The organism is Kineococcus sp. GCM10028916, assembly GCF_042674865.1.
In the GTDB taxonomy this organism is placed as follows: domain Bacteria; phylum Actinomycetota; class Actinomycetes; order Actinomycetales; family Kineococcaceae; genus Kineococcus.
This window is the reverse complement of sequence record NZ_JBHTFM010000022.1, coordinates 1-93,416: the sequence shown is the minus strand read 5'-3', so window position 1 is coordinate 93,416 and position 93,416 is coordinate 1. Positions and strand designations below refer to the sequence as shown.

94 protein-coding genes, 2 pseudogenes and 1 riboswitch are annotated in these 93,416 nt (G+C 72.7%); of the genes and pseudogenes, 52 read left to right on the top strand and 44 right to left on the bottom strand.

Annotation, left to right across the window (positions count from 1 at the left end; genetic code table 11):
- Positions 1–144: pseudogene (locus ACFQ46_RS24155) on the top strand (D-erythrulose-4-phosphate isomerase 1); the annotation flags it as partial.
- An 82-nt stretch (positions 145–226) separates the two neighbouring features.
- Complete coding sequence (locus ACFQ46_RS24150) at positions 227–1,741, top strand: FGGY-family carbohydrate kinase (protein WP_380262887.1); 1,515 nt, start codon at positions 227–229, stop codon at positions 1,739–1,741.
- Positions 1,742–1,745: 4 nt separating this feature from the next.
- Here the strand turns inward: ACFQ46_RS24150 and ACFQ46_RS24145 are convergent, their stop codons facing one another.
- From ACFQ46_RS24145 to ACFQ46_RS24135, 3 genes are read right to left on the bottom strand one after another with little or no spacing between them, the layout of a single operon-like run.
- Positions 1,746–3,449, bottom strand: coding sequence for an acetyl/propionyl/methylcrotonyl-CoA carboxylase subunit alpha (locus ACFQ46_RS24145; protein ID WP_380262885.1), 1,704 nt, complete (start codon positions 3,447–3,449; stop codon positions 1,746–1,748).
- Entirely contained in the window at positions 3,446–5,002 is a 1,557-nt protein-coding gene (locus tag ACFQ46_RS24140; RefSeq protein WP_380262883.1) for a 5-oxoprolinase/urea amidolyase family protein, read from the bottom strand. The genes ACFQ46_RS24145 and ACFQ46_RS24140 overlap by 4 nt, the downstream gene beginning before the upstream one ends.
- Before the next feature lie 2 nt (positions 5,003–5,004).
- Positions 5,005–5,766: a LamB/YcsF family protein gene (locus tag ACFQ46_RS24135; protein WP_380262881.1), complete on the bottom strand. Its 762-nt coding sequence runs from the start codon at positions 5,764–5,766 to the stop codon at positions 5,005–5,007.
- Between the two features lie 61 nt (positions 5,767–5,827).
- On the opposite strand from ACFQ46_RS24135, the gene ACFQ46_RS24130 reads away from it, so the two are divergent.
- Positions 5,828–6,481, top strand: coding sequence for a GntR family transcriptional regulator (locus tag ACFQ46_RS24130; protein WP_380262879.1), 654 nt, complete (start codon positions 5,828–5,830; stop codon positions 6,479–6,481).
- Here ACFQ46_RS24130 and ACFQ46_RS24125 read toward each other — a convergent pair.
- Positions 6,457–7,680, bottom strand: coding sequence for a hypothetical protein (locus tag ACFQ46_RS24125; RefSeq protein ID WP_380262877.1), 1,224 nt, complete (start codon positions 7,678–7,680; stop codon positions 6,457–6,459). The genes ACFQ46_RS24130 and ACFQ46_RS24125 overlap by 25 nt on opposite strands.
- Positions 7,681–7,818: 138 nt before the next feature.
- Between ACFQ46_RS24125 and ACFQ46_RS24120 the strand changes: the two genes are divergently transcribed.
- Genes ACFQ46_RS24120 through ACFQ46_RS24105 form a run of 4 tightly spaced genes read left to right on the top strand, consistent with a single transcriptional unit; the run spans position 7,819 to position 11,000 of the window.
- Complete coding sequence (locus ACFQ46_RS24120; RefSeq protein ID WP_328293282.1) at positions 7,819–8,514, top strand: DUF969 domain-containing protein; 696 nt, start codon at positions 7,819–7,821, stop codon at positions 8,512–8,514.
- Entirely contained in the window at positions 8,511–9,539 is a 1,029-nt protein-coding gene (locus ACFQ46_RS24115) for a DUF979 domain-containing protein (RefSeq protein ID WP_380262875.1), read from the top strand. The genes ACFQ46_RS24120 and ACFQ46_RS24115 overlap by 4 nt, the downstream gene beginning before the upstream one ends.
- A complete protein-coding gene (locus ACFQ46_RS24110) occupies positions 9,539–10,567 on the top strand; it encodes a DUF2891 domain-containing protein (RefSeq protein WP_380262873.1) in 1,029 nt (342 codons plus the stop codon). Before ACFQ46_RS24115 ends, ACFQ46_RS24110 begins: the two co-directional genes overlap by 1 nt.
- A gap of 4 nt (positions 10,568–10,571) precedes the next feature.
- Positions 10,572–11,000 (top strand): hypothetical protein, encoded by a 429-nt coding sequence (locus ACFQ46_RS24105; RefSeq protein ID WP_380262871.1) that lies wholly within the window; start codon positions 10,572–10,574, stop codon positions 10,998–11,000.
- Here the strand turns inward: ACFQ46_RS24105 and ACFQ46_RS24100 are convergent.
- Positions 10,987–11,934, bottom strand: coding sequence for a sugar-binding domain-containing protein (locus ACFQ46_RS24100; RefSeq protein ID WP_328293278.1), 948 nt, complete (start codon positions 11,932–11,934; stop codon positions 10,987–10,989). The genes ACFQ46_RS24105 and ACFQ46_RS24100 overlap by 14 nt on opposite strands.
- A gap of 157 nt (positions 11,935–12,091) precedes the next feature.
- Here ACFQ46_RS24100 and ACFQ46_RS24095 point away from each other — a divergent pair, with 157 nt between their 5' ends.
- Both ACFQ46_RS24095 and ACFQ46_RS24090 read left to right on the top strand, forming a co-directional pair.
- Positions 12,092–13,186: an alcohol dehydrogenase catalytic domain-containing protein gene (locus tag ACFQ46_RS24095; protein ID WP_328293277.1), complete on the top strand. Its 1,095-nt coding sequence runs from the start codon at positions 12,092–12,094 to the stop codon at positions 13,184–13,186.
- Positions 13,183–14,502, top strand: a complete 1,320-nt coding sequence (locus tag ACFQ46_RS24090) for an MFS transporter (RefSeq protein ID WP_380262869.1) — start codon at positions 13,183–13,185, stop codon at positions 14,500–14,502. Before ACFQ46_RS24095 ends, ACFQ46_RS24090 begins: the two co-directional genes overlap by 4 nt.
- A 222-nt stretch (positions 14,503–14,724) precedes the next feature.
- Here ACFQ46_RS24090 and ACFQ46_RS24085 read toward each other — a convergent pair whose 3' ends face one another.
- The gene (locus ACFQ46_RS24085) at positions 14,725–15,672 is read right to left on the bottom strand and encodes a ribonuclease Z (RefSeq protein ID WP_380262867.1); all 948 of its coding nucleotides are present in this window, start codon (positions 15,670–15,672) and stop codon (positions 14,725–14,727) included.
- 583 nt (positions 15,673–16,255) lie between these two features.
- On the opposite strand from ACFQ46_RS24085, the gene ACFQ46_RS24080 reads away from it, so the two are divergent.
- Entirely contained in the window at positions 16,256–16,753 is a 498-nt protein-coding gene (locus ACFQ46_RS24080) for a cell wall-binding repeat-containing protein (protein WP_380262865.1), read from the top strand.
- A 28-nt stretch (positions 16,754–16,781) separates the two neighbouring features.
- Here ACFQ46_RS24080 and ACFQ46_RS24075 read toward each other — a convergent pair whose 3' ends face one another.
- Positions 16,782–18,311, bottom strand: coding sequence for an FAD-binding oxidoreductase (locus tag ACFQ46_RS24075; protein ID WP_380262863.1), 1,530 nt, complete (start codon positions 18,309–18,311; stop codon positions 16,782–16,784).
- 136 nt (positions 18,312–18,447) lie between these two features.
- Here ACFQ46_RS24075 and clpB point away from each other — a divergent pair, with 136 nt between their 5' ends.
- The 4 genes from clpB to ACFQ46_RS24055 all read left to right on the top strand — a co-directional run bounded on the left by clpB (position 18,448) and on the right by ACFQ46_RS24055 (position 24,757).
- Positions 18,448–21,084, top strand: coding sequence for an ATP-dependent chaperone ClpB (gene clpB / locus ACFQ46_RS24070; RefSeq protein WP_380262861.1), 2,637 nt, complete (start codon positions 18,448–18,450; stop codon positions 21,082–21,084).
- 227 nt (positions 21,085–21,311) lie between these two features.
- Entirely contained in the window at positions 21,312–22,016 is a 705-nt protein-coding gene (locus ACFQ46_RS24065; RefSeq protein ID WP_380262859.1) for a phosphotransferase, read from the top strand.
- A gap of 7 nt (positions 22,017–22,023) precedes the next feature.
- Positions 22,024–23,646, top strand: a complete 1,623-nt coding sequence (locus ACFQ46_RS24060) for a peptide chain release factor 3 (protein WP_380262857.1) — start codon at positions 22,024–22,026, stop codon at positions 23,644–23,646.
- A gap of 529 nt (positions 23,647–24,175) precedes the next feature.
- Positions 24,176–24,757, top strand: coding sequence for a TolB family protein (locus tag ACFQ46_RS24055; RefSeq protein ID WP_380262855.1), 582 nt, complete (start codon positions 24,176–24,178; stop codon positions 24,755–24,757).
- Between the two features lie 148 nt (positions 24,758–24,905).
- Here the strand turns inward: ACFQ46_RS24055 and ACFQ46_RS24050 are convergent, their stop codons facing one another.
- The 5 genes from ACFQ46_RS24050 to ACFQ46_RS24030 form a co-directional block, all read right to left on the bottom strand.
- Positions 24,906–25,640, bottom strand: a complete 735-nt coding sequence (locus ACFQ46_RS24050) for an HAD family hydrolase (RefSeq protein ID WP_380262853.1) — start codon at positions 25,638–25,640, stop codon at positions 24,906–24,908.
- On the bottom strand, positions 25,637–27,166 hold the full coding sequence (locus ACFQ46_RS24045; RefSeq protein ID WP_380262851.1) for a mannitol dehydrogenase family protein: 1,530 nt from the start codon (positions 27,164–27,166) through the stop codon (positions 25,637–25,639). Before ACFQ46_RS24045 ends, ACFQ46_RS24050 begins: the two co-directional genes overlap by 4 nt.
- Positions 27,163–28,140, bottom strand: a complete 978-nt coding sequence (locus ACFQ46_RS24040; protein WP_380262849.1) for an SDR family oxidoreductase — start codon at positions 28,138–28,140, stop codon at positions 27,163–27,165. The genes ACFQ46_RS24045 and ACFQ46_RS24040 overlap by 4 nt, the downstream gene beginning before the upstream one ends.
- Complete coding sequence (locus ACFQ46_RS24035) at positions 28,137–29,471, bottom strand: hypothetical protein (protein ID WP_380262847.1); 1,335 nt, start codon at positions 29,469–29,471, stop codon at positions 28,137–28,139. The genes ACFQ46_RS24040 and ACFQ46_RS24035 overlap by 4 nt, the downstream gene beginning before the upstream one ends.
- Before the next feature lie 190 nt (positions 29,472–29,661).
- On the bottom strand, positions 29,662–30,438 hold the full coding sequence (locus ACFQ46_RS24030) for an AraC family transcriptional regulator (RefSeq protein ID WP_380262845.1): 777 nt from the start codon (positions 30,436–30,438) through the stop codon (positions 29,662–29,664).
- A gap of 49 nt (positions 30,439–30,487) precedes the next feature.
- Here ACFQ46_RS24030 and ACFQ46_RS24025 point away from each other — a divergent pair, with 49 nt between their 5' ends.
- On the top strand, positions 30,488–30,919 hold the full coding sequence (locus tag ACFQ46_RS24025) for a DUF2000 family protein (RefSeq protein WP_380160418.1): 432 nt from the start codon (positions 30,488–30,490) through the stop codon (positions 30,917–30,919).
- A gap of 48 nt (positions 30,920–30,967) precedes the next feature.
- Positions 30,968–31,564, top strand: coding sequence for a DUF1684 domain-containing protein (locus tag ACFQ46_RS24020; RefSeq protein ID WP_380262843.1), 597 nt, complete (start codon positions 30,968–30,970; stop codon positions 31,562–31,564).
- Between the two features lie 19 nt (positions 31,565–31,583).
- Here ACFQ46_RS24020 and ACFQ46_RS24015 read toward each other — a convergent pair whose 3' ends face one another.
- On the bottom strand, positions 31,584–32,165 hold the full coding sequence (locus tag ACFQ46_RS24015; protein WP_380262841.1) for a hypothetical protein: 582 nt from the start codon (positions 32,163–32,165) through the stop codon (positions 31,584–31,586).
- A gap of 61 nt (positions 32,166–32,226) precedes the next feature.
- The gene (locus ACFQ46_RS24010; RefSeq protein ID WP_380262839.1) at positions 32,227–33,027 is read right to left on the bottom strand and encodes an exodeoxyribonuclease III; all 801 of its coding nucleotides are present in this window, start codon (positions 33,025–33,027) and stop codon (positions 32,227–32,229) included.
- Positions 33,028–33,098: 71 nt separating this feature from the next.
- Here ACFQ46_RS24010 and pyrE point away from each other — a divergent pair, with 71 nt between their 5' ends.
- Genes pyrE through ACFQ46_RS23995 form a run of 3 tightly spaced genes read left to right on the top strand, consistent with a single transcriptional unit; the run spans position 33,099 to position 34,872 of the window.
- The gene (pyrE, locus tag ACFQ46_RS24005) at positions 33,099–33,680 is read left to right on the top strand and encodes an orotate phosphoribosyltransferase (protein ID WP_328293260.1); all 582 of its coding nucleotides are present in this window, start codon (positions 33,099–33,101) and stop codon (positions 33,678–33,680) included.
- Positions 33,680–34,060 carry a hypothetical protein gene (locus ACFQ46_RS24000; RefSeq protein WP_328293259.1) on the top strand — a complete coding sequence of 127 codons (381 nt, stop codon included), beginning with the start codon at positions 33,680–33,682 and terminating at the stop codon, positions 34,058–34,060. The genes pyrE and ACFQ46_RS24000 overlap by 1 nt, the downstream gene beginning before the upstream one ends.
- The gene (locus ACFQ46_RS23995) at positions 34,057–34,872 is read left to right on the top strand and encodes a putative RNA methyltransferase (protein WP_380262897.1); all 816 of its coding nucleotides are present in this window, start codon (positions 34,057–34,059) and stop codon (positions 34,870–34,872) included. The genes ACFQ46_RS24000 and ACFQ46_RS23995 overlap by 4 nt, the downstream gene beginning before the upstream one ends.
- A 41-nt stretch (positions 34,873–34,913) precedes the next feature.
- Here ACFQ46_RS23995 and ACFQ46_RS23990 read toward each other — a convergent pair whose 3' ends face one another.
- From ACFQ46_RS23990 to ACFQ46_RS23965, 6 genes are all read right to left on the bottom strand, one after another.
- A complete protein-coding gene (locus tag ACFQ46_RS23990; RefSeq protein ID WP_380262835.1) occupies positions 34,914–35,549 on the bottom strand; it encodes an IMPACT family protein in 636 nt (211 codons plus the stop codon).
- On the bottom strand, positions 35,546–36,166 hold the full coding sequence (locus tag ACFQ46_RS23985; RefSeq protein ID WP_380262833.1) for a DedA family protein: 621 nt from the start codon (positions 36,164–36,166) through the stop codon (positions 35,546–35,548). The genes ACFQ46_RS23990 and ACFQ46_RS23985 overlap by 4 nt, the downstream gene beginning before the upstream one ends.
- A 30-nt stretch (positions 36,167–36,196) precedes the next feature.
- Complete coding sequence (locus ACFQ46_RS23980) at positions 36,197–36,625, bottom strand: acyl-CoA thioesterase (protein WP_380262831.1); 429 nt, start codon at positions 36,623–36,625, stop codon at positions 36,197–36,199.
- A 24-nt stretch (positions 36,626–36,649) separates the two neighbouring features.
- Positions 36,650–37,384, bottom strand: coding sequence for a DedA family protein (locus ACFQ46_RS23975; RefSeq protein ID WP_380262829.1), 735 nt, complete (start codon positions 37,382–37,384; stop codon positions 36,650–36,652).
- A 155-nt stretch (positions 37,385–37,539) separates the two neighbouring features.
- Positions 37,540–38,652 (bottom strand): Gfo/Idh/MocA family protein, encoded by a 1,113-nt coding sequence (locus tag ACFQ46_RS23970; RefSeq protein ID WP_380262827.1) that lies wholly within the window; start codon positions 38,650–38,652, stop codon positions 37,540–37,542.
- The gene (locus ACFQ46_RS23965) at positions 38,649–39,173 is read right to left on the bottom strand and encodes a sugar phosphate isomerase/epimerase family protein (protein ID WP_380262895.1); all 525 of its coding nucleotides are present in this window, start codon (positions 39,171–39,173) and stop codon (positions 38,649–38,651) included. Before ACFQ46_RS23965 ends, ACFQ46_RS23970 begins: the two co-directional genes overlap by 4 nt.
- On the opposite strand from ACFQ46_RS23965, the pseudogene ACFQ46_RS23960 reads away from it, so the two are divergent.
- The 9 genes and pseudogenes from ACFQ46_RS23960 to ACFQ46_RS23920 form a co-directional block, all read left to right on the top strand.
- Positions 39,147–39,353, top strand: a pseudogene (locus ACFQ46_RS23960) (hypothetical protein); the annotation flags it as partial. The gene ACFQ46_RS23965 and the pseudogene ACFQ46_RS23960 overlap by 27 nt on opposite strands.
- A 196-nt stretch (positions 39,354–39,549) precedes the next feature.
- Positions 39,550–39,960, top strand: a complete 411-nt coding sequence (locus tag ACFQ46_RS23955; RefSeq protein ID WP_380262825.1) for an ankyrin repeat domain-containing protein — start codon at positions 39,550–39,552, stop codon at positions 39,958–39,960.
- Between the two features lie 57 nt (positions 39,961–40,017).
- Complete coding sequence (locus tag ACFQ46_RS23950) at positions 40,018–40,428, top strand: molybdopterin-binding protein (RefSeq protein WP_380262823.1); 411 nt, start codon at positions 40,018–40,020, stop codon at positions 40,426–40,428.
- Between the two features lie 2 nt (positions 40,429–40,430).
- Complete coding sequence (gene modA, locus ACFQ46_RS23945) at positions 40,431–41,222, top strand: molybdate ABC transporter substrate-binding protein (RefSeq protein WP_380262893.1); 792 nt, start codon at positions 40,431–40,433, stop codon at positions 41,220–41,222.
- Positions 41,219–42,025 carry an ABC transporter permease gene (locus ACFQ46_RS23940; protein ID WP_380262821.1) on the top strand — a complete coding sequence of 269 codons (807 nt, stop codon included), beginning with the start codon at positions 41,219–41,221 and terminating at the stop codon, positions 42,023–42,025. Before modA ends, ACFQ46_RS23940 begins: the two co-directional genes overlap by 4 nt.
- Complete coding sequence (locus ACFQ46_RS23935; protein WP_380262819.1) at positions 42,025–43,092, top strand: sulfate/molybdate ABC transporter ATP-binding protein; 1,068 nt, start codon at positions 42,025–42,027, stop codon at positions 43,090–43,092. The genes ACFQ46_RS23940 and ACFQ46_RS23935 overlap by 1 nt, the downstream gene beginning before the upstream one ends.
- 91 nt (positions 43,093–43,183) lie before the next feature.
- Complete coding sequence (locus tag ACFQ46_RS23930) at positions 43,184–44,071, top strand: ABC transporter ATP-binding protein (protein ID WP_380262817.1); 888 nt, start codon at positions 43,184–43,186, stop codon at positions 44,069–44,071.
- Positions 44,068–45,240, top strand: coding sequence for an ABC transporter permease (locus tag ACFQ46_RS23925; protein WP_380262815.1), 1,173 nt, complete (start codon positions 44,068–44,070; stop codon positions 45,238–45,240). Before ACFQ46_RS23930 ends, ACFQ46_RS23925 begins: the two co-directional genes overlap by 4 nt.
- Positions 45,241–45,259: 19 nt before the next feature.
- On the top strand, positions 45,260–45,892 hold the full coding sequence (locus ACFQ46_RS23920; protein ID WP_380262813.1) for a TrmH family RNA methyltransferase: 633 nt from the start codon (positions 45,260–45,262) through the stop codon (positions 45,890–45,892).
- 65 nt (positions 45,893–45,957) lie between these two features.
- Here the strand turns inward: ACFQ46_RS23920 and ACFQ46_RS23915 are convergent, their stop codons facing one another.
- The 3 genes from ACFQ46_RS23915 to ACFQ46_RS23905 form a co-directional block, all read right to left on the bottom strand.
- Complete coding sequence (locus tag ACFQ46_RS23915; RefSeq protein ID WP_328293243.1) at positions 45,958–46,629, bottom strand: transglycosylase family protein; 672 nt, start codon at positions 46,627–46,629, stop codon at positions 45,958–45,960.
- Positions 46,628–46,798: riboswitch (cyclic di-AMP (ydaO/yuaA leader) on the bottom strand. It overlaps the preceding gene by 2 nt.
- Positions 46,799–46,978: 180 nt before the next feature.
- Positions 46,979–47,737 carry a lysophospholipid acyltransferase family protein gene (locus ACFQ46_RS23910; protein ID WP_380160445.1) on the bottom strand — a complete coding sequence of 253 codons (759 nt, stop codon included), beginning with the start codon at positions 47,735–47,737 and terminating at the stop codon, positions 46,979–46,981.
- Between the two features lie 104 nt (positions 47,738–47,841).
- Positions 47,842–50,136 carry an SDR family oxidoreductase gene (locus ACFQ46_RS23905; RefSeq protein WP_380262810.1) on the bottom strand — a complete coding sequence of 765 codons (2,295 nt, stop codon included), beginning with the start codon at positions 50,134–50,136 and terminating at the stop codon, positions 47,842–47,844.
- 96 nt (positions 50,137–50,232) lie between these two features.
- Here ACFQ46_RS23905 and ACFQ46_RS23900 point away from each other — a divergent pair, with 96 nt between their 5' ends.
- The 6 genes from ACFQ46_RS23900 (at position 50,233) to ACFQ46_RS23875 (ending at position 54,574) form a co-directional block, all read left to right on the top strand.
- Positions 50,233–51,027, top strand: a complete 795-nt coding sequence (locus ACFQ46_RS23900) for a carbon-nitrogen hydrolase family protein (RefSeq protein WP_380262808.1) — start codon at positions 50,233–50,235, stop codon at positions 51,025–51,027.
- Between the two features lie 99 nt (positions 51,028–51,126).
- Positions 51,127–53,286, top strand: a complete 2,160-nt coding sequence (locus ACFQ46_RS23895; RefSeq protein WP_380262891.1) for a carbon starvation CstA family protein — start codon at positions 51,127–51,129, stop codon at positions 53,284–53,286.
- On the top strand, positions 53,283–53,459 hold the full coding sequence (locus ACFQ46_RS23890; RefSeq protein ID WP_380262806.1) for a CstA-like transporter-associated (seleno)protein: 177 nt from the start codon (positions 53,283–53,285) through the stop codon (positions 53,457–53,459). Before ACFQ46_RS23895 ends, ACFQ46_RS23890 begins: the two co-directional genes overlap by 4 nt.
- Positions 53,460–53,572: 113 nt before the next feature.
- Positions 53,573–53,842 (top strand): hypothetical protein, encoded by a 270-nt coding sequence (locus ACFQ46_RS23885; protein ID WP_380262804.1) that lies wholly within the window; start codon positions 53,573–53,575, stop codon positions 53,840–53,842.
- 7 nt (positions 53,843–53,849) lie between these two features.
- Positions 53,850–54,206, top strand: coding sequence for a metallopeptidase family protein (locus ACFQ46_RS23880; protein ID WP_380262802.1), 357 nt, complete (start codon positions 53,850–53,852; stop codon positions 54,204–54,206).
- A gap of 50 nt (positions 54,207–54,256) precedes the next feature.
- Positions 54,257–54,574 carry a tetratricopeptide repeat protein gene (locus tag ACFQ46_RS23875; protein WP_380262800.1) on the top strand — a complete coding sequence of 106 codons (318 nt, stop codon included), beginning with the start codon at positions 54,257–54,259 and terminating at the stop codon, positions 54,572–54,574.
- A 15-nt stretch (positions 54,575–54,589) separates the two neighbouring features.
- On the opposite strand, the gene ACFQ46_RS23870 is transcribed toward ACFQ46_RS23875, so the two are convergent.
- Both ACFQ46_RS23870 and deoC read right to left on the bottom strand, forming a co-directional pair.
- Positions 54,590–55,369 carry an HAD-IIA family hydrolase gene (locus ACFQ46_RS23870; RefSeq protein ID WP_380262889.1) on the bottom strand — a complete coding sequence of 260 codons (780 nt, stop codon included), beginning with the start codon at positions 55,367–55,369 and terminating at the stop codon, positions 54,590–54,592.
- A 20-nt stretch (positions 55,370–55,389) separates the two neighbouring features.
- Positions 55,390–56,049: a deoxyribose-phosphate aldolase gene (gene deoC / locus ACFQ46_RS23865; protein ID WP_380262798.1), complete on the bottom strand. Its 660-nt coding sequence runs from the start codon at positions 56,047–56,049 to the stop codon at positions 55,390–55,392.
- Positions 56,050–56,267: 218 nt separating this feature from the next.
- Between deoC and ACFQ46_RS23860 the strand changes: the two genes are divergently transcribed.
- A complete protein-coding gene (locus tag ACFQ46_RS23860; RefSeq protein WP_380162359.1) occupies positions 56,268–57,677 on the top strand; it encodes an FAD-binding protein in 1,410 nt (469 codons plus the stop codon).
- 84 nt (positions 57,678–57,761) lie between these two features.
- Positions 57,762–59,318, top strand: a complete 1,557-nt coding sequence (locus tag ACFQ46_RS23855) for a diguanylate cyclase (protein WP_380262796.1) — start codon at positions 57,762–57,764, stop codon at positions 59,316–59,318.
- 28 nt (positions 59,319–59,346) lie between these two features.
- Here the strand turns inward: ACFQ46_RS23855 and ACFQ46_RS23850 are convergent, their stop codons facing one another.
- Genes ACFQ46_RS23850 through ACFQ46_RS23835 form a run of 4 tightly spaced genes read right to left on the bottom strand, consistent with a single transcriptional unit; the run spans position 59,347 to position 63,418 of the window.
- Positions 59,347–60,189, bottom strand: a complete 843-nt coding sequence (locus ACFQ46_RS23850; protein ID WP_380262794.1) for a PhzF family phenazine biosynthesis protein — start codon at positions 60,187–60,189, stop codon at positions 59,347–59,349.
- Positions 60,190–60,231: 42 nt separating this feature from the next.
- Positions 60,232–61,146 carry a carbohydrate ABC transporter permease gene (locus tag ACFQ46_RS23845; protein WP_380262792.1) on the bottom strand — a complete coding sequence of 305 codons (915 nt, stop codon included), beginning with the start codon at positions 61,144–61,146 and terminating at the stop codon, positions 60,232–60,234.
- Positions 61,143–62,138, bottom strand: coding sequence for a carbohydrate ABC transporter permease (locus tag ACFQ46_RS23840; RefSeq protein ID WP_380262790.1), 996 nt, complete (start codon positions 62,136–62,138; stop codon positions 61,143–61,145). The genes ACFQ46_RS23845 and ACFQ46_RS23840 overlap by 4 nt, the downstream gene beginning before the upstream one ends.
- The gene (locus ACFQ46_RS23835; protein WP_380262788.1) at positions 62,138–63,418 is read right to left on the bottom strand and encodes an ABC transporter substrate-binding protein; all 1,281 of its coding nucleotides are present in this window, start codon (positions 63,416–63,418) and stop codon (positions 62,138–62,140) included. The genes ACFQ46_RS23840 and ACFQ46_RS23835 overlap by 1 nt, the downstream gene beginning before the upstream one ends.
- Positions 63,419–63,635: 217 nt before the next feature.
- Between ACFQ46_RS23835 and ACFQ46_RS23830 the strand changes: the two genes are divergently transcribed.
- The gene (locus ACFQ46_RS23830) at positions 63,636–64,655 is read left to right on the top strand and encodes a LacI family DNA-binding transcriptional regulator (protein WP_380262786.1); all 1,020 of its coding nucleotides are present in this window, start codon (positions 63,636–63,638) and stop codon (positions 64,653–64,655) included.
- Positions 64,656–64,658: 3 nt separating this feature from the next.
- Here ACFQ46_RS23830 and ACFQ46_RS23825 read toward each other — a convergent pair whose 3' ends face one another.
- Positions 64,659–65,885 (bottom strand): DNA polymerase domain-containing protein, encoded by a 1,227-nt coding sequence (locus tag ACFQ46_RS23825; RefSeq protein ID WP_380262784.1) that lies wholly within the window; start codon positions 65,883–65,885, stop codon positions 64,659–64,661.
- Between the two features lie 61 nt (positions 65,886–65,946).
- Here ACFQ46_RS23825 and ACFQ46_RS23820 point away from each other — a divergent pair, with 61 nt between their 5' ends.
- A complete protein-coding gene (locus tag ACFQ46_RS23820) occupies positions 65,947–66,462 on the top strand; it encodes a Uma2 family endonuclease (RefSeq protein ID WP_380262782.1) in 516 nt (171 codons plus the stop codon).
- Between the two features lie 3 nt (positions 66,463–66,465).
- Here the strand turns inward: ACFQ46_RS23820 and ACFQ46_RS23815 are convergent, their stop codons facing one another.
- From ACFQ46_RS23815 to ACFQ46_RS23800, 4 genes are all read right to left on the bottom strand, one after another.
- On the bottom strand, positions 66,466–67,233 hold the full coding sequence (locus ACFQ46_RS23815; RefSeq protein ID WP_380262780.1) for an amino acid ABC transporter ATP-binding protein: 768 nt from the start codon (positions 67,231–67,233) through the stop codon (positions 66,466–66,468).
- On the bottom strand, positions 67,230–67,898 hold the full coding sequence (locus ACFQ46_RS23810; protein WP_380262778.1) for an amino acid ABC transporter permease: 669 nt from the start codon (positions 67,896–67,898) through the stop codon (positions 67,230–67,232). Before ACFQ46_RS23810 ends, ACFQ46_RS23815 begins: the two co-directional genes overlap by 4 nt.
- A gap of 28 nt (positions 67,899–67,926) precedes the next feature.
- Positions 67,927–68,709 (bottom strand): transporter substrate-binding domain-containing protein, encoded by a 783-nt coding sequence (locus tag ACFQ46_RS23805; protein ID WP_380262776.1) that lies wholly within the window; start codon positions 68,707–68,709, stop codon positions 67,927–67,929.
- Between the two features lie 99 nt (positions 68,710–68,808).
- Complete coding sequence (locus ACFQ46_RS23800; protein WP_380262774.1) at positions 68,809–69,810, bottom strand: LacI family DNA-binding transcriptional regulator; 1,002 nt, start codon at positions 69,808–69,810, stop codon at positions 68,809–68,811.
- A 122-nt stretch (positions 69,811–69,932) separates the two neighbouring features.
- On the opposite strand from ACFQ46_RS23800, the gene ACFQ46_RS23795 reads away from it, so the two are divergent.
- From ACFQ46_RS23795 to ACFQ46_RS23780, 4 genes are read left to right on the top strand one after another with little or no spacing between them, the layout of a single operon-like run.
- Positions 69,933–71,879, top strand: coding sequence for a glycoside hydrolase family 127 protein (locus ACFQ46_RS23795; RefSeq protein WP_380262772.1), 1,947 nt, complete (start codon positions 69,933–69,935; stop codon positions 71,877–71,879).
- Between the two features lie 25 nt (positions 71,880–71,904).
- Positions 71,905–73,218, top strand: coding sequence for an ABC transporter substrate-binding protein (locus ACFQ46_RS23790; RefSeq protein ID WP_380262770.1), 1,314 nt, complete (start codon positions 71,905–71,907; stop codon positions 73,216–73,218).
- Positions 73,215–74,123 carry a carbohydrate ABC transporter permease gene (locus ACFQ46_RS23785; protein ID WP_380262768.1) on the top strand — a complete coding sequence of 303 codons (909 nt, stop codon included), beginning with the start codon at positions 73,215–73,217 and terminating at the stop codon, positions 74,121–74,123. The genes ACFQ46_RS23790 and ACFQ46_RS23785 overlap by 4 nt, the downstream gene beginning before the upstream one ends.
- A 2-nt stretch (positions 74,124–74,125) precedes the next feature.
- Entirely contained in the window at positions 74,126–75,043 is a 918-nt protein-coding gene (locus tag ACFQ46_RS23780) for a carbohydrate ABC transporter permease (protein WP_380262766.1), read from the top strand.
- Between the two features lie 6 nt (positions 75,044–75,049).
- On the opposite strand, the gene ACFQ46_RS23775 is transcribed toward ACFQ46_RS23780, so the two are convergent.
- Positions 75,050–75,631 (bottom strand): hypothetical protein, encoded by a 582-nt coding sequence (locus ACFQ46_RS23775; protein WP_380262764.1) that lies wholly within the window; start codon positions 75,629–75,631, stop codon positions 75,050–75,052.
- A gap of 134 nt (positions 75,632–75,765) precedes the next feature.
- Positions 75,766–77,181 carry a PLP-dependent aminotransferase family protein gene (locus ACFQ46_RS23770; protein WP_380262762.1) on the bottom strand — a complete coding sequence of 472 codons (1,416 nt, stop codon included), beginning with the start codon at positions 77,179–77,181 and terminating at the stop codon, positions 75,766–75,768.
- Positions 77,182–77,243: 62 nt separating this feature from the next.
- Here ACFQ46_RS23770 and ACFQ46_RS23765 point away from each other — a divergent pair, with 62 nt between their 5' ends.
- The 3 genes from ACFQ46_RS23765 (at position 77,244) to ACFQ46_RS23755 (ending at position 79,010) form a co-directional block, all read left to right on the top strand.
- Positions 77,244–77,888, top strand: coding sequence for a YitT family protein (locus tag ACFQ46_RS23765; protein WP_380262760.1), 645 nt, complete (start codon positions 77,244–77,246; stop codon positions 77,886–77,888).
- A complete protein-coding gene (locus tag ACFQ46_RS23760; RefSeq protein WP_380262758.1) occupies positions 77,870–78,151 on the top strand; it encodes a YciI family protein in 282 nt (93 codons plus the stop codon). The genes ACFQ46_RS23765 and ACFQ46_RS23760 overlap by 19 nt, the downstream gene beginning before the upstream one ends.
- Positions 78,152–78,251: 100 nt before the next feature.
- The gene (locus tag ACFQ46_RS23755; protein ID WP_380262756.1) at positions 78,252–79,010 is read left to right on the top strand and encodes a GTP pyrophosphokinase family protein; all 759 of its coding nucleotides are present in this window, start codon (positions 78,252–78,254) and stop codon (positions 79,008–79,010) included.
- On the opposite strand, the gene ACFQ46_RS23750 is transcribed toward ACFQ46_RS23755, so the two are convergent.
- The 4 genes from ACFQ46_RS23750 to ACFQ46_RS23735 are packed head-to-tail and all read right to left on the bottom strand — an operon-like array spanning position 78,974 to position 82,279.
- A complete protein-coding gene (locus ACFQ46_RS23750) occupies positions 78,974–79,981 on the bottom strand; it encodes an ATP-binding cassette domain-containing protein (RefSeq protein ID WP_380262754.1) in 1,008 nt (335 codons plus the stop codon). The two genes, ACFQ46_RS23755 and ACFQ46_RS23750, sit on opposite strands and share 37 nt — an antisense overlap.
- The gene (locus ACFQ46_RS23745) at positions 79,978–80,787 is read right to left on the bottom strand and encodes an ABC transporter permease (RefSeq protein WP_380262752.1); all 810 of its coding nucleotides are present in this window, start codon (positions 80,785–80,787) and stop codon (positions 79,978–79,980) included. Before ACFQ46_RS23745 ends, ACFQ46_RS23750 begins: the two co-directional genes overlap by 4 nt.
- Positions 80,780–81,574 carry an ABC transporter permease gene (locus tag ACFQ46_RS23740; protein WP_380262750.1) on the bottom strand — a complete coding sequence of 265 codons (795 nt, stop codon included), beginning with the start codon at positions 81,572–81,574 and terminating at the stop codon, positions 80,780–80,782. Before ACFQ46_RS23740 ends, ACFQ46_RS23745 begins: the two co-directional genes overlap by 8 nt.
- A 33-nt stretch (positions 81,575–81,607) precedes the next feature.
- Positions 81,608–82,279 (bottom strand): NUDIX domain-containing protein, encoded by a 672-nt coding sequence (locus ACFQ46_RS23735; RefSeq protein ID WP_380262748.1) that lies wholly within the window; start codon positions 82,277–82,279, stop codon positions 81,608–81,610.
- Positions 82,280–82,373: 94 nt separating this feature from the next.
- Here ACFQ46_RS23735 and ACFQ46_RS23730 point away from each other — a divergent pair, with 94 nt between their 5' ends.
- The 3 genes from ACFQ46_RS23730 (at position 82,374) to ACFQ46_RS23720 (ending at position 87,203) form a co-directional block, all read left to right on the top strand.
- Positions 82,374–83,372, top strand: a complete 999-nt coding sequence (locus ACFQ46_RS23730) for an SPFH domain-containing protein (RefSeq protein WP_380262746.1) — start codon at positions 82,374–82,376, stop codon at positions 83,370–83,372.
- A complete protein-coding gene (locus ACFQ46_RS23725; protein WP_380262744.1) occupies positions 83,369–84,259 on the top strand; it encodes a hypothetical protein in 891 nt (296 codons plus the stop codon). Before ACFQ46_RS23730 ends, ACFQ46_RS23725 begins: the two co-directional genes overlap by 4 nt.
- An 85-nt stretch (positions 84,260–84,344) precedes the next feature.
- Positions 84,345–87,203: an FAD-binding and (Fe-S)-binding domain-containing protein gene (locus tag ACFQ46_RS23720; protein ID WP_380262742.1), complete on the top strand. Its 2,859-nt coding sequence runs from the start codon at positions 84,345–84,347 to the stop codon at positions 87,201–87,203.
- Between the two features lie 6 nt (positions 87,204–87,209).
- Here ACFQ46_RS23720 and ACFQ46_RS23715 read toward each other — a convergent pair whose 3' ends face one another.
- The 3 genes from ACFQ46_RS23715 to ACFQ46_RS23705 are packed head-to-tail and all read right to left on the bottom strand — an operon-like array spanning position 87,210 to position 89,237.
- Complete coding sequence (locus tag ACFQ46_RS23715; RefSeq protein ID WP_380262741.1) at positions 87,210–87,617, bottom strand: helix-turn-helix domain-containing protein; 408 nt, start codon at positions 87,615–87,617, stop codon at positions 87,210–87,212.
- Positions 87,614–88,225, bottom strand: a complete 612-nt coding sequence (locus ACFQ46_RS23710; protein ID WP_380262740.1) for a hypothetical protein — start codon at positions 88,223–88,225, stop codon at positions 87,614–87,616. The genes ACFQ46_RS23715 and ACFQ46_RS23710 overlap by 4 nt, the downstream gene beginning before the upstream one ends.
- Positions 88,226–88,265: 40 nt before the next feature.
- The gene (locus ACFQ46_RS23705; protein WP_380262739.1) at positions 88,266–89,237 is read right to left on the bottom strand and encodes an alpha/beta hydrolase; all 972 of its coding nucleotides are present in this window, start codon (positions 89,235–89,237) and stop codon (positions 88,266–88,268) included.
- Between the two features lie 184 nt (positions 89,238–89,421).
- On the opposite strand from ACFQ46_RS23705, the gene ACFQ46_RS23700 reads away from it, so the two are divergent.
- The gene (locus ACFQ46_RS23700) at positions 89,422–90,030 is read left to right on the top strand and encodes a dihydrofolate reductase family protein (protein WP_380262737.1); all 609 of its coding nucleotides are present in this window, start codon (positions 89,422–89,424) and stop codon (positions 90,028–90,030) included.
- On the opposite strand, the gene ACFQ46_RS23695 is transcribed toward ACFQ46_RS23700, so the two are convergent.
- Positions 89,989–90,429: a hypothetical protein gene (locus ACFQ46_RS23695; protein ID WP_380262735.1), complete on the bottom strand. Its 441-nt coding sequence runs from the start codon at positions 90,427–90,429 to the stop codon at positions 89,989–89,991. The two genes, ACFQ46_RS23700 and ACFQ46_RS23695, sit on opposite strands and share 42 nt — an antisense overlap.
- A 135-nt stretch (positions 90,430–90,564) precedes the next feature.
- Here ACFQ46_RS23695 and ACFQ46_RS23690 point away from each other — a divergent pair, with 135 nt between their 5' ends.
- The 3 genes from ACFQ46_RS23690 to ACFQ46_RS23680 are packed head-to-tail and all read left to right on the top strand — an operon-like array spanning position 90,565 to position 93,356.
- Entirely contained in the window at positions 90,565–91,095 is a 531-nt protein-coding gene (locus ACFQ46_RS23690) for a HutD family protein (protein WP_380262734.1), read from the top strand.
- A complete protein-coding gene (locus tag ACFQ46_RS23685; RefSeq protein WP_380262732.1) occupies positions 91,031–92,161 on the top strand; it encodes an FAD-dependent oxidoreductase in 1,131 nt (376 codons plus the stop codon). Before ACFQ46_RS23690 ends, ACFQ46_RS23685 begins: the two co-directional genes overlap by 65 nt.
- Positions 92,145–93,356 (top strand): allantoate amidohydrolase, encoded by a 1,212-nt coding sequence (locus tag ACFQ46_RS23680; RefSeq protein WP_380262730.1) that lies wholly within the window; start codon positions 92,145–92,147, stop codon positions 93,354–93,356. The genes ACFQ46_RS23685 and ACFQ46_RS23680 overlap by 17 nt, the downstream gene beginning before the upstream one ends.
- The last annotated feature ends 60 nt before the right edge of the window (positions 93,357–93,416 follow it).

Genomic DNA, 93,416 nt, shown 5'->3' with positions numbered 1-93,416 from the left:
AAGGAGCTCGCCCGCCGTCTGGCGAAGGAGTTCCTGGGCTACGTCTTCGACGAGACCTCCGCCTCCGCGGAGAAGGTCCAGGCCATCAGCGGCTACGAGACCACCGCGAACACCGACGCCGACGTGGCCGCCTCCTCCTGCTGAGCCCCCGGCCCGGCGCCGCGTCCTGACTCCCGTCCCCGGGTGACAGGATGCGGCGCAGGATCGGCGCAGGGAGGCGTGGACGGTGCAGCGGGATCTCCTGCTCGGGGTCGACATCGGCACCGGCAGCAGCAAGGGCGTGCTGACGACCCTCGATGGACGGGTCCTGGCCCGTGCCTCGCGCCGGCACCGGACCGACAACCCCCGCCCCGGCTACGTCGAGCACGACGCCGACGCCGTGTGGTGGGACGACTTCTGCGCCGTCTCCCGCGAACTCACGGCCCGCGCCGCTGACCCCACCGACGTCGCCCGCGGCCGGGTGGTGGCCGTCGGCGCCAGCGGCATCGGGCCCACGGTCCTCCTCGCCGACGAGCACGGGCGCCCGTTGCGTCCCGCGATCCTCTACGGCGTCGACACCCGCTCCGTCCAGGAGGCCGCCGACCTCGAGGAGCGCTACGGCGCCGAGGACCTGTTGCGCCGCTGCGGTTCCACGATGTCCACCCAGGCCGCCGGCGGGAAGCTGGAGTGGCTGCGCCGCCACGAACCCGACGTGTTCGCCCGGGCGCACCACTTCTTCATGTCGAACTCCTACCTCGCCTTCAAGCTCACCGGCGAGTACGTCCTGGACCAGCACTCCGCCAGCCAGACGACCCCGCTCTACGACCGCCACGAGGCGGCCTGGATCGAGGACCGCTGCGAAGAGGTCGCCGCGGGCCTGCCCATGCCTCGGCTCGTCTGGCCCTCCGAACGGATCGGCACCGTGACGGCCGCGGCGTCCGCGGCGACGGGGATCCCGCTCGGCACACCGGTGGCGGCCGGCACCTGCGACGCGTGGGCCGAGGCGGAGAGCGTCGACGTCGGCCGGCCCGGGGACCTGATGGTCATGTACGGCTCCACGACGTTCTTCATCGCCGTCACCGACGGCCCCCGGGTCCACCCCGCGCTGTGGGGGACGGCCGGGGTTCGGCCGGGGCAGAACACCCTGGCCGCGGGCATGGCGAGTTCCGGCAGCGCCGTCGAGTGGTGGCGGGAGACGAGCGGTTCGCCCGACGTGACGGACCTCGTCGCCGAGGCCGCCGCCGTACCGCCGGGTTCCCACGGGCTGCTGGCGTTGCCCTACTTCGCCGGGGAGCGCACACCGTTCGCGGACGCCGACGCCCGAGGTGCCCTGCTGGGCCTGACGTTGCGCAGCACCCGTGGCGAGGTCGACCGGGCGCTGCTCGAGGCGACCGCCTACGGGGTGCGGCACAACCTCGACGTGATGCGTGACGCCGGCGTCGACATCCGCCGCGTGGTCGCCGTCGGGGGCGGGACGGGTTCCCCGTTGTGGCCGCAGATCGTCACCGACGTCACCGGCCTGCGCCAGGAACTCCCCGCCGAACGGGTCGGGGCCGCCCTGGGTGACGCGAAGTTCGCCGCGGTCGCCCTCGGCGCCGTCGACGTGGACGCCACCTGGAACCGCGTCGAATCCGTCACCGAACCGGATGCCGTGGCCGCCGAGGTCTACGCCGAGCTGTACCCGGCCTACCGACGTCTGCACGAGGTGACGGCGGACCTCCAGCACCAGTTGTCGGCGCTGGAACGCCGCACCCGGCGCTGAGCCCTCACCCGATCCGGGCGAGTTCGGCCCCCTCGCGGAACTGCTGGCCCGGTGTCGCGGTCAGCTGGATCCGACCCGCCCGGTGGGCGAGCAGCGGGGTCTCCATCTTCATGGCCTCGATGGCGCCGAGGTGCTCACCCACCCGGACCTCCTGGCCGTCCACGACGTCCCAGCCCACCAGGCTGCCACCGACCGGAGCGCTCAGCACGGCGTCGTCGGTCACCGCTCGGGGGGCGACGGGTGCCGGGTTCGCCTGAGCGAGACCCGCGGGCAGGGCGAGGGTGAACCGCCGGCCGTCCAGTTCCACCCAGGTGCGGACCACCGCGTCGTCGGAGGGGGGGAGCGGTCGGTCCGCGGCGAGGTCGTCGAGCCAGTCGCACTCGGTCTCGATCCACCGCGTGTGCACCGCGAAGTCGTCGGTGAACGCGGGGTCCTCCAGGAGTCGGCGGTGGAAACCCGCGACGGTCGGGAAACCGTCGAGGCGCAGTTCCGCCAACGCCTGACGGGCCCGGCGCAGCGCGTGCCGACGGTCGCGGCCGTGGACGACGAGCTTCGCGATCAGCGAGTCGAACGCCGGGGCCACGACGGAACCCGTCGTGACCCCGCTGTCGACCCGGACGCCCGGACCGCCGGGCAGGTCGAGACGTCCCACCGCGCCGGGGGTGGGCAGGAAACCCCGACCCGGGTCCTCGGCGTTGAGGCGGAACTCGAAGGCGTGCCCGCGGGGTGCGGGGGTCTCCGTGACCTCCAGGGGCAGACCGTCGGCGACGAGGAGCTGCTGGCGCACCAGGTCGATCCCCGTGGTCTCCTCGGTGACCGGGTGCTCCACCTGCAGGCGGGTGTTCACCTCGAGGAACGAGACGACCCCACCGGCGCCGACGAGGAACTCCACCGTCCCCGCGCCGCGGTAGTCGACCGCGGCGCAGATCTTCTGCGCCGCAGAGACGACGGCCTCGTGCTGCGCGGCGGTGAGGAACGGTGCCGGGGCCTCCTCGACGAGTTTCTGGTTGCGCCGCTGGACCGAGCAGTCACGGGTGCCGACGACCACGACGTTCCCGCGGCCGTCACCCACGACCTGCGCCTCGACGTGCCGCGGGCGTTCCAGGTACTGCTCGACGAAGCACTCACCGCGCCCGAACGCGGCGACGGCCTCGCGGACGGCGGAGTCGTAGGCCTCGGGGACCTCCTCGAGGTCGTGCACGACGCGCATCCCCCGACCGCCACCGCCGAACGCGGCCTTCACGACCAGGGGCAGCCCGTGCTCGCGCGCGAACGCCAGGACCTCCTCGACCCCGGACACCGGCCCGGGGGTGCCCGCGGCCAGCGGTGCGCCCACCGAGCGGGCGATCTCGCGGGCGGCGGTCTTGTCGCCCAGGCGTTCGATCGTGTCGGGGGTCGGGCCGATCCACGTGAGCCCGGCGTCCTCGACGGCGCGGGCGAAACCCGCGTCCTCGGAGAGGAACCCGTACCCGGGGTGGACGGCGTCGGCCCCGCTGGCGCGCGCTACCGCGAGGAGCTTCGCCGCGTCGAGGTAGGTCTGCGCGGGGGTGGTCCCGGGCAGCGCCCACGCCTCGGTGGCGGTGCGGACGTGCAGCGCGTCGGCGTCGGCGTCGGCGTAGACCGCGACGGAGGCGGTGCCGTAGTCGGCGCAGCCGCGGGCGATGCGGACCGCGATCTCGCCGCGGTTGGCGATGAGGACCTTCTTCACGCCGACGTTCCTCCTGGTGTCGTGGGCCGGAAACGCACGCGGGCCCCCGGGGGGACCTGCGCGAGCAGGTCGAGGTGGTGGGCGGCCACGCAGGCGATGACCGGGTAGCCACCGGTGACGGGGTGGTCGGCGCCGAACACGACGGGCCGCCCGTCCGGCGGGACCTGGATCGCGCCGGGAACCGTTCCCTCGCTGGGCAGTTCGCCCGGCACCCGACGCTCCAGGGGTTCTCCGTCGAGGCGCAGGCCGACCCGGTTGGAACGCGGGGTGACCGTCCACTCCTGGGTGGCGAAGCGGTCGAGCGCCCCGGTCGTGAACCAGTCGTCGCGCGGGCCGAGCTGCACGTCGATCTCCACCACGTCCCCGCCGGCGGGGAGGTCCTGCGCCGCAGCGGTCCCCAGGGTGACCGGACTCCGGGGCGAGGGGCCGACGGGCAGGTGGTCCCCGGCCCGCACCGGGTCCGGTCCGGTACCGGAGAGGAGATCGGTGGAGCGGCTGCCCAGGACGGGCGTGACCGCGAGGCCGCCCCGCACGGCCAGGACCGACCGCAGCCCGCGGGCGGGACTCCCGACGAGGAGTTCCTCGCCCTCGTCGAGGGCGAACGCTCGGTCCGCGGCGACCGGGAACGTCGCGGTCGGGGTCGTGACGGTGAGTTCCGCGGGGGCGCCGGTCGAGGCGAGGACGAGGCGTCCGTGGGCCCGGACCCGCAACCCCCCGGCGACGACCTCGAGGGCGGCGAGGTCCGGGGCGTTCCCGACGAGGCGGTTCGCCCGGCGCAGCGCGGCGCGGTCCAGCGCACCTGACCGGGAGAGGCCTTCCGCGGACCGGCCGGGCCGGCCGAGGTCCTGGACGAGGGTCTGCGCTCCCGGGGCCACGACCTCGAGGAACGGCGCCTCGACGGGTTCGCGTCGCACCGGCGGGGGCGCCGCGGGGACGGGCGGCTCGGGGGTCTCGACGAACCGGACGCGCATGCCCGGCCGCAGCAGGGCCGGTTCGGCTCGCTCGACGTCCCACATCGTGGCCGACGTCCGTCCCAGCAACCGCCAGCCCCCCGGACTGGCCCGGGGGTAGATCCCGCCGAACCGGCCGGCGAGGGCGACGGACCCCGCGGGGATGGTCGTCCGGGGGGTCCCGCGGCGCGGGACGTCGAGGACGGGGTCGTCCCCCGCGAGGTAGGCGAAACCCGGCGCGAAACCCGTGAACGCCACCGTCCAGGTCGCGGCGGTGTGCCGGCGGACGAGGTCGGGGACGTCGATCCCGCACGTCCGGGCCACCTCGGCGAGGTCTTCGCCGTCGTAGTGCACGGGGATCTCGACCAGGGTTCCGGTCGCTGTCGCCCCACGGGGCAGGGACCGGTCGCGGACCGCGGCGGCCAGGGTGGCGGCACTGGTCAGCAGGGGCTGGAAGCGGATGAGGACGGTCCGCGCGGCGGGGACGAGTTCCGTCGTCCCGGGCGGGGGCCCGGCGGTCAGCGAGGCGTGCAGGGCGAGGGCTTCGTCGAGGTCGGCGACCTCGACCAGGAGGCCGTCGGACCCGCAGGGGAGGAACCGCACGGTCAACCGGCGAAGGCGCGGACGGTCACGCCCGCACCCTCGAGTCCGCTGCGCACGGCGCGGGCCATCTCGACCGCGCCGGGTGAGTCGCCGTGGACGCAGATGGACTCGGCCACGACGGGCACCTCGGAACCGTCCACGGCCGTGATGGTCCCGTCGCTCACCCACCGCACCATCCGGTCGGCGACCTCCTGCGGGTCGTGCAGCACGGCCCCGGGAACACGTCGGGAGAGGAGGTTCCCCTCGGGGGTGTAGGCCCGGTCGGCGAACGCCTCGGCGACGACCGTGAGTCCCGCGGCACGGGCCCGCTCCAGCAGCGGTGACCCGGCGAGGCCGACGAGGGGGAGGGACGCGTCGAAGCTGAGCAGCGCGGTGATGACCGCGCGGGCGTGCCGTTCGTCGTGGGCGATGGTGTTGTAGAGGGCGCCGTGGGGTTTCACGTAGTCGACCTGCGCGCCCAGCGTGCGGGCGACGCCGGACAGGGCGCCGAGCTGGTAGACGACGTCCCCGGTGAGTTCGTCCTCGCTCGCGTCGACGTAGCGCCGGCCGAACCCGGCGAGGTCGCGGTAGGAGACGTGGGCGCCGATGCGGACCCCGCGCTCCTTCGCGCTCGCCACGGTGCGGGTCATGGTGGCGGGGTCCCCGGCGTGGAACCCGCAGGCCACGTTGGCGCTGGTCACCGTGGCGAGGACCGCGTCGTCGTCGCCGAGCTCCCAGCGGCCGAAGCCTTCGCCGACGTCGGCGTTCAGATCGATGGTGGCCACGGATCGATCCTGCCGATCGTTCAACGATTCCGCAAGAGGTCCCGCTGGTACCGTCCACGACGTGGAACCCCAGGACCGCTCCGGTCGCGCGCACCGGGTCGCCGACCTGGTGCGGGACGGGATCCTCGACGGCAGCTACGGCGTGGGGTCGCGGTTGTCCGAACCCGAGCTCTGCGCCGCCTTCGAGGTCTCGCGGAACACGCTGCGCGAGTCGTTCCGGATGCTGGCCGAGGAACGGCTGGTGGTCCACGAGCTCAACCGCGGGGTGTTCGTCCGCGTCCCCAGCGAGCAGGACGTCCACGAGCTCTACGACGCCCGGCGGCTCGTCGAGTGCGCCGCCGTCCGCGACCACGGCCGGCGCACCGACGGCCTCGCCGACGTCGCCGAGACCCTCGAGCGCGCCGAGCGCCTCGCCGCGGCGGGGGACTGGATCGGGGTCGGTACCGCCGACATCGACTTCCACCGGGCCCTGACCGCACTGGGCAGCGTCCGCATCGAAGGACTCATGCAGAGCATCTGGAACGAGATGCGCCTCGCCTTCCACGTCGTCGGTTCCCCCGACGACTTCCACGGCTCGTACCTGGCGCGCAACCACGTCGTCCTGGACACCCTGCTCGAACGCGGTGGCGTCGCGGCGGCCAGGGAGTTGCGGAGCTACCTCGACGAGGCCGAAGGGCGCGTGCTGCAGGCCTACCGCGACCGCCGCTCCGCCTGAACGGCCTCGGCCGCGGCACGGACCAGCGCGATCGTCTGGTCGACGACCGCGCGGCGGTCCTCCTCGAACGCGGCGTCGGTGATCGCCGCGGGGTCGACGGGGTCGACGATCGCCGAGACGTGCAGGTGGCCGCCGGGGACGTGGTCCGCCCCGAGGGCGAGCCGCAACCGGTTCGAGCGGTACATGCTCTCGTTGCTGAGGTAGTCGCCGCCCGTCCCGGCCGCCGCGGTGCTGCCGGGGGAGGGGTCGGGGTTCGAGCGCAGCGCCACGGGGTCGGGGAACGACCCGGCGGGCCACTCCCGGATCCCCTGCTTCAGCACGACGGGCCAGGGGCCGGTGCCCGCCGCGACCATCGCGGCGTGCGGCAGGGTCGTCTCGATCCACTCGGGGTTCTGGTCGGGCTGGGCCCAGCGGGCGGCGCGGCCCACCGGCCCGAAGTGCTGGTCGCGGCTGTTGTCCGGGGTGCCGCCGCGGGCGTTCGCCGCCCACTTCTCCACGTCCATCCGGCCGCGGCTGGTCATGCTGATCGTGGTGATCAGGTCCGCTCCCGCGAGCAGGACCGGGCCGAACGCGTCCTCGACGACCCCCTGGTCGAAGTCGCCGTAGTTCACCGGCAGCACGACGGACCGGACGACGACACGCCCCGCCGGGGTGTCGAAGGTCGCGCCGTCCAGTTGCAGCGCAGCGCATCCGGACGGGTTGGAGTGCCGGACGTCGGCGTCGAGGCCGTAGGGGTCGAAACCGCTCACCGCGACGCGCAGGTCCCCCGCGGCGGCTCCCGGCCAGAGCGGGCGGTCGATGCCGCGGGAGGTCCGGTCCAGGACGTGCAGCAGGGCGAGGCGCTGGTGCTGGACCTCCAGGACGTCGCTGTCGAGGCTGCGCAGCACCGAACCCGTCGCGGTGCGGGCCCAGTACAGCGGACGGTCGTCGGAGGGATCCAGGCCGTCGGAACCCGGTCGGTTCCCCGCCCGCCGGACGGCGCTCTCCCACAGCCGGGTGCCGTGGTCGTGCACGACGGTGTGGAGGGCGTCGAGGGTGCTCGCCGTTCCCACGGCGGCCGTGAACTCCGCCACGAGCGTCGAGAACCCGGACGCGGTGAGGACCTGCTCGGCGACTGGGGCGGTGAGCCGTGATTCCTCCACCGTCGGCGGGAGCGGACGGGACGGGCTGTCGTGGGGTGTGCTGCTGGTGGTGGGCATGTCGACGTCACCTCGGGAGCTCGACCGGGAGTTGCCTGCGGAAACTGGTCCGACCGTACCCCTTGCGCGATCGTTGAACGATCCCTAGCGTCGCCGGGAACACTCGACCTCCCGTTCGTCCTCCGGAAAGGCGCGGAAGTGCTCGTTCTCCTCGGAATCCTCGTCGTGGTCGCGGGTTTCGCCCTGCGGCTCAACCCCATGCTCGTCGTCACCGTCGCCGGTCTCGTGACCGGTTTCCTCGGCGGGATGACCCCCGTCGAGGTGCTGAACGCGTTCGGGACCGGTTTCGCCGGTTCCCGGTCCGTCAGCATCTTCCTGCTCGTCCTCCCCGTGATCGGGATGGTGGAACGCAACGGTCTGCAGGAACAGGCCCGGCGGCTGGTGTCGAAGATGTCCCGGCTGAGCACGGGCGGGATCCTCGCGGGCTACTTCGTGATCCGCCAGGTCACCGCGGCCATCGGCCTGATGAGCATCGGCGGCCACGCTCAGACCGTCCGGCCGCTGGTCGCGCCGATGGCCGAGGCCGCGGCCGTCCGCCGGTTCGGGCCCCTCCCCGACGCGGTCTCGCAGCGCATCCGCGCGTTCGCGGCCAGCACCGACAACGTGGGCGCGTTCTTCGGTGAGGACATCTTCGTCGCCGTCGGGGCCGTGCTGCTGATCACCTCCTTCGTCGACACGACCTACGGCTACACGCTCGAACCCCTGCAGCTGGCGCTCTGGGCGATCCCGACCGCGGTGGTGGCGCTGCTGGTCCACGGCACCCGCAGCCTGCTCACCGACCGGGGGCTGGCCCGGGAGATGGCGAAGTTCGGGACGTCGGAGGTGGCGGGGTGATCCGCGTCGAGTGGTTCTACTGGGTGATGGGGTTCTTCTTCCTCGTCGTCGGCGCCCTCGTCGCCCGCGACCGGAGCAACCCCCGTCGGGCCACGAGCGGCGCGTTCTGGGCGTTGCTCGGTCTCTGCTTCCCCTACAGCTCGTTCGTCGTGGCGCAGACCGCGCCGGGGTGGCCGCTCGGACTCGCGATCGTCGCCATCGCCGCGATCGCGGGGACGGGTCGGTTGGCGCGCAGCGGGTCCGCCGCGGGCGGAGGGACGGCCGCGGTCGTCGACGGCCCGGGTTCCCCGACCGGTCGTGCGGGGACGACGCTGCTCGCGACGCGCGAGGTGCTCGCCGCCCGGTTCGGGAACCGTCTCTTCATCCCGGTCCTCATCATCCCGGTCGTGACCGCGTTGTGCGCCACGGTGGGCAAGGACATCACCGTCGGCGGTCAGCCGTTGCTCCAGAGCGGGAGCGAGACCGTCATCGGTCTCGCCGCGGCGGGGATCATCGCGGTCCCCGTCGGGATGTGGTTGTTCCGGCAACGGACGCCGGCCCTCGCCCTGACCGAGGGACGTCGCCTCACCGAGGACCTCGGCTGGGCCCTGGTCCTGCCGCAGTTGCTGTCGGTGCTCGGGCTCGTGTTCGCGACCGCCGGGGTCGGGGACGCCATCGGCACGACGGTCTCGGCCGTCCTGCCGGACGGCGCGCTGCTGCCGGCGGTGATCCTCTACTGCGTCGGCATGGCGGTGTTCACCGTCGTCATGGGCAACGCCTTCGCGGCCTTCCCGGTGCTCACCGCGGCGATCGGCTACCCGGTGCTCGTCGAGGCCATGGGCGGGAACCCGCCGGTGGTGTTCGCGATCGGGATGCTGTCGGGGTACTGCGGGACGCTCTGCACCCCGATGGCGGCGAACTTCAACGTCGTCCCCGTGGCGTTGCTGGAACTCAAGAGCAACTACGCCGTGATCCGGCAGCAGATCCCGACGGCCGTCCCGCTGCTCGTCGCGAACGTCGTCCTGATGTACTTCCTGGCCTTCTGATGCTCGCCCCGCTCGCCGGGCGGTTGGCCCGGACGGCAGTGGCGAACGTGCGGCAGGAGTTCCCCTACCTGCCGGGGACGGAACTCCGGGGTCCCGGGGACCTGGTCCTGCCGAGGGTGGCGCACCCGGCCTTCCACGGGTGCTACGACTGGCACTCCGCCGTGCACACGCACTGGCTGCTGGTGTTCCTCCTCCAGCACCACCCCGAGGAGATCGACGTCGAGGCGGTGCGGGCAGTTCTCGACGACCACCTCACCGCGGCCGGCCTCGAGCGCGAGACCCTCGCCCTGCGGACGTCGCCGGGTTTCGAACGCCCCTACGGCTGGGCCTGGCTGGTGACCCTCGCCGCGCAGTGCCGGGCCTGGACCGGTGCGAACCCCGCCTGGGTGTCGGCGCTGAGCCCCGCGGCCGACGCCGTCGCCGACCTCGTCCTCGACTGGCTGCCGCGGGCGGGGCGTCCGGTGCGTGCCGGGACCCACGCGAACTCCGCGTTCTCGCTCGGCCTGCTCCTCGACGCGGCTCCCGTGCTGGGTCTGGACGACCTGGCCGATGCCGTGCGCACGACGGCCGCGGACTGGTTCCTGCCCGACCGGGACGCCCCCCTGACCTGGGAACCGTCGGGAGAGGACTTCCTCTCGCCGGGTCTGGCCGAGGCCGACCTGGTGCGACGGTTGCTCCCCGCCGAGGAGTTCCCGTCGTGGTTGCAGGGGTTCTGGCCGGGGCTGGCGCAGGGGGAACCCCGGACCCTGCTCGAACCGGTCGCGGTGCCTGACCGGCTGGACGGCCGCCTCGGCCACCTCGACGGGCTGAACCTGTCGCGCGCGGCCGCCCTGGCGGACCTGGCCGCTGCGCTGGACCCGACCGACCCGCGACGGGACGTCCTCTCCGGCGCCGCCGACGTGCACCTCGGACGGGGTCTGGAGGCGTTGTCCGCCGACGGCTACGCCAGCACCCACTGGCTGGGGACGTTCGCGGCGCGGGCCCTCGCCGCTCGGGCGGGCGACCTCGGCGGACCTCGGCCACGATGAACAGGTGCACCGGCTGTCGAACGACGACGTGGCCTGCTGGCTGGTGAAGTCGGCCGGTCGGCCCGCGGAACTGGAGCCGACGGGGTGGCAGGCGGTGCGGCGCTGCCTGCGCCCGAGCTACCGGCTCGGCCTGATGGCCGCCGGGCAGCCGTGCCTGCTGTGGGTGAGCGGAGCGCGCGACCCCGGGGTCGCGGCGGTGGGACGGCTCGCGGGGGTCCCGGGCGACGACGACCGGGTGGAGCTCGACCTCCTGCCCCTCAGGGCGCCGGTCGAGCGGTCCGCGTTGCTCGCCGACGGCCGGTTCCGCGCGGCGGAGGTGATCCGCATGGCGGCGGGGAGCAACCCCTCCTACCTGCGCAGCGACCAGCTCGCGGCGGTGCTGGAACGGCTCGCCGACGACGACCGGGACGCGTGGGGTCTCACGCCGCCGTGAGGAGCTTGGCGGCCGTCGCCGGGTCGGTGACGAGGTGGTTGAAGAAGCCGCCGCGGGCACCGGCGAGGACGCTCGGCACCTTCACCGCCCCGTAGACGACGGCGATGCGGTGCGGGACGGCCCGCAGCACGTCGAGCGGGATCGCGATGAGTCGGTCGGCGCCGTCGTAGGAGATCTCCACGCCGTGCGCGTCGTAGAAGCGGGAGGCGACGTCGCCGACGGCGTCGCGCAACGGGGTCTCCGCGGTGGGGACGAAGCTCGGGATCGAGTCGCGCTGCAGCGGAGGGGCACCCACGCCCATGACCGCGCACCGGGCGCTCTCCCAGAGCGCGGTGAACCGCTTGAACTCCGGGTCGGCGACCAGGCTGCGCCGCAGCCCGCGCCCCGGGAACGCGGGAGCGTGCAGGAACCGCGGGGTCCCGCCCACGGCGGCGGCGACGCGACGGGTGATCTCGTTGGTCTGGTACCAGGCCTCGGCCTCGTCCTGGCCGCCGACCATCGGGGCCACGACGACACCCGGCAACGCGGGCAGTTCGCGTCGGGCGATCTCGTAGGCGGTCCGCCCCGAGGAGACCAGGAGCACGTCCCCGGCGACGAGGCCGAGTCCGGCGAGCAGCACGGCCAGGACGGGCGAGACGGCCTCCGCCACGTGCTGGGTCGTCGTGGCGGGCGACAGCCAGACCCCCTCCAGCCCGAGGGCCGTGCGCAGCCGTTCCGCGAGGTCGTCGGGGTCCTCCCGGGGGAGCGGCAGCACCTCGATGCGGACCAGCCCCCGGTCCCGCGCCTCCTGCAGCAGACGGCTCACGGTCGCGCGGGACGTGCCCAGCCGCTCCGCGATCTCGGCCTGGGTCGCGTCCTGCAGGTAGTAGAGCGTCGCGGCGGTGTGCGCCAGCGCCAGTGGGAACCGGCTGTCTCCCTTGGGCCCCTTGACCACGCGCCACCTCCTGTGTCGGCCGTCACGCTACCCAGCGGAGGGGAGCGCGCTCGAACCGGTCGTGCACATCTGTGCTGGACATCTGTGCTGACCGGTCCTAGGGTCGGGACAGGACGGACCCGTCAACGGGTCGACGGACTCTGCGAGGGAGCAGCTGATGACCGGCACTGAACCACAGACCATGCGAGCTGTCGTGGTGCACGGACCGGAGGACTACCGCCTCGAGGAGATCCCCGTCCCGGTCGCGGGACCGGGGGAGATCCTGCTGAAGGTCGAGGCCGTCGGCATCTGCGCCAGCGACCTGAAGTGCTACCACGGCGCCGCGAAGTTCTGGGGCGACGAGAACCGCCCCGCGTGGACCGAGACCGGGGTCGTCCCCGGACACGAGTTCACCGGTCGCGTCGTCGGGATCGATGCCGAGGCGACCGCCCGGTGGGGTGTGTCGGAAGGCGACCGCGTCGTCGCCGAGCAGATCGTCCCGTGCTGGAACTGCCGCTACTGCAACACCGGCAACTACCACATGTGCCAGCCGCACGACATGTTCGGTTTCAAGCGCCGCACCCCGGGCGCCATGGCCGAGTACATGGTCCTGCCGAAGGAGGCGCTGGTCCACAAGGCGCCCTCGGACCTCCCGCCGTGGCAGGTCGCCTACGCCGAACCGCTGTCCTGCGCGCTGCACGCCGTCGAGCGGGCGAACATCCGCTTCGACGACACCGTCGTCATCGCCGGCTGCGGCCCGATCGGTCTCGGCATGATCGCCGGTGCGGCCGCGAAGTTCCCGAAGCGCATCATCGCCCTCGACGCGCTGCCGCAGAAGCTGGAACTGGCGAAGAAGTGCGGGGCCGACCTCACCCTGAACATCACCGAGGTCGACGTGGTCCAGACCGTCAAGGACCTCACCGACGGCTACGGCGCCGACGTCTACATCGAGGGGACCGGTCACCCGTCGGCGGTGGCGCAGGGCCTGAACCTGCTGCGCAAGCTCGGGACCTTCGTCGAGTACTCGGTGTTCAAGGACCCGGTGTCGGTCGACTGGTCGATCATCAGCGACGACAAGGAACTGAACGTCCTGGGGGCCCACCTCGGGCAGAACACCTGGCCCGCCGCGCTCAAGCTCATCGCCTCGGGTCGGCTGCCGCTGGACGAGATCTGCTCCCACCAGCTGCCGCTGGAAGAGTTCCAGAAGGGACTCGACCTCGTGGCCGACTCGGCGAACTCCGTCAAGGTGTCCATCGTCCCGGGGTTGTCGTGACCCCGCAGAGCACGACCGCCGCGCCGCCGGAGGGTCGGCTGCAGCGACTGGGCATCCCCCCGGTCCTCCGCTGGGGTTTCGTCGGGGTCCTGGTCTTCATGACCGGCAACGGCGTCGAGTCGAACTTCCTGACCCCGCACCTGGTCGACGTGCTCGGTCGACCGGAGAGCGCCGTCGCGAGCATCATCACCTACTACAGCCTCTGCGTCCTCGTCGGCAGCTACGTGTCCGGGGCCCTGTCCGACCTGTTCGGGCCGCGCCGGGTCATGGCGCTGGGTTTCGTCGTCTGGGTCGTCTTCGAGGTGCTGTTCCTGCTCGCCCTGCAGGCGGAGAGCTTCCCGTTGGCCGCGGCCGCCTACGCCGTCCGGGGGTTCGGCTTTCCCCTGTTCGCCTTCGCGTTCCTGGTGTGGGTGAACATCACCACCCGGCCGGAACGCAACGGCGCGGCGGTCGGCTGGTTCTACGTCGCGTTCACCGGCGGTCTGCCGACGCTGGGCTCGCTGTTCGCCGTCGGGGCGATCCCGCTGTTCGGTGGCGGCACCCCGGGCGAGACCGGCGCGATGGTCGCCTCGATCGGCCTCGTGGTCATCGGGTTCCTCATCGCCTGGCTCGGCGTCCGCGACCCGCGCGGGAACCAGCGGATCGCCCCGGCGGAGGAGTCGGCCGCGCAGGTCCTGACCTCGGGCGTCCGGCTGGCGTTCCGGCAACCCAAGGTCGGCATGGGGTTCCTGGTGCGCCTCATCAACACCGCGCCCGAGTTCGGGATGTTCATCGTCCTGCCGGCCGTCATCGCCACCGAACGCGGCTGGGGCCAGTCCCGGTGGCTGGTCATGACCGTCTGCGTCTACGCGACGAACATCCTGGTGAACGCCATGTTCGGCGCGATCGGGGACAAGATCGGCTGGCAGCGCACCGTCCAGTGGTTCGGGATCGTGGGGTCCGCCGGCGGTCTGGTGCTCTGGTGGTACGTGCCGCAGCTGGTTCCCGCCGGCAGCACCTGGGGCTACGTCCTGTCCGTCCTCGCCGGCTGCGTCTTCGGGATGCTCCTCGCCGGTTTCGTCCCGATGGGCGCGATCATGCCCGCGCTCGCCCCCGACCACAAGGGTGCCGCGATGGCGATGTACACCACGGCCGCCGGCGGGGCGACGTTCCTCGGGTCCGCCGTCGTGTGGGTGGTGCTGCAGCTCGGTGGCAGCGACCAGGCCGTCGTGTGGTCCTTCGTCGGCCTCTACGCCGTGGCGTTCGTCCTGGTGCAGTTCCTCCGGGTTCCCCAGGTCCGCGCGACGCACGGGAAGCTGGAGACGGTCACCGCCTGACCGATCCCGACCGTCGAGGGAGCCCACCGCCACCCGGCGGTGGGCTTCCTGCCTTCGGTCGGTCCTGCGGGAGGACGACGGGGAACCAGTGGCCCCGGCTCAGGGAGCCTCGCCGGCGTCGGCGGCCTCCTCCTCCGGACGGGGCGGCACGTCCTCGTCCTCCTCGAGCTCGGGGACGGGCGGGTCGGCGGGGTCGAACGTCGGCTGGCTCACGCCCCGACGCTACGACGCCCGGGACACCGGCGCAGGGTGACGTCGGGGCGGTACCGCGACGACGTCGAGGTCGCGGGCGACGTGGACCGTCGTCCCGGCTCCGACCTCCGCGATCGCGGCCCGGGCTTCGAGCCCGAGTTCCTCCAGGTCGGGGTAGCGCTGCGAGAAGTGCGCCAGGACCAGCGTGCGCACTCCGGCGCGGGCGGCGGCGAGACCGGCCTGACGTGCGGTCAGGTGCCCCCGGCTGAGGGCCAGGTCGGCGTCGCGGTCGGCGTACGTGCACTCCAGGACGGCGAGGTCGGCGTCGCGGACGACCTCCTCGACGGCCGGGCAGAGGCGGGTGTCCATCACGAAGGCGAACACCTGGCCGGGGCGTTGCACGGAGACGTCGCCGAGGCGGACCCCGCGGAGCTCACCCCGTCGTGCCAGTTCCCCGACGTCGCGACCGCTGATCCCCGCGGCGGCGAGGGCGTCGGCGTCGAAGGACCGGCCCGCGGGTTCGGCCAACCGGTAGCCGATCGTGGGGACCCGGTGGTCCAGTGCCTGCGCGGTCAACCGGCACCCCGCGACCTCGGCCACGTCGACGGGCTCGTCCAGGGTGGGAACCCCCTCGACGGTGACCGCCACGTGCGCGGCGGCGACGACGGCGAGCGCGCGCAAGTGCTCGAACGCGTCGACCGGCCCGTGCAGGGTCACCGGACGTCCCGGTCCGTCCTGGGCCATCCGGTTCAGGACGCCGGGGATGCCCAGGCAGTGGTCGTTGTGGCGGTGGGTCACGCAGATCCGCTCGATGCGGGGTGCGGAGACCTCGGCGTGCAGCATCTGGCGCTGGATGCCTTCGCCGGGGTCGAAGAGGACCGAGGTGCCGTCCCAGCGCAGCAGGTACCCGTTGTGGTTGCGGGTCCTGGTGGGTGCCTGCCCGGCGGTGCCGAGGACGACGAGTTCGCGGGGGCTCACCCGACCATCCTGCCGAGTCGGCCGCAGGACGGCGCGACCGCGCACCCCCGCTGCGAATCCCACCCCGCAGGGACCGCGGGTCGACCGGTGCAGTTCGTCGCCGAGGTCGCTCCGTCCGATGAACGAAGGACCTCAGGGTTTCCGCGGTGCTGCGCCGTTGCGCGTCGTCGAGGCAACGGTTCAGGAGTTCCACGAACGTGCTGTGCCACGACACCGCCGTCGGGCCGCCCCCGTGCTGTGCACCGCCAGGCGACCCGGGCGGGTGGGGATCAGCGTGGTCGACGGGGTGGTGCTCATCGTCGCGTTCCGTTCCGGACGTCGGTACCTGCCGGGGCGAGCGCCCCGGCGCGTCGACACCCGAACCCGACCCGTCGTGCCACCGGCTGCAGGGAGTACCGGTCGACTACTCGCTGTGCTTCACAGGTGACTCCAAGAGGGTCTCGATGGCGAGGACAGGTGAACCTGCTCCTCGTTCGGCGGCTGCCCGGTGGCGGATCGTGGTCGACAGGGACTCCGGTCCGCAAACCTTGCGGGACCGGCGGTGACCACCCCGTCGGGCCCCACCTCGTCTGGAGAACCGACCATGCGCACCAAGACCCTCGCCTCGATCGCCGCCGTCGGGCTGGCCGCCGTCGCCGTCGCCTCCGCGAGCGCCGCCTCGGCCGCGGACGCCCCGCACGTGGACCGCGGTGCGCGCACCTTCTCGGCCGACGCCCTGCGCAGCGTCGAGACCAAGTCGGCGCAGACGGCGGCCGGCAACCTGCGCGTCTCCGGCGCGGACCGCTACGAGACCGCGGCCCAGATCTCCGTCCTGGGTGGCTGGGACCACGACACCACGCTCGCGGTGTTCCTCGCCTCCGGTACCTCGTTCCCGGACGCGCTCGCCCTCGGCAACACCTTCTCCGGGTCCGGTCCCCTGCTGCTGACCGAGCGCGACACCCTTCCCGCGGCGACCCGGGCCGAGCTCGCCCGGATCCGCCCCTGCTTCATCGTCGTCGCCGGTGGGGCCCCGAGCGTCTCCGACGCCGTCTTCGCCGACGCCGAGCAGTACGTCGACCACACCGGGTGCGACATCTCCTGAGCGTCCCCGCTCCGCCTCGGCGGCGGCTTCAGCCTCCCGTGCCGGGAGAGGCGAAGACGCCGTCGGGGTCGACGGTCGTGCGGACCTGTCGCAGGCGGGCGAGGTTGTCGCCCCAGCAGGCCGTCGCCCGGTCGGGGAGTCCGGCGTCGGCGTAGTTCACGTAGGCCGCGTTCCCGGTCCACCGGCTCAGCGCCGCGCGGGTCCCGGCGACCACGGCGTCGAAACCCGCGGCGTCCTGCCGTCCCGTCCAGGTGGCGGTGTGCTGGACGGTGGCGAGGGCGGTGCGCCAGGGGAACGCCGTGGCGTCGGGGGCGACGTCGGCCACCGCACCGCCGAGGGCGTCGAACGACATCCCGGCCTCGACCAGACCGGCCGGTGGTGCGTCGATGACCGCCTGCACCGCAGCGACTCCCGCCTGGACCCCGGCGTCCGGGAGTTCTCCGCCGAGCATCGAGGAGGTCGCGGCGAAGGGTTGCCGGTGGTCGCTGTCGAGGGCCTTCGTCGTGCACGCCGCCGCGTCCAGCCCGGAACACCCCGCCTCGTAGGCCATCGCCGCGGCGTAGTCGAGGCGGCGGTGGGTGTTCGCGGCGGGCGCGGGGAGGCGGCCGAGGAGACCCGCGAGGGCGGTGTCCAGGGAGGCCGACCCGGTCCACGCCCCGGAGACCTGCACCCGGTCGCCGTCTCCGGGGTTCGCGAGGAGCTTGCACGTGGACCACAGTTCCCGCGGTGCGTCCGGCAGCCACGCCTGCCAGGCGGTGAGCACGTCGGCCGCGCGTTCCCACGGCCAGCGCAGGAAGAACACCTCCACGTCGGGAGCAGGACGCAGCGCGAACTCCCACGACGTCACCGCGGCGAACCCCGTCCCGCCGCCGCGCAGTGCCCAGAACAGGTCGTCGTCCCCGTCGACGGTCTGCTGCTTCCCGTCCGCGGTGACGACCGTCGCGGAGCGCAGCTGATCGCAGGTGAGCCCGAACGAGGGGGCCAGCACGCCGACCCCGCCGCCCAGGGTGAGCCCGCTGACGCCCACCGTGGGACACGACCCCGCGCCGATCGCGAGACCCCGCGAACCCAGCTGCGAGTAGACGTCGATGAGGGTGGCACCCGCCCCGGCGGTCGCCCTCGTCCCGTCGGCCGACACCTCGACGGAGTTCAGTGCCGCCAGGTCCACGACGAGGCCCGCGTCGGCGGACCAGCCCCCGTAGGAGTGACCGCCGCCGCGCAGCCGCACCGGGGTTCCGGAGTCGGCCGCGAACCGGACGCAGGCCGCGACGTCGTCGGCGGTGCGGACGGGGGCCACGGCCTGCGGGGCCGCGGTGAACCGGGGGTTGTAGAGCAGCCTCGAGGGGTTCCAGCCGTCCCCGTCGGGTCGGAGCAGGCCCCCCGGCAGCTCCCCGGCGAGGTCGTCCCAGCTCGGGGGGCCGCTCGTCGGGGCCACGGGAGAGGTCGCGGACGGGCCGGCAGGGGTGGACGCGCGGTCGCAGGCCGCGGTGGCGAGGGCGACCCCCACCGCCAGGACGGCCCGTCGTGTCGTCGCCCGGGTGGTGATCGTTGGCTCCACGGTGTCGATCATCGACAGCGTGGAGCCAACGATCACCACCGGGGGGGCGCGCGACACGAGAGTTGAGCGGAACAAGCTCAACTCTGGCATGGTTGTACCCAACGTCAGTCACCCACCTCACGACCGGAGGTAGCCCGTGGACCTCAAGCTCACCACCCGCGCCCAGGAGGCCCTGGCCGACGCCGTCGGCCGGTCCACGTCCGCGGGTCACGCGCAGGTCGAACCCCTGCACGTCCTCGCCGCGCTGCTCGAGCAGGAGAACGGCGTCGCCGGTCACCTGCTCGCCGCCGTCGGGGCCGACCAGGCCCTGCTCACCCGTCGGGTCGAGGGCGCGCTCGCGTCGCTGCCCAGCGCGTCCGGCTCGTCCGTCAGCCAGCCGCAGCTGTCGCGTCCCGCCCTGCAGCTCATGCAGGACGCCGGCGACGAGGCCCGCGCGCTCGACGACGCCTACGTCTCCACCGAGCACCTCCTGCTCGGCGCCGCCGCGTCCACGTCCGCCGCCGGTGAGGCCCTGCGGGCCGTCGGCGCCACGCGCGACGCGCTGCTCGACTCCCTGCCCAGCGTCCGCGGTGGGGCGAAGGTCACCTCGCCCGACCCCGAGGGCACCTACAAGTCCCTCGAGAAGTACGGCATCGACCTCACGGAGCAGGCCCGCGAGGGCCGCCTCGACCCCGTCATCGGCCGTGACGCCGAGATCCGCCGCGTCGTGCAGGTGCTCTCGCGCCGCACCAAGAACAACCCCGTCCTCATCGGCGAGGCCGGCGTCGGCAAGACCGCCGTCGTCGAGGGCCTGGCCCAGCGCATCGTCGCCGGCGACGTCCCCGAGTCGTTGCGCGGCAAGCGGTTGATCTCCCTGGACCTGGCCAGCATGGTCGCCGGGGCGAAGTACCGCGGCGAGTTCGAGGAACGCCTCAAGGCCGTCCTGCAGGAGATCCAGAACTCCGGGGGACAGGTCGTCACGTTCATCGACGAACTGCACACCGTCGTCGGCGCGGGCGCCGGCGAGGGTGCCATGGACGCGGGCAACATGCTCAAGCCCATGCTCGCCCGCGGCCAGCTCCGCCTCGTCGGCGCGACCACGCTGGACGAGTACCGCGAACGCATCGAGAAGGACCCCGCCCTCGAACGACGCTTCCAGCAGGTCTTCGTCGGCGAACCCTCCGTCCCCGACACCATCGGCATCCTGCGCGGCCTGCGGGAACGCTACGAGGCCCACCACAAGGTCTCGATCTCCGACGCCGCGCTGGTCGCCGCCGCCACGCTCTCCGACCGCTACATCACCGGCCGGCAGCTGCCGGACAAGGCCATCGACCTCGTCGACGAGGCCGGGTCCCGGCTGCGGATGGAGATCGACTCCTCGCCCGTCGAGATCGACGAGCTCCGCCGCTCCGTCGACCGGATGAAGATGGAGGAACTCGCGCTGTCCAAGGAGGGCGACGCGGCCAGCCGCGAACGCCTCGAGGCGCTGCGCGTGAACCTCGCCGACCGCCAGGAGCAACTCACCACGCTCACCGCGCGCTGGGAGCAGGAGAAGGCCGGGCTCAACCGCGTCGGCGACCTCAAGCACCAGGTCGACGAACTCCGGTCGCAGGCCGAGCGGCTGCAGCGCGAGGGTGACCTCGGCCGCGCCAGCGAGATCCTCTACGGACGCATCCCCGCCCTCGAACGTGAGCTCGAGACCGCCCAGGCGGCCGAGGAGAACGTCTCCAGGACCGCCCCGATGGTCGCCGACGAGGTCGGACCGGACGACATCGCCGAGGTCATCGCCGGGTGGACGGGCATCCCCGCCGGCCGGCTGCTCGAGGGCGAGACCGCGAAGCTGCTGCGCATGGAGGAGTTCCTCGGCGCCCGGCTCATCGGGCAGAGCGCTGCGGTGCAGGCCGTCTCCGACGCCGTCCGCCGTTCACGCGCCGGGGTCAACGACCCCGACCGACCGACCGGCTCGTTCCTGTTCCTCGGGCCCACCGGGGTCGGGAAGACGGAACTCGCCAAGGCGCTCGCCGACTTCCTCTTCGACGACGAACGCGCCATGGTCCGCATCGACATGAGCGAGTACTCCGAGAAGCACGCCGTCGCCCGTCTCGTCGGGGCCCCCCCGGGTTACGTCGGGTACGAGGAGGGTGGGCAGCTCACCGAGGCCGTCCGCCGTCGGCCGTACTCCGTCGTCCTGCTCGACGAGGTCGAGAAGGCGCACCCGGAGGTGTTCGACATCCTGCTCCAGGTCCTCGACGACGGGCGCCTCACCGACGGCCAGGGCCGCACGGTGGACTTCCGCAACGTGATCCTGGTGCTGACCTCGAACCTGGGGTCGCAGTACCTGGTGGACCCCGAACTCTCGAAGGCGACCAAGCACGACGCCGTCATGACCGCGGTGCGGCAGAACTTCAAGCCGGAGTTCCTCAACCGCCTGGACGACGTCGTGGTCTTCGACCCGTTGTCGACGCAGGAACTGTCGCGGATCGTCGAGATCCAGGTGCAGAAGATGGCCGACCGCCTGGCCGACCGTCGCCTCACCCTCGAGGTGTCCGACGCCGCGAAGGACTGGCTGGCCATCACCGGCTACGACCCCGCCTACGGCGCGCGGCCGTTGCGCCGCCTGGTGCAGCGCGAGATCGGCGACAAGCTCGCCCGGGCGATCCTGTCCGGCGAGGTCCGTGACGGCGACACCGTCGAGGTCGACGTCGCCGGCCGCAGCTTCGACCTGGACGACCCGGGGGCCGGCGACGCGCCGGGCCTCGTCGTCCGGCGGGCGGACACCGCGCTGACCGTCTGACCCCGAACTCGGTGGACACGCCCACCAGGCTCCGAGAGCCTGGTGGGCGTGTTGGCATCAGGGGGGAACCGGCTGCGCTGGAACGACCTGCCCGCGGCGGTGCACGCCGCCGTCGCGGAGGTCCTCGGGTCGCCGGTGGAGCGGGCCGAGTCGCAGTCCGGCGGGTTCTCCCCCGGTCGGCGGACCGGGTCCGCACCCTGGACGGGACGCGGGCCTTCGTCAAGGCGGTGAGCCCCGCGCAGAACAGCGACACCCCGGCGATGCAGGAACGCGAGGCGCGGATCACCGCCGCCCTCCCGGCCGGAGTTCCCGCCCCGGGTTTCCGCGGTGCGCGCTGGGTGGGGGACTTCCACGTGCTCGTCCTGGACGAGGTGGACGGCCGGCCGCCGGAACTGCCGTGGCGGCCCGACGACCTCGGCCTCGTGGTGACGGCGCTGGAGCGACTCGTCCGCACCGCCACCCCGTGCCCCGTCCCGGACCTGCCCACGGCGGCCGAGTCGTTGGTCGGGCAGCTGCCCGGGAGCGCCCTGGAACTCCTCGAGGGGGACACCCTCGTCCACCTCGACCTCCGGGCCGACAACGTCCTGATCACCGCGGGGGGTGCGGTCCTGGTCGACTGGCCGCACGCCTGCGTCGGCCCGCCCTGGCTGGACCTGCTGGCCCTGCTCTTCGAGGTCGACCGGCTGGGCGAGGAGGACCTCGCCGAGCGGGTCCTCACCACCTCGGTGCTCACCCGCGACGTGGCCCCGGAGGTCCTCACGACCGTCCTGGACGGGTTCTCGGAGTTCTTCCTCGGCCGCGCCGCGCAACCGGCGCCGCCCGGGTTGCCGACGCTGCGGCCGTTCCAGCGGGTGCAGGGCGAGGCCCTGGTCCGGTGGGTGCAGCGGCGGACCGCCCGAGCTGTCGTGACCAGGCCCGCGCAGCGGGGATGATGGAGGGGTGAGCGCCGACATCGAGACCCCCGGACAGATCAGCGACGTCAACCCCGCGCAGATCGTGGCCGAGGCGGCCCGACGTCGCACCATCGCCGTCATCAGCCACCCCGACGCCGGGAAGTCGACGCTGACCGAGGCGCTCGCGCTGCACGCCAACGCCATCCGCGAGGCCGGCCACGTCCACGGCAAGGCGGGCCGGGCGGGGGTCGCGACGGACTGGCAGGACATGGAGAAGCAGCGCGGGATCTCGATCAGCTCCGCCGTGCTCCAGCTCTCCTACCGCGACCAGGTCGTCAACGTCGTCGACACCCCCGGTCACGCGGACTTCTCCGAGGACACCTACCGCGCGCTGACCGCCGTGGACGCCGTGATCATGCTCGTCGACGCGGCCCGCGGCATGGAGGTGCAGACCCGCAAGCTCTTCGGCGTCTGCAAGCAGCGCGGGCTGCCCGTGATCACGGTCGTCAACAAGTGGGACCGGCCGGGCCGGGAGGCCCTCGAGCTGCTCGACGAGGTCGAGTCCGTGACCGGGCTCAAGCCGACGCCGATGACCTGGCCCGTCGGGATCGCGGGCGACTTCCGCGGGCTCCTCGAGCGGGGGACCGGTGAGTACGTCAAGTACACGAAGGCCCCCGGTGGAGCCACCCGGGCGCTCGAGCAGCGGATGAGCGGCGAGGAGGCGGCCGCCCTGGAGGGCGCGTCCTGGCAGCAGGCCCTCGACGAGCACGACCTGCTCACGGCCACCGAGGCCGACCACGACGAGGAGGCGTTCCTCGGGTTCCGCACGACGCCGGTGTACTTCACCGCCGCGGTCGCGAACACCGGTGTCGGCCAGGTCCTCGACGCGATCGTCGACGTCGCCCCGCACCCGCACGACCAGGACGACATCGCCGGGCACACCCACGCCGTGACCGAGAGCTTCAGCGCGCAGGTCTTCAAGACCCAGACCGGCATGAACCCCGCCCACCGCGACCGGCTCGCGTTCGCCCGCATCCACTCCGGGGTGTTCCACCGCGGCATGACCGTGCGCGACGACAAGAGCGGCCGGCCGATGGTCCTCAAGCACGTGCAGACGGTGTTCGGCGCGGACCGCTCCACGGTGGACGTGGCCTGGCCCGGTGACGTCATCGGCCTGGTCAACGCCCGCCACGTCAACGTGGGCGACACGCTGTCGGAGAACGGCCGCATCGCCTACCCGCCGCTGCCGGTCTTCGCCCCGGAGCACTTCCGCACCGTGCGCCCCTCCGACCTCCGCGTCGGTAAGCAGTTCCGGCAGGGCCTGCGCGAACTCGACGCGGAAGGGGTCGTGCGCGTCCTGACCTCCGACTCCCGCGGGGACGGCGAACCCGTCATCAGCGCGGTCGGCGCCCTGCAGTTCGACGTCGTGCAGTACCGGATGACCCACGAGTTCCGCTCGCCCGTGCTGTTCACCGAACTGCCCTACACGACGGCCCGGATCATCGACGCCGAGGACGCCCCGCTGCTGCGCGCCCACCGGGGCACCGAGGTCGTCCACAACGCCGACGGCCGGACGTTCGCCCTGTTCACCGACGAGTGGCGCGTCCGCAGCTTCGAGCGCGACAACCCCGACGTGCGCCTCGAGGAGCTCGTCGCCACCAGCGACTGAGCCGCGCACGTCCGGGCCCCGACCGGCGTCTGCGTGCCGTCGACGCCACCGAGCCGGGACGACCCCGGGATCGAGTCGTCGAACTCCACCGCGAACCGTCGCGCCGGGTGGGGTCGCCGACCTGGTCTGGTCCGCCGACGGCTCGCGCCTGGCGTGGATCGGTTTCCAGGAGCCGACGGGTTCCGTCGTCGACACCGCGACGATCCTCTGCTCCGCCCGGCCGGACGGGACCGGTCGTCGCACCCTGTTCGCCGGATCCAGCCTCGGGGACGTCGCTGCGGCACCGGACGGGAGCTTCGCCGTCGCCCGCTCCGACGTCCGCGAGGTCGTCGCCTGCTCGACCCACCCACCCGTTCCCACCGCCGACATCACCCTGGTCTCGCCCGAGGGTCGCACCCGGCGGCTGACCCCGACGCCGGCGGGGACCTTCGACCTGTAGTTCTCGCGGGACGGCCGCGACCTCGTGTGGTCGTCCAGCGACGGTGACCCGTGCGGTTCGACGGGCTGGCCCCACCTCAACCTCACCGACGTGGACACCGGGGCCACCCGGGCGGTGACCGGCGCCCGCAGCCTGCAGTCCCCGACGTTCTCCGGCGACGGCCGGACGGTGATCGCCTCGACGTCCGACGAGTTCGGCCAGGACCTCGTCCGCGTCAACGTCGGAACCGCTGCAGCGCAGCGGGTCGAGACGCCGGGGTTCGCCGAGGAACACCCCGTGGTCTCGCCGTCCGGGGACGCGGTCGCCGTGGTCCGCACTCCGGTGGTTCCCGCTCCCGGGACGTACTTCCGGCCCACGGAGGACCCGCACGTCGTCGTCCTGGACCTCCGCGGGAACCTGCTGCAGGACCTCGGGCAGGTGCACCTCGAGGTCGACCGCCTCGCCTGGAGTTCCGACGGTTCGACCGTCGCCGTCGCGGGGGACGACTTCGTCCCCTCCGAACCCGGGAGCGACGTCGGCTCGGCGGATCCGGCGATCTGGTCGTTCTCCGTCACCGGCGCAGGACCCGTCCGGCTGAGCTCGACCGCAGGTTTCGCCGGCGCCGGACTGGCGTTCCGGCCGACGTTCCCGAACCCGCCCACGATCGAGCGGCGCACCCGGGGGCGGCGCTGACCCGGCTCCGGGTGAACGGATGGTGCGGCAGGTGCGCGGTCAGCGCCCCCACCAGGACGGCGCTGCGGGCCTCCACCGCGAAACCCCGGAGGGTTCGCGGAGGAGGGTGCAGTTCCCGCAGCGCCGTCGGGGACCCCGGACCCGGGGGTCAGCCGCCGAGCAGGTCGGCGATCTCCGTCCACGACGCCACGACGGCCACCGCCCCGGCCTCGCGCAGCGCGGCGGTGCGCGCGGCCCGGTCGGCCTCGGCGACGAACTGGACCGTCCCGATCGTGGGAAACCCCGCGGCGACCGCGGACAGCGCCCCGTTGATCGAGTCCTCGATCGCGACGGCGTCGTCGGGCGTGACGCCCAGCGCCGTCCCGGCGAAGGCGTAGACGGCCGGGTCGGGTTTGGAGGTGGGGACCTCCAGGGAGTCCTCGGCGCTGAACCGGCGTTCCGGGTCGAACAGCTTCGCCAGGTCGGTCACCTCCAGGCAGGCGTCGAGCCGGGTGGCCGCGCTGGAGGTCACCGCCGCCAGCGTGAACCGCCCGGCCAGGGCCACCAGCGGGTCGCGCACGTCCGGGTCCGGGTGCAGGACCTCGCGCAGGTGGGCGGTGACGACGTCCTTCTCCTGCACCACCCACGCGTCGAGGTCACCGGCGGCGAGTTCCCGCCCGTAGCCCCGCGCGAGTTCCTGCGCCGCGGCGCGGAAGTTCTTCCCGTTGGTCATGGCCTGCAGCTCGGTGGGGGAGTACGGGCGTTCCGCGCCGAGTTCCGCGAGGAACCGGTTCGTCACGTCCGCGGACGCGGCGTAGGCCGGTTCCTCCGACGGGAACAGCGTGCCGTCCGCGTCGCAGAGCAGGGTGGTGACCCGCGACGCGTTCAGGGGACGAGGGCTCACCGGCCGGCCCCCACCCTCGGCGCGTCCACGTCCACGTCCAGCTTCCTCTCGACGTTCAGTCCCAGGTACAACGCGATGACCTCCCGTGGTCCTTGCTCCTCCAGCGCCCGCAGGGCGACCTCGACCCCCGCCACGAACGCCGCGTCCTCGCCCAGCGCGCCGAACACGCTGCGCTCGCTGACCAGCGGCTCCGGCTCCTGCCGCCCCTCCCGCGCCAGTTCGACGAGCCGGTCGGCCATCGGGCCGATGACCGGTACCTCGTTCCCGGCGTAGTCGTAACCCCTCAGGAACCGCATCCAACCCGCCACGGCGAGCAGCAGCAACTGGTGGGGCCGGCCCGCCGCCACCGCGGCGGACACCGAGGGGAACACGTAGTTCGGCATCTTCGTGGACCCTCGCCGGCCCAGCCGGGCCAGCTGGTCCCCCATCTCCGGGTTGGAGAACCGCTGGACCAGGGTCCGCCGGTACTCCGCCAGGTCCACCCCGGGCACCGGGGGCAGCAGCGGCGCGATCTCGTCGGCCAGCAGGTGCTCGAAGTAGGCGCGGAACGTGTCGTCGGCCAGGACCTCGTCGATGGTGGAGAACCCGGCCAGGATCCCCAGGTAGGCCAGGGCGCAGTGACCGGCGTTCAGCATCCGGGTCTTCATCGCCTCGTAGGGGGCGACGTCGTCGACGAACTGCACCCCCACCCGTTCCAGCGGGGGCCGCCCGTCGCAGAAGGAGTCCTCCACGATCCACTGGGTGAACGGTTCGGTGACCACCGGCCAGCGGTCGTCGACGCCGGTCCGCGCGACGATCCCCGCACGGTCCTCCGGGGTCGTCGTCGGGGTGATCCGGTCGACCATGCTGCTGGGGAAGGCCCCCTCGGTCTCGATCCACCGCGCGAGCTCCTCGTCGCGCCGCCGCGCGAAGGACACCACGGCGGTGCGGGCGGCGGTCCCGTTGTCGGGCATGTTGTCGCAGGACAACACGGTGAACGGCGCCCGGCCCGCCCGGCGGCGCCGGTCCAGCGCCTCGACGAGGAAGCCGAACACCGTGCGGGGTCCACCCGGGTTCTCCAGGTCGGCGCGGAGGTCGTCGTCGTCGGCGTCGAACTCCCCGGAGTGCGGGTCGATGCGGTACCCCGTGCCCGTGATGGTCAGGGTCACCAGCCGCGTCGTCTCGTCGGCCAGCGTGCGCAGCACCTCCTCCGGGTCGTCGGGGGCGAACAGGTAGCGGCTGACCGAGCCGATCACCCGCACGCGCTCGACGTCGCCGCGTTCCACCAGCAGGTAGAGGCGGTCCTGCTCGCTCATCACCCGCCCCATCTCGGGGCTGCGCAGACCCACGCCGACCAGACCCCAGCCCGTCTCCCCCGTGCGGGCGAGGTCGTCGAGGTAGACGGCCTGGTGGGCGCGGTGGAAACCCCCGACGCCGATGTGGACGACGGCGGGGCGCAGCGCGGAACGGTCGTAGCCGGGGGCGGCGACGCCGTCGGGCAGGCGGTCCAGGTTCTCCTCGCGCAGCGGGAGGGGAGTGGCGTTCACCGGGCCCACCGCCGCCGCAGTCCGAGCAGCACCTCGCCGGGGGAGGCGAGACGTTCCTGCAGGGTCGTGAACAGGTCGCGCCGCACGAGGTGACCGACGTGGTCGCCGTGCACCTGACCGGGGCCGGGGGTGGGGGTGTCCACGATGTCCGTTCCGTTGTCGGGGCGGTGACTGGTCTGCATGCGGCGGCCGATGACGCTCAGGACGACGTCGGTCAGGGCCGGGTTGAACTTCTCCCCGAGCAGGAAACCCATCGACGCGCCGCCGACCACGGCCTGCCGGCGCGGGTGGGTCGCCAGCCGGGCCACGACGTCGGCCACCAGTTCCGGGGCGTACACCGGCGGTGGGGGTTTCGTCAGGCTGCCCGTGCGGTTGCGGGAGTGCTCCCAGAACGGGGTGCCGATGCCGGCGGGCAGGATCGTGCTCACCGCGACCCGGCCCCCCGCCTGCGCCAGTTCCATCCGCAGCGCGTCGTAGAAGGAGCGGACGGCGAACTTCGACGCCGTGTACGGGGCGTGCAGGGGCAGCGAGCGCACCCCCTCCACCGAGGCCATGCCGACCAGGACCCCGCCGCCGTTCCGTTCCATCGCCGGGACGGCGACCTGGGCCGCCGCCACGTGGCCCAGGTAGTTCACCTCCGCGACGCGGCGGAACTCCTCCAGCGGAACGTCGGCGATCGTCCCGTAGACGCTGATCCCGGCCATCGTCACCCAGGTGTCGATGCGCCCGTAGGTGCTCTCGGCGGCGTCGACCAGCGCCGTCAGGTCCTCGGGACGGGTGATGTCGGCGCGGACCGCGGTGGCGCGGCCGCCGGCGGCGGTGATCTCCTCGACCAACGTCCGCAGCGCCTCGGTCCCCCGGGAGGCGCACACGACGCGCGCCCCGTCCTGGGCGAGGCGCAAGGCGGTGGCGCGGCCGATGCCGCTGGACGCGCCGAGCACGACGACGACCTGATCCGCGAGCCGCCGGGTCACGGGCGGGCTCCCCGGGTGGTGTCCCGGCGCGATGGGTCGAACGCGCCGGAGGCCAGCAGTTCCAGCGCCTCCTGGAGCTCGGCCGCCAGGTGGGTGTCGTCGGCGAGGGTGCCCAGCAGGTCGCGGTGCCCGTCCAGCAGGGAACCGGCGTCGGAGCCGGCCCCGGGCAGTGAGCTCAGCCAGGCCGCCACGGCGAGGACGAGGTGGCGGCGCGGGCGGTGCTGGTCCCGGGCCAGGCGCAGCGAGGGGAGGACGGCGGCGGCGAAGCCACCCCCGCCGTGGCGGCCCGCCGGGGCCAGCGGCTCCCCGGTGCGGGGGTCGGCCAGCCGGGCCAGGACTGCGCTGCGGTAGGCGTCCAGGTCGATCCCGGGGACGTCGAGCAGGAGCGTCGCGACCTCCTGGAGGAAACCCCCGAGGAACGCGGAGACCCGGGGGTCGGCGAGCGCCTCGTCGGTGCGGGCGGCGCCGGTGCGCCGCGCGACGGCCGACACGGCGTACCGCGCGCCGTCGAGCAGGCGGGTGCGCAGGACGCCGTGCGGTGCCGTGCTCGCCACGAACCGCGCGCCCACCTGCTCCAGGGGCGGGCGCCCGTCGCAGAACTCGTCCTGCACCACCCAGCCCGGGCAACCGCCCGTCCCGCTCAGCAACGGGTCGAGGACGCTGCACGGGAAGGCCGCGCGTTCCTCGATCCAGGCGGCGAGCCCGGGGTCCTCCGCCCGCGCCAGGGTCAGGACCGCCTCGCGGGTCCGGTGGCCGTTGCCGGGCGACGGGTCGCAGTTCAGGACGGTGAACGGCGGGAGTCCGGTGTCCCGACGCCGCGCCAGCGCCCGCACGAGGTAGCCGTGGGCCACCGCCGGCAGGGACGGTGCGGTCCCGGGGGGCGGCGAGGTCTCCCCACCCGCGACCTGCAGGACGACCAGGCGGGTCGTGGGAGCGGCCAGCGCGTCGAGCACCGAGCCGGAGTCGTCGGTGCGGGTGACGTGGTCCACGAGGACCTCGACCTCACGGGTCGAGGTGGCCGCGGACCCGGTCACGAGCACCCGGTGCTCCTGCAGGTGGTCCAGGTGGAGCGTCCGGGCCCCGGGGGGTTGCAGCTCGACGCGGACCAGGCCCCAGTCGTCGCTGATGCGCCGGCGGGCGAGCTCGTCGAAGTAGACGGCGTGGTGGGCGCGGCGCAACCCGTGCGTCCCCAGGTGGACGACCGAGGGGGTGAGGAGGTCGCGGTCGAAGGGGACGCTCCGGGGCGGGGTTCCGGTGAGGTCGGGGCGGGTGACGGCGGGTCGGGTGACAGCGGGTCGGGTGAGGTCGGAGGGGTCGGTGGAGGTGCTCATGGCGGGTCGCCTGACTGCCTGTCGGCGTCGGGAGGACTGGCCGCTGTTGGACCGTGGTGGGTGTGGCCGTCTCTTCGACCTGCTGCGCGGCCGCTCGGGTCTGCGCGCAGCGGCCCCCGCCGGTGTTCCACGGGGGAGGAGACCACTCCAGCACCCGTCTCCCACGGCCGCAACCCGTCCGCGGTCCCGCTCAGCCCCGGGCGAACCGGCCCGGCGTCGTTCCCAGGACCCGGCGGAAGTGCCGGGTCAGGTGCGGCTGGTCGTGGAACCCGGCGAGGACGGCGACCTCGGCGGGACGGTGACCGGTGAGGAGCAACGTCCGGGCCAGGTCGACCCGACGCGAGGTCAGGTAGGCGTGCGGCGCCATGCCGACCTCGCGGGTGAACGTCCGGACGAGGTGGGCACCGGAGACCCCGAGTTCGGCCGCGGCCCGCTCCAGCCTGAGACCGTCGACGACGTGCTCGTCGAGCAGCGACCGCAGGCGCCGGGCCAGCGGGACGTCCCGCACCCGGGGCGGTGGGCTGCGGCGCAGGTGCGCGGTCACCGCGTCCACCAGGACGGCGGTGCGGGCCTCCGCCTCGAAACCCTCCGCGGGGTCCAGGAGGAGGGGGTGCAGTTCCCGCAGGGCGGTCGTGAACCGCGGGTCCGGGAGCTCCGGGTCGTCCGCGGCGCGGCCCGCGAGCTCGGCGGGAACCGCCGCACCGTCGAGGTAGACGACCCGTTTGCGGAACCCCGAACTCGTCGCCGCCCGACCGTCGTGCGGCACGTGCGGGGGCAGCAGCGTGACCAGGGAACCGGTCCCGTGGGTGCGGTGGTCCAGGTCGTAGCGGACGGCGCCGGAGTCCACCAGCAGCAGCGTCCAGGTGTCGTGGGTGTGCAACGGGTAGGCGTGCCCGACGAAGCGGGCGTGCAGGACCTCGGCGATCCCCGGGACGTCCGGGCGCCAACTGCGGACCAGCTCACCCACGTCACGAACGTACAAGACGGACGTCGCGCGGGGGGCCGAGGATCAGCCCGTGACCGACCCGAGCGAACCCGTCCGCTTCGACACCAAGATCGCCGTCCTCGTCCGCGACGACCTGGCGACCTGGCAGCGGCTCAACGTCACCGCGTTCCTGGCCAGCGGCATCACCGCGGCCCACCCGGACCTCGTGGGGGAGCCGTACGCCGACGCCGACGGCACGGCCTACCTCCCGCTGCTCGGGCGGCCCGTCCTCGTGTTCGAGGGCGACCGGGACGCGCTGCGCGCCGCGCACGGCCGGGCGCTGGGCCGGTCGCTGCCGCTGGCGGTGTTCACCGCCGACATGTTCAGCACCGGTCACGACGACGCGAACCGGGCCGCGGTGGCCGCGGTGGCCGGCTCCGACCTCGACCTCGTGGGACTGGCGCTGCACGGTCCCCGCAACGCCGTCGACAAGGTCCTCAAGGGCTCCCACGTGCACCCCTGACCCGTGGCCCGCGGTTGCCGGACGACGCGGTTCTGGTGGAGTGGCCGGGTGAAGCGACTCGACGTCCTCGACTGGCGCCGCCGCGTCGGCGCCCTCTACACCGACGTCCGGTCCGCGCAGGACCCCGCCGCCGGGCACGCGCAGTGGGTCGCCGGTCGCGACGACCTGTTCGCCACCCACCCCGCGAGCCCGCTGCTGCCCCAGGACCGCGCGACCTTCACCGGGCTGCCGGTCGCGGCCTACGACCCGGCGATGCGTTTCGTCGTCCCCGTCGACGACGCCCCGCCGCTCATGCGGGAGGCCGTCACCGGCACCGACGGCACCGTGCACTTCGAACGCGTCGGAACCGTTGCCCTGCGAGGTGTCGGCACGCTGGACGTGTGGTGGCTGGACCAGTACGGCGGCGGTCTGTTCCTCCCGTTGAAGGACCCCGGTCCCGGCTACGGCGGCGGGCGCTACGTCCTCGACACCGTCAAGGGCGCCGACCTCGGGGGTGACCTCACGAGCCTCGTCGTCGACCTGAACTTCGCCTACCCGCCCAGCTGCGCCTACGACCCCGAGTGGGCCTGCCCGCTCCCGCCGCCCGGCAACGTCGTCGACGTCGCCGTGGCGGTCGGGGAGGCCGCCGGGACCTGGTCGGTCTGATCCGGCCGGGGCGGGTCGGCTACTCGAGCCGGACGGCCTGGGCCGGCACCGACCCCTGGGCGGGAACGGCGGTCAGGACGCCGTCGCGCAGGTCCACCGTCCGTGGCGCCCGACCGCGACGCCACGCCCCGAGCAGCTGCTCGGTGGCGTCGTCGTCGCCGGCGCAGCGGAACATCCCCAGCGTGTAGATGCGGGAGGCCTCCTCGCCCTGGCGGTGCCAGGAGAACTCCTCGCCCAGGTGCAGGTAGACGTCGACGTCGTCGCCGCGGGTGTCGAGGACCTCGTCGGCCAACGCGACCGCCTCCCGCAGGTGGCCGCACACCAGCAGCGCCGCGACGACGTAGCACCGGGTGTCCGGGGCCACCACGTCACCGGTCGCCAGGGCCTGGTTGGCCAGGCGCAGGGCCCGCCGGGCGTCGCCCGCGAACGCCGCGTGCTCGCTGGCCGCGACCAGCAACCGACCGCGGGACACCGAGTCCCCCGGCACGGCTCGCCGGGCCCAGGACTGCAGCAGGTCCGCGACGGCCCGTTGGCCCCGGGCGTCGTTCGCCGCGTTCAGTTCGACCTGCTCGAGGTCGTCGCAGCTGACAGGTGCTCGCACCGTTCGAACCTAGTGAGGTGCAGCGCCCGAGTCTCCCCCGCAGGAGCCGATCGGGCAGGGTTCACGCGTTCGGCGCAAGCTCCACGATCACCGGGGCGTGATCCGAGGCGCCCTTGCCCTTGCGCTCCTCGCGGTCGATCGTCGCGCCGCTCACCCGCGCCTGCAGCGCGGGGGAGCCCAGCACGAAGTCGATCCGCATGCCCTGACGCTTCGGGAAGCGCAGCTGCGTGTAGTCCCAGTACGTGAACGTCCCCGGGCCGGGGGCGTACGGGCGGACCACGTCGGCGAACCCCGCCTCCACCAGCGACGAGAACGCCTTCCGCTCCGGCTCCGACACGTGCGTCGCGCCCGCGAAGACGTCGACGTCCCAGACGTCGTCGTCGGTCGGGGCGATGTTGAAGTCACCCACCAGCGCCACCGGGGCGTCGGGGTCCTGCGCCAGCCAGGCCTTCCCGGCCTCGCGCAGCTGCTCCAGCCACAGCAGCTTGTAGGCGTAGTGCGGGTCCTCCAGGGAGCGGCCGTTGGGCACGTACAGGCTCCACACCCGCACCCCACCGCAGAGCGCACCGATGGCCCGCGCCTCCGCGACCGCCGGGTCCCCGAAGTGCGGGACGTCGGGGGAGAAGGCCGTGCTGACGTCCTCCAGACCGACCCGGGACACCAGGGCGACGCCGTTCCACTGCGACAGGCCGTGGTGGGCGACCTCGTAGCCGAGGTCGCGGAAGGCCTGCTCGGGGAACTGCTCGTCCTTGCACTTGGTCTCCTGCAGAGCGACGACGTCGACGTCGCTGCGCTCGATCCAGGCGATGACCCGGTCGAGGCGGGCGCGGATGGAGTTCACGTTCCAGGTGGCGAGGCGCACGCGGCGGCACGTTACAGGCGAGGCCCCCACGTGCTCGGACCGGAGCCGGACAGCACCTAAGCTGCGGTCCCGTGAGCACACCGAACTCCAGCGAACGCGACCGCCTCGCGGAACTCATCGCGGCCAAGGCCGTCGTCCGCGGGACGGTGACGCTCTCCAGCGGCAAGGAGGCCGACTACTACGTCGACCTGCGCCGGATCAGCCTGGACGGCGAAGCCTCCGCCCTCGTCGGTCCCGTGCTGCTGGACCTGGTGCAGGACTGGGACTTCCAGGCCGTCGGCGGGCTCACGATGGGCGCCGACCCGGTCGCCTTCGCCATGGTCCACGCCGCCAACGCCCGCGGGTGGGCCGCTGCGCACGACGGCGCCCCGCTGGACGCCTTCGTCGTCCGCAAGGCCGAGAAGGCCCACGGTCTGCAGCGCCGCATCGAGGGCCCCGACGTCGCCGGGCGCAGGGTCGTGGCCGTCGAGGACACCTCCACCACCGGGGGGTCCGTCCTCACCGCCGTCGAGGCGCTGCGCGCTGCGGGGGCCGAGGTCGTCGGGGTCGTCGTCATCGTCGACCGGAACACCGGCGCCCAGGAGAAGGTCGAGGCCGAGGCCGGCGTGCCCTACCGCTTCGCCTACGGCCTCAGCGACATCGGGCTCGCCTGATGGGCGCCACCGGGGCCGTCGTCCTCGTCGTCGTCGTGCTGCTCGTCCTCGTGATCGCCCTGTGGGTCGTCGCGACCCGCGCGGCCCTGGTCCGGATGCGCGACCTGGCCGTCGAGGCCGGCGCGCTCGCCGATCAGCGCCGCAGTCGCCTCGCCGACCTGGCGACCCACCTCGCCGCGCAGGAGGCCGCCGCGGCCGAACCGGACCCGCAGACCGTCCGGGCGCTCGCCGACGCCGAGCACCGTCTCGCCGGGGACATCGCCTTCCACTCCGCGGCCGTGCGCGCCTACGACCACCGCCTCGCGGGTGTCCCCACCTCCTGGGTCGGTGCCGTCTCCGGCCTGCACCCGCTGGGCGCGAGCGCCGAGCAGCAGCGCTGAACGCGTTCGAGGCCGCCCTCCCGCTCCTGCGCTGCCCGCTCTGCGCGGGCCGCTTCGAGCTGACCGGGCGGACCCTCGGATGCGCTGCGGGACACCGGTTCGACCTCGCCCGTCAGGGTTACGTCAACCTCGCCGTCGGGTCGAAGGCGACCGGTGACACCGCGGCGATGGTGGCCGCCCGCGAGGAGTTCCTCGGCGCCGGGCACTACGCACCGATCGCCGCGGCGCTCGCCGACCGGGGCGTCGCGGGGTTCGTCGTCGACGTCGGCGGCGGGACCGGGTACTACCTCGCGCACGTCCTGGAGCGCACCGGCGGGTCCGGGGTCGTCGTCGAGGTCTCGGCCGCGGCCCTGCGCCGCGCCGCCCGTGCGCACCCCCGGGCCGCCGCGGTCGGGGCGGACGTCTGGCGCGGACTGCCCTTCGCCGACGCCTCCGCCGACCTCGTGACGACGGTCTTCGCCCCCCGGTCGGTCCCGGAGGTGATCCGGGTCCTGCGTCCCGGGGGACGGTGGGTGATCGTCACCCCGTTGCCGGAGCACCTCGGCGAGGTCCGTGACGTGCTCGGCATGGTCGGGGTCGAGGAGCGCAAGGCCGAGCGGCTGCACACCGACCTCGAGGGGTTCGTCGACCTCACCGAGGCGGAACTGCGGGTGCCCCGCCGGTTCGACCGCGCTGCGCTGCGGGCTCTGGTGCTCATGGGGCCCAGTGCCCACCACGTCGACGCCGCGGCCCTCGAGGAGCGGCTCGCCGGGTTGCCCGACGTCGTCGACGTGACCGTCGCCGTGCGGCTGACGGCCGTCACGAGACCCTGAGCCACCCGCGTGAGCCGAGGCAGGGACTCACGGGCCGGTGATCAGGTGGCGTTCCCCGCGGTGCGCACGGCCCGTCGCGGTGCCCCGAGCTCGGTGGCGAACCCGCCCGCGGCCAGGTGGGCGGCGAGCGCTCCCGTCCCGTCCGGGGCCAGGGCGAGCGTCGCCGACCAGCCCTCGCCGCTCCACACGACGTCCTCGACGTCGAAGCCGTGCCGCAGGTCGGCCTCCAGGCGACCGCCGTCGGCGAGGCTCGCGCGCACCTCGACGAGGTCGACCCAGCGACGGCGCAGCACGCCGGCCTCGGCGAGCGCACCGGACACGGCGGAGCCGTAGGCGCGGGCCAGCCCGCCCGTGCCCAGCAGGACACCGCCGAAGTACCGCGTGACCACGGCGATGACCCCGGTCACCCCCGCACCGTTCAGCGCGGCCAGCATCGGGGCCCCCGCCGTGCCGGCCGGTTCGCCGTCGTCGTTCGAGCGCTGCTGCGTGCCGTCCCCGCCCAGGACCGAGGCCGTGCAGTGGTGACGGGCGTCGGGGAACTCCTTGCGGACCCGGGCGAGCACCGCGTCGACACCGTCGACGTCGCGCACCGGCTCCAGGGTCGCGATGAACCGGGACCGCTCCACGCTCGTCCCGGTCCGCACCGCGCGGGCCGGGACGGGCAGGGGGTCCCTCACGCGCGCGCCCGTCGACGTCGACGGATCCAGGCCGCGAGAGGCATGACGAAGGAGAAGACGATGGCGGTCCCGGCGATCGCGTACGCCGTCGTCCGCACCCAGGGGTGGGAGTCGGCGGCGTGACCGGCGAGCACCAGCAGCGCGCCCCAGCACAGGGCGCCCACGACGTTCGCGGAGGCGAACTTGGCGTAGGGCATCGCGGCCGTGCCGGCGATGATCGGCGTGAACGCGCGCAACCACGGGATGAACCGGCAGGCCACCACCGCGAACCAGCCGTACTTCGCGTAGAACGCCTCGGCCCGGGGCAGGTGCCGGGCGGCCTTCCCGGCCCGGCGCAGCAGCCAGGGCCGACCCAGCCGGCGTCCGGACCAGTACCCGACGGTGTCGCCCAGGACGGCCGCCAGCGTCACCCCGACGACCAGGACGGTCAGCGAGACGGGGGAGTCCTCGCGGGCGGAGATGAGACCTGCCGTGAAGAGGACGCTGCTGCCGGGCAGCCAGAACCCGATCAGGGTGCCCGTCTCGGCGAACACGATCCCGAAGACGAGGACGTACAGCCCGACCGCGCCGAGGTCCTCGAGCTGAGGGTCGGCGAGCTGTGCGATCCAGTCGGACACCTCGTGATCCTGCCAGAAGGCAGGGCGACCTCAGTCGTCGGCCAGCAGGGCCAGCCTGCGTCGTTCGTCGTCGTCGAGGCGCCGGGGACGACCCTCGTCGAAGTCGTAGGCGACGCACACCGTGGAGGCGCGGACGTAGGTCCGGAGCTCACCGACGGCGTCGGTGTCGGGTTCGAGGAGCTCGTAGTCGACCTCGAAGCTGGCTCCACCCGTTCGGCCCACCCAGAGGTCGACGGCGACCGGGGCGAGGCGGTAGTCCAGCGGTCGCAGGTACTCGACGGTGTGCTTCGCCACGACCATCCCGGTCGCCAGCATCGGGGCCGAACCGTCGGGGGACTCCAGCCCGAAGGCGCGCACGCGGGCCTCCTCGAGGAGCCGCACGATCTCGACGTTGTTGATGTGGCGGTAGGCGTCCATGTCCCCCCACCGCAGGGACAGGGACAACCGCCGGCGAGCCACCCGGACATCCTGCCGGGTGACGGCTCAGCGCTGGTTCTCGGGGGTCTTCCCGTTCGACTGCGCCGGCAGCGAGGCCGTGCGGTGGCGGTCCTTGGCCCGGGCGCGCAGGAACTCGATCCCGACCGGGATGAGGGAGAGCACGACGAGCAGCAGCAGACCCAGTTCGAGGTTGTTCCGGATCAGGGTGATGTTGCCCAGCGCGTAGCCGAGCAGCGTGATGCCGGTCGCCCAGAGCACGGCGCCGATCGCCGAGAACGTCAGGAACGTCCTGCGGGACATGGCACCTGCCCCCGCGGCGAGGGTGATGAAGGTGCGGACGACGGGCACGAACCGGGCCAGGATGATGGCGCGGGCCCCGAAGCGCTCGAAGAACTCGCTGGTCTGCTGGATCCGCTTCGGGGTCAGCAGTTTGGAGTTCGGCCGGTCGAACAGCGCCGGCCCCGCCTTGCGTCCGATCTCGTAGCCCACGACGTTGCCGAGGAAGGCCGCGACGGACAGCAGCAGGCAGGAGAGCCAGATCGGTTCCCGCAGGACGTCGGAGTGGGTGAACAACCCGACGGTGAACAGCAGGGAGTCGCCCGGCAGGAAGAACATGAACAGCCCGCACTCGACGAACACGATGGCCATGGCGACCCACAGGGCGGCGGGACCGAGGGTGTCCAGGAACGTCTCGGGGCTGGCCCAGTCGGGCAGCAGAGCGGGTGCCGCCGCCGGCAACGACGTGGACAGCGCGGTCGTGAACTCGGCGAGCAGGGGCACGTGCCCCAGGGTAAGTCTCTTTCGGAGCCCCGTGGACGTCCCGGGCTGGAGATCAGCCCAGAGGATGACTCGTCCGGGCCGGCATCAGCCCCATGGCCGATGCCCGATCCGTGATCCCGCTGGTGGTCCCCGCGGGATCACGGATCGGAGGGGGGTCAGACCGTGGCGGCCGTGGGGTCCCAGTCGTCGGGGAGCGGGGCCGCGGCCTCGACGGTGCTGCTCACGGGCACGAACGCGCCGCTCTGCGCGGACTCGGCGATCGACTCCATGACGTCGACCACGTGGTGGGCCAGGGCGCCCTGGACGCGGTGCGGACGTCCCGCCCGGATGGCGCGGGCCATCTCGAGGACCCCGGTACCGCGGGTGGACAGCGCCGTCGTGGAGGCCAGGACCTCCCACTCCTCACTGCCGCGGCGGCGGATCTGGACGTCGCCGTCGAAGTTGTTCGGGTCCGGCAGGGCCAGGGTCGCGTCGGTGCCGGTGATCTCCACGAACCCCGCCCGGGGGAGGGGGGAGTCGAAGCTGAAGATGCTCTGCGAGCTCTGGCCGCTGCGGAACTGCGCGATGGCGCTGACGTGCGTCGGCACGGTCACGTCGAAGGTCTCGCCCGCCCTGGGCCCCGAACCGATGACGCGCTGGGCCCGGGCCGTCGAGGCGATGGCCGCGACCGAGGCGACCGGGCCGAACGCCTGGACCAGCGTCGTCAGGTAGTAGGGCCCGATGTCGAACAGCGGACCGGCCCCGGTCTGGAAGAGGAAGGCCGGGTTCGGGTGCCAGGACTCCGGGCCGGGGGACTGCATCAGGGTCAGCGCCGTCAGCGGGGTCCCGATGTCGCCCCGGGCCAGTGCCTTGAGCGAGGTCTGCAGCCCCGCGCCCAGGAACGTGTCCGGCGCGCAGCCCAACCGGACACCGGCCGCCTCCGCCGCGTCGATCAGGCGCTGGCCGCCCTCGCGGTCGAGGGCGACGGGCTTCTCCGACCAGACGTGCTTGCCGGCCGAGATGGCCGCGAGCGACACCTCGACGTGGGCCGCGGGGATCGTCAGGTTCACGACGATCTCGACGTCCGGGTTGCCCAGCACGGCGTCGATGCCGCCGTGGGCCGGGACCCCGTGCTCCGCGGCCCGGGCCGCGGCGGCCTTGGGGAAGAGGTCGCCGATGGCGTGGACCCGCACGTCGGGGAACGCCGTGAGGTTCTCGAGGTAGGTGCCGCTGATGACGCCCGCGCCGACGATGCCGATCCCGACCGGTCCTGTACGCGTCTCGCTCACGACAGGGCCTTCACCAGGTAGTCGTAGCTGCCCTGCACGGCGTCGAAGACGTCACCGGTGGTGTCGTCGAGCTCGACGACCCCGAGGTCGACCCCCGCCGAGGCCGCGAGGATCGCGGCGACGTCGAGGTCACCGGACCCGAAGGCGACCTGCTTCTTCGTGTCGCGGCTGCCGTCACCGTCCTTGAGGTGGACCGCGCGCACGCGCTCGCCGAGGCGGCCGAGCAGGTCGGGGACCTCGACGCCGCCGACGACGACCCAGTAGGTGTCGACCTCGAGGGCGACCCCGTCGGCGAGGTGGTCGGCGAAGACCTCGAGGGCGGGGCGGCCGCCGATCTTCGTCTCGAGCTCGAACTGGTGGTTGTGGTAGCCGATGGTCACCCCGGCGTCGGCGGCGCGGAGCGCGGCGGCGTTGAGCTCGGCGGCGATCGCGGCGACGTCCTCGGCGGTGGTCCAGCGCGCGGGGTCGACGTGGGGTTCGACGACGAGCGTCGTTTCCGTCTTCGCGGCGGCGGCCAGCACGGCCTCGATGTCACCGCCGACGACCTTGGCGTGGGTGCTCGGTGCGGTCAGCCCGGCCCGGGCCAGCGCCGGGGCGAGCTCGTCGGCCTTCTCGGTGAGGCCGAACGGCTCCACCTGGCGGAAGCCGAAGCCGGCGAGGCGGGCCAGGGTGGCGTCGAGGTCGGCGGCGAGCGCGTCGCGCACCGTGTAGAGCTGTACGGAGATCTTCGACGTGTCGAGTGTCTTGTCGGCCATGAGTGGGGTTCTCGTCCTCTCGCGTGCTGCTCGCGGGGCGACCGTCCCTGGACGCCCACGTCCCCGGTCCGAGGAACCGAACCGGTTCAGCAACCGTACGGCCGCGACCCGTGCGGGCGCCAGACCCCGGTACGATCCGGCGGTGAGCGAGGGACCCCGCACCGCCCTGACCGAGGACGAACTGGTTTTCCTGCACGAGACCTTCGACCTGGCCCGGGCGGGTGCGACGGCGGAGCTGACCGCGCGGGTCGACGCCGGGGTCCCGGTCAACCTCACGAACTCCGGCGGGGACACGTTGCTGGTCCTCGCGGCCTACCACGTGCACACCGGGACGGTCCGGGCCCTGCTCGAGCGCGGCGCCGACCACGCCCGGGTCAACGACAAGGGCCAGACGGCGATCGGGGCCGCGGTCTTCCGGCAGGCCACCGACATCGTCACGGCGCTGCTGGACGCCGGGGCCGACCCGGAGCTCGGGCGCCAGTCCGGGGTCGCGGTGGCGCAGGTGTTCGACCTGCCGGAGATGACGGCGCTGTTGCGGGCCCCGCGGGGCTGATCCGCACCTGCGGATCCTGTTCTGACTACGGTCCGCGAGTGCGGCTAGAATCGGGTCGTGCCGCTCTACCGCATCCGTGACGTCGCCGACCTGCTCGGCGTCTCCGACGACACCGCCCGCCGCTGGAGCGACGCCGGCACGCTGGCGAGCAGCAAGGACGAGAACGGCCGGACCGTCGTGGACGGAGCCGTGCTCGCCGCGTTCGCGGTGCAGCACGCCGCCTCGGCCGCGACCGACACCACGGGCGTGACGCGCTCGGCGCGCAACCACTTCGCCGGACTGGTGACGCGGGTCGTCGCCGACGGGGTCATGGCCCAGGTCGAGATGCAGTGCGGACCGCACCGCGTCGTCTCGCTCATGAGCCGCGAGGCCGCCGAGGAACTCGGCCTCGAACCCGGGAGCCGGGCCACGGCCGTGGTCAAGGCGACGACGGTCATCGTCGAGACGCCCGAGGGGAACCGTTCGTGAGGATGCGTCCGGTGATCGCCCTGGTCGCCGTCGGTGGTCTGCTCGCCGCCTGCGGTTCCGGCGACGACGACACCGCGACCCCGGCGGCGACGTCGAGCTCCACCAGCGCGGCGGCCCGCACCCTCACCGTGTTCGCGGCCGCGTCGCTGAAGGGGTCCTTCACCGAGATCGGCCGGGAGTTCGAGGCCGCGAACCCCGGCGTCACCGTCAGGTTCAGCTTCGCCGGTTCCTCCGACCTCGTCACCCAGATCACCGAGGGTGCCCCGGCGGACGTGTTCGCCTCGGCCGACGAGAAGAACATGACGAAGGTCACCGACCAGTCGCTGACCGCGGCCGCCCCGGTCGACTTCGCCACCAACGTCCTCGAGATCGCCACTCCCGCAGGTAACCCCGCCGGGATCAAGACGTTCGCGGACCTGGCGAAACCGGGGGTGAAGGTCGTCGTCTGCGCCGCGCAGGTTCCCTGCGGTTCCGCGACGCAGACCGTCGAGACGTCCTCCGGGGTCACGCTCAGCCCGGTGAGCGAGGAGTCCTCGGTGACCGACGTGCTCGGCAAGGTCACCTCGGGCGAGGCGGACGCCGGCCTCGTCTACGTCACCGACGTCACCTCCGCGGGCGAGAAGGTCACCGGGGTCGAGTTCCCCGAGTCCGCCGGCGCCGTGAACACCTACCCGATCGCCGCCCTGCAGGATGCGCAGGACGCCGACCTCGCGTCGGAGTTCGTCACGTTCGTCACCGGTACCGCGGGCGAGGAGGTCCTGCGGGACGCCGGGTTCGGCGCGCCGGCGAAGTGACCCGGCGCGGCAGTGCGGTGGAGGGGAGCGCGCTGCCGCGGTGGGTGTTCGTCCCGGCGGCGGTGGGGCTGCTGCTGTTCCTCGCTCCCCTCGCCGGGATCCTGTCGCGGGTGCCGTGGGCGGACTTCGTCCCGCTCGTCACCTCCGACTCCTCCCGCGCCGCGCTGCTGCTCAGCCTGAAGACGGCCTCGGCCAGCACCCTCGCCTGCCTCGTCCTCGGGGTCCCGATGGCGTTGGTGCTGGCCCGCAGCGACTTCCCCGGGATGCGGGTGCTGCGCTCCATCGTCCTGCTGCCCCTCGTGCTGCCGCCCGTCGTCGGCGGGCTCGCGCTGGTCTACACCTTCGGCCGCAGGGGCCTGTTCGGGTCCACGCTGGAGGGTTTCGGCGTCACCGTCGCCTTCACCACCGTGGCCGTGGTCATCGCCCAGACGTTCGTGTCGCTGCCGTTCCTGGTCCTGAGCCTCGAGGGAACCCTGCGCACGGCGGGCCGGCGCTACGAGGCCGTCGCCGCGACGCTGGGCGCGAGACCCGGTCGGGTGCTGTTCCGGGTGACGTTGCCGCTGGTGGTGCCGGGGCTGGTGTCCGGTGCGGTGCTGGCCTTCGCGCGCGCCCTGGGGGAGTTCGGCGCGACCCTGACGTTCGCCGGCAGCCTCCAGGGCGTGACCCGGACACTGCCGCTGGAGATCTACCTCGTCCGCGAGACCGACCCCGACGCCGCGGCCGCGTTGTCGCTGCTGCTCGTCGTCGTCGCGGTGGTCGTCGTCGTGGCGGTCCGCGGACGGCCGGGGCGGGGGGTGTTCTGATGGCCGGTCTGGAGGTCGCCGTCCGGTTCGCCCCGCGAGACGTCGACCTGGAACTGTCGGTCGCCCCCGGGGAGGTCCTCGCCGTCCTGGGGCCGAACGGCGCCGGGAAGTCGACGCTGCTGGGACTGCTCGCGGGGTTGCTGCGACCGACCGCGGGGCGGGTCGTCCTCGACGGCGAGGTGCTGGTCGACGACCGCGGGACCTTCGTCCCCCCGCACCGCCGCGGGGTCGGCCTGCTCGCCCAGGACGCGATGCTCTTCCCGCACCTCGACGTCGAGGCGAACGTGGCGTTCGGCCCGCGCAGTGCCGGTGCCTCCCGCACCCACGCCCGAGAACGGGCCCGGCAGCTGCTCGGGGACGTCGGGATGACCCCCTTCGCGGGCCGTCGCCCCCACGAACTGTCCGGCGGCCAGGCCCAGCGGGTCGCGATCGCCCGGGCGCTCGCCGCCGAGCCGAAGCTGTTGCTGCTGGACGAACCGATGGCCGCGCTCGACGTCACCGCCGCCCCCGAGGTCCGGCAGGTCCTGCGCCGGGTCCTGCGCGGTACCGGGCGCTGCGCGGTCCTGGTGACCCACGACCCGCTCGACGCGCTGGCCCTCGCCGACCAGGTCGTCGTGCTCGAGGCCGGCCGGGTCGCCGAACGCGGTCCGGCGCAGCAGGTCCTGTCCTCGCCGAAGAGCGCGTTCGGGGCCCGGTTGGCGGGTCTGGTGCTGATCCCGGGGACCATCACCGCGGACGGCCTGGCCACCGCGGACGGCACCGTGGTGCACGGGCTGGTCACGGGTGCGGTGGGGGAGCGCGGCGTCGCCCTCTTCAGCCCCTCCGTGGTGTCGGTGCACGCGAGCGACCCCGGCGGGAGTCCGCGCAACCGGTGGTCCGCGACGGTGCTCGACGTCGCTCCCCGCGGGGAGGTCGTCCGCGTGCGGGCCCGACCGGACGCGCCGGCCGGGCACGACGTCCTGGCCGACATCACCGTCGCGGCGGCGGCGGAGCTCGACCTCGTGCCGGGCGGCCCGGTGCACCTGGTGGTCAAGGCGACGGCGGTCCGGATCCTCGCCAGCGCCTGACGACGGCTCGCCCGTTCCGCCGACCCGGGGGAGCTCGCACTGCGACGATCGTCGGACGCGGGGTCTCTCAGGGTTCCCCTAGGTTCGGGGGATGCTCGTCCTCGACAAGATCACCAGGACCTTCGGGGACCGTCTCGCTCTCGACGGCGTCAGCATCAGCGTTCCGGACGGACGCATGGTGGGTTTCGTCGGGGCGAACGGTGCCGGGAAGACCACCACGATGCGGATCGCCCTCGGCGTGCTGGCCGCGGACTCCGGGACGGTGACGTTCCGCGGGAAGGTCCCCGACCTCGCCGTCCGCCGCCGGTTCGGCTACATGCCGGAGGAACGCGGTCTCTACCCCAAGGGCAGGTTGCTGGAACAGCTGGTGTTCCTGGCCCGGCTGCACGGGGTGGACCGCGCGGTCGCCGCGAAGCGGGGCCAGGACCTGCTGGAACGCCTCGGGCTGGGTGACCGGTCCGGCGACAAGCTGGAGTCGCTCTCGCTGGGGAACCAGCAGCGGGTCCAGGTCGCGGCCTCCCTGGTGCACGACCCCGAACTGCTGGTCCTCGACGAACCGTTCTCCGGTCTCGACCCGATCGCCGTCGACGCGATGGCGGACCTGCTGCGGGAGAAGGTCGCGGCGGGGGTGGGTGTCCTCTTCTCCAGCCACCAGCTCGACCTCGTCGACCGGCTCTGCGACGAACTCGTCATCCTGCACGCCGGTCGGGTCGTCGCCGCGGGAGAACCGGAGAAGCTGCGCCGGGAACGGGCCGGATCCCGCTTCCGGCTCGTCGCCGACGCCGACCTCGGCTGGCTGGACGACGTCCCCGGCGTCCGGGTGCTGGAACGGCGTGCCGACGGGACCGTCCTCGAACTCCACGGTGATCCCGACCTCGACCAGCGGGTTCTCGCCGAGGCCCTCCGCCGGGGCCCGGTCCGCTCCTTCGCCCCGCTGCTGCCTTCGTTGTCCGACCTGTTCCAGGAGGTGTCCCGGTGAACGCCCAGTGGTGGATCATCGCCCAGCGCGAGATGACCGAGAAGTTGCGGGACAAGGGTTTCATCTTCTCGACCGTCCTGCTCTTCGTCCTCGTCGCCGCGGCTTCCGTCCTGCCCGGGGTGATCTCCGGAGGTGGCGACGACTACGACGTCGCGGTCACCGTGCAGGCGCAGCCGTTGGTGGTCGCCCGGCCCGGTGAGGACCCGGACACCCGGATCGAGCTGGAGGAGGTCGCCGACGACGCGGCCGCCGAGGCCGCTGTCCGCGCCGGGGACGTCGACGCCGCCGTGGTCGTCGGGGACACCAGCGCCGTCATCCTGGGTGACCGCAGCGTCTCGGACACCCTGGCCGGCGTCCTGCGCACCCGGATCGGTTCCGCGCAGACCGTGCTGGGTTTCCAGGCGCTGGGGGTGGACCAGACCGAGGTCCAGCGTGTCCTGTCGTTGCCGCCGCCGTCGACGCGACTGCTCGACCCCGACGCGGTGGACCCGTTGCTCGTCTACTTCCTCGGCCTCGCGTTCGCACTGCTGTTCTTCCAGATCGTCGTCCTCTTCGGCTACTCGATCGCGCAGAGCGTGGTGCAGGAGAAGCAGACCCGCGTCATCGAACTGCTCGTGACGACCGTCCCGGTGCGGCAGTTGCTCATCGGCAAGATCCTCGGCAACGGGATCCTGGCCTTCGGCCAGATCCTGCTGCTCGTCGTCGCCGGGGTGGCGGCCCTGCGCATCGCCCAGCCGGAACTGCTGGACAGCATCCCGGGCATCCCCAGCGCCGCCGCGTGGTTCCTGGTCTTCTTCCTCCTCGGCTTCGCGATGCTCTCCTGCCTGTGGGCTGCGGCGGGCGCGATGGCGAGCCGGCTCGAGGACCTGCAGTCGACGGCGACCCCGGTGCAGATGTTCGTCATGCTGCCGTTCTTCGCCAGCTTCCTCGCCAACGAACCCGGTCCGCTGCAGACCGCGTTGAGCTACATCCCGTTGTCCTCGCCGATGGTCATGCCCAAGCGCGTGGTCCAGGGGGACGTCGCCCTGTGGGAACCGTTGCTCTCGCTGCTGATCATCGCGGCCACCGCCGTGCTCTTCGTCACCGTCGCGCGCCGTCTCTACGAGAACAGCCTGTTGCAGACCGGTCGGTCGCTGGGGTTCCGGTCCGCGTGGAAGAAGGCCGTCTGAGCCTTGCGATGATGGACCGGTGAGTGACGAGGTCCAGGAGCAGCGGGTCGTCGGCGTGGGGCCCTGGGAGGGGACCTGGCCCGACGACCCGCGCTTCGATCCCGAGCTGCTGCTCGAGGGTGACCGGCGCAACGTGGGTGACGAGTACCGGTACTGGTCCAACGCCGCGATCGTCGCCGACCTCGACACCCGCCGGAACCCGCTGCACGTGGCGGTCGAGAACTGGCAGCACGACGCGAACATCGGTTCGGTCGTGCGGACCGCGAACGCCGTGAACGCGGCCGGTGCGCACGTCGTGGGCCACCGGCGGTGGAACCGTCGCGGCGCGATGGTCACCGACCGCTACCTGTCCGTCCACCACCACACCGACGTGGAGGCCCTCGTCGCCTGGGCCGCTGAACGGGGACTCCCGATCGTCGGCATCGACAACGTCGAGGGATCGGTACCGCTGGAGACCTACGACCTCCCGCGCGAGTGCGTGATGCTCTTCGGGCAGGAAGGTCCGGGACTGACCGACGAGGCGGTCGCGCACTGCGTCGACGTGCTGGCCATCGCGCAGTTCGGCTCGACCCGCTCGATCAACGTGGGGGCGGCGGCGGCCGTCGCGATGCACGCCTGGGTGCGCCGGCACGTCTTCGACCAGCGTCCCTGACCCCGGTCGGACCACCGCCCGTGATCGTGCAGGGGATCCCTGCACGATCACGGGCGGGAGGGGGATCAGGGGAGGACGAGGACCTGGCCGACGGCGATGTGCGCCGGGTTGTCACCGATGAGACCGCGGTTGGCGTTCCACACCGCGACGTACCCGCCGGCGACGCCGTTGTTCACGGCGATCCGGTAGAGGGTGTCGCCGGGGGCGACGGTGTAGGTGCGGGCGGCGGGCGCCGGAGCGGCCTCGACGACGGCGACCGGAGCGGGGGCCGGAGCAGGCGCGGGAGCCGGAGCAGGCGCGGGAGCGGGCGCAGGGGCGGGAGCGGGCGCCGGGTGGAGCAGCGCGGCCTCCTGGCCGACGGGGTCCGCCGAGCCGTGCAGGCCGAGACGGCGCGAGCAGGACGGCCAGGCGTTCCAGCCCTGGGCCGCGAGCACGCGCTCGGCGACGACGATCTGCTGCTCGCGGGAGGCCTGGTCGGCACGGCCCGCGTACTGCCCACCGCCGAAGCTGGTCCAGGTGCGCGGGTTGAACTGCAGCCCGCCGTAGTAGCCGTTGCCGGTGTTGATGTGCCAGTTGCCGCTGGACTCGCAGTGGGCGAGCGCGTCCCACTCCTGCACGGGAGCGGCCGAGGCGCTGGAGACGGGGCCCAGCAGAGCGGCACCGGCAGCGCCGGCAGCGAAGGTGGCCAGCAGGCCACGGCGGACGAGACGGGACGGGGCGCGACGGATCGCAGACATGGTTGGCCTCCAACGCCTGCGAGGTCAGCTGTCGGGTTCGGGTCGAAGGTGTGACCCGGCCGCGCGGACGCGGCTTCACCCCGAGGACTCCGCAGCGGACTGCGGTGGTCCGAGGAACCTTGGGTCCCCCGCTCCTGCCCACGGGTTCTGCATCCGGCGCGGTGGGCAGGACTCGGCGTCTCCGCGACGTGTCCCCGAACGGGCTCAGGGACGGGCCGACCGTAACAAGCGCGAGGCCCGGCGTACACCGTGCCGTGTCCGCACCGTCACGTGAACGTGCACGAAACCCCTGATCAGGCTGGTGGGCGACGTCCGCGTGTGGCGCAGATCACGCCTCGGAGCGCTCGGATCAGCTGTTCGCGAGCAGTTTCGCGACGGCTTCCTCGATCCGGGGGGTGAAGTCCCCGGCCCGTTCACCCTCGCGTCCGTGCAGCGGCTCGCCGAAGGTCACGTGGATCGGCGGACGCCCCTTCACCGGCCAGTTCCGCTTCGGCGGCATCGCGTCGTAGGTCCCGCGCAGGGCGATCGGGACGACCGGCACCCCGGCCTCCAGGGCCAGGTACGCCGCGCCCTTCTTGAACGGGCGCATCTCACCGGTGTAGCTGCGCCCACCCTCGGGGAACATCACCAGGCTCCAGCCGTCGGCGAGCAGCTGCGAGGACGCGCTCGCCCCCGCCGTCCCGCGGCGTTCGAGGGGGAAGGTGCCGATGACCAGACCCGACGGGGCCGCACGCCACCACACGTCGAAGAAGTAGTCCGCGGCCGCGGCGATCGCGATCCGGCGGCGACGGCGCGGCCCGAGGGCCTCCAGCAGCACCGGGGCGTCCAGGTGCGAGGAGTGGTTGGCGACCAGCACGGCCGCGCCACCGAGGCGGTCCAGCACCTCGGCGTTGTGCACGTGGACCGTCACCTGCGAGCGCAGGACGGGGGTCATCAGGACCCGCTGCAGCCCGGAGCGCACCGCCGTGGCCGGGGCCGAGCGCACCCAGTCGTTGCGGTGGACCGCCCGACCGGCCTTGTCCTCGGGAGCAGACCCGGAGTGCTTGCGCAGCAACGGCAGCGCACGCACGATCCGCGTCGGTCGGGGGATCCCCATCAGCCTCGCCATCCTTCGGTCCTCGACACCGGCGGTCCGCATCGACTGCTCGACGGTGTGGAGTGCACGGTTCGCATCCTGCCACGTCGACCCCCCGGGGAGCCTTCCGGCACGGCTCAGTCGGTGCCCGCGAGCACCTGCTGCGGCACCCGCAGCCGCCGCGCGGGCGAGCTCGCCGCCCAGTCCGCCACCGGCCAGCGCGAGGCGCGGGCCACCCGGAACAGCGGGACGTCGGGCGAGACGGCCGTCGGGTTGCCCACCGACTTCAGCAGCGGCACGTCGACGTGGGAGTCGGCGTAGGCGTAGCTGGCGGACAGGTCGGCCCCCTCGACCTCGGCGTAGCGGCGCAGCCAGGCGGCCCGCGCCTCTCCGACCAGGGGTGGGGACTTCAGGAAGCCGCTGGCCCGACGGCGCCCGCCGAGGTCGAGCTCCTCGTCCAGGTCGGTGCAGACGACCTCGTCGAAGAGGGCCGACAACGGCCGCGTCACCTGGCGCACGTCCCCCGTCATGAGGATCGTCCGGTGCCCGGCGTCGCGGTGACCCTGGATGCGCCGCAACGCGTCCGAGGAGACCTGCTCCAGGAAGCGCGGCGCGTGCACGTCGTCGACGTAGGCCTCCAGCAGGTCCAGGTCGACGCCCGCGTACCCGCGGAAGAGGGAACGCAGGAAGCTGCCGCGGTCACGCCGTTCGGCGGCGATCCACCCCGGCAGGTGGCGCATGATCCGGCCGAACTCCGCGACCCGCGCCGGGGCGTCCAGCGCCGAGAGGCGCAGCGTCAGGTACGAGTCGACGACGGTCCCCGGGATCAGCGTCCCGGCGAGGTCGAAGACCGCGAGGACGGGAGCCGAACCCTCCGCGACGGGCTTCAGCGCCCGCGGGCCGGTGGACTCGGTCAGCGTGCGCCGACGGCGGATCTCCTCGTACTTGCGCATCTGCGTCGTGACGCTGGGGCAGTGGCTGTCGAGCCAGTAGTGGCGCCAGTCCACCGTCGAGGTGTCGAAGCCGAAGAGCTCCGCGTCCGCGGGGTCCAGCGACTCGTGCAGCGCCAGCGTCTTGTCGTCGACGAACCGGAGCTCGGCCTCGGTGTAGGCCTTGTACAGGTCCATGTAGCGACGACCGCTGTCGAGCTGCCGGCTGAGGCTGTCGAGCTTGCGGGAGGCCTCGCGGACCCGTTCCGAGCGCGGCGCGAACGCCAGCAGCCGGTTCCCCGCGCCGGTGAGCAGCTCCCCGGCCCGGACCTTGCGCTCCACGGCCCGGCCTCCCGGGAAGTCCCACGTGGGCATGACCGCGGGGGAGGAGTCGAAGGGGTGCTCCGTGAAGTACTCGCGGATGAACTCGTAGATCTGGCGGAACGTCAACGGGTTCCGGTTGCCCGAGGACACGTGGTAGTACGCCGGCTGCGACAACGGCGGCGGGGTCGCCGACGCGACCAGGATGGCGTTCACGACGTGGTCGATGGGCACCACGTCGAGGACCGCGTCCGGTGCCGCCGGGAACTCCGTCAGCTCACCGCGGCCGTAGGCCAGGATCAGCGGCTCGGCCATCTTGAAGCCCTCGATCCAGCCCGGGTGCGGGTGCTGGACGGCGGACTCCACAACGCTGGGGCGCAGGATCGTCGTCGGGATGACGGGGGCGGCGATCTCCTCGACGAGTCGCTCACCCATCGACTTGGTGAAGGTGTAGCAGTCCGTCCAGCCCAGCGTGCGGGCCCGTTCCTTGCCCGCGGCGCGCTGCTGGTCCGCGACCCAGCGCACCCGGCGTTCCTCGGCCCCGGCGGCCACGCTCAGCGGCCCCGCGCGACCGTGGTCGCGTTCGGCGGCACGCAGGAACGTCCGCAGCTGCACCTCCAGGCGGGAGTCCTCCTCGATGCGGGCCGCCAGGCGCAGCCCCGCCTCGGTCTCGGTGCGCCAGTCGACCCGGTGCTCCACCGCGCGTTCCGGGACGGCGCCCCGACGTCGGCCACCGACGAAGGCCGTCGAGACGTGCACGTAGTGGACGGCGCCGTGACCCCGTTCGTTGGCCTCCAGCGTCCGCTCGACCAGCGCGCGGGTACCCACCACGTTCGTCGTGAAGGCGTCCTGGATCAGCGGGTCGAACGAGACGTCACCCGCGCAGTGCACGACGACGTCGATGTCGGACGGCAGCTCCGGCACGTCGGCGAGGTCACCCTCGAGCGCCTGCACCCGCGTCTTCAGCAGGTCGTCGACCTCACCCGCGGCGCGGAAGATCTCCTTGCGCAGCACCCCGCGCAGCCGGTCCTCGCCGGACTGACCCGGCTTCGGGCGCACCAGGGCGACCGCCGTCGTCCCGGGCAGGTCGACGAGCAGACGCTGCAGCAGCGCCTCACCGATGAAGCCCGTCACCCCGGTCAGGAGGAAACGCTTGCCGTCGAGCTGCTCAGCCAATCGCACCGGCGAATCCTGTCACGTCCCCACCACTGCCCCGTTCCCTCGCGCTCCCCCCGCGCTTCCCCGCCACGGACACCACCGGGCCGTAGGGTCGCGCCCGTGGAGATCGCCTGCCTGCAGACCGCCGGGACGACCGGCGATCCCGAGGCCAACCTCGCCGCCCTCGAGATCGCCGCGACCGACGCCGTGGCCCGCGGCGCCGAGCTGCTCGTCACCCCCGAGATGTTCCTCACCGGCTACGACCTCGGCCCCGACACCCCCGAGCGGGTGCGGGCCCTGGCCCCCGGCCTGCTGGACCGGGTCCGCGACACCGCCCGCCGCCACGGCCTCGCCCTGGTCGTCGGGATGCCCGAGGTCGAGGGTGGGCACTGCTACAACGGCGCCGTCTTCGTCGGCCCCGACGGCGAGGTGCTCGGCCGCCACCGCAAGGTCCACCTCTTCGGCGACGTCGACCGCGCGGCCTTCAGCGCCGGCGACCAGCTCGTCTCCACGGTGCGGTTCCGCGGCCTGACGATCGCGATGCTCATCTGCTACGACGTCGAGTTCCCCGAGGCCGTGCGGGCCGCGGCGCTCGCGGGCGCGCACCTCGTCGTGGTCCCGACCGCCCAGATGCACCCCTTCGAGTGGGTCGCGGAGCAGCTCGTCCGCGTCCGGGCCTGGGAGAACCAGGTCTACGTCGCCTACGTCGACCACGACGGTCACGAGGGCGCCTTCGACTACGTCGGGCGCAGCAGCGTCGTCGGTCCCGACGGTGTCGTGCTCGCCTCCGTCGAGCACGGTGAGGCGCTGCTGGTCGCCCGGGTCGACGCCGACCGGGTCGCCCGTCAGCGGCGGGAGAACCCCTACCTCACCGACCGGCGCGGACCGCTCTACGGAGCCCTCGTCCAGGACTGACCCGCGGCTGTGCTGCGGCTGTGGGTGACCGCGCTACCGTGGTTCGCGGGGTGCACCGTCGCACCCGCAGCGACCCGCGAGGAGGCGGCCGTGAGCCGGTTGCAGACCGATTCGGTGGAACTCGTCCGACGTCGTCCGACACCACGCTCGATCGCGGTGTGGAGCGCCGTGGCCCTCGTGGGCGCCGTGGCGTGGACGGTCCTGGCCCTGGCCCGCGGCGAGTCCGTCAACGCGTTGTGGATCCTGTTCGCGGCGCTCTCCTCCTACGCCATCGGCTACCGGTTCTACTCGCGGTTCATCACCTACCGCGTGCTGGGGGCCGACGACCGCCGCGCCACCCCGGCCGAGAGGTACGAGAATGGCGTCGACTTCGAGGTGACCGACCGGCGGGTCCTCTTCGGGCACCACTTCGCCGCGATCGCCGGTGCGGGGCCGCTCGTCGGGCCCGTCCTCGCGGCGCAGATGGGGTACCTGCCGGGGACGATCTGGATCGTCGTCGGGGTGCTGTTCGCCGGGGCGGTGCAGGACCTCACGGTGCTCTTCTTCTCCATGCGTCGCGGGGGGAAGAGCCTCGGGCAGATGGTGCGGGAGGAGATCGGGATGGTCGGCGGGATCGCGGCGCTGATCGCCGTGTTCGCCATCATGATCATCATCCTGGCGGTCCTCGCCCTGATCGTCGTGAACGCCCTCGCCGCCTCGCCGTGGGGGGTGTTCTCCATCGCGCTGACCATCCCCATCGCGTTGTTCATGGGGGTCTACCTGCGGTTCCTGCGGCCCGGGAAGGTGCTGGAGGCCACCGCGATCGGCGTCGTGCTGCTGCTCGCGGCCATCGTCGGCGGTGGCTACGTCGAGACCTGGGGTCTGGCCGACACCCTCACCCTCACGCCGGAGACCCTCGTCGTCGCCCTCGTGGCGTACGGGTTCGTCGCCTCGGTGCTGCCGGTCTGGCTGTTGCTGACCCCCCGCGACTACCTCTCGACGTTCATGAAGATCGGCGTCATCCTGCTGCTCGCGGTGAGCCTGCTGGTGGCGCGGCCGGTTCTGGCCAACGACGCCGTGACGTCGTTCGCCCGCGAGGGCGACGGCCCCGTGTTCGCCGGCTCGCTGTTCCCGTTCGTGTTCATCACCATCGCCTGCGGGGCGCTGTCGGGTTTCCACGCCCTCATCGCGTCGGGGACCACGCCGAAGATGGTCGCCAAGGAACGACAGGTGCGCTTCATCGGCTACGGCGGGATGCTCGTGGAGAGCTTCGTCGCGATCAGCGCCCTCATCGCCGCCTCCGTCATCGACCAGGGTCTCTACTACGCCGTGAACTCCCCGGCCGGGGTCACCGGCGGCACCGTGGGGACCGCGGCGCAGTTCGTCAGCGGTCTGGGGTTCACGGCGACCCCGGACGCGCTCGACGCCGCCGCGCGGGCCGTGGGCGAGGACAGCGTCGTCTCCCGCACGGGTGGCGCCCCGGCGCTGGCGCTCGGGATCTCCCAGGTGTTCCACCAGGCGTTCGGCGGTGGGTTGCAGGCGTTCTGGTACCACTTCGCCATCATGTTCGAGGCGCTGTTCATCCTGACCGCCGTCGACGCCGGGACCCGGGTCGGGCGGTTCATGCTGCAGGAGACCCTCGGGAACGTCTGGAAGAAGATGGGTGACCTGTCCTGGCGGCCGGGGAACCTCATCGCCAGCGCCGTCGTCGTCGCGGCCTGGGGCTACTTCCTCTACACCGGTGTGACCGACCCGCTGGGCGGCATCAACCAGTTGTTCCCGTTGTTCGGGATCGCGAACCAGTTGCTGGCGGCGATCGCGCTGACGCTGGTGACGACGCTGCTGGTCAAGCACGGCCGGGCCCGCTACGCCTGGGTGACGGCGGTCCCGCTGGTCTGGGACCTCGTCACGACGATGACGGCGAGCTGGCAGAAGGTGTTCTCCGACGACCCGACGATCGGGTTCTTCGCCCAGCGTGCGAGGTACTCCGACGCCCTCGCCGCCGGGGACGTCCTGGCCCCGGCGAAGGACGCGGCGCAGATGCAGCAGGTCGTGACGAACTCGACCGTCAACGGGGTCCTGCAGTCGTTGTTCGCCGTCCTGGTCGTCGTCATCGCGCTCAACGCGGCCGTCGTCGTGGTCCGGGCGCTGCGTGCCGGCGGACTGCCGACGACGGAGGAACCCGCGGTGCCCTCGAAGCTCGTCGAACCGGCCGGGCTCGTCGTGACCGCGCAGGAGCAGCGCGAGCTGGCGCTCGCCCGGGCGGAGCTGGAGCGGTGAGAGCGCTGCTCGGGGCGCTGGGGTGGTGGCGTCGCCAGGTCGACGGGACCGACCGCTGGGAGGCCTACCTCCGGTCCTGCGCGGCCCACGGTCACCCGCCGGTGAGTCGCGGGGTGTTCGAACGCCGCCGGGCGGACGCGAAGGCCACGCGACCCGGGGCGCGCTGCTGCTGAACCGACGGGTCACCCACCTCGTGGAGGGGTCGGGGGGATCGACGACCGACGACCTGAGACGGAGCTGAGACCTCGTGCTCGACAGCTGGCGCACCCGCAGACAGGATCGAGCCGTGAATCGCTTCCGGGTGACCGTCATCGCCCACCGCCGTTCGGCGGTGCGGACGGACGGCGACGCCGGGTCCGGCGTCGTGCACGTCGAGACGGTCCGCGCCGACGACGCCGGGTTCGCCCGCGACCTCGTCCTGGTCCGGGTCCACGCGGAGTCGGCGCTGGTCAGCGGGGCGGCCGTCGGGGTCGACGCCGTCCTCGTCGAGCGGTTGCGCTGGGGTCGTCCCCCGGTGCGCGAGTTCGACCGGCGTCGCGTCGTGGTCGCCCGCTGACCGCGCCGTGGTGGAACTGAGCCTCGAGGAGTTCGAGGTCGCCGTCGGGGACGCGCTGGACTCGATCCCCGGGGAACTGGCGCGCGCGATGGACAACGTCGTCGTCCTCGTCGAGGACGAGCCCGGCCCGGAGTTCCCGCCCGACCTGCTCGGGCTCTACGAGGGGACCCCGCTGACGGAACGGGACTCCTGGTGGGCCGCCGGCGCCCTGCCCGACCGGATCACGATCTTCCGCCGACCGACCCTCGCGGTCTGCGCCGACCGCGCGGAGGTCGTCGCCGAGGTGCGGATCACCGTCGTCCACGAGATCGCCCACCACTTCGGCCTCGACGACGCCCGGCTGCACGAGCTGGGCTGGGCCTGAGCCGGCGCAGCGCACGGAATCAGGTCGGCCCGGCGTGAGTTGACGACGTCGTGAACATCGACCTCCTGAGCTTCGAACTCGCCCGCGAGGCGTTCGACGACCGCCGCTTCACCGAGGGCGCGCGGCTGCTCGAACCCCTGGTCGAGAAGAACCCCGACGACCGCTCCCTGCGCGAACTCCTGGCCCGCACCTACTTCGGTGCCGCCATGCTGTCCAAGGCGGAGGAGCAGGCACGGGACCTGGTGCGCCGCACGCCGTCCGACGCGTTCGCGCACCTGCTGCTGTCGCGTACCCTCGAGCGGCAGAGCCGGCACGACGAGGCCCGGGGCCACCGCGTGATGGCGCACGTCCTCGGCGCCGAGGTCTGACCCGCAGCCCCGACCTCAGATCAGGTCGATCAGGTCCCCGATGCCGTCCACGATCTGGTGGGGCTGGAACGGGAACCGGCGGACCTGTTCACGCTTCGTCGACCCGGTGAGGACGAGGAACGTGCGCAGGCCGGCCTCGATGCCGGCGACGACGTCGGTGTCCATCCGGTCGCCGATCATCGCCGTCGTCTCGGAGTGCGCCTCGATCCGGTTCATCGCCGAGCGGAACATCATGGGATTGGGTTTCCCCACGAAGTAGGGCTCCGCCCCGGTCGCGCGGGTGATGAGCGCCGCCACGGACCCCGTCGCCGGCAACGACCCCTCCTTCGAAGGGCCGGTGGCGTCGGGGTTCGTGGCGATGAACCGCGCCCCGGCCTCGACGAGGCGGATCGCCTTCGTGATGGCCTCGAACGAGTACGTCCGCGTCTCGCCGAGGACGACGTAGTCGGGGTCGGTGTCGGTCATCGTGTACCCGGCCTCGTAGAGCGCCGTCGTCAGCCCGGACTCGCCGATGACGTAGGCCGAACCGCCGGGCATCTGCCGGGCCAGGAAGTCCGCCGTCGCGAGCGCCGAGGTCCAGATGTTCTCCTCGGGGACCTCGATCCCGCTGCGGGAGAGGCGGGCCGAGAGGTCGCGTGGAGTGAAGATCGAGTTGTTCGTGAGCACCAGGAACCGGCGGCTCGAGTCCGCCAGCCGCTGCAGGAACTCCGCCGCACCGGGCAGTGCGTGGTCCTCGTGGACCAGCACGCCGTCCATGTCGGTCAGCCAGCACTCGATGGCCCGGGTGTCGCCCATCTCGTTCCCCTCCACGGCTCTCACTCCGCCAACCCGGCCAGCACCGCGGCCGTTCCCGACAGGCCCAGGCGGGTCGCGCCGGCGTCGAGCAGCGCGAGCGCGGCCTCCGTCGAACGGATCCCGCCGCTGGCCTTGATGCCGAGCCGACCGCCCACGGTCGCGTGCATGACCTCGACGGCGTGCACGCTCGCGCCGCCGCTGGAGTGGAAACCGGTGGACGTCTTCACGAAGTCGGCGCCGGCGGCCTCGGCCGCCCGGCACACCGCGACCAGCGCCTCGTCGGGCAGCGCGGCGGACTCGACGATGACCTTGAGGACCGTCGGGGAGGGGATCGCCGCCCGGACGGTCGCGATGTCGTCGCGGACGGCGTCGTAGTCACCGGCCAGGGCCGCGCCGACGTCGATGACCATGTCGACCTCGTCCGCCCCGGCCCGCGCGGCGAGGGTGGCCTCCGCCGCCTTCACCGCGCTGGTGTGCTTGCCGGACGGGAAACCGCACACCGTGGCGACGACGAGACCGTCGCCCCGGACGGGAAGCATGTTCGGCGAGACGCAGACGGCGAGGACGCCCAGCGACCGAGCCTCCTCGCACAGCGCCGCGACGTCGGCGGCGGTCGCCTCGGGCTTCAGCAGGGTGTGGTCGACCAGTCGGGCGACCTCGGTGCGGGTGCGTTGGCTCACGGCGCCGAGTCTGCCACCGACCCGGCGCCGCGCCCCTCCGACGTCGAGGGTCCGCGACGGGCGCGGGAGGTGCGACGGGCCGTGAACGCCCTCAGGACGATGGTCACGAACGACGGCAGCAGGTGGAGCGCGGGGCCGGTCGGGGACCAGCGGTTCGGGGTCCGGGTGCAGCCGCCGTCCGTGGGATCCGCGGCCCGACGGTTAGGCTCGCGTCCGTGGTGAGCTTCCCCGGTCGCAAGAGTGGTCCCGTCCCCGACGTCGACGGAGCTCTGCGCACGACGCAGCGCCTCACGGGATGGGGGCGCACCGCGCCGACGACGGCCACCGTCCTGCACACCCAGGACCTCGACGTCATCGCGGAAGCCGTGCGCACCGCCGGTCCCCGCGGCGTCATCGCCCGGGGCCTCGGCCGCTCCTACGGCGACCCGGCGCAGAACGCGGGGGGTCTCGTCGTCGACATGACCGCGTTGGACCGCATCCACGACATCGACGTGGACGCCGCGACCGCCGACGTCGACGCCGGCTGCTCCCTGGACAAGCTGCTGCGCGCCGTCGTGCCGCACGGCCTGTGGGTGCCGGTCCTGCCGGGGACTCGCCAGGTGACCGTCGGCGGCGCGATCGGCGCCGACATCCACGGCGGCAACCACCACACCCAGGGCACCTTTACCCGCCACGTGCTGTCGCTGGACCTGCTGACGGCGGACGGGCAGGTGCGCACCCTCACCCCCGACGGCCCGGACCGCGACCTGTTCCTGGCCACCACCGGCGGCATGGGTCTGACCGGCATCGTGCTGCGCGCGAAGATCCGTCTGGACCGCGTCGAGACGTCGTACTTCATCGCCGACGTCGAGCAGACCCCCGACTTCGACGACATGCTCGAGCGGCTGCAGAAGAACGACGAGAACTACACGTACTCCAAGACGTGGTTCGACTCCGTCACCACGGGCCCGCACATGGGTCGCGGGTTCCTGTTGCGCGGCTCCTCGGCGAAGCTGTCCGACCTGCCTCCGGAACTGCGCAAGGACCCGCTGAAGTTCGACGCCCCGCAGCTCGCGAGCTTCCCCGACCTCTTCCCCTCGGGGATGCTCAACCGGCTGTCGGCGAAGGCACTGAACGAGTTCTACTACCGGAAGTCGAAGACCAAGTCCGGTGTGGTGCAGAACATCACGCAGTTCTACCACCTGCTCGACCTGTTCGCGGACTGGAACCGGGCCTACGGCCCGAACGGGTTCCTGCAGTACCAGTTCGTCGTGCCCCTGGACCGGACCGACGTCCTGAAGGCCAGCATGGAGGCCATCGTCGAGTCCGGTCACATCTCGGCGCTGAACGTCCTCAAGCGCTTCGGGGACGCCAACGACGCCCCGCTGTCCTTCCCGACGCGGGGCTGGACCCTCGCCGTGGACCTGCCCGTCCGCAAGGGCCTGGACCAGCTGTGCGACCTGCTCGACGAGATGGTCCTCGATGCCGGTGGCCGTCTCTACCTGGCGAAGGACTCCCGCACCACGGCCGACCGCTTCGCGCGCATGTACCCGGAGCTGCCGGCCTGGCGGACGGTCCGTGACCAGGTCGACCCGGAGCGTAAGTTCTCCTCGGACCAGGCGCGACGTCTGCAGCTCGTCCGCGACTGAGCTCAAGCCGCGGCCGCCCGGTGCCGATCCCTCACGGCGGGGTCGCGACGGGCCCCGGTGAGTCGAAGGACGGGTGGTGCGGGCGTGGCGGTGCGCGACGTCTCGCTCGACCCCGTGCAGCAGTTGCGCCGCGAGCTCGACGAGCTCGACGACCTGGTGGGCATGGACCCCGCGGAGGGCGCCCGGGTGGCCCGCTCCCTCGCCGGGCGGGCCTGGGACCTGGGCGCGCGCGGGGCCCTGGCCTGTGCCCGCGTCTGGGAGGCCGAGGCCCTGCAGCGTGACGGTGACGGTGCTGCCGCGGCGGCCGCCGTCGCCGCGGTGCGGCGCGAGCACCCCGACCTCACGAGTGAACTCCGGGTGCGGGCCAGCTGGGTCCTCGCCCGCTCCTTCACCGACATCGGCGACCGGCCGACGGCGCTCGAGCACGCCCTGGACGCGGCGGCGGCCTTCGACGACGACGTCCCGCAGCGCGTCCGGACGCGGGTCCTCATCAAGGTCGCGGACCTCCTGGACGAACTCGGGGCGCACGAGGACTCCCGGTCCTGGTACCGCCGCGCCGAGGAACTCGCCCTCGGTGACGCACAGCTCCACCTGCTGGTCGTGAACAACCGCGCCTACTGCGAACTCGAACGCGGTGACGTGGCGGCCGCCCGACGGGAACTCGCCCTGCTCAAGGAGCTCAGCCGGCGCTACGACCGCCCGCTGAACGCGAACACCCTCGACACCGTCGCGCGCATCCACCTGCTCTGCGGGGACGCGACCACGGCCCAGGAGGTCGCCCGGGCCGCGGTCCGGACGAGCTCGGCGATGGAGATCAAGAACGCCGACGACCTCCCCGTCTACCTGCTGACCCTCGCGGTCGCCCAGCGGGTCCTCGGGGACGCCGCCGCGGCCTCGCAGACCCTCCAGGAGGCCCGGGCCGCCTGCACGGGGGTGGGGTTCGCCGACGTCCGCACCCAGATCCTCGAGGAACAGGCCGAGGTGTTCGCCGCCCTCGGCGACCTGCGTGCGGCCTTCGAGACCCACAAGGCCTTCCACGCGGCCGACAAGGAGTTGTTGTCGGAGCAGCGCGAGGCGCAGGCCCGGGCCCGGCAGGCGATGTTCGAGACCGACGTCGCCCGGGAGGAGGCCGCCCGCTACCGCGAGGAGGCCCGGCGCGATCCGCTGACAGGGCTGGGCAACCGGCTCTTCGTCGACGAACGGCTCCCGGAACTCATCACGGGGTTCCAGGTGGGCGGTCGGCTCGTGAGCGCGGTCCTGCTCGACCTCGACCACTTCAAGACGGTCAACGACACGTTCTCCCACGAGGTGGGGGACCAGGTCCTCTGCGTCTTCGCCGGCATCCTGGCCGACGCCGTGGTGCGGTTCCCGGACTCCTTCGCGGCGCGCCTGGGGGGCGAGGAGTTCGTGCTCGTCCTGGCGAGCGACGACGAGGGGTTCGCCGCCCGTGCGGCCGAGTGGGTCCGGCGGACGGTCGCGGGGTACGACTGGTCCGCGGTCACCCCCCGGCGGGGCATCACCGTCAGCGCCGGGGTCGCCACCCTGGATCCCGCGGGGGACAAGGCGTCGCTGCTGTCCGCGGCCGACGCGCGCCTCTACGCCGCGAAGGCGGCGGGGCGCAACTGCGTCGTGACCCGCTAGGCGACGAGGTCCGGCGGGTGCCCTCGCGTCACGCGATCGGGACCGCGGAACCCGTGACGACGATGCCGCCCCGTGCGGGGACGTCGACCGTGAGGACGCCGGGACGGCCCACGTGCCGGCCCTGCAGGACGGTCACCCGGGCCGGTGGGTCCACCAGGCGCAGTTCGCGCAGGTAGCCCCCGAACGCGGCCGCGGCGGAACCGGTCGCCGGGTCCTCGGTGATGTCGCCGACGGGGAAGAGGTTCCGGGCCTCGAACACCCCGGGTTCGCGGCGGTGCAGGACGCTGACGGTGGCCGGCCAGCCGTGCGCGTCCAGCACCTGCCGGGCCCGTGCGGGGTCGAACCGGAAACCGTCGAACGTCGGACCGTCCCGCAGCACCAGGACCGGGTGCGGGTTCCCGGCAGCCGCGAGGCGCGGCGGGTGGTCCGCGTCGAGGTCGGACCGCTGGAGCCCCAGCAGGTCGAGGACCTCGCGGAGCGTCGCGTCCGGCAGTTCCTCCACCGCGGGTTCGACGCTGGTGAACGACGCGGTGGCCACGCCGTCGGTGAGGTTGGTCTCCAGGGCCACGAGCCCGACCGGGGTCCGGAAGGTGAAGGGTCCCTCCCCGAGGCGTTCGGCGAGGGCGACGGCCGTCGCGACGGTCGCGTGCCCGCAGAAGGGGACCTCTGCGTGCGGGGAGAAGTAGCGCAGCCCGAACCGCCGTTCCGCGCCGTGCGCGGTGTCGACGACGAAGGCGGTCTCGGCGTAGCCCACGTCCGCGGCGACGGCGAGCATCTCCCCGGCGGTCGCGTCGACGGCGTCGAGGACGATCCCCGCGGGGTTCCCCCCGGCCGGGTCCGTGGTGAAGGCGGCGTAACGCAGGACGTCCACGTCGCGGACTCTACGACGTGGACGTCCTGCGGTGGGAGCGGCTCAGCCCTTGAGCGCTCCGGCCGCGATGTTGGCGATGAAGTGCCGCGAGCCGATCAGGAAGATCCCGATGAGGGGGACCACGCTGACCACGGCGCCGGCCATGATCATCCCGTAGTCGGTCGTGTAGACCGAGTTCAACTGCGCCAGGGCCGTCTGCAGGGTCTGTCGCTGCGGGTTCACCAGGACGACCAGCGGCCAGACGTAGTCGTTCCAGGCCGTCACGAAGGTGAAGATCCCGAGGAACGCGAGACCACCGCGCAGCATCGGGATGGCGACCGACCACCAGGTGCGGAAGAACCCGGCACCGTCCAGGGTCGCCGCCTCGACGAGCTCGTCCGGGATCGAGGCGGTGGCGAACTGGCGCAGCAGGAAGATCCCGAAGGCGTTGGCGATGCCGGGGACGATGAGGGCCTGGAGGTCACCGACCCAGCCGAGCTTCGACATCAGGATGAAGCTCGGGACGAGGGAGAGGTTGCCCGGGACGAGGAAGGTCGCCAGCAGGACCGTGAACAGCGCGTTGCGACCGGGGAAGCGGAACTTCGCGAAGGCGAACGCGGCGAGGGAGTCGAAGAGCACGACGAGGACCGCGAGCGACCCGGAGACGACGAACGAGTTCAGCAGCGAGCTCGGCAGGTCCACGCTCGTGACGACGTTGCGCAGGTTCTCCAGCAGGTGCGTGCTGGGGATGAGCCGGGGCGGGTACCCGAAGATCTGCGCCGTGGTGCTGGTCGACATGACGAGCAGCCAGTAGAACGGGAACAGGGCGAAGACGACCCCGATGAGGATGCAGCCGTGGGTGACGACGCGACCCATGACCCACTGACGGCTGCGACGCGGTTTCTGGACGACGAGGGTGTCGCCGTGGCGACCGCGCCCGCGCGTGGAGCCGGACCGGACCAGTTCGGGTGCGCTCATCGTCCCGCCTTCCTCGTGCGCTTGGGGGCGGGGATGGTGTCCCGGTCCCGCAGCAGTCGCCAGTTGATGATCGCGAACACGGCCGCGAGGATGAACAGCGCCCACGCGATGGCCGACCCGTAGCCGAAGTCGAGCTGGGAGAACGCCTGGTTGTACTGGTAGAGGACGATCGTCATGCCGGCCTCGTCGACCCCGCCGACGGTGCCGTTGCCGTTGGCCGCGCCGAAGAGGATCTGGGGTTCGGTGAACAGTCCCAGCCCGCCGATGGTCGAGGTGATGACGGTGAAGAGGATCACCGGTCGCAGCATCGGGATCGTCACCGAGAAGAACGTGCGCCAGAACCCGGCGCCGTCGACCTTCGCGGCGTCGTAGAGGTCGCTGGGGACGGCCTGCAGCGCAGCCAGGTAGAGGATCGCGTTGTACCCGGTCCAGCGCCAGATGACGAGCATCGCCAGCGTCACCTTGATGCCCCACCCGGTGGACAACCACGCCACCGTCGGCAGGCCCAGGGCCGTGAGGGCCGAGTTGACGATGCCGAAGCTGTCGGAGAACACCGATCCGAAGACGATCGCCATGGCGACCATGCTCGTGACGTTGGGGACGAAGAACGCGACCCGGTAGAAGCCCTTGAGGCGGATGTTCTGGTGCAGCAGGAACGCCATCACCAGCGCGATGAACAGCATCGGGACGGTGGAGATGACCCAGATGACGAGGGTGTTCCCCACGGCGTTCCAGAACCGGGTGTCGTGGATCAGGTAGTTGTACTGCTGGAGGCCGACGAACTTGATCTGGCTGATCCCGTCCCAGTCGGTGAACGACAGGTAGATGGAGAACAGGATCGGCAGCAGGCCGAAGACCAGGAAGATCACGTAGAACGGGGTGATCGCGAGGTACTGCGGCCACCAGGAGCGCAGCCCGCGACGGGCGACGGTGACGCCGTCGGGACGGTTCCGGGAACCGGTCGACGTACCGGTCGGCAGGGTGACGGCCATCAGAGGACACCTCGCTTCTTGAGCAGCTTGTCGATGGCGGCCACGGCGTCGCCCCAGGCGTCGTCGGGGTTCTTCCCGGCGGACTCCACCACGCGCAGCTGGTCGGTGAAGGACGTCGTGAGGTTCTCGTAGGTGCTGATGAACGTGGTCGGCACCTTCTGCGCGGCGGTGCTGAAGAACTCCAGCGGGTCCTGGTCGCCGTAGAAGCCGCCGGCGTCCGCCATGGTGCCCAGCTCGAACGCCGCAGGCGCGGAGGGGAACAGCTGGATCTCGTTGTAGGACTGCGCCTGGTTCTCCGGGGTCGTCAGCCAACGGGCGAAGTCGAGGGCGGCCGCGGGGTCCTTGCAGGACTTGGGGACGGCCAGGAAGGACCCGCCGCTGTTGCCGGGGTCGCCGGGCTGCTGCGCGATGCGCCAGTTCCCCGAGGTCTGGGGGGCGGTGTCGGAGAGGACCTTCATCCACCAGGCGCCCTCGATGTTCGCGCCGAGCTTGCCGCTGTTCCAGGCGGCGTTCTGCTCGGTGTCCAGCTGCAGGTTGCGCGTGACCTTCGCGGCGATGGCGGCGACGGCCGTGTCCCACGCCTTCCTGATCGCGGAGTCGGAGGAGTGGAAGAGGGGTTTGTCGTCGGAGTCGAAGTACCGCTGCGGCGAGGCGTTGACGTACTGGTTGAAGACCATGACCGCGTTGGTGGCGAGGGCGACGTCGCTGGTCTCGCGCAGTTTCGCCCCGAGCGCGATCCAGTCCTCCCAGGTCCGCACGGCGGCGCTGACGTCGTCGGGTTCGGAGGGCAGGCCGGCGGCGGCGAAGAGGTCGGCCCGGTAGAAGAACCCGGTCGGGCCGGTGTCCATCGGGAAGAAGAGGAAGCGGCCCGAGGGGGTGCGGCCGAGGTTCCACTTCCAGTCGTAGTAGTCGTCCTTGTAGTCCTGGGCCCCGTAGTCGTCGAGGTTGAAGAACTGGTCCTCGCTGGGGAAGTACAGCGCGGCGTTGGAGTTCACGGCCGTGAGGTCGGGGATGTAGGCCTGGGCGGCGAAGCTGGTCCGCAACTTGGTGTCGAACGCCCCGCCCAGGACGTCCGCCCGCAGCTTCCGGTCCGTCCCCGGGATCCCCTTCGCCGCCGTCGCGAGGAGGGTGGGGGAGATCGAGCGGTTCCAGTACCAGAGCACCAGTTCGTTCGGGTTGCTGGAGATGGAGGTCCCGGACCCGCACCCCGCGAGGGACGCGGTCAGCGGGATCCCCGCGGCGGCGGCCAGGCCGCCCTGCAGCACGCGGCGCCGGGACAAACCCGGGGCGCTGTGGCGTCCGGGAACCGCGCCCGGAGCGGATGACGACAACGACAATCCAACCAGCCCACTCTCTTCGTCGAGACCTTCGGCCGTGAACTCCGTGGTCGCTGTCGTGAGCGCTCACGGAGTGATAGGACGGTGCCACCGCGGGTGGTGACTGTCAAGGCACGCGATGATGCGTACCGGACATCCGGGACCGGACTGGGGAGTTTCTGTGAGCGCTGGACAGGACGAGCGCGTCGTGCGGCGTGCCCGGCGGGCCTCGGCGACGATCGAGGACGTCGCGCAGGCGGCGGGGGTGTCGCGCCAGACCGTCACCCGGGCCATGAACGCCATGGACGGGATCAGCCAGGTCACCAAGGCCCGCGTCCTGGCGGCGGCCAAGGAACTGCACTACCGGCCGTCGCGGTTCGGGCGCGGTCTGGCCCGGGCCACCCACGACACGCTCGGTCTCGTCGTCTCCGACCTGACCAACCCCTACTACCCCGAGTTCGCGGCGGCGACCGTCCGCTACGCGGGGGAGCTGGGCTGGAACGTCGTGCTCGTCGACACGGTCCACGCCACGGACCGGGACCGCGTCCTCGGGGACCTGGCCAGCCAGGTCGACGCCGTCCTCGGCTACCTGGGGGACAGCGACGTGTGGGCCGACGCCCTGGCCGGGATGACCGTCGTCAGCATCGACCCGCCGGCGGCGGGGTTGCTGCCCACCACCAGTGGTGTCTCGCTCGACCCGCGGCCGGCGCTGCGGGAGGCCGCGGCCCACCTCGCCGCGGTCGGCGTCCGCGACGTCGCCGTCGTCGACGGTGACCGCGAGCGCGAGGTCAGCACCCGCGCCGCGATCATCGCCTCCGCGTTGCGGGCCGAGGGGATGGACGTGCGGTTCGTCTTCGCCGGGGCCCAGGACGTGGAGGCCGGCCGGTGGGCGGCGCGTGAGCTCATCGCCGGTGGGTTGCCCGACGCGGTGTTCGCGTGGAACGACATCCTCGCCGTCGGTGCGCTGGCGACGTTCACCGAGCAGGGCATCTCGGTGCCGGACGAGGTCCGGGTCGTGGGGATCGACGGGCTGTCCCTGGGCACGTTCATGACCCCGCAGCTCACGACGCTCGCCGTCGACATGGCCGAGGTCGCCCGGCTCGCCGTCGACCTCGCCGTCGCCGCCCTCGACCCCCACCACCCCGCGGAACCCGAGGTCCGCTGGGTCGAGCACGTCTTCACCCGCCGCGGGTCCGCCTGACCGTCAGCGGCGGGACTGCCCGCCGCGGTACTTCGCCCACGGGTCGTAGTCGACCTCGAGCTCGGCCTGTTCCGGACGGTCCGCCTCGGGGACGTGCTGCAGGTTCACCCGGACCCGGTACCAGAGGGAACTGCTGCCGCGCATCCCGTCGAGCAGGACGTCGGACTCGGTGAGCATCGGCACGACGTCGGGGTGCCTGGCCTTCCACGCCTCCAGCCCGGCGAGGACCTCGGGTCTCGTCCGCGCGCGGGCGATCTCGATGAGCGGCATCGTCTTGGTCCGGGATCCCGTGCCCTTGGGGGCCTTCTCCGCCGGACCCAGCCGGTCGGCGAGGTCGAGCAGCCCCTCCAGGGAACCCCCGACCCCGTCCATGCCGGCCCACGGATCACCGCCGAGGTCCGCGACGCGCCGCGGCACCGTGAGGACGGTGTGGTCCTCGGGGCGCACGTCGCGCACCTCGTCCCAGCTCAGCGGGATCGATACCCGGCCGTCCGGGAGGGCGCGGACGGAGTACGCCGAGGCGACCGTGCGGTCCTTGGCGTTCTGGTTGAAGTCGACGAAGACGCCCTCACCGCGTTCCTCCTTCCACCACCGGCTCGTCGCCAGTCCGCCGGCCCGGTTCTCGACCTCGCGGGCCACCGTCTCGGCCGCGAGCCGCACCTGCGGGTAGGACCACACGGGATCGATCGGGGCGTAGACGTGGAAACCCCGGGACCCCGACGTCTTGGGCCACGCGGTCAACCCGTGGTCGGCCAGCACCTCACGCGCGACGAACGCGACGTCGACGATCTGGTGCCAGTCGACGCCGGGCATCGGGTCGAGGTCGATGCGCAGTTCCACCGGGTGGTCGAGGTCCTCGGCGAGCACGGGGTGCGGGTTGAGGTCCAGACAACCGAGGTTGACGACCCAGGCCAGGGACGCCTCGTCCCGCACGACCGTCTCGGCCGCGGAGGTCCCCCGCGCGTAGTGCAGTTCCGCGACCTCGATCCAGTCGGGACGCTTCTCCGGCGCCCGCTTCTGGAACACCGCCTCGGCCTCGATGCCCTTCACGAACCGCTTGAGGACCATCGGCCGTCCGCGGACGCCCCGCAGCGCGCCGTCGGCGACGGAGAGGTAGTAGCGGATCAGGTCGAGCTTCGTCGTCCCGGTCTGCGGGAAGACCACCTTGTCCGGGTTCGTGACCGTGACCTCGCGGCCGGCGAGTTCGAGGACGATCTGCGGGGACGCCACGTTCCGACCCTAGTGTCCGTGGCATCCTGAGGACAGGCAGCCGGGACGGAGGAGGCAGACCGTGAGCACCACCACGTACGTCGTCCACGGCGACGCGCTGGACCCGTGGATCGCCGAACGTCGCCGTCTCGGCCTGGACACACGCGACGAGGTCTGGAACGGGGTCTACCACGTGGTACCGCACGCTCGCGCCTCCCACGGCGCGTTGTCCCACCGCTTGGGAGCGCGTCTCTACGAGCGGGCGGAGGAACGGGGGCTCATCACCCTGGGCGAGTTCAACCTCGGGACGGAGCTCGACTACCGGATCCCGGACATGGGGTGGATCGCTACTGGGCTCGCCGCTGACCAGTTGGGGTTGTACGTCCCCACCGTCGACGTCGTCGTCGAGATGGTCTCTCCAGGCGATGACACGGAAGAGAAGGTTCCCTGGTACCTGGGTCGAGCCGTTCGCGAGGTCTGGAAGATCACCCCGGCCGCCGAGACGGTCGAGGTCGTCGGTAGCGGTGGTCCCCGCCCGAGGAGCGACGTCTTCGACCTGAGCGCCGCCGACATCAAGGGCCTGCTGGGCTGGGCCTGATCCTCAGATCGGGTTGATCAGGCGTTGCAGGAACCGGCGGGTGCGGTCCTCGCGAGGGTTCTCCAGGACCGCCGACGGGGGGCCCTGTTCGACGATGACGCCACCGTCGAGGAACAGCACCTGGTCGGCCACCTGGGACGCGAACCGCATCTCGTGGGTGACGACGACCATCGTCCAGCCCTCACCGGCCAGGTCCTTCATGACGGCCAGCACCTCGCCGACGAGTTCCGGGTCGAGCGCGGACGTGGGTTCGTCGAAGAGCACGACCTGCGGCCGGATCGCCAGCGCCCGGGCGATCCCGACGCGCTGCTGCTGACCACCCGACAACTGGTAGGGGTGCTGGTCGGCCTTCTCGGACAGGCCGACGCGTTCCAGCAGGGCGAGACCCTCGGCCCGGGCCTCCTCCGGCGGGCGGCGCTGGACCAGGACCGGGCCCTCGATGACGTTCTGCAGCACCGACAGGTGCGGGAACAGGTTGTGGCTCTGGAAGACCATGCCGCTCTGGGCGCGCAACCGCGTCGTGGCCCGCTGCAACGCCCGCCCGCGCAACGCGGGGGAGAACTCCACGCTGACGTCGCCGATGCGCACGGTCCCCGCGTCGGGCACCTCGAGCGCGTTGAGGGAACGCAGCACGGTGGTCTTGCCCGAACCCGAGGGACCGATGAGAACCGTCACGGAACCCGGGGCGACGTGGGCGTCGATCCCGCGCAGCACGTGGTGGTCGCCGAAGGACTTGTGCAGTCCGCGAACTTCCAGCAGGTCCACGTTCACCTCGCCACGTAGCGGTTCAGGCGCGTCTCCACGCGGGTCTGGCCGAAGGACAGGGCGAGGCAGACCACCCAGTAGTAGAGGGCCGCAAGACCGTAGAGCGTGAAGAACTCGAAGGTGGGCGCCGCGAGCTCCTGGGCCTTGCGCAGGAGCTCGGTCGCCTGGATCGCCGAGGCCAGCGAGGTGTCCTTGACCAGGGAGATGAGGGTGTTCGACAGCGGCGGCACCGCGACCCGGGTGGCCTGCGGGAGCACGATGCGCCGCATCGTCGTCGGGTAGCTCATGCCGATGGTGAGCGCGGCCTCGGTCTGGCCCCGGGGGACGGAGAGGATCGCAGCGCGGATGACCTCGGAGGCGTAGCCGCCGACGTTGAGGCTGAAGGCGATGACCGCGCTGGGGAACGGGTCGATCGTCAGGCCGAACGACGGCAGCGCGTAGTAGATGAGGAAGAGCTGCAGCAGCAGCGGCGTCCCGCGGATGACCGACACGTAGAAGCGCGCGATCCCCTGCAGGACGCGGACGCTGGACAGCCGCATGAGGGCCACGACCAGCGCGAGCACGAGGCCGATCGGGAAGCTGGCCAGGGTGAGGGGGATCGTCCCCCTGAACAGCCCGCTCGCGAGCGGGACGAGGGAGTCCTTCACCAGTTCCAGGGTGCTCTGGTCCACGTGGTGCCCTCCCTCGTCCCGTCCGGTCTCAGCCGGCGGCCGGGCCGGAGACGTCCTGGCCGAACCACTTCTGCGAGATGGTGGCCAGGGTGCCGTCGGCCTTCAGCTTGGCCAGCGCGTCGCTGACCTGCTGGGCGGTGTCGGCCTCGTCCTTGCGGAAGACGAAGGCCTGCTCGGTCTGGTCGTCGGTCTTCGCGGCGATCTTCACCCCGGTGTCCCCGGAGGTCTTGAGGTAGTCGAGGACGGCGAGCTGGTCGTTGACGGTGACGTCCACCCGGCCCTGCTTGAGCAGGGTCATGGCCTGGGTCAGACCTTCGACGGCCTCGACCTTCGCGCCGGCGTCGGTCGCGGTCTGGGCCCAGTTGCTCGTCGTGGACTGCGCCGAGGTCTTGCCGGAGATGTCGGCCAGCGAGGTCACCGAGGTGTCGTCCGCGCGGGTCACCACGACGCCCGTGGACACCGTGTAGGGGGTGGAGAAGGCGTACTTCGCCTTCCGCGCGTCGGTGATGGACACCTGGTTGGCCACACCGTCGTAGCGCTTGGCCTCCATGCCGGCGAAGAGGGAGTCGAAGTTGTTCTCCGAGAACTCGACCTTGCGCCCGAGCTGCTTCCCGACGGCCTGGGCGACCTCGACGTCGTAGCCGGTGAGCTGGTTGGTCTTCTCGTCGTGGAAGCTGAAGGGGGCGTAGGTGCCTTCCGTTCCGAAGCTCAGCGAGTCGTCGGTGGAGCCCGCGGTGTCGCCGCCTCCGCACGCGGCCAGGAGGCCCGCGAGGGCGAGTGCGCTGATGGTGCCGAGGGTCCTGCGTCGCATGGCTGAGCTGTCCTCCTGAGAACGGGCACCCACCGTGAGCACCCGACGGTGCAGCGACAACCTAGGGGCTGCGCATTCCCGGCGCGCCCCGGACGGCCCTCAGGCGGGCACGGTGGACTGGCGGACGACGAGGCGGGTGGGCATCGTCGTCGAGCCCGGGGAGGTGGTGCCGGCGACGGCGTCGAGCAGCAGTTCGCCCGCACGGCGGCCCAGCGCCTCCAGCCCGAGGTTGACCGTCGTCAGCGGGGGACGGGCGGCCAGGGCGATGACGTCCCAGTCGTCGAAGCCCACGACGGCGACGTCCCCGGGCACCGTCCGGCCCGCGTCGCGCAGGCCGTCGCAGATGCCGCGGGCGATCTGGTCGCTGCCGCAGGTGATGGCGTCGAGGTCGGGGTGCTTGCGCAGCAGCAGGTCCGCGGCGAGGCGGCCCCACCGTTCGCTCCAGTCGCCGTGCAGGGTCGGCCCGACGAGGGCGTCCCCGGCGGTCTCCTCCGCGGCCGCGCGCCGGACCCGGGCCGCGTGGTGGTCCTCGGGACCGGTGACGTGGGCGATGCGGCGACGTCCGAGGTCGAGGACGTGGCGGACGGCGGCGGCGGCCCCGCCGCTCTGGTCGATGGTCAGCGAGGTGTCCCGGGGGTCCTGGGAGGGGGTGAAGGCGTAGACGACCGGGACGTGACCGGGGATCGCGATGGGGGCCCGGGACTCGGTGCGGCGGCCGGTGACGATGATCCCGTCGACCCGGCGGGCCAGCAGCGTCCGCAGGTAGTGCTGCTCGCGCAGCGGGTCGTCCCGGCTGTCGCAGAGCAGCACGCTCATCTCGCCCGCCCCGAGGGCGTTCTCCGCACCCAGCAGGATGGGGATGGAGAAGCGGCCGAAGCTGTCGGTGGTGATCAGCCCCACGGTGTAGCTGCGCCCGGAGGACAGACCGCGCCCGAGGGAGTCGGGGGTGAAGCCGAGCTGCTCGGCGGCCCGGCGGACCCGTTCGCGCGTCTCGTCGCGCAGTTGCCCGGTGCCGTTGAGGGCCTTGGACGCCGTCCCCGCGGAGACACCGGCGAGCGCGGCGACGTCGACGATCCGAGCCGGAACGGTGCTTTCCGTCATCGCTCGCCCTCCGATCCCTGTGAGTCGCAGCAGACTACAGGTCCCTTGACGACGGCAGTGCGGCGTTCTACGGTGGCCGCAGAAAACGTGTTCCGGCGTTTCCGAGACTCGATGGAGAGCTGATGACCAGCACGACCGCTGGGCCCGACCTGACCGTGAACAGCACCGCCGGCGCCCCCGCCGCGCCGACGGCCGACGCCGCTGTCGTCCTGCACCCCGTCCCGCTCGGTGCCTCCCGCATCACCAGCGGCTTCTGGTTCGAACGCCAGGAGGCCAACCGCCGTCAGGCCATCCGCACGGGCTACGAGAAGCTCGAGACGGCCGGCAACCTGCGCAACCTGCGGATCGCCGCGGGGACGGAGCAGGGCGAGGTCAAGGGCCCGATCTTCATGGACTCCGACGTCTACAAGTGGCTCGAGGCCGCCGGGTGGGAGCACGGGCGCGGCGCGGACGAGCAGATCCTCGCCTGGATCCGCGAGGTCAGCGACGTCGTCGCCGCCGCGCAGGCCGAGGACGGCTACCTCGACTCCGTCCAGCAGGTCCGCGGGAAGGGCGAGCGCTACGTCGACCTGCCCTGGAGCCACGAGCACTACTGCGCCGGACACCTCTTCCAGGCCGCCGTCGCCGTCCACCGCGGCACCGGCGAGACCCGCCTGCTCGACGTCGCCGTGAAGCTGGCCGACCACCTCGTCGTCACCTTCGGCGCCGGGAAGACGGAAGAGGTCGACGGTCACCCCGTCGTCGAGATGGGCCTGGTCGAACTCTTCCGCGAGACGGGGAAGCACGAGTACCTCGACCTCGCCACCTGGTTCGTCGACGCCCGCGGCACCGGGATCATCGAGCGGCTGCACGGCAAGGAACCCACGTACTTCTCCGACCGCGTCCCCGTGCGCGAGCAGACCTCGCCCGAGGGTCACTCCGTCCGCGCCGTGTACTTCACCGCCGGTGCCGCCGACGTGGCGGCCGAGACCTCCGACGCCGGGTTGCTCGCCGCCCTCACGCGGCAGTGGGAGGGCATGCTCGCCTCCAAGACCTACGTCACCGGTGGCATCGGTTCCCGCTGGGACTGGGAGCAGTTCGGCGACCACCACGAGCTCAGCCCCGACCGCGCCTACGCCGAGACCTGCGCCGCCATCGGCAGCGTCCAGTGGACCTGGCGGATGCTGCTGGCGACGGGGGACTCCCGCTACGCCGACCTCGTCGAACGGACCCTCTACAACGCGTTCCTGCCCGGCGTCTCCCTCGCCGGGACGGAGTACTTCTACGTCAACGCGCTGCAGCTGCGCCACGGTGCGCACGCCGAGGAGGAACGCAGCGCGACCCACGGCCGCCGGGCCTGGTTCGACTGCGCGTGCTGCCCGCCCAACATCATGCGGACGCTGTCCAGCCTGGACGCCTACGTCGCCACCAGTTCGGCCCAGGGCGTGCAGGTCCACCAGTTCACGACCGGCACGATCGAGGCGGCCGGGGCCACGCTGGCCGTGACCACCGACTACCCCTGGGACGGCACCGTCCGCGTCGAGGTCACCGCGACCCCGGGCGAGTTCGAACTCGCCCTGCGCGTGCCGGCCTGGGCCGAGGGTGCCACCGCGACGGTCAACGGTGGCGACGTGGCCGTCACGGCGGGGGAGTACCTGCGCGTCCGTCGCGAGTTCGCCGTCGGCGACGTCGTGGAACTCGTGCTCCCGATGACGGTCCGCGTCGTCGAGGCCGACACCCGCGTCGACGCCGTGCGGGGTTGCGTCGTCGTCGAACGCGGCCCCCTCGTGTACGCCGTCGAGCAGGCCGACCTCCCGGCCGACCTGCCCGCCGACGACCTGCGGGTCCGCGTCTCCGAGCTGCGCGGGGCGCGTTCGGAGCACCGCGCCGACCTGCTGGAGGGCGTCACCGTCCTCCAGCTGCCCGTGCACGTGGCCCTCGCCGCGGCGAGCGGCCCGCTCTACCGACCGGCCGGGGACGACCCGGCCCCCGAAGCCGCCGAGGAGACCCTCCTCGTGCCGGCCATCCCGTACTACGCGTGGGCCAACCGTGAACTCGGGGCCATGCGGGTCTGGTTCCCGCGGGCCTGACCCCGTGAACCCTGGAGGAGGTGCGATGGAGCTCCACCGCAGGAACGTGCTCGGACTGGGAGGACTCGCAGCGCTGGCAACCCTCTTGCCGGCCTGCGCGTCCGCCCTGCCGGAGGCCGACGTGACGGCCGCGGGTTTCGGTGAGAACGCCACCGGGACCGTGCGGTTGTGGTGCCGGGCGGCGACGGTCGTCGGCGTGCGGCAGGTCGTCGACGCGTTCAACGCCTCCCAGGACCGGGTGACCGTCGAGGTCACCCCGGTCCTGGACGGGCAGTACGTCACCAAGCTCGCCACGGCGATCCGCGGTGGCAACGTGCCGGACATCGTGGACATCGACGACATCAACTCGATGTTGTTCATCTACCGCGACTCGTTCACCGACCTGACCCCGCTGGTCCAGCAGCTCGACTTCGCCGACCAGCTCAACCCGGGTCAGCTCCGCCTGGCTGTGCGCGACGACAAGAACTACGGCGTCCCCTACATCGCGGACAACTCGGCGCTGTTCTACAACACCGAGTTGTTCGAGAAGGTCGGACTCGACCCCGCGGAGCAGACCCAGGACCTCGACGGGTTGCTCGAGGCCGCCCGCGCGATCGGCGCGATCGGCGACGGGACCTACGGCTGGTCGATCGACGCCAACGCCGCGGGCATCCTCGGCTTCGTCGTCCAGCCCCACATCTGGGCCGCCGACGCACCGAACATCGTCGGTGAGGTCGGGGCGCAGAAGGGGGCCATCGCGGACAACGACGCGGTCCGGCGGACCTTCGACTTCTACCGGACGATGTGGAAGGAGAAGCTCATGCCGCAGGCCAACTTCTCCGGCGACGGTTCCCGCTGGGGGGCCGACTTCCGCGACGGGAAGGTCGGGCTGATCCCGGCCAACTTCTCCGTCGCCGTCCTGAACGCCGACCCGGAGATGCAGGCCAAGACCGGGGTCGTGCTGCTGCCCGGCCCGGACGGCGGACGAGCGACGTTCGCGGGCGGGGACAACCTCTGCATCCCGCGCGGTGCGCCCAACGCGTCGGGGGCGTGGGAGTTCGCGAAGTTCGCCCTCGACGTCCCGCAGCAGCAGAACCTGCCCGCCGGCGGGTACATCCCGGTGCGTGCCGACGCCGCGACGCCGGAGTACCGGGAGCAGTTCCCGTTGGCCGTCGCCCCGCTCGACGGGATCGCCGGGGCCTACGCGCCGACGACGCTCGCCTACAACCTGCTCTTCAACCAGCAGGACTCCCCCTGGATCGCCGCCTTCCGCCGGGCCGTCTTCGACGACGACCTCGACGGAGCGCTGGCGCAGGGGCAGAAGGACTTCGACCGCATCCTGGAACAGGCCCAATTGTGAGCACGCTGACCAGACCCCCGATCGACCGTCGTCCGAAGTCCCTCACCCACCCGCCCCTGACCGGGGTGCTGCTGACCCTGCCGGCGTTGGCGTTCGTCGTCGTCTTCGTGCTGGTGCCGCTCGTCTTCGCGGTCTACATGTCGTTGACGAACTGGCCGCTGATCGGGTCCTACCACTTCATCGGTCTCGGCAACTACGCCGCCGTGGCCTCGGACCCGGTGTTCTGGAAGTCCGTCGGGTACACCGTCCTGTACACCGCGATCGTCACGATCCCGATCCTCGTGCTGGGGTACGTCCTGGCCGTCGTGGTGCGCAGCAACCGCCGGTTCTCGACGGTGTTCCGCACCGTCTTCTTCATCCCCTACGTCATCGGCCTGACGACCCTGAGCTTCCTCATGGTGCTCGAGGCGCAGCCGAGCTCGGGGGCGGTGAACATCGTCCTCAAGGCCCTCGGGGTCACCGACGGGACGACGGCGTGGCTGGCCGACGGCCCGCTCGCGACGGGCCTGATCTGCGTGATGATCGTGTGGGCCGTCTCCGGTCTCACGATGGTCCTGCTCATGGGCGGGATGCAGGGGATCCCGCGCGACGTCTACGAGTCGGCCGAGATGGACGGAGCGAGTTGGTGGCAGCGGGAACGGGACATCACCGTCCCGATGCTGCGCCGGACCATCGCGATGAGCCTGGTGATCTCGGTCATCGGATCCCTGCTGGCGTTCACCCAGTTCTACATCCTCACCCGGGGTGGCCCGGGGACGGACACCCAGAGCGTCGTCATGTACGTCTACCAGCGCGGGTTCGTCCAGCTGCAGCTCGGCGCGGCGTCGGCGCTGTCGATCGTCCTGGTCGTCGTGATCGGCCTGGTCACCGCGGCCCAGTTCCGCCTGTTGCGAGAGAAGGCCTGACGATGGCGACCCTGACCACGACGAAACCCGGTGGGGAGCTGAAGGTCGGCTCGACCGGTCGGGCCCCGGTGAACGGGCGGGCCGAGACCCGCACGAAGCTCACCCTGTACTGGCTCGGCGGAACCCTCGCGGCCCTGGTGTTCCTCGTGCCGTTGCTGTGGTCGATCCTGCGGTCGTTCCAGAGCAACGACGCGATCGTCTCGGCCACCCCGACGCTGTCCGCCCTGACGCAGTTCACGACCGAGAACTTCAAGGCGCTGTTCACCGGGGACGCCGACATCGTCCGAGCCGTCGCCAACAGCCTGATCGTCTCGGTCTGCACGGCGGTGCTGACCGCGGTCCTGGCCACGCTGGCCGGCTACGGGTTCGGCCGGTTCCACTTCCGCGGCCGCAACGTCCTGTTCGGGTTGATCGTGGTGACGATGATGGTGCCCTTCCAGGCCATCATCACCCCGCTCTACCTGCAGATGAACGCCATGGGTCTCACGGACTCCCGCCTGGGTCTGGTGCTGTTCTACTCGACGGTCAACCTGCCGTTCGGGGTGTTCGTGATGCGGAACGCGTTCGAGAACATCCCGGCCGAGATCGAGGACTCCGCCCGCGTCGACGGCGCCGGGACCATGCGCGCGCTGGTGTCGGTGCTGCGGCCCATGCTCGTCCCCGGGATGGCGACGAGTGCGCTGTTCGCGTTCCTGGCCAGCTGGACGGAGTTCCTCGGCGCCCTGACGTTCCTCACCGACGACAAGCTCTACACGCTGCCGCTGTCGCTGGTGAACCTGCAGGCCGGGGCCTACGGCGCGGTGAACTTCGGGTACCTCGTCGCGGGTGCGGTGGTCGCGATGGTCCCGTGCGTGATCCTCTACGTCGCCCTGCAACGGTTCTACGTCGCCGGCCTCGCCTCGGGGGCGGTCAAGGGCTGAGGTCCCTCAGGCCACGTAGCCGAAGATCCCGGGGATCCGGTAGGTGTGCGACGGGGTTCCGGCGGCGCCGTCGTAACCAAAGGTGATTCCGAAGACCTTGGCGCGCAGCAGGTTCGTCGACTGGGTTCCGCAGACGCCGTACTCGGCGGGGGTCGGGAGCTCGAACTCGGCGACCAGTTCGGCGGTGTTCGAGTCCACCCGGGTGGTGCGGCTGACCTCGGAGTACTGCAGCACGGGCAGGATGTCCAGCCGGGTCTTCACCAGGTGGGTCCGCGAGGACGTCCCGCACGTGATCAGGGCGTGCAGGGAGGCGGAACCGGTGTCCCCGACCGAGCCGAGTCCGTCGCGCACACCGCCGTAGGCGTCGAATCCGGTCAGGGTCAGTCGCAGGTCGACGTAACCGCAGTCGCTGAGCGGGGAGTAGAAGACTTCGCAGCTCGGGTAGACCGGGGTCTCAGGCCCGAAGACCTGGACCGTCGATCCGGCGAGCCGGATCGGTGGCGCGGTTGAGGCGGACGCCGGTGCGGCGACCCCGACCGAGAGTGCGGCCAGCAGCGCGACGGCAGCGGCAGTGAACGTGCGGATCATGAGATGTCCCCCCAGAAGATGTCCTTCGAGCCCACCCCCATGGGCCTGCGAGCAGTCTGACGGTGATCAAACGTCACTGCAAGCAACTTCACAGGACTGCTCCCTCTGATCGTCGGCGCGCCGCCGGGACGTCGTCAGACGAGGACGGCGAAGGGCGACGGCGAGGGGGCCGTCGCCCGGACGTCGTGCCAGGCGTGCGCGAGCCTGGCCACCGCCTCGCGCAGGGTCTCCGGATCGGCTCCGAACGGCAGCCGCAGGTAGCGCTCGAACGCGCCGTCCACCCCGAAGCGCGGGCCCGCGGTGACGTGCACGCCGTAGCGGCGCGCGGCCACCGCCAACGGCGAGCTGAGCGCCCGGCCGAGGTGCACCCACAACGCCAGGCCCCCCGGCACGACGGGGAGTTCCCACTCGGGCAACCGGTCGCCGACCTCCGAGAGGAGGGCGTCGCGGCGGGCCCGGAGTTCGACGCCTCGTACGGCCAGGACCGCGTCCAGGTCCGGCAGGGCCCGGGCGACGACGAGCTGGTCGAGGACCGGGGTCCCGAGTTCCCACGGGGAGCGACGTTCCGCGAGGTGGCGGACGGTGGCGGCGTCGGCGCGGATCCAGCCGATCCGCAGGCCACCCCAGAGGGTCTTGGCCGCCGAGCCGACGTGGATCACGTCGGAGGGGAACGGGGGCGGGACCTCCCCGTCGATCGCGAGGTCGTTGGTGGTCTCGTCGACGACGAGCCGGGTCCCGTAGCGGCGGGCGAGTTCGCAGACCCGCCGGCGCTGCGCGGCGGGCATCACCGAGCCGGTGGGGTTGTGGAACCCCGGCATCAGGTACCCGAGCGCGGGCCGGGTGCGCGCGAAGGCCTCCTCGAGCGACTCCTGGTCCCAGCCTCCCGCCGACGTCGCGGTCGTCGGTGCCACGGGAACGGCGACCGGACGACCACCCACGGCGCGGACGGCGTCCAGGGCGTGCGGGTACCCCGGGGACTCGACGAGCACCCGGTCCCCCGGGGAGGTCAGGGCACGGGCCAGCAGGCCGACGGCGTGCTGGGCGCCGAGGGTCACGAGGACCTCGTCCGGTCGCGTCGCCAGACCTCGCGCGGTGTAGCGGAGGGCGAGCTGCGTGCGCAGTTCCGGGAGGCCGACGAGGTCGTAGCCGACCCCGGAGAGGTACCGGGGCAGGTCCTCGACCGCCTGCCGGGAGAGGTCGAGGACGGTGGGGGCGGCGGGCAGGGCCGCCCGGGTCAGGTCGATCTCGACGTGGGCGGGCCGGACGTCCCCGGGGGGTGTGACGGCGGGGAGGGCGATCACGCTGCCGGAACCCCGCACGCTGGTGACGTACCCGGTCTCGCGCAGGTGCGCGTAGGCCGCGGCGACGGTCATCCGGCTGAGCGCGAGGGCGGCGGCGAGCTCACGCTCGGCGGGCAACCGGGTGCCCGAGGTGATGCGCCCGTCCAGCAGCAGCAACCGGATCCGCTCGGCGAGCGCCCGCAGGGCCGGGCCGGTGTCGCGCCAGTCGCCGAGGAGGTGGCCGAGGGTGGACGCGGACAGGGTAGGCACCAGTCCACCGTAGCCGGATTGGCACTGTCGAAGCGAAAGCGGAGTGCGGTCCAATCCGTGCTGTGAGAAGTCCAGTGCTCGGTGCCCGCATCGCCCGTCTCCTCGTCGGCCTCGGCCTCTACGGCGTGGCCGAGGGATTGATGGTCCTCGCCGGGATCGGGGTCGGGCCGTGGACGGTCTTCGCGCAGGGGGTCTCGCGACACACCGGGGTGGGTCTGGGCTGGCTCGCGAACCTCATCGGCCTCGCCGTGCTGCTGCTGTGGATCCCGTTGCGGCAAAGACCAGGAGTGGGGACCGTGCTGAACGTCCTGCTCGTGGGGACGGCGATCGAGGCGACGGTCGACCTGCTCCCTGCGCCGCACGCGCTGCTCGTCCGGATCCCGTTGTTCGCGGTCGGTCTGGCGCTGCTGGCGGTGGCGAGCGGGCTCTACCTCGGGGCGGGTTTCGGGCCGGGGCCGCGGGACGGGCTGATGACCGGCCTGCACCGGCGGACCGGTCTGCCTCTCTGGCTCGCCCGCGCGGTCGTCGAGGTGTCGGTCCTGGCGGTCGGCTGGGTCCTGGGCGGCAACGTCGGGGTCGGCACGGTCGCGTTCGCGCTGGGGGTCGGACCGCTCGTCGGGTTCTTCGTGCCGCGGTTGAGAACCGTCGCCGCGACGCCGGCGAGGATCGCCCCGGTAGCGTCCGGGCCATGTCCTTCTTCGTCGTGACCTACGCCTACTCCCCGGACGTCTCCGCCCGGGACGCCGTCCGCCCGACCCACCGCGAGTGGCTCGCCTCGCTGGGCGACGCCCTCGTCCTGTCCGGCCCGACCGACGCCGAGGGCGCGTTCCTCGTGTTCGAGGCCGAGACCGCCGCGGACGTCGAGGCGACCCTGGACGCCGATCCGTTCTTCGTGGACGGCCGGATCGTGGCGGGCCGGACCGTGGCCGGCTGGACCCCCGTGCTCGGACGGGCCAAGGACCGGCTCTGACGCGGCCGGCCGTCACCGCCCGACGTGACGGCACGGAACCCCGGCGCGGCGCCGTGCGTTCGCAGCACGAGGTCCCGACGGTGGAGAGGTGAGGTGCGCGATGGGCGTGGCGTCCGTGGAGACGGGAGAGAACTCCTACGGTGCAGCCGATCTCGAGGCGTTCCGTCGCGTCCGTGAGGACTTCGTCCGGTTCATGATGGCCTACCGCTTCGCCGTCGACGAGGTGCTGACGAAGGTCTCGATCCTGCGCGAGGAGTTCACCCACCTGCACCGCTACAACCCCATCGAGCACGTGACGTCCCGGGTGAAGTCCCCGACGAGCATCCTCGAGAAGGTCGTGCGCCGCGGGTTGGACCCGTCGTTCGACACCATCCGCGAACACATCACCGACATCGCGGGTGTCCGCATCACCTGCAGCTTCATCGCCGACACGTACCGGATGCTCGAGATCCTCACGGGGCAGGCGGACATCCGCGTCCTGGCCGTCAAGGACTACATCGCGCACCCGAAACCCAACGGCTACAAGAGCCTGCACGCCATCGTCGAGATCCCGGTGTTCCTCTCCGACGGCCCCGTCCCGGTGACGGTGGAGGTCCAGATCCGGACGATCGCCATGGACTTCTGGGCCAGCCTGGAGCACAAGATCTACTACAAGTACGACGGCGAGGTCCCCGGTCACCTGGCCGCGAGCCTCACCGAGGCCGCGGCGGTCGCCGAGCAGATGGACCGCCGGATGGAGGAACTGCACACCGAGGTGCGTTCCCTCGCCCCGGACGTCGGGGAGGCCGCACCCGAACTCGGGATCGACGACCGGGTCCTCCGTCAGCTCCTGGCGCTCTCCGGTGGCACCCCGGCCTGAGGGGTTCCCGGGCTCGCGTAGAGCTGGCGCAGCACGTCGGCGATGTCGGGTTCCTCCACCGACAGGTCCCGCACCTCGGCGTGGGTGGAGACTCCCGCCAGCACCGCGGCGGCGGTCGTCTCCTCCGCCGAGAAGGCGAACCGCTGGCGCAGACCCCCCGCCTCGACGCCGAGGAGCTGGGCTCCTTCGACGTGGATCGGCCCGGTGGGTGCGGTGAGGTCCACGACGAGGACGCGCCGGGCGCCGACGCGGCGCACCAACCCGGGCAGGTCGCCGTCGTAGGCGGCGCGACCGCGGTCGACGACGAGCACCCGGTCGCAGAGACGCTGCACGTCACCCATGTCGTGCGTCGTCAGCAGCAGCGTCGTCCCGCGTTCGGCACGTTCGGCCCGCAGGAACTGGCGCAGCCGTTCGCTGGACAGCACGTCGAGGCCGATCGTCGGCTCGTCGAGCAGCAACAGCTCGGGGGAGTGCAGCAGCGCGGCCGCGACCTCCCCGCGCATCCGCTGGCCCAGGGACAGCTGCCGCACGGGGGTGGTGAGGAACTCGCCCAGCCCCAGCCGGTCGTCGAGGTCGCGCAGCCGTGGCCGCCAGACCCCCGCGGGGAGGTGGTGGATCGCGGCGAGGAGGCGGAAGGACTCGCTCAGCGGCAGGTCCCACCAGAGCTGGCTGCGTTGCCCGAACACCACCCCGATGCGGCGGGCCAGGTCGCGACGACGGGCCACCGGGTCCAGCCCGCACGTCCGCACGCTGCCGGCGGAGGGGACGAGGATGCCGGTGAGGAGTTTGATGGTCGTCGACTTCCCGGCGCCGTTGGCGCCGATGAACCCCACCGACTCCCCGGGGTCCACCCGCAGGGACAACCCGTCGACGGCGCGGACGACGCGACGCTGCCGACGGAACCTCCCTTCGACCTTCTCGCGGACGACGTACTCGCGGACGAGGTCGGTGACCTGCAGCGCTGGATTCACGATCCGCTCCCCGTGTAGTGCCGGATCCCCTGGCGCCACAGCAGCAGCGCGACGCTCCAGAGCGCCGCGGCCGCGACCGGCGAGAACCACCCGAGCCCGGCGGGCAGCCCGGCGGGCCCGTCGCTCCTCAGCAGGGCCAGGACGGGGAGGTAGGCGACGAACGCGGCCGGGACGACGTAGCAGAACAACCACCGCAGCGGTGTCCCGTAGAGCGAGGCGGGGTACTGCGCCGCGTTGGAACCGCCGTAGGTCAGGGAGTTCACCGCTTCCTTCCCGTCCAGCAACCAGAACTGGCAGGCGCCCGCGATGACGAACAACGCCGAGAAGATCGCCGTCCCGCCGACGACCGCGGTGGCGAGCAGGGCCACGGCGCGCAGGTCGAGCGCGATGCCGGTGTGCGGCCAGGCGACGCACAGCACCACGACGCCGACCAGCACCCGGCCGATCCGGCGCAACGAGACGTCGGAGGTCGCCAGTTGGGCGAGGACCGGGAGCGGACGCAGCAGGAACGCGTCGAGGGTTCCGCTGCGGAGGTGGGTGGGCAGGTTGTCGAGGTGACCGGCGAGGAGGTCCGCGGCCGCAAAGGCCACGTTCGCCAGCGCGAACACCAGCGACGCCTGCCACACGTCCAGCCCGCCCAGGGTGTTCGTCCGCGAGAAGACGACGTAGATCGTGGCGAACTCGCTGATCCCGATGCCCAGGTTGGAGAGCAGGTCGGCGACGAAGGACGTCCGGTAGCTCAGCTGGGCCCGCACCCGGCTGCCCAGGACGGCCCGGTAGGCGGCGACCGTCGAGCCCTCAGCCACCCTGCACCACCAGTCGCCGGGACCCCATCGCCAGCAGGACCCGACCGGCGAGCAGGAGCCCGACCAGCCAGCCGACCTGGACCGCGACGAGCCGGAGCGCGGCGGTTCCCGTTGCGGTGCCGGTGAAGACGTCGATCGGCGACTGCAGCATCGACGGGAACGGGGTGGCGTGGGCGAGGGTCGCGAGCCACGCCGGGAACCAGCGGACCGGGATGGCGAGCCCGGTGAGGATCGTCGCGAGGACGGTGTAGAGCATGAGGATCCCGCGGATCTCGGTGAGCCAGAACGCCGTGAGGTTGACCAGCCAGCGGGCCGAGAAGGAGACCGAGACGCCGAGGACGAGGCTGACGACACCCAGGAGGTAGCTGCGCGGATCGCTCGGCAGTGCGAGTCCGGTGAGCGCGATCCCCAGCACCAGCGGTGGGACGCCGCGGGGCAGGAACATGTACGCCGCGCGGCCGAGGTCGGTGGCCCAGGCCGCGAGTTGCGGGTCGACCGGACGGGCCAGGTCGACGGCGATGTCCCCGGTCCGCACGCGCTGCGCGACCTCGCCGTCGGCGAACACGCTGACCGGGGCGAGGAGGGCCTGCGTCACCCAGGCGAAGGTGGCGGCCTGCTCGACGTCGTAGCCGGCGACCGCACTCCCGGCCCCGGAGACCGTGCCGACGAGGACGGCGGCCTTGATGGCGCCGAACACCGAGTTGGTCAGAGCGCCGGCCGCGGTGGCGGCCCGGTAGGTGGAGAACCGCCGGAACCCCGCCGCGACGAGGGCGGGGTAGGCGGACACGATGTTCGACCCTAGTCGGGTTCCCCGTCGCTGTCAGGTGCGCAGCAGGGGCGGGTGCACGCTGGTGGCGCTCCCGCGCCGGAAGAGCTGCGCGGGGCGGCCGCCGTCGCGGGTCGTGCTCGAGCCGACCGGTTCGAGGAACCCGTCGGCGCCGGTGACCTTGCGGTGGAAGTTCCGGGCGTCCAGGGGGTGTCCCCAGACCTGCTCGTAGACCCGGCGGAGTTCGGCGACGGTGAACTCCTCGGCGCAGAAGGCCGTCGCGAGCGGTGAGTACTCCAGTTTCGCCCGGGCGCGCTCCACGGCGTCGGCGAGCAGGCGGTCGTGGTCGAAGGCGAGGTCCCGGGCCTCGCCCACGGGTACCCACCGCGCGTCGGCGGCGTCGGTGCCCGCGTGCGGGGTGGGCAGGTCGGGGGCGAGGGCGAGGTAGCAGACCGTCACGACGCGCTGGCGGGGATCGCGGTCGGGGGCGCCGTAGCTGGCGAGCTGTTCCAGGTGCACCGAACCGCGGGGGAGTCCGGTCTCCTCGGCGAGTTCCCGTTCGGCGGCGCCGAGCAGGTCCTCGTCCGGGCGGACGAAACCGCCGGGCAGCGCCCAGTCGCCGAGGAACGGCTCCTCGCCGCGTTCGACGAGCAGGACGGACAGCCCCTCGGGCCGGACGGTGAGCACGACGAGGTCCACGGTGACGGCGACGGCGGGGTAGGTCACCCGGTCAGCGTACCGGCTTGTCGTCGACTTGACGATTAGGGGAGGTGCGGCCTTATCGTCAAGTCGACGACAACAACTGTCCGAGGAGGACGACATGGCCGACATCACCCGCTACCCCTTCGCCCGGCACCTGCGCAGCACCCCGACCACCCACGTCGTGCACCACCGCGGCGGGAAGCTCGTGCACTCCGGCACCGGCCAGGCGTTCTGGTTCCGCCCGCTCTCCGCGGCGCTGTCGGAGGTGCCCGTCGACGACCGCGAACTCCCGCTGGTCCTGCACGCCCGCACCGCCGACTTCGTCGACGTCACCGTCCAGGCCACCGTCACCTTCCGCGTCGAGGACCCCGAGCTCGCCGCGACCCGCGTCGACTTCTCCCTCGACCCCGTGACCGGCCGGTGGCGGAACGCCCCGCTGCAGCAACTGGCCGGGCTGCTGACCGAGACCGCCCAGCAGCACGTCCTCGACGTCCTCGCCCGGCTGCCGCTGCGCGAGGTGCTGGTCAGAGGGGTGACGCTGACCCGGGAGCGCATCACCGCGGGCCTCACCGCCGACAGCCGGCTCGCCCGGACGGGCCTCGCCCTCGTCGACGCCCGCGTCGTCGCCGTCCGCCCCGATCCCGACGTCGAGAAGGCGCTGGGCACCCCGACCCGGGAGGCGTTGCAGACCGAGGCCGACCACGCCACCTCCCAGCGCCGGGCGCTCGCCGTCGAACGGGAACGGGCCATCAGCGAGAACGAGCTGCAGAACGAGATCGAGCTCGCCCGGCGCGAGGAACAGCTCGTCGCCCAGCGCGGGGCCAACCAGCGCCGGACCGTCGAGGAGGCCGCCGCCGCGGACACCGTCCAGGCCACCGCCGAGGCCGAGCGCGAGGAGCGGCTGGCGCAGGCGCACGCCGCGGCGACCCGGTTGCAGGGCGAGGCCGACGCCGGCGCCGAGGCCGCCCGGATGGCCGCCGTCGCCGGTACGCCACCGGAGGTCCTGCTCGCTCTCGCGCTGCGGGAGTTCGCCGGTCAGCTGCCCGAGATCGGGACCCTCGTCCTCACCCCGGACGTCATCACCGGGGCCCTCGCCCAGCTGGCCGGTACCCGGTGAGCCTCGCGCCGCGCGCGGTCCTGGTCCACCGCCGCACCCCCTTCGCCGACGCGATCGCCCGGCACGGGACCCGCGGGGCCGCGGAGTTCTTCCTCCGGACCCGCGGGCGCACGCTCGACGACCTCGAGGCGGGCGACGAACGACAGCGCGCCGCCCTGGCCGCGGTGGCCGCCGCCGTCCCCCTGGACTGGCGCACGGGAACGGTCGAGCGCGCCGACCTCTCCCGGTTCCTCTTCGCCCCCGAGGACGTCGTCGTGGTCGTGGGGCAGGACGGGCTGGTGGCCAACGTCGCCAAGTACCTCGACGGCCAGGTCGTCGTGGGCATCGACCCCGACCCCGGTCGCAACGCCGGTGTCCTGGTCCGCCACCCCGCCGCGCACGCCCGAGACCTGCTGCACCGCAGCGTGTCCCGCCCCGTCTGCGAGCAGCGGACGATGGTCCGTGCGGTCACCGACGACGGTCAGGAGCTGCACGCCCTCAACGAGATCTTCGTCGGTCACCACAGCCACCAGACCGCCCGCTACGTGCTGGGCTGCGGGGACCGGCGCGAGGAACAGGCCTCCAGCGGGGTCGTCTGCGGGACCGGGACGGGCGCCACCGGCTGGCTCGCCTCCCTCGCCCGCGCCCGTGGGGGAGCCGCCCTGCCCGGGCCCACCGACCCGGCCCTGGCCTGGTTCGTGCGCGAGGCGTGGCCCTCGCGCACCACCGGTGCCGACCTCGTCGCCGGGTCGGTCGGGGCCGAGCCCCTGACCCTCGACGTGCTCTCCGACGAGCTCGTCGTCTTCGGCGACGGCCTCGAGGCGGACCGGCTGCTCCTGACCCGCGGGCAGCGGCTGACGATCGACGTCAGCCCCCGCCACCTCGCCCTCCTCACCCCCCACCCGTGATCCCGCGAGGGGACCCGGCGAGATCACGGATCGGGTGGGGGTGGCTGGGTGCGGAGCACGGCCCGTGCGGCGGCACACTGGGCACGTGACCCTGATCGACGAGACCCGCGCCGAGGCCGCCGCCGGTGCGGACCTGCTGACCAGCCTGAACGCCGCCCTCGGCACCACCGCCGGGTCCGGTGTCGTGGACGCCTCGAGCCGGCGCCGCGCGGAGTACACGACCGACGCGTCGAACTACCGCGTCGTCCCGCAGGTCGTCGTCTTCCCGCGCACGGTCGAGGACGTCGAAGCCGTCTGGGCGGTCTGCCGCCGTCTCGGGGTCCCGTTCACCTCCCGCGGCGCCGGGACCTCGGTCGCGGGGAACGCGATCGGGGAAGGCGTCGTCCTCGACTTCTCCCGTCACCTCCACCGCGTCCTCGAGATCGACCCCGAGACCATGACCGCGCTCATCGAGCCCGGCGTCATCCTCGACGACCTGCAGCGCCAGGCCGCGCCCCTCGGCCTGCGGTTCGGGCCGGACCCCTCGACCCACGCCCGCTGCACCGTCGGCGGGATGATCGGCAACGACGCCTGCGGGTCGCACGCGCTGGCCTACGGCCGGACCTCGCACAACGTCGTCGCCCTCGAGGTCCTCGACGGTCACGGCCGCCGCTACTGGACCGACGCCCCGCCCGCGGACCTCCTCGCCGAACTGCAGGCCGTGGCCTCCCGCCACCTCGGGACGATCCGGACGTCGTTCGCCACGTTCGGCCGTCAGGTGTCCGGCTACGCCCTGGAACACCTGCTGCCCGAGACCGGCGGCCCCACCGGGACCGCCCTCGCCCGGCTGCTGACCGGGTCGGAGGGGACGCTGGTGACGATCCTGCGCGCCCGGGTCCGCCTCGTGCGCCAGTCCCCGTCGGCGACGTTCGTGGTCCTCGGCTACCCCTCGATGCACGAGGCCGCCGACGCGACCCCCGCCCTGCTGGAACACGCCCCGCTCGCCGTCGAGGGCATCGACCGTCGCCTCGCCGACATCGTCGTGCGCCGCGGGGGTTCGGTCGACGGCCTCCCCGGCGGCGACGGCTGGCTGTTCGTCGAGATGGGCGGGGAGACCCCGGAGGAGTCGCTCGCCGCGGCGGAGGCGATGGTGCGCGACTCCCAGGCGCTGGACTCCGTCGTGATCCCGACCGCCGCGGCCGCGCGGAAGTTGTGGCGCATCCGCGAGGACGGCGCCGGCCTGGCCGGGCGTTCCCCCGAGGGGTTGCCGGCGTGGCCGGGCTGGGAGGACGCCGCCGTCCCGCCCGCACGGCTGGGTGAGTACCTGCGCGAGTTCGACGCGCTGATGACGACCCACGGCGTCGACGGGCTGGCCTACGGGCACTTCGGGGACGGCTGCATCCACGTCCGCATCGACTTCCCGCTCTACGAGAACGGCGGCGGCGCCGTGGCGAAGGCGTTCCTCGAGGACGCCGCCCGGTTGGTGGCGAAGCACGGCGGTTCCCTCTCGGGAGAGCACGGTGACGGCCGGGCCCGCGGTGGGTTGCTGCCGTTGATGTACGACGCCGAGGCGATCTCCGCGTTCGAGGAGGTCAAGCACGCCTTCGACCCCGACGACCTGCTGAACCCGGGGATCATCGTCCGGCCCGCCGACGTCGCCGCCGACCTCCGCGTCCCGTCGGCCCGGCCGGCGCACGCGCTGGGCATGCCTGGCCGTTCGGGGTTGAAGTTCGCCTACTCCCAGGACCAGGGCGACCTCACCCGCGCCGTCCACCGCTGCGTCGGGGTCGGCAAGTGCCGCGCCGACTCCGGAGGCGTCATGTGCCCGAGCTACCTGGCGACCGGTGACGAGAAGGACTCCACCCGCGGGCGGGCCCGGTTGTTGCAGGAGATGGCCAACGGCACCCTCGTCACCGACGGCTGGCGCTCGCAGGAGGTCAAGGACGTCCTCGACCTCTGCCTGTCCTGCAAGGGGTGCAGCGCGGACTGCCCCGCCGGGGTCGACATGCCGACCTACAAGGCGGAGTTCCTCGACAAGTTCTACGCGGGCCGGTTGCGGCCGATGAACCACTACCTCCTGGGCTGGTTGCCGCGCTGGTCGAAGCTCGCCTCCTACGCGCCGAAGGTCGTGAACGCGTTGACCTCGGTGCCGGCGCTGGCGTGGACGGCGCGGGCGCTGGGTGGGGTGGACCAGCACCGGCCGCTGCCGGCGTTCGCGGAGGAGACGTTCCGGGCGTGGTTCCGCGAGCGCCCCGAACGTGCGGGCGAACCCGTCCTGCTGTGGGTGGACTCCTTCACGGAGAACTTCTCGCCCGAGGTCGGCCGGGCCGCCGTGAAGCTCCTCGAACACCTCGGTTTCCAGGTGCGGCTCACCGAGCAGCAGGTCTGCTGCGGTCTCACCTGGGTGTCGACGGGACAGCTCGACGGGGCGAAGCGTCAGTTGCGTTCCTCGCTGGACGCGCTGGGGAACTCCGAGGTCCCCGTGGTCGGGCTGGAACCGTCGTGCACCGCGCTGCTGCGCGAGGACGCCGCGGAACTGCTGCCCGACGACCCCCGCGCCCACGCGCTGGAACGTCGGGTGAAGACGCTGGCGGAACTCATCGCGGAACGGCGTCCGGACTGGATCCCGCCGCGGGTGGATCAGAAGGCCGTCGTCCAGCCGCACTGCCACCAGCACGCGGTCATGGGTTTCTCGCCCGACGAACGCCTGCTGGCCAAGGCCGGGGTCGAGGCGAAGGTCCTGAACGGCTGCTGCGGACTGGCCGGGAACTTCGGGGCCGAGAAGGGCCACTACGACGTGTCGGTGAAGGTCGCCGAGCACGCGTTCCTGCCTGCGCTGCGCGAGCGCGGGGACGCGGTCGTCGTGGCCGACGGGTACTCCTGCCGGACCCAGTCGGACAACCTCACGGGGATCAAGCCCAAGCACCTCGCGGAACTGCTGGCCGAGGCGCTGCCGGAGGACTGAGCCCGGTCAGGGGGTGCGGTGCAGCCGGCGCAGGACGAGCGCCAGCTGCAGGCGCTGCAACCCGGCCACGTCCTGCAGTTCCCAGCCCAGCGCGCGCTGGGCGGTGAGCACCCGGGCCTGCACCGTCGAGTGGTGGACCGCGAGTTCCGTCGCGGCCGCGCGCCGGCTGGACGTCGTGGCCAGGACGTCCAGCGTGCGCAGCATCCAGGGCGCGAGGACGGCGGCGCGTTCCACGGCCCCGACGTCGGGAACCGGGGGCGCACCGGCCGGCACGGCCGCGGCCAGCAGCAGCAACCCCTGCACCGCCTCCGCGTGGACGATCCGTGGCCCCGGGTCGGTCGCGGTGCCCTCAGCGGTGAGGCGCAGCGCGCGACGGGCGGCGACCCAGGAACCCGGGAGCTCGTCCACCGTCACGACCGGTCCCACCCCGGCCCGCCGCGACCCGAGCAGGGGTTCCACCGGACCGGTGAGGACCAGGGCGGTGCCGTCGACCACCGCGACGGCGCGGCAGGGGGCCCCGGTGCGAGGCCGAGGCTCCGCGCCGCCCGACGACGGTCGTCGCGCGGCGTCCGCGGGTCGAGCACGACCTCCAGGAGGTCCGCGTCCTGACGTCCCGGTGCCGACGCCGCGAGCGGTCGGGTGCGTTCCAGGACGCTGCGGGCCAGGGCGCAGGCGCGTTCCAGCACGACCGCGTCCACGACGCGGGGCGGACCCGGCCGTTCCAGCCACAGGACCGCCCCGTCGTCGACGGCCACGCTCAACCACGCCGGGTCCGGTCCCGACGACCCGTCCGAAACGTCGTCCTCGCCGGGCTCGTCCTCGCCCGCTGAGTTCACCCGCAACCGCAGGTGCCGGCGCGCGTCGAGGAACCCGGCGGGACTGCCGGTGAGCGACGTCGCCCCGCGGACGATCGCGTGCAGACCCGCGTGCCCCGCGGCGAGTTCGTCGAAGTAGGACACGACGCGCAGCGCGGCCCCCGCGTCGGGGTCGAGCGCCGAGAGTCGCACCGTCAGGTCCCTCACGAGCCCATCCTGCGCTCGTGGGGGCCCGACGGGAAGCGGTTCAGGCCTGGACGAGGCGGGACAGCCACGCTCGTCGTACGGCCCGGGCCGCCTGGGAGATCGCCGCCTGCGGGGCGAACACGTCGAAACCGTGGAACCCGCCGGGCCAGACGTGCAGTTCCGCCCGCCCGCCGGCCTGCCAGATGCGGCTCGCGTAGGCGACGTCCTCGTCGCGGAAGTTCTCCGCCGAGGCCACGTCGACGAACGTCGGCGGCAACCCCGTCAGGTCCTGCGCCCGGGCCGGCGCGGCGTAGGGCGAGACGTCGGGGCCACCGCGGGCCGTGCCCAGCAACGCGGTCCAGCCGGTGTCGTTGGCCGTGCGGCCCCAGGTCCCGGTGTCGGCCATCTGCACCGCGGACGGGGAGTCGTTGCGGTCGTCCAGCATCGGGTAGATCAGCAGTTGGCCCAGCAGTCCGGGACCGCGGCGGTCACGGGCCAGCAGGGCGACCGCGGCGGCCAGCCCGCCGCCGGCGCTGGCCCCCGCGACGACGATGCGCGCCGGGTCGAAACCCAGTTCGCCCGCGTGCTCCGCGGTCCAGACCAGCCCGGCGTAGCAGTCCTCGACCGGTCCGGGGTACGGGGTCTCGGGTGCGAGGCGGTACTCCACCGACACGACGACCAGGCCGAACTCCTGGGCCCAGTCCAGGGCCTCGGCGATGCCGCCGCGGTTGTCGCCGAGGACCATCCCGCCACCGTGGATCCAGTAGACCGCTCCCGTCACGGTCGTCGTGGGACGGCAGATCAGCAGGCTGACGTCGGGGGCGCCGTCGGGTCCGGGGACGCTGCGTTCCTCGACGGTGAAGGCGCCGTCACGGGCGAGTTCCTCGTCGCTGGGGGGCAGCTGACCGGGCAGGCCCTGGCGCACGACCGGGATGAGGTCGGGGGTGATGGGCGGGGAACCCCCGAGGGCGGCCAGCGCGGCCGCCGCCTCGGGGTCGAAGGGGGTGACGGAGCCCGTGGTGGTGGTGGTCATCGTTGACCTCTCGACGGTGTGTTCCGGTCGACGGCCCGACCGGTCGTCCCCAGACTGCACCCGGGGCCGGCCCGCCGAGCGTGCGAGGCGGCGGGCGCCGTCCGCCAGGTGGCGGACGACCGTCCCGCCGACCGCTGAGTCCTGACCGATCCCGAGCGCCACCCTCGACGGAGGTCCCACCCGCATGAGTCGTGTCGTCTGCCACCAGACCGTGTCCCTCGACGGCTTCACCGCCGGTCCGGACCAGAGCCTCGAGCACCCCATGGGGGTCGGGACCGAACTGCTGCACCGGTGGCAGTTCCGCTCCGGCGAGCCCGGCCACGAGGCCGACGCGGCCTGGCGCGCGGGTCTGCTGGCCCCCCTCGGGGCAGTCGTCATGGGCCGCAACATGTTCGGTCCGGTCCGGGGTGAGTGGCCGGACGAGACCTGGCGCGGGTGGTGGGGCGACGAACCGCCCTACCACGCACCGGTCTTCGTCCTCACCCACCACGAGCGCGCCCCGCTGGAGCTGACCGGGACGACCTTCCACTTCGTCACCGACGGTTTCGACGCCGCCTTCACCCGCGCCCGGGAGGCGGCCGGGGCCGGCGACGTGCGCATCGCCGGCGGTGCCGCCACCGTCCGGCAGGCGCTGGCCGCGGGCGTGGTCGAGGAACTCGCCCTCGACGTCGTCCCGATCCTGATCGGGGCGGGGGAGCGACTCCTCGACGGGGTGACCGATCCCGGTCTGGTCCCCGTCGAGGTCGTCCACTCACCGCTCGCGACCCACGTCCGCTACCGCGTCGGCCGCTGAAGCGCGCCGCACGGCGAGGTCCACGAGCACGTGCACGTCACGGCGGTCACGACCGGCGAGGAGCTTCCCGGGCCGGTGGACGTCGCGCAGTTCCTCCGTGCCGCCGACGGGACGCCGGTCGTCGGCCGGCCCCCGGACCGCCCAGTTCACGACCTGGACCCGGACGGGGAACCCCGTCGTGGCGGAGGTGGAACCCCGCGGTTCGTAGGAGGCGTGCAAGCGGGTGGACCCGGGCGGCCAGGGAACCCGGTCGTCGGGGCGGTGCGTGAGGAACCAGGTGATGTCGTCGCCGACGGTGGGACGTGGCCGGCCGCCGGCGAGTTCCCGCACGTGCAGGACGACGGGGACGAGCTGGAAGAGGCACAGGCTGACCGGGGTCAGCGGCGTGTGGCGATGCAATGAACGACCCGTGCACTCGACAGGTCCGGGGTGCGAAGCCCCCGGGCACGGGTTCACCGTCCGCGGACCGTACCTCCTCCCGCGGGTCGGGCGCCACCCACCGGCACCCGGTCGGAGACGGGCATGCTGGGGGGCGTGCGCACCGTCCGTCACGACGACGTCCCCGACCAGCCCTGGCGCAACGGGGGCGGGACGACGCGGGAACTTCACCGCGACGAACGGTGGCGCCTCAGCGTCGCGACCATCACCGCGACCGGTCCGTTCTCGACGTTCCCCGGGGTGACCCGCTGGTTCGCCGTGGCCCGCGGCACCCTGGTGCTGGACCTGGACGGCGCACCCCATGACGTCGGCGGGGACGTCGGCGGGAACGCGGTGCTGGTGTTCGACGGTGAGCTCCCCGTCGTGGCCCACCCCGAGGGGGAGGTGCTGGCGGTGAACGTGATGGCGACGATGCCCCCGGGGATCACCGTCGTGGGCGGCCGCTACGCGGGCGGGAGCGCGGTGGCGGTCGTCGACCTGGACACCCTGCAGGCACACTTCGAGGTGGCCCGCGGGGACCTCCCCGCCCTCGAACGGGCCGTCGTGATCCTGGAGGCGTCGGATGTCGCAGTTCCTCGTGGTCGGAGCCGGTCTCGCGGGAGCGTCCACCGCCTGGCGACTGACTGAGCGGGGTTTCCCGGTCACCCTGGTCGAACGCGACGTGCCGGCCTCGGCGCAGGGCAGCTCGCACGGGTCGGCGCGGATCTTCCGGTTCGCCTACCGGGAGCGGGACTACGTCGACCTCCTCACGGCGTCGGTACCGCTGTGGTCCGAGCTGGAGCGGCGGCACGGAGCCCCGCTCATCACCCGGTGCGGGGCCCTCGACTTCGGTCCCGACCACGACGTGGCCGGGTTGGCGCGGGTCCTCGCCGCGGCGGGCGTCGAGCACGAACTCGTCCCCCGGCGCGCCGCCCGGGAACGGTGGCCGCACATCGCCGCCGACAGCGACGTCCTGCTGCACCCGGCGGGCGGTGTCCTGGACGCGGAGCGGACCGTGGCGGCGATGGTCGCGGCCGCCCGGGCCGGTGGTGCGCAGGTGCTCACCGGCTGGCCGCTGCAGCACCTCGAACGCACCGCGACGGGGTTCACCGCCCACGCCGCCGACGGGCGCACGCTCGCGGCGGAACGCGTCGTCGTCGGCGCTGGCGGATGGCTGCCGGACCTGCTCGGGAACCTCTCGTTGCCGGCGGAGTTCCTGGCCGCGTTCCCGCCGCTGCAGGTGCGCGAGGAGAACGCCTTCCACTTCCGCTACCGCGACCCCGGTGCGTCCTGGCCGACCACCATCCACGAGCAGGACGGCACCTCCGTCTACTCCCTGCCGGGGGGCCGCGACGCGCAGTTCCGCGGGCAGAAGGTGGCCGAGTTCAACGGTGGCCGGGTCCTGCCCTCCGCCGCCGCCCGCACCGGTGCGATCGACCCCGCGAACCGCGCGCGGGTCGTGGAGCACGTGAGCCGGTTCCTCCCCGGCCTCGACCCGGAGCCCTACGCGGAGACGACCTGCCTGTTCACCAACACCCCCACCGAGGACTTCGTCGTCGACGGGGTGGACGGGGTGACCGTCCTGTCGCCGTGCTCCGGGCACGGCGCGAAGTTCGCACCGCTGCTCGGTGAGGTCGCCGCGGATGTCGCGCTCGGCACCGGGACCGTTCCCGGCCGGTTCCGGGTAGGTTCGGCGGGTGTCCGAGACCTCTGACCTGCTGGCCGCCATCGCCGACACCGGCCGGGACGCCACCCGGGGCGGGTACTCGCGCCCGGTGTTCTCCACCGCCGAACGCGATCTCGTGTCGTGGTACGAGGCGGAACTCGCGGCGCGCGGGCTGGAGGCCGAGACCGACCGCAACGGGATCGTCTGGGCGTGGTGGAACCCCGCGGGTCTCCCGCTGGAGGGGGCTGTCGTCACCGGCAGCCACCTCGACTCCGTCCCCGGGGGTGGCGCGTTCGACGGACCGCTGGGGGTCGCCTCGGCGTTGCGTTCGCTCGACCTGCTGCGCCAACGCGGTGTCGTCCCCGCGAGACCGCTGGGTCTGGCGGTGTTCCCCGAGGAGGAGGGTTCCCGGTTCGGGGTGGCCTGCCTCGGTTCCCGGCTGCTGACCGGCGCGATCCCCGCCGAGAAGGCGCTGGCCCTCACCGATCCGGAGGGCAACACCTTCGCCGACGTCGCCGCCCGCTCCGGGTTCGACCCCCGGGGTTTCGGTCGGGACGAGGAGACGCTCGCCCGCATCGGGACCTTCGTCGAACTCCACGTCGAGCAGGGCCGCGGGTTGATCGACCTCGACGCCCCCGTCGCCGTCGCGAGTTCCGTCATCGGTCACGGACGCTGGCGGTTCAGCGTCCACGGCCAGGGCAACCACGCGGGGACGACCCTGCTCGAGGACCGGCGCGACCCGCTGCTCGCGGCGGCGCGACTGGTCGTCGCGGTGCGCGAGGTCGCCGCGGCGAACCCCGGGTCCCGGGCCACCGTCGGGCGGTTGCAGCCGGTCCCCGGCGGGACGAACGTCATCGCCTCCCGCGTCGACCTGTGGCTGGACGTGCGTCACCCGGAGGACGGGGTGACGGCGGCCGTGGTCGCCGAGATCACGCGGCGCGCGCAGGAGCTCGCCGCGGGGGAGGGCTGTTCCGTCGAGGTCCGCGAGGAGTCCTTCGGCGGCACCGTGGACTTCGACCCCGCCCTGGCCCGCCGGATCACGGGGGTGCTTGGCGGCGCCCCGAACCTGGTGACCGGAGCGGGGCACGACGCCGGCGTCCTCGCCGGGACGGTTCCGACGGCGATGCTCTTCACCCGCAACCCGACCGGGGTCTCGCACTCGCCCGAGGAGGCGTGCACCGACGAGGACGCCGAACTCGGTTCGGCCGCCCTCGCCGACGTGCTGGCGGACCTGCTGGTCTGAGTGACTGTTTCAGATATGGAGTGAGTGCTGCCTCGGCCTGGTCAGCCGACGCAGCATCAT

What these genes read in the sequence shown, in the direction of transcription:
- ACFQ46_RS23870 (WP_380262889.1), bottom strand. Translation starts at nt 55,369, where the DNA reads ATGGGCGACACCCGGGCCATCGAGTGCTGGCTGACCGACATGGACGGC.
- modA (WP_380262893.1), top strand. Translation starts at nt 40,431, where the DNA reads ATGCGTCCGGTGATCGCCCTGGTCGCCGTCGGTGGTCTGCTCGCCGCC.
- ACFQ46_RS24080 (WP_380262865.1), top strand. Translation starts at nt 16,256, where the DNA reads ATGCGCACCAAGACCCTCGCCTCGATCGCCGCCGTCGGGCTGGCCGCC.
- ACFQ46_RS23910 (WP_380160445.1), bottom strand. Translation starts at nt 47,737, where the DNA reads ATGGCGAGGCTGATGGGGATCCCCCGACCGACGCGGATCGTGCGTGCG.
- ACFQ46_RS23755 (WP_380262756.1), top strand. Translation starts at nt 78,252, where the DNA reads ATGGGCGTGGCGTCCGTGGAGACGGGAGAGAACTCCTACGGTGCAGCC.
- ACFQ46_RS24095 (WP_328293277.1), top strand. Translation starts at nt 12,092, where the DNA reads ATGACCGGCACTGAACCACAGACCATGCGAGCTGTCGTGGTGCACGGA.
- ACFQ46_RS24000 (WP_328293259.1), top strand. Translation starts at nt 33,680, where the DNA reads ATGGGCGCCACCGGGGCCGTCGTCCTCGTCGTCGTCGTGCTGCTCGTC.
- ACFQ46_RS23915 (WP_328293243.1), bottom strand. Translation starts at nt 46,629, where the DNA reads ATGTCTGCGATCCGTCGCGCCCCGTCCCGTCTCGTCCGCCGTGGCCTG.
- ACFQ46_RS23685 (WP_380262732.1), top strand. Translation starts at nt 91,031, where the DNA reads ATGTCGCAGTTCCTCGTGGTCGGAGCCGGTCTCGCGGGAGCGTCCACC.
- ACFQ46_RS23800 (WP_380262774.1), bottom strand. Translation starts at nt 69,810, where the DNA reads ATGACGGAAAGCACCGTTCCGGCTCGGATCGTCGACGTCGCCGCGCTC.
- ACFQ46_RS23795 (WP_380262772.1), top strand. Translation starts at nt 69,933, where the DNA reads ATGACCAGCACGACCGCTGGGCCCGACCTGACCGTGAACAGCACCGCC.
- ACFQ46_RS23840 (WP_380262790.1), bottom strand. Translation starts at nt 62,138, where the DNA reads ATGGCCGTCACCCTGCCGACCGGTACGTCGACCGGTTCCCGGAACCGT.
- ACFQ46_RS23780 (WP_380262766.1), top strand. Translation starts at nt 74,126, where the DNA reads ATGGCGACCCTGACCACGACGAAACCCGGTGGGGAGCTGAAGGTCGGC.
- ACFQ46_RS24035 (WP_380262847.1), bottom strand. Translation starts at nt 29,471, where the DNA reads ATGAGCACCTCCACCGACCCCTCCGACCTCACCCGACCCGCTGTCACC.
- ACFQ46_RS23775 (WP_380262764.1), bottom strand. Translation starts at nt 75,631, where the DNA reads ATGATCCGCACGTTCACTGCCGCTGCCGTCGCGCTGCTGGCCGCACTC.
- ACFQ46_RS23700 (WP_380262737.1), top strand. Translation starts at nt 89,422, where the DNA reads ATGAGTCGTGTCGTCTGCCACCAGACCGTGTCCCTCGACGGCTTCACC.
- ACFQ46_RS23790 (WP_380262770.1), top strand. Translation starts at nt 71,905, where the DNA reads ATGGAGCTCCACCGCAGGAACGTGCTCGGACTGGGAGGACTCGCAGCG.
- ACFQ46_RS23760 (WP_380262758.1), top strand. Translation starts at nt 77,870, where the DNA reads ATGTCCTTCTTCGTCGTGACCTACGCCTACTCCCCGGACGTCTCCGCC.
- ACFQ46_RS24125 (WP_380262877.1), bottom strand. Translation starts at nt 7,680, where the DNA reads ATGCCCACCACCAGCAGCACACCCCACGACAGCCCGTCCCGTCCGCTC.
- ACFQ46_RS23805 (WP_380262776.1), bottom strand. Translation starts at nt 68,709, where the DNA reads ATGCGACGCAGGACCCTCGGCACCATCAGCGCACTCGCCCTCGCGGGC.
- ACFQ46_RS23845 (WP_380262792.1), bottom strand. Translation starts at nt 61,146, where the DNA reads ATGAGCGCACCCGAACTGGTCCGGTCCGGCTCCACGCGCGGGCGCGGT.
- ACFQ46_RS23930 (WP_380262817.1), top strand. Translation starts at nt 43,184, where the DNA reads ATGCTCGTCCTCGACAAGATCACCAGGACCTTCGGGGACCGTCTCGCT.
- ACFQ46_RS23730 (WP_380262746.1), top strand. Translation starts at nt 82,374, where the DNA reads ATGGCCGACATCACCCGCTACCCCTTCGCCCGGCACCTGCGCAGCACC.
- ACFQ46_RS23705 (WP_380262739.1), bottom strand. Translation starts at nt 89,237, where the DNA reads ATGACCACCACCACCACGGGCTCCGTCACCCCCTTCGACCCCGAGGCG.
- ACFQ46_RS23935 (WP_380262819.1), top strand. Translation starts at nt 42,025, where the DNA reads ATGGCCGGTCTGGAGGTCGCCGTCCGGTTCGCCCCGCGAGACGTCGAC.
- ACFQ46_RS24110 (WP_380262873.1), top strand. Translation starts at nt 9,539, where the DNA reads ATGCTCGCCCCGCTCGCCGGGCGGTTGGCCCGGACGGCAGTGGCGAAC.